Origin of the sequence: Marinobacter halophilus, from assembly GCF_003007685.1 — a bacterium.
Lineage (GTDB): Bacteria > Pseudomonadota > Gammaproteobacteria > Pseudomonadales > Oleiphilaceae > Marinobacter > Marinobacter halophilus.
In genome coordinates this window covers 346,030-458,778 of the sequence record NZ_PXNN01000003.1, presented here as the reverse complement: position 1 = coordinate 458,778, position 112,749 = coordinate 346,030, and the positions used below count along the sequence as shown (strand labels likewise).

Genomic DNA, 112,749 nt, shown 5'->3' with positions numbered 1-112,749 from the left:
GCACCATTGGCTCCGACGATGGCCACCCGCTGGCCGGGCTGTACCGTGAGGCTGACGTTCTCTAGTAACCAGACGCCGCCTCGTTGTAAACTGAGATCGGTTATCGTTAGCATAGATGTACTTTATCCATGGATTTCAGCCAGGGAAGCGCCCCACCATGACCGTTCCGCAGACAGATCCGTTGGCTCTGCCGGCATCAATGGAACCGGACAATCCTCTCTGGCGTTATGCACTGGCCTGCTGGCAAAATCCAGAGCTCGCCGAGACCTGCCTGTGCCTGCAGGCGCAGGGCTGGAGCGTGACCCGAATTTTGTGTGCCGGCTGGCTGGGAGTGAACGGACGCGCGTTCACGGGCGTTGAGGACGCTAAGGTAACAGAGTGGCGAGCCCGTGTAACCGGTAGCATTCGCTCGGCTCGCAAATCGATTCCCCGGCATCATAACGCTTGCCTTGATCTCCGGGAAGCACTAGCCAAAGCCGAATTGCAGGCTGAAAAAACGGAGCTGGCGTTGGCCTGGCAAACACTGACATCCAACAACCCGGAGACTGGCTCAATGCTCGATCGCACCACCGCCACCCTGCAGAACTTACTCGCTGCAGCGCCGCTTCGGGCCCCCGGAACCGAGGCAGCCGAGTCAGCCGAGTCACTGAAGACGCTCGCCATCCTGTTGGCAGATGTCATTGAAAGAGAGCCTACGCCATGATGATGAAGTGGCTTATTCGCCTCTCCTTCCCGGCTCTTGGTTTACTTTTGCTGTTGATATTCTTTGGCCTGGGCGATCCTGTCAAAGTATCTGAACCCGCCGTCGAGAAAGAGGAAACACCCAAAGAGATACCGCCATTTGAAGGCTTACTGCCGGCACCCGTTCCAACGGAGGGACCGGAAATCGTGTTCAAATGGCAAGACACCGAAGGTAACTGGCATTATGCCGACCAGCCTCCGGCCCAGGGCCCCTGGAATGCGCTGGCCATCGAACGCGCGGGCAAAAGCCTCACTAATGAAAGCAGAGCTGACTCAGATAGCGACTGGCAGTCACCCTATCAGGCACCCTTCTCTTTGAGCCCAACACCCGGCGACAACGGCACCTGAGGCCAACGCCGTCACACTCTTACCACAGTTTCAGTGGCATCCTGCTGCTGAACCCGTTACCTTTCCATTTTTGCCAAATCCATAGGGGCCTCAAGGCTCTGTTACACGTGCAAAGGATGAAGACATGAAGAAAACGCTGTTAGCCGTTGCCATGACCAGCCTGATTGCCGGCTGCTCCACCGCTCAGGACTCCGCCAATGATCCAGCACTGGACACCACGTCGGAAAGAGTCAGCTATGGCATGGGCCTGGTACTGGGTGAGCGCATGGGCAACGACCTGCCCGACCTGCAAATGGAACAGTTCCTCCAGGGAATCCAGCATGGCCATGCCGGCGACGAGCAGAGCAAACGCCTGACCCATGAAGAAATTCAGGAAGCGCTGATGGCCTACCAACAAGAACTGCAGCAACAGCAAGAACAGCAGCAAGAAGGCCTGGCCAGTCAGAACCGGGACGCAGGTGAAACCTTTCTGGCGGAAAATGCCGAGCGCGAGGGTGTGGAAACCACAGAATCCGGCCTTCAGTACGAAGTGATCGAAGAAGGCAACGGCACCAACCCGACAGCAGAAGACCGCGTGCAGGTTCACTACACCGGCGAGTTGATTACCGGTGAAGTATTCGACAGTTCCCGTGAGCGCGGCCAGCCGGTAACTTTCGGCCTGAATCAGGTTATTCCGGGCTGGACCGAAGGCCTGCAGTTGATGAGCGAAGGCGCGCGCTACAAGCTCTATATTCCGTCAGATCTGGCCTATGGTCCCGGTGGTAACCAGGCAATTGGCCCCAACGAAACTCTGGTTTTTGACGTGGAATTGCTGGCAATAAATCCGGAAAACCAATAGTCCCGGGGGTAAAGCAAAAAAACCGGCCTGAGTGATCAGGCCGGTTTTTTTATGAGGGGTGATCTAGGTTCGACCGGGTCAGGCCGAAGCCATCTTGCCGGCGTGGGCATTGTGCAGATGCTCGATCAGAAAGTCTTCCATCTCAAAGCGACTTTCCAGAACCTCGCCGAGTTTCGACAGCTCACCAAACAACTCTTTGACCTCATCCTCGGTCAGAATTCGTCCATCAAGGCGGTCGTTAAAATTCAGAGCCACTTCGGTGGTCTCTTCAATCCGCGGATACACTTTAGCGGCCAACTCCAGACCACCATCGTTAAATTCTCGCGCTTCCTGAATCAGCTGTTCATAGACCTCAAAATGCCCGGCCGACACATAATCCACCAACACCTCACACAGTCGAACACACTTTTCTTTCAGGGCTTCGGTCTGGGAGAAATCGTTTTCCCCCGACAACTCACAATAGCGTATCAACAGCTGCTGTCGCTCTTTCAGCCAGCGATCTATCAGCTCGCTGACGCCGCCCCAGCGCTCCCTGGCGTTCCTGCAATTATCCAACATGGCGTTGATCTCCCCTCAGTCAGTGCGCCCAGCCAATGGCCATGCACTTGATTATTAGCATGACCGGATCAAGTTACCCCAAGGCTATAGCAACCCGCAACCGTTTCAGCCCTACAACCAGTTTTTCGGCTTGTAGCGACGAAACATCATGGCCAGGCCGGCAATAATCACCAGTGTAAAAAACACGGCAGTCCAGCCGGGAATGCTCAAGCCAAGAAAACGCCATACCACCTCGGCGCAGTCCCCGGTGCCTTTTAAGGCTGTCTGCAAAACCTCGAACCAGGGCAATACCTCAAGCAGGTAATCCACCGATGGGCCGCAGGCAGGCACCTGATCCTCAGGCAGGTTTTGCAGCCAGAGCTGACGACCGGCAACGCCCAGCCCGGCGCCGGCCGTCACAACCAGAAACAAGCCGTAAATTCGGTTACCAAAACCCCGGGGGCCATGAAGAAACCCAAGCAAACCGACCAGTCCGGCCCCAATGAAGCCAAAACGCTGCAACCAGCACAAGGGGCACGGCTCCAGGCCCATGACATGTTCCATGTAAAACGCCACCGCCAGCAGTGCCGTGCACACGAGAAAAACAAGACCGAACACCCATCTGCTTGTCAAATCAACACCCCGGAATCATCATGTAAACTGTTGTCGCCAATCCTAACCCATGAAGAACATCGCGCCTATGACCTATCAACGAAATACCGTATTAGTGCTGTTATTCGCCATCTGCTCAATGATGGCCGGGCCTGCGCTTGCCGAAGACGAGCCGGAAGCACGCGGAATCACCGATTACATTGCCATGGAGCCAGCCTTTGTCACCCACGTAGGTGAGCCCGGCAGCAAGGTTGTTTATCTGAAAGCGGCGGTGACGCTTCGGGCCGCCCGAGAATCCACCAGACCCGCACTGGAAGCCCATATGCCGAGACTGCGGCACGAGCTGGTCATGTTGTTCGGGGAGCAAACCGATGTGGATCAGCTCACCACCCAGCAGGGTCAGCAAGCGTTGAGAGAAGAAGCTTCGGCGAGAATCAATGCAGCGCTGGAAGAACAACAAACCGACGAGAGTATCGCCGGTGTGTTATTTACCGAGTTTGTGGTGCAGAGGTAAATGCCGATTTCGCTTCAGGCGATCCGGGAAAACAGACCATCGCGCTTCTGCTGCTCACGAACAACCTGCTCGGCATCGTCCCATCCGGCCTCCCAGGCCGCAATGACAACCTCGCTTCGATAGGGACAGCGGGTTTTAGCCATACCCATGGTGGCTGCCATGTGCCCTTGGCGGTAAGCCTTGCTGAGCGCTTCTACATCCCATCCGAGCTTGACATCTCTAGTCATGGCGCTGTCCTTTACCTGTTGTGAACAAACGTAACAGCAGGTAACGGAACCAGCAAACCGTTATCCGGTTTCTGTGCGTCACGTCCCTTTCGGGCTGTGACTCAACAACCGTTCAGGCTCGAAGGTACTCAGCCAGAAACTCAGCGAACGGGCGGGTATCCGCTTCTTCCTGAGACTTTTGTTCAGCCAGGGAATCTTTGGTCATGGCCTGATAATCCGCCAGTACCTGTGGCGCCATAGTCTCATCTCTGAGGGTTTGCTGGTGTTGCCGGGACAGCTCCAACACCCATTCCCGATGGCCGAGACCGGCACCACTCATAGCCTCCAGCACGCGCGCCGACGGTACTGACCAGTCATCACCCTGCAGTTTTTCAAGCTGTGCGGCCAGTGCCGAGCGATAGGTGTCGCCCTGACCCCAACTGTCCAGCAACTCGGCCAGCGGCTGCAGCCGGTCGAGCAATTCCCGCGCGGCCGGGCCGACAGGCACTCGCTGGCCGCCTTTGCAGAGGCTCAGCTCCTGCCAGCGACCAGACGCCACCACGTCTTTGTAATTGTCATCCAGGCGCTGACACTCTTCATCGCCGATGCGAGGTGAGTCCGTCAGCAGACAGTCCAGCAGAAACAGGTCCAGAAAGTCGATCTGCGCCTGATTAACACCCACCGGTGAGAATGGGTCGAGATCCAGACACCGCACTTCAATGTATTCCACACCCCGGGCATCCAGCGCCTGGTTCGGTTTCTCACCCGGTCCGGTGGTGCGCTTGGGCCGCACCGCGCTGTAGTACTCATTTTCGATCTGCAACACATTGGTGTTGATCTGGATGAACTCACCGTCACGGCGGGTGCCTATAGCTTCGTAGGCGGGCCAATTGGTGTGAATGGCTTTATCCAGGGTACGGGTGTAGGTGCCAAGCTCGTTAAAGCAGATATTCAGGGACGCCTGAGCGTTGTTGTGATAGCCCAGATCGCCCATTCTCAGGGAGGTTGCGTGCTGGCCATACCAGGTGCTGTTATCAAAGCGGCCAAGGTCGTGTTTCACATTAGCCACAAAACTGGCATCCAGCGCCGGTGAAGCGCCGAACAGCAACATCAGCAACCAGCTGCGCCGGCGGAAATTACGTATCAGCCAGAAGTACTGGTCCGACTTGAAATCCTGCAGCGCTTCCTGGTTGCCCGTCAGCTTCTGCCATTTGCTCCAGAAGCTGTCCGGCAACGACATATTGTAATGGGCGCCGGCAATGCTCTGCATGATCCGGCCATAACGCACCGCCAGTCCCTGCCGGTAAACGTGTTTGAGCTGACCGGTGTTGGAGCTGCCATAGTTGGCAATCGGGATACTTTGATCACCATCGATTTCACAGGGCATGCTCGCCGCCCAGAACACTTCATCACCCAGATTCTGCTGCACAAACCGGTGGGTGTCCCGCAGCGATGCCAGCATCGCCTCGGTACTGGTGAACACCGGGGTGATCAGCTCCAACAGAGCCTCCGAATAATCGGTGGTGATGCGCGGATGGGTCAGCGCCGAACCCAGTGCGTGAGGATGCGGGGTCTGAGCGACAAAACCGTTGGCATCTGCCCGCAAACCTTCTTTTTCCACGCCTTTGAGAAAACCATCCCAATCGGTGGCAACAAACTGATAAAACAGGGAGTGGCGGGACTCTGCCATGATGAGCTCCTGTTGGAGCGGCCACCCCCTCGTGAGTGGCAGCCGCCGTTGGATCAATGAAGTGGTGTTAACGGCCACCCTTGCGGGCCGAGGACAGCGCTTGGGCCAAAGCTCCGGCCATGGCCCCTTGTTCGGCCTGGCCACCCTGAGGCTTGCGACCAGCCGTCCGTCCGCCGGATTTGTCACCGGATCTATCACCGCCTCTGGCTGGCTTGGCTGAGGTTTCAGCCCCCGGCTGATCATCCATACGCATGGTCAGGGCAATCCGCTTACGGGGAATGTCCACCTCCATCACTTTAACCTTAACAATATCACCGGCCTTGACCACTTCGCGCGGGTCTTTGATAAAAGTATGGGACAGCGCCGAGATGTGCACCAGGCCATCCTGATGCACACCGACATCGACAAACGCGCCGAAATTGGTGACGTTGGTGACCGAGCCTTCCAGCACCATGCCCGGTTTCAGGTCTTTCAGGGTTTCCACCCCTTCCTCAAAGCTGGCAAAGCGGAATTCCGGCCGCGGATCACGACCGGGCTTTTCGAGCTCGGCGAGGATGTCCTTGATGGTGGGTAAACCAAACTGCTCGGTGACGTAATCCTGAGGATTGAGGCCGCGCAAAAACGCCGAGTCCCCCACGATGTTGTCGATCTTCCGGTTGTTACGTTTGGCAATCGCCTCCACCACGCCGTAGGCTTCCGGATGCACCGAGGACCGGTCCAGCGGGTTCTCACCGCCAGCAATCCGCAGGAAACCAGCCGCCTGTTCAAAGGTACGGTCACCGAGACGGGACACTTTCAGCAGCTGTTTGCGGTTCTTGAACACGCCGTTCTGACTGCGGAACTCCACGATGTTCTGGGCGATGCTCTGGTTCAGGCCAGACACCTTGGCCAGCAGTGGCACCGATGCGGTGTTCAGATCCACACCCACGCCGTTTACACAGTCTTCCACCACCGCATCCAGGCTGCGGGACAACTGCACCTGCGACACATCGTGCTGGTACTGGCCGACACCGATGGATTTGGGTTCGATTTTCACCAGTTCCGCCAGTGGATCCTGTAACCGACGGGCAATGGACACCGCACCCCGGATGGTGACGTCCAGGTCTGGCAGTTCCCGGGAGGCAAACTCCGAGGCCGAATAAATAGAGGCGCCCGATTCGCTGACCACAATCCGGGCCAGCTTCAGTTCCGGGTAACGCTTGCTCAGATCGCCCACCAGTTTTTCGGTTTCGCGAGAAGCGGTACCGTTACCGATGGCCACCAGCTCAATCTTGTACTTGCGGCACCAGAGCGCCAGCTGTTCAATGGCACGATCCCACTGATTCAGGGGGGCGTGGGGGAAAATGGCGCCGTGGTCGACGACCTGCCCGGTGCCATCAATAACGGCTACTTTTACGCCGGTACGGAGACCGGGATCCAGGCCAAGCGTCGGCCGAGGACCTGCCGGTGCCAGCAACAGCAAGTCTTTAAGATTGGCTGCAAACACGTTGATGGCTTCCGCTTCTGCGGCTTCACGCACCTGCGCCATCAGGTCGGTTTCAATCTGGGTCGACAGCTTGACCCGCCAGGTCCAGCGCACCACCTCTGACAACCATTTGTCAGCGGCGCGACCGTTGTCACGGATGCCCCAGCGAGCGGCAATCCGCTGTTCAGCAGGGTGCGGCTGGCGGCGGCTGTCTTCTGCGTCACCCACCACCAGGGTGTAAGTCAGAATGCCTTCATTCCGGCCACGCAGAATGGCCAGAGCCCGATGCGAAGGGACTTTCTTGAGCGGTTCGACGTGATCAAAATAGTCCCGGAACTTGGCACCTTCGTTTTCCTTACCGTCCACCACCGAGACCTTCAACTGACCTTCCTGCCAGATGAAACTCCTGAGCGCGCCCAGTAATTCCGCATCTTCAGCAAATCGCTCCATCAGAATGTAGCGGGCACCATCCAGCGCAGCTTTGGTATCCTCGACGCCGGCTTCCGGGTTCAGGTAACCAGCGGCGGTGGCTTCCGGGTCCAGTGTGGGGTCGCCAAACAACATATCCGCCAGCGGCTCCAGGCCGGCTTCCCGGGCAATCTGGGCCTTGGTACGGCGTTTGGGCTTGTAGGGCAGGTACAGATCTTCCAGGCGATTCTTGGTATCCGCCGCCTCAACGGCTGCGCGCAGCTCATCGGTCAGCTTGCCCTGCTCCTCAATGCTATTGAGGATGGTGCTACGGCGGTCTTCCAGCTCGCGCAGATAGCGCAAGCGCTCTTCCAGCGTCCGCAACTGGTTGTCGTCCAGCGACCCGGTCACCTCTTTCCGATAACGGGCAATAAACGGAACGGTGGAGCCTTCATCCAGCAAGGCGACGGTGGCATTAACCTGTTGCTCGCGTACGCCAAGTTCATCGGCAATGCGCCGGGAGATACTGTTCATGCAACCTCTGTGTGTTTTCGCGTTCGGAATTAATGCGCAAAGGTACAGCGGCTTACTGCTGCAGGCAAGCAGACTGGTTTCGGCGGTTCAGGAATTGTACAAGATCGTCCCAGGGCATCGGGCGGGCAAAGTAATAACCCTGGATTTCATCGCAGTGTTGCTGGCGCAGGAATTCGAGCTGGCTTTCCGTTTCCACCCCCTCAGCCACCACACTGATCTGCAGGCTATGAGCCAGACTGATGATGGCGCGGATAATGTGCTCGGCATCCGCTGACTTGCCCAGATCCTGGACGAAGGACTTGTCGATCTTGACCAGCGAGATGGGCAGATTCTGCAAGTTGCTCAGGGAGGAAAAGCCGGTGCCGAAGTCATCCAGCGCAAAGCTGATGCCGAGCTGATTAAGCTCACGCAGGCAGCGCTGCGCGTACTCGGGATCGTGCATCATCGCGCTTTCGGTCAATTCCAGCTCCAGCAAGCTGGTGTCGACATTGGCGTTGAAAATGATCCGGAAAATGGTCTCGGTCATTTTGCGGTCGTGGAACTGGCGGAACGACAGGTTGACTGCAAACACCAGGCCAGCAAAGCCCAGCTCTGAGCTTTCCTGAAGTCGCTTGCAGGCCTGCTCAATCACCCAGTAGCCGATCGGCACAATCAACCCGCTGCGTTCGGCCATCGGGATGAACTCATCCGGCCCCACCAGGCCCCGCTCCGGGTGATGCCAGCGCAGCAAGCACTCAACACCGCGAACTTCCTCGGTCGCCAGGTCGATGCGGGGCTGATAGTACAGCTCGAGTTCCTTGCCACGCAGGGCGTTGCGCAGATCGGCTTCAAGCCGCAGCTGGTAACCGGCGGAGATATGCAGTTGGCGGTCGTAAAAGCGGTAGCTGGTGCCGGGATCGCGCTTGGCCTCGAACATGGCTCGGTTGGCGCGCCGGAGCAATTCCTCGGGACTGTCACCGGCCTCGGGATAGGTGGCTACACCAAGACTGGCGCTGATCACAATGGTCCTGCCGTCCAGGGACAAAGGTTCATCGAGCGCCAGCACCACCTTGCGGATGATCTGGGTAATGTCGAGGGAGTCTTCCACCTTTTCAATAATGATCGCCAGTTCATCGCCACCGATGCGCATCAGCGAATCAACCCGACGCAGCTTCTGGCGCAGACGGTCCGCCAGCCGGAACATCAGCTGATCGCTTTTCTGGTAGCCAAAGGATTCGTTGATGTTGCGGAAGTCGTCCACATTGAGGTGTAGCAACGCCAGCCGGTGCCCGGCCCGCTCTGCCCGCAACAAAGCCTGCTGCAGCCGGTCGAAAAACAGGTCCCGGTTGATAAATCCGGTCGCCACTTCCCGGCCAAGCTGGCCGTGGGCGGATTCAGACAGTTGCTCACGGTACCAGAGGTATTTCACCGCCCGACGGAAACTCCAGCGGTCGAGGGTTTGCCGGCACAGGTAGTCTGAAGCGCCTTCAAGGGTCAGCAAGGCGCCGCGCTCGTTACAGGGCTCGGCACTCAGGGCCAGCACCGGTTTGTCTTCACTGGCCACGGCAAGATATTGCAGAAACGCGGACTCATCACCACCGTGGAAAATGCAATCCCAAACGATCACATCAAAACTGGCATTACGGATAAGATCGTCACAATCCACCAGGTCCGGACACCAGATGGCGTCCGGGCTAATTTCAGAATCGTCTTCCAGCAGAGCGCAAAGCCACAGAAAATCGGCATATTCCGGGGTAAGCACCAGCAGGCGTAAACGATCAGGTCTGGTGTCGGGAGACAGCGTCATTGAGCAAGATCCATGTGTCAGTCAACTGCAAAGTCCGTGCTAGAAAGCATAGCTGATAGATCGCCAAGGTACAGAAAGACCGGCTGGTGTAGAATAGCCAAACGCACAAATCCTCCTCATGGTTCCCTGGTTGGCCTCAATACTGTGAACAAGCTCAATCCCAGACAACGTGAAGCAGTACGCTACGCTGACGGCCCCCTGTTAGTGCTGGCCGGTGCTGGCAGCGGCAAAACCAGCGTCATCACCCGAAAGATCGCCCACTTGATTGAGGAGCTGGGCATTCCGGGCCGGCATATTGCCGCTCTGACTTTCACCAACAAGGCCGCCCGGGAAATGAAAGAGCGGGTGAGCCGGATTGTCGACCGGGGTAAAGCCCGGGGCCTGATTGTATCGACTTTCCACAACCTCGGCCTGAACATTATTCGGGAAGAGCACGTGCACCTGGGTTATCACCCGGGCTTTTCCATTTTCGATGCGGAAGACGCCAAAGCCCTGCTGCAAGACCTGATGATGCGGGAGGCCAGCGCCGATGCCGGCGATGAGCTGAACGATGTCCAGATGACCATTTCATCCTGGAAAAATGCCATGCGTAGCCCGCCCGAGGCTTACAGCAAGGCAGCAGACGAGCGCGAGCAGCGCATTGCCATCGTCTATAAGCACTACAAGGAATACCTGAAAGCCTATAACGCGGTCGACTTTGATGATCTGATCCTGCTGCCGGTGCAGCTGTTCCGAGACAACCCGGACGTGCTGACCAAGTGGCGCAAGAAGATCCGTTACCTGTTGGTGGATGAGTATCAGGACACCAACGTGTGCCAGTACGAACTGGTCAAACAGCTGGTGGCCGAACGTGCCGCGTTTACCGTGGTGGGCGACGATGACCAGTCGATCTACGCCTGGCGCGGGGCACGGCCGGAAAACCTGGCCCAGCTGAAAGAAGATTTCCCGAGCCTGAAAATCGTTAAACTCGAGCAGAACTACCGCTCCACCAGCCGCATTCTGCGCTGCGCCAACACGGTGATCGCCAACAACCCCCACGTGTTCGAGAAAGCCCTGTGGAGTGACCACACCATTGGTGAGGAAATCCGCATCATCCGCTGCCGCAACGAAGACGCCGAGACCGAGCGGGTGGCCACCGAAATTCTGGACCAGAAACTGAAGAACGGGCTGGAGTTCCGGGACTTCGCCGTGCTGTATCGGGGTAACCATCAGGCCCGGCTGCTGGAGATGAAACTGCAGGCGTATCAGATTCCCTATCGAATCTCCGGCGGCCAGTCGTTCTTCTCCAAGAGCGAAATCAAAGACGCCATGTCGTACCTGCGGCTACTGATCAACCCGGATGACAACGCCGCGTTCCTGAGGGTGGTGAACGTCCCTCGGCGCGAAATTGGTCCGCGCACGCTGGAGCAGCTGAGTCATTACAGCCGCTCGCGCAATGTCAGCCTGTTCAAGGCGCTGAGCGATATGGGCGCAGAAACCCACGTCACTGAGAAGGGCCTCGACCGCCTGCGCCGCTTCGCCCACTGGGTGGATAAAACCTGCGAGCGATTGTTCACCGAAGACCCGATTCCCGTCATCAAGCAGCTGTTCACCGACATCGAGTACGACGAGTACCTGCATCAGCACTCCGGCAGCCCGAAGCAGGCGGAACGGCGAATGGAGAACATCTGGTACCTGGTGGAATCGATCCAGCGCATGCTGGACGACGGCAAAGGCACGGCGGACGAGCTGGGCATCGAAGACACCATCGCCAAACTGATCCTGCGGGACATGATGGAGCAGCGCGAAGAAGAGGACGACAGCGACAAGGTGCAACTGCTGACTCTGCATGCCTCCAAGGGCCTGGAATTCCCTCACGTGTTTATTATGGGGCTGGAAGAAGAAATCCTGCCGCACCGGAACAGCATAGAGGAAGGCAATATCGAGGAAGAACGCCGGCTGATGTACGTCGGTATTACCCGGGCACGGGAAACCCTGTCATTGACTTACGCCGCGTCGCGCAAGCAGTACGGCGAAAAGCTGGAAACCATTCCCAGCCGGTTTCTGGACGAATTACCGGAAGACGACGTGAAATGGGAGGGCATGGGCGACCAGGACAAAGAAGCCAATCAGAAGAAGGGCAAGGCCACGCTCAGCGCCCTACTGGGTGATCTGGGGCTTTAAGAACGACAAAGCCCCGACGAATCGGGGCTTTGTCTGACCCAAGCCGTATTACTGGCTTTGATCGATCATGTATTCGATGGAAGCTACGATTTCTTCATCGGAACAGCTGGCACAGCCGCCCTTCGCTGGCATCGCGTTAAAGCCGTTGATGGCATGATCAATCAGGGTGTCCATGCCCTTATCGATCCGAGGCGCCCACTGATCAGTGTCGCCGATCACCGGAGCACCGGCAGCGCCGGTGGTGTGGCAGGCCATGCAGGCAGCATCATAGACATCGCTACCGGAGCGAGGGCCAGAGCTGGCAGCTGCAGGCGCAGCGGCTGCGTCACCGCACTCTTCGCCCTGCAGGCAAACATTGCCCACCGGCTGGATACGACTACGGATCTCATCTTCGACACTTGCCAGTGCGGCACCCGCAGCCAGGCCAAAACCAAGCAATACAACAGCCAGGACTCTCTTCATCTTCACAATGCACCTCGCATTTGAGCGTTATAATCTTTCAGTTGCAGCATTATAGCGATTGAGCCACCGCAAAAAAACCAAACGCCAGAAACAGAATTTGATTTCAACCATTTTAGTGACGGTTTCGTAGGCTATAACCGAACCAATGACATTTGCGGTTACCATACCCGTTAACTGAGCCATTTCCTATTATCAACACCAGATCAGGGAGTCACATGCCCGATAACAGCCCGCACCCTCTCCGCAAGCCACTATTGATCATCGAGTTTTCCAGTCTGGCTATTCTGCTGGCGTCGATGGCCTGGTTTGCCAACCAGTCGACGGCAGAGAGCCCTGTAAACCCAGCCTGGCTGTTGTTGCCGGCAGCGGCCAGCCTGGGCGTTTTTCTCAGTTTTATCGGCCTGATGTATTTACGCTGGGTGGCTTCGGCCAACGGTCAGGGCAGTACCCGGCAAAAACTGGCCTTTTCTCTGCTGGCCATGACCCTGCTTGGCGTTTGGGTTTTCAGCATCGCCAACACCTGGCTCAGCCTGACCGCCGCGCCTTAAGGAGCTTCCATGATAGGACATCTACGTTGTCATTCAGGGCTTGCCCTGACGTTTTCCCTGGGCGCAAGCGCATTGGCCGTTGCCCAGGACACACCAACGACCGAAGCCGAAACATTTGACTGCGCACTGATTCGTGACGGGATCCAACGCCTGGCCTGCTACGACGCCCGACGCGACCCTTTGGCAGCACGGGCAGAGGCGGATGAAGACGCCGTAGCGCGAGCCGAGCGTGACGCCGAAACCCTGGCCGTTGACGATGCCAGCCGGGAAGAGTTGGTCACCAGTGCGCTGGAGGACAACTCAGACACCGGGGTGATGGCAGCACTGGTCGATAACTACCTGACCGCAGAAAAGGCAATTTTCTCATTTTCAGGGAGTTTCCTGACACATAGGCCCAACTACATCCTTCCGATTACCTATGTAGACCACCCCAACTCGACGCCGGTCAGCCCGAGATTGGGCATGGCCAGTTACGACTATAAACTGGAATATGAGGAGGCCAAGTATCAAATCAGCTTCAAGATTCCTCTGCTGACGGGGATTTTTGATGACCGGACCTCACTCTGGTTCGGCTATACACAGCAGTCTTATTGGCAGGTTTTCAACACCAAGGATTCGGCGCCATTCCGAGAAACCAATTATGAGCCGGAGATTTTCGTGCGGCAGCGCCTGAACTGGGACCTGGGACCTGGCACGCTAAGCGCAGTATCACTGGGCTTCAATCATCAGTCTAACGGCCAGTCGGAACCTCGTTCGCGCAGCTGGAACCGGATTATGGGCTCGGCGGTCTACAGCTACAATCGCTGGCTGTTTATGGTCAGCCCCTGGTATCGGCTGCCGGAGAGCGGCGGTGACGACGACAACCCGGATATCAACCGATACCTCGGCCATGCCAGTTACCATGCGGTTTACAAGCTGACGGAGGATCGGACCTTTTCGTTGAAGCTTATGAATAATTTGCGTTCGGACAACAAGACGTCGGTGGAGTTTGGCTACAGCTTTCCGATGGGGGATACGTTGAAGGGCTTTTTCCAGTATTACAACGGGTATGGGGAGAGCCTGATTGACTACAACGAGCGGACTGAGCGGTTTGGTATCGGGATTATGTTGAACAACTGGCTTTGAGAGTTTGAGGGTATGGGGCAAGGCCAGGGTATGGGGTAGACCTTCCAAAACGGAAATCGTGGATTTCCTGATTGTTTTGGAAGGTCTACCCCATACCCTGGCCCCGTTGGTTGAACGGGCCTTCGTGAAAATTACTGGATATTCAGTCTTTCCATTTCAGCTAACAACTCTTTGGTTTTCTCTTCCATCAACGGTATGTCACCCCTCGATTCTACGTTCAGGCGAATCACCGGTTCGGTATTCGACATCCGCAGGTTGAAGCGCCAGTTGTCGAATTCCACGCTCAGGCCATCCACGAAGCTGACGCTTTTGGCGCCGACGGTGTATTTGGCTTCGATGGCGGCGATCACTTTGGGGGGATCGTTGATGGTCCGGTTGATTTCGCCGCTGGCCGGGTAGGCTTCGATTCTGGCGTCGATGAGGGACGACAGGGTCTGGCCGGACTGGCACAGGCGTTCAGCGATCAACAACCAGGGGATCATGCCGCTGTCGCAGTAGGCGAAGTCGCGGAAGTAGTGGTGGGCGCTCATTTCGCCGCCGTAGACCGCGTCTTCGTCGCGCATTCTCTGTTTGATGAAGGCGTGGCCGGTTTTGCTTTCGATGGCTTCGCCGCCGGCGGCTTTGACCAGATCCAGAGTATTCCAGATCAGCCGTGGGTCGTGGATGACTTTGCCACTGCCAGTTTTTCTCAGGAACTGGTCCGCCAGCAGGCCGACGATGTAATAGCCCTCGATAAAGCGGCCGTTTTCGTCGAAGAAGAAGCAGCGGTCATAGTCGCCGTCCCAGGCGATGCCCATGGCAGCGCCGTGTTCGATGACCGCATCTGCAGTAACCTTGCGATTTTCCGGCACGATGGGGTTGGGCACACCGTTGGGAAAGTGGCCATCGGGCTGGTGGTGCAGTTTGACGAATTCGAACGGCAGGTGCTGTTCAATCTCGTCAATCACCAGGCCAGCGCCGCCGTTGCCGGCGTTGCAGACGATGGTCATGGGCTTGAGGCTGGCGCCGTCGACGTAACCCAGCAGATGATCAATGTAGGCGCTCATCACTTCCAGCGTTTCATACCGGCCCTGCTCCGGGGCATCGGCAAACGGCTCCAGCACCCGGTCGCGGATGTCGTTCAGGCCGTTGTCGGAGCTGATTGGCCTGGATTCCGGGCCGACCATCTTCATGCCGTTGTGGTCTTTCGGGTTGTGGCTGGCGGTGACCATGATGCCACCGTCCATGTTGTAATGACTGGTGGCGAAATAGACCTGTTCGGTGCCGCACAGGCCGATGTCGAACACGTCGGCGCCGGCGGCCATCAGGCCAGAGCTCAGGGCTTCGGTAATCTCCGGGCTGGACAGCCGGATGTCGTAGCCAACGATGATTTTTTTGGCGCCGGTGATGGCGACGTAGGCCCGGCCGATTTTCTCGGCCAGGATCGGATTGAGCTGGTCGGGCACGCGCCCCCGAAGGTCGTAGGCTTTAAAGCAGGACAGGTCCATTGTCATGGTTTACTCCGAGGCAGAGGATTGAAGCTGAATATAGTTCTGGATGCCCATCTGGGAAATCATTTCGAGCTGGGTTTCGAGCCAGTCGATGTGCTCTTCTTCGCTGTCAAGAATACTGCGAAACAGTTCGCGGCTGGTGAAGTCCTGCACCTGCTCACAGTAGATAATAGCCTCTTTAAGATCGGTGTGGGCGATGTGTTCCAGTTTAAGATCGCACTCGATCATTTCCTGAACATTTTCGCCGATCATGAGTTTGTTGAGATCCTGTAGATTGGGCAGGCCTTCCAAAAACAGGACGCGCTCGATCAGCTGGTCGGCGTGCTTCATTTCATCAATGGATTCTTCGTATTCCTTGGCCGCCAGTTTTGAGATGCCCCAATCCTTGTACATGCGCGAGTGCAAAAAATACTGATTGATGGCAGTCAGCTCGTTGGCCAGCACTTTGTTCAGGAACTGGATGACTTTCTTATCGCCTTTCATAACCGGAATCCTTGATTTGCTTCAATGTAAGCTATCAGGATAGCCGGTTTGGCAGCGATAAAAAATGTCTGATGCGAGGGAGAAACCGCGAAAACCGAAAGGCAGAGGGCCTTGGCCCTTTGTCGATTATGCGGGCTGGGCGAGCAAGTTGGCGAGCGCCATGTAATCCGGTGAGCGGGACTCTTTGAGAATTTCGCGAGCGGTGCAGGCACAGCGGCCACATTGGCGCCCCACCCCCAGTTCTTTACCAAGCTGGCGCATGGAGCTGATGCCGTTGTCTGCCGCTTTGCGGATTTCTCTGTCTGTTACGCCAAAACACAAGCACACATACATAAGAGCTTCCCACCAACTGTAGAATGTTAGTGGTAATTATTATCATTGCGAACAAGGATTGCAACCACTTGTGCAGAAATTGCGCAACAAATCCTTTAGAACAACAAAAAAGCGAGGGGCAGAAACAATGCTGTAAACACACCGGTCAATCCCATGCCGAGCGAGGCAAAAGCACCCGCCGTGTGGCTGATTTCAAAAGCTCTGGCGGTGCCGATGGCGTGACCGTTAAGCCCGAGAGCAAAGCCGATGATCCTGTCATCGGTGATCTTCAGCCACTTGCTGCACCAGTCGACAAACAGCGATGCCAGTACTCCAGTGATCAGCAGGCCGCCGAGGGTCAGGGAGACGGAGCCACCCAACTCTTCGGTAATCCCCATCGCAATCGGCGCGGTAACGGATTTTGGCGCCAGTGAGGCCAGCACCTCGGGTGTTGCGCCCATCAACCAGGCAATCCCCAGCGCATAAGCCGCCGCCAGTGACGCCGCCACCGGCAGCGTCACCAGGATCGGCAACCAGAGCGCCCGGATGTGATGCACCTGTTGATACAGCGGCACCCCCAGCGCCACGGTGGCCGGGCCCAGCAGAATGGTCAGCCAGCGCGCGCCCTGTTCGTAACGATCGAACCCCAGGCCTGTCAGGGCAATCACCGCTGCCAACATAAGCGCAGCGATCATAACCGGCGGCATCCAGAGCGGCCGTTTAAGACGGGTGAACAACCATTGGGCCGCGATAAACGCCCCCAGGGTCAGGGCGATGGAAAGCATGGGGCCGGCGGTCCATACCGACATCAAGGCAGTGAACATCTCGGGCTGATCAACCACGGCTGTTTCCCTCCTCGCCTGAGCCGGCCACTTTCTTCATCAGCAGCAGGGTGGTGAACACGCTCAGCAAGGTGCCGATCACCAGGGCTACTACCACCGTGGTCCAGTGCCCGGAAAACTGATCGGCGATGAAGAACACACCAACCACACCTGGGGTGATCAGCAGAACCAACACCGAAATCAACCCCTGGCTGGCTGCGGCCAGTTCGTTGCTCACCCGGCCACGCACCATCAGGGTCAGGGTCGCCATGACCATACCCAAGACACCGCCACTGATGGGCAAGCCTGCGAGCACACGAATCGCCTCACCCAGCAGGAAAAACACCACCAAAACCAGAAATCCCCGCAAGATCACCATGCTGCTATGCCCTGTCCCGTCAAAATTGCTCTACACTATTGTCCTGCTAACGACATCACAGGACTCTCAATGGCACTGAAAGCCACCATTTTCAAAGCCACGCTCCATATCGCGGATATGGACCGGCACTATTATAGCGATCATCACCTGACCATCGCCCGCCACCCGTCGGAGAACGACGAGCGTATGATGATCCGGCTGCTGGCCTTTGCCCTGAACGCCAACGACACGCTGGAGTTTTCCAAAGGCCTGAGCACCGATGACGAGCCGGAACTCTGGCAGAAATCCCTGTCCGGCGAAATCGAACTCTGGGTGGACCTCGGCCTGCCCGATGAAGACCGGATACGCAAATCCTGCAACCGGGCGCAAACAGTTATTCTCTATACCTACGGCGGCCGCGCCGTGCCCGTGTGGTGGGACAAACACCATAGCAAGTTGGAACGATTTGGCAACCTGACCATTGTCGACCTGCCCGCTGACAGCACCGCAGCCCTGGCCGGTCTGGTTGAGCGCTCCATGGCGTTCCAGGTGTCGATCCAGGATGGCGAAGTCACCTTCAGCAACGACAAGGATCTGGTCAGCATCACGCCCGAACAGCGCCTGCCAACCATTTGAAGCCCCACTTGTCCGCTGGGGCTGGACAGAAGCCCCCGGCGCACGTAAGATTGCGCACTCGAAATTGACGAGCAATCAAACGTTTCGAATGCGCCCGTAGCTCAGCTGGATAGAGCGCTGCCCTCCGGAGGCAGAGGTCAGAGGTTCGAATCCTCTCGGGCGCGCCATATTCCACAAAAAAGCCCACGTTGATCGTGGGCTTTTTTGTGGAACTCTGGTTTGCCTGAGGGCAGATGCAGAACCTCCGTTCGACCCGAAGCCTGCCATGCAGGCGAAGGGAACGTCAGAACGCAGTGACGACGGCCCCGAAGGGGTGAGGCCGTCCAGGCCGAAATACAAACTGCGCCAGCAGTTTGGGCGCCGCAGCAAAGCGAAGGCGGGGCAAAGCCCCGAAGATCGCCCCCCTTAAGAAACCGGAAATCCCCAGAGCATCCACGTCATGGCCCAAGCTCCCGGCTCTCTCCCCAGCTAACAGTTGCAAACAACGGAAGGGAGCGTAAACTTGCTCGCAATCAAGGCTGAAAGCAGGCGCCGGGCATCGATAACTGCCTCGTTTGCGGACACGTAACTCCTGTCGGCCTTGTCTCCGGAAGCAACGTTAAGGGGTCGGAGACTCGAACCCGCCCGGGCGCGCCATAACGGAAAGGATTTGCGCGAAAGCGCAGAATGAAAAGGACTTGCGTTAAACCGCTGGTCCTTTTTTTTGTTAAATGCGTACACAATGTGGCCCCGGGCCCTTGGGAATCAGAGACAAAGAGCGTTCGATTTCCGACTCACTACTGCAGGACTACAATAATAAATGAACGCGTTGGCTGAAGCCTTTCGACTCATTATCACGCTGGACGCAGATTTATTTGAAATTCTCTGGCTATCCATCCGTGTCAGCCTGATCGCATTGGCTATTTCCGCAGTCATCAGCTTACCGCTAGGCACCTGGCTGGCGATCACCAAGTTTCCAGGCCGGAAATTCTGCATCCTTGTGCTGAATGCCCTGATGGGCATGCCCCCGGTGGTGGTGGGACTGCTGGTGTATTTGCTGCTGTCGCGGTCCGGACCGCTCGGGTGGATGGGTCTGCTGTACACGCCTTCCGCCATGATCATCGCGCAAGCGGTGCTGATCACCCCGATTATTGCGGCTTTGTCGAATCAGGTGATCGAGAATCTTCATCAGGAATACCGCGATACCTTTTACTCGATGGGTGTCACCGGCCGCCGCGCCGTGGTGGCCTATCTGGTGGATGCGCGCTATGCACTGACCACCTGCATTCTGGCGGGCTTCGGCCGGGCCATCGCCGAAGTTGGCGCCGTCATCATCGTCGGCGGCAATATTGATCATCTGACCCGCGTCATGACCACCGCCATTGCGCTGGAAACCTCGAAAGGCAACCTCACCCTGGCCTTGAGCCTGGGCACCGTGTTACTGGTGCTGTCATTGCTGATCAATGCACTGGTGATCGGTGTCCGTGAATACGCGGCGAAGCGCCAATATGCCTAGCCCGCTCTTGCCTATACGTATCAGCGACCTGCGTCTTGTTAAAGGCGATCGAGCCGTGCTGGCAGGCATCAATCTGACAATTGGTGAACCCGGCATCACCGTGATTATGGGCCCGAATGGCGCCGGCAAGACCTTGCTGCTTCGTTGTTTGCACGGTTTGATCAAACCGGATCAGGGGCAGATTACATTGGGTCAGCTGAGCGTGACTGACAGTCGCGACCAGCAGGCCATGGTCTTCCAGCACCCGGTACTACTGCGAAGAACGGCTCTCCAGAACCTGGCTTTTGCCGTACCGGAAATTGCCAGATCCGAGCCCCAGCGATTGCTCAGGGCGTTAGAGTCCGTTCACCTTGCTGATCGAGCCGACCAACCGGCCCGTATGATGTCAGGTGGGGAACAACAACGACTGGCCCTGGCGCGAGCCCTGTTGAGCAAGCCCGCGTTATTGCTATTGGATGAAGCCACGGCTAGCCTGGACCCCGCCTCGGTCCTGTTGATTGAGTCCCTGGTCAAAACCCAGAGCGCCCAGGGAACCAAGGTTATTCTGGTCAGCCACGACCAAGGTCAGGCTCGACGTCTGGCCGATGATGTCGTATTTATATCTGGCGGGCAGGTAGCCGAGCAGAGTCCGGCGAATCAGTTTTTTACCGCGCCCGAAACCCCGGTGGCTAAAGCCTATTTAGCCGGTGAAATTCTGTTGTAACTCACGGCTATATAAAACGACTATGAAACACCTTGTCCTCTTGATTGCGTTAACATTCAGCACCCAAACACTGGCCGACACCATCATCGTTCAGTCCACCACCTCGACCCAAAATAGTGGCCTGTACGACTACCTGTTACCAATACTGAAAAAGGATACCGGTGTTCAGGTGAATATTGTCGCTGTGGGCACGGGCCAGGCCATCAATAATGCCATGCGCTGTGATGGTGATATGCTCCTGGTTCACGCCAGGTCTGTCGAAGAAACATTCGTCGCTGAAGGTTATGGCGAATACCGCCGCAACCTTATGTACAACGACTTTGTCATCATTGGACCCGAAGCCGATCCGGCAAATGTGGCAGGCTCCCGCGACGTCAATGAAGTTCTGCTTCGAATCGTACAAGCCGGTGCTAAATTCGCCTCACGTGGTGATGATTCGGGAACACACAAGAAAGAACGCTCATTATGGCAGGCGGCCGCCATCGATCCTGACACAGGATCGGGTCAATGGTACCTTGAAACCGGGAGCGGCATGGGCGCAACCCTGAATACCGGTGTGAGCCTTGGCGCCTATGTAATGACTGACCGAGCCACCTGGATCGCATTTGCCAACAAACAGGACAGCACCATTTTATTTGAGGGTAAACCCGCCCTGTTCAATCAATACGGTGTTATCCCCGTCAATGCAGACAAGTGTCCCAACGTGAATCGAGAAGCAGCGGAAACCTTTACACAATGGCTATTGTCCGAAACCGGACAAGCTGCCATTGGCTCCTACCAGGTTGAAGGTAAGCAGCTATTTTTCCCGAATGCCAACGATAATCTAAACAGTTCGATCGAGTTGAAATGATGATTACAACCCTTCTACCCAACCCGACTGATCCTCGGCTATCCCGCACTGTTGAGGGCGTTGATGAACACGGTCAGTCCAAATCGATCAGCGTGATCGAAGAGCGCCCTCTGACCATCTATCTGAACAGCCAGGAAATCGTCACCGCCATGACCATCGGCGATCACCCGGAGTATCTGGCACTCGGCTTTCTCCTGAATCAGGGCATGCTGCGTGACACCGACCAGGTGACCGGGATTGATTTCGATGAAGAGCTGGAAGTCGCCGTCGTCCGCACCGCAAATGTGACGAATGTCGAGGATAAACTGGAAAAGAAAACCCGCACTTCGGGTTGCGCTGTGGGGACGGTGTTTGGCGACATGATGGCCGGGCTTGACGGGCTGAAACTGCCGGATACCCCGGTGCACACCAGCACCTTTTACGACCTTTCTTATCAGATTAACCACACGCCCAGCCTGTATATGGAAACCGGGGCCATTCATGGTTCCGCTCTGTGTCAGGGGCTTCAGGTACTGGCCTACATGGAGGATGTCGGGCGCCATAACGCGGTCGACAAGATTGCTGGCTGGATGCATTTAAATGACATCCCGGCGGCCGATAAAGTTCTCTACACCACTGGCCGCCTGACTTCCGAAATGGTGATCAAGACCGCCCTGATGGGCATCCCGACCCTGATCAGTCGGTCGGGTTTTACCGCCTGGGGTGTGGATATTGCCCAGCAGGTCGGGTTAACGCTGATCGGACGGATGCGAGGCAAAAAGTTCACCTGCCTCAGTGGCCAGCATCGCCTGGTATTCGATCAGGACCTGTCGCAGGTTCCGGATGACGACAAAAAAATGCGTCGCAAAGGCGCTCAACATGATTGACGGAGGCACAGCATGACTCAATGCGCTGTCATTCTGGCAGGTGGCCAGGCAAACCGCATGGGCGGCGGAGACAAAGGCAGGCTCATGCTGGGTGACCAGTCACTGATCCAGCGGGTTATCGATCGAATCACGCCGCAGGTCGACGCCGTGGTATTGAATGCCAACGGGGACCTGAGTCGTTTTGATGATTTGGGATTGCCAGTAATGGCCGACTCTATCGGCGATTTTCCAGGCCCACTGGCGGGTGTGCTGGCGGGCATGGATTGGGCTGCCGAACAGGGCCATGAGTGGCTGATCAGTGTCGCCGCGGATACCCCTTCGTTCCCACTGGATCTGGCAGAACGGCTAACCGGCCACGATACCCCCGTGGTGTTGGCGGCGACGCCGGATCCGGAGCGCGGCCGTATTCCACAGCCGACGTTTGGCCGCTGGCCGGTGGCGTTGCGCCATGATCTGAGAGCCGCCCTGAACGACGGTGTGCGCAAGATTCGCCAATGGACTCAGGCCCAGGGCGAGACGCTGGTCATTTTTGGACCGGACGACTTTTTTAATATTAACACGCCGGATGATCTGGCCTGGGCGGAGCAGCATCTCAAGTGAACGTTATCGGCATCGTGGGCTGGAAAAATTCGGGCAAGACCACTCTGGCCAGTGCAGTTATTCGGGAGTTATCCAGCAGAGGTTTAGCCGTCAACGCGATCAAACATGCCCATCACAGGGTGGATGTGGATCAAGCCGGAACCGACAGCTACAAGCACCGGGAGGCCGGCGCCCAAGAGGTCATCCTGGCGGGCGGTCAACGCTTCGCCATCATGCATGAGCTCCGGGGTGCCAACGAGCCGACACTGGATGAGTTACTGGCCCGACTTGGCCCCTGCGACTGGGTGGTGGTAGAGGGCTTCAAGAACCACTCGCACCCCAAAATTGAAGTGCACCGGCGGGACAGCTCGCACGCCCCACTGTATCCGCAGGACACCAGCATTGTTGCGGTCGCAGCAGACTACGCTACGGATTTTTCGGGCCCCGTTTTCGACATAAACGATGTGCCCGGAATCACTGACTTTATTCTGAACCGTAACCGACCATAAACGCTACAACCAGTAACGGGACCACCATGAAACCGCTTCGTAACGACTGTTTTGCTCTGCCCCCCGGGGTGAACTGGACGCCGGTGGACGAGGCCTTGGAAAGGTTACGTTCAAGATTGCACCCGGTGGTGGGTGTGGATCATGACGTTCCGCTGTCGCAGCTGAATGGCCGCATACTGGCTGGCGATGTCTATGCGCCACGAGCCCATCCCCCTAGCAGCAATTCGGCAGTCGATGGTTATGCGTTTGCCGGCCCTCTGACCGACGTCCCCTGCTTACTGCCTCTCGTTGATGGCCGCAGTGCCGCCGGCGAGCCCTACACCGGTCAGGTGCCCGAAGGCCACGCTATCCGCATCCTCACCGGAGCGGTGATACCGGCAGGTACGGACACGGTGGTCCTGGAAGAGGATTGCGAGGTCGTCGATGGCCAGCTCCATCTGAACGGCACGTTAAAGGCAGGCGCCAATCGACGCCTGGCCGGCGAGGACATCCAGGTCAGGGACCAAATTCTCACCGCCGGAACCCGCCTCAGTCCTACCCAGATTTCAGTGCTCGCCAGTGTCGGCGTCGAGTCGGTTGACGTCTATCAGAGTCTGCGTGTTGGCGTGCTGTCCACGGGCGACGAGGTTAAACCCGTCGGCTCCCCCGTTACCAACTGGCAAATTTATGATGCCAACCGCCCGATGCTGAGCGCTTTGGTGACGCAGCTGGGCTATCAGCTGGTGGACCTGGGCCATGTACTGGACCGGGCCGAGGACGTCAAAGTGGCGCTGGCGCGCGGCGCCGAGCAGTGCGACCTGATCCTGACCAGTGGCGGTGTTTCCGCAGGGGACGAGGATCACGTGTCGAAAACACTGAAAGCCCACGGTGAAATCAGCAACTGGCGCATCGCGATCAAGCCGGGCCGCCCCCTGGCGCTGGCCATGTTCCAGGGGACACCCGTGGTGGGTTTGCCGGGAAATCCGGTGGCGGCCTGGGTCTGTGCGCTGCGCTTTGGCGCGCCGGCGATGTCGCTGCTGGCAGGCGGTGAGTGGTTTGAACCCCAGGCTTTCGTGATGCCCGCCAATTTTTCCAAGAACAAGAAGCCCGGGCGCAGCGAGATGTTGCGCGCTCGAGTCCGGGATGGCCAGGTTGAGGTTTTTGGCTCCGAAGGCTCGGGCCGGGTGACAGGTTTAGCCTGGTCCGAAGGCATGGTGGAGCTGGACGAGAGCGCTCAGCAAATAGAGCCGGGAACCTCCGTGCGCTTTATTCCCTACGCCAGTTTTGGCCTGTAATCAGCTCAGAGCATCATCACTCATAACCGCCGTGCACCGCAAAGGCCTCCAGCGAGGCGTCTTGCGGGGCTCGTGAGCGGTAGGTTTCCTCAACGCCTAACTGGGTCAGTGTTCGGCTGACCATCAGCAGGGTATTCTCGTCGAAGTCCTCACACATCCGGCGCATCTGGTCGATTTCTTCGCAAGCCACCGGGTAGGCAGCGTCAATATCTGGTGCGCCGTAAAGCTCGACGAAAGTTTGCGCCAGGGTCTGGCGCAACTGCTCCAGTTCGGCTTCGGTGATGTTGGAAACGCCAACAAAACTGGCGCGGCCGCCCGATTCAACGCTGTACCAGCCGTTAGTAAAGGCCTGTCGGGCCTTACCTTTCAGATCCGCTTCGGTCCAGTTGGAAAATTCAAAGCCGCCTGAAATGGCCCATTCACCACTGGGAGCCGGCTGCTCAAACACATTTTCATCGGATATATCCAGGCGCAGGGTTCGGGCCAGTTTCATGTGTGCTCCGCGAATTCGATCAGACTCACTGTTTCGGTCATGACGCCCTGGCGCACCAGCATCCGGCCTTTTTCATCCAGCCCAACGAAGATGCCGGGTCTGGGCTGGTCAATCTCTTTGCCCAGGTCGTCGCAGCGTGGCCGCCACTCGTTGTGTACACGCTCGAAACCGCTGTCCATGAGATAGGTCAGCCACAGAAGCGTGTGTTTTGACCAGCTTTCCAGTAGCGCCATGGGTTCGATTTCGCCACAGCCTTCTTCAAACAGACAGGTTTGATTCGGGTTCTTCCCTGGCTCATCGCTCACCGGTATAAAGGGTACATCGATACCAATCACCAGCCAGTTTGGTTGCGCCCCGGGATCTGACACGTCCGCCGCATAGCGAACGCCACCGCAAACCGCACCATTCACCTTGATGCGATCCGGCCACTGAAAAAATACCGGCACCTCGGGCGGGGCCAGCGCGCCCAGACTCTCAGCCAAGCCGATCTGGGCCACGTAAACGGCCTGAATAGCCTCTTCCAGAGGCGTCTCCGGCGCCAGCACCAGGGCCGCACGCAAAACGTCGCCCGCCTCAGAGTAAAAAATCGTGCCTGAATCGACCCCGGCAATAGCCTGGCTGACGGCCTTATCGAAAGGATCCGTGTGCCTGGGTACGGCTTCACCCTTTAATAGTGGCGGGAAATGGGGCGACTCGGTCATAGGATGGCTCGGGCGTAGATATCAGAGGCGATTATTTCATCGGCAATGCGCTGGAAAGATTGGGACTGAGGGCTATCAGGCTTTGACACCACAATCGGAACGCCGCCGTCCGAACCAATACGAATATCCAGATCCAGCGGAATTTCACCCAGGAAGGGCGCTCCGAGTTTTTCTGCCTCAGCCCGGGCGCCGCCGGAGCCAAAGGGATGGTGCTCTTTACCGCAACCGTCGCAGACAAACGAAGCCATGTTTTCAATCAGACCAAACAGCGGCACGTCCAGCCGGTTGAACATGTCGATGCCTTTGCGCGCGTCCATCAGGGCAATGTCCTGGGGTGTTGAGACCACAACCGCGCCGGCAACAAAGAACTTCTGGCTCAGGGTCATCTGCACATCACCGGTGCCCGGGGGCAGGTCTACCAACAGCACGTCGAGCCTGCCCCAGTCCACCTGGTTCATCATCTGTTCCAACGCTCCCATCAGCATAGGTCCGCGCCAGATGATAGCTTCGCCATCCGGAGCCATCAGACCCAGCGACATCAACGTCACACCATGATTGCGCAGGGGCAGGATGGTATGGCCGTCGGGGCTGGACGGGCGACCTGAAACCCCCATCATTCGTGGCTGGCTGGGTCCGTAGACATCGGCGTCTAACAACCCCACTTTGAGACCTTTCGACGCCAACGCAACGGCCAGGTTGGACGCCACAGTGGATTTACCTACGCCGCCCTTACCCGAGGCAATAGCAATGATGCGATTAATGCCCTTCGGGTTTTTGTCCTGCGGCCGGGGTGCGTCGGTACCAATCAAGTTGGGTTTGCCAACCTCAGTATATTGAACCATGTTGTGTCCTGTTTAGCGTTCAGCTGTCGAGGTAGTCATCAGTTGTACGAACCCGAGGGCGCTCGCCCTTCGCCATGGGCGCGGCATCCCCGTGAAATTGAGCTTTGACTCGACAGTTATCGCACATCTTGATGAGCTGGACATTATCAGACTTGGTATACATCCAGTGCTGGTTTTCCAGTTTCTCAACGATTCGGTTAATGGTGCTGGCAACGCCAAAGGGCGTGCCGCATTTGATGCATTCGAACGGTTCCTCGCCGTGCAGTGCCCGAGCACTCAGCGCGGCCTTGGATAGATCCAACTGGGGTTTCAGTGTGATGGCGGTCTCGGGACAGGTACTCTCGCAAACGCCGCATTGAACACAGGCGTTTTCCGTGAACTGAACTTCCGGCCGGTCCGGATGGTCGCCCAGCGCTCCGGTAGGACACAGTGATACGCAGGCCAGGCAGAGCGTGCATTTGTCAGAATTGATCTCGATCGCGCCGTAGGGTGCTCCCACTGGCAGCGGTATCGGCGCTTCGATTTTGTCCGCCATCGCGGCGACGGTGACGCGTGTGACATCACGGCGACCGCCGACCAGCAGAACCGGATCACTCACGCGCCCGGCGTTGTCCCCAACCTCGCCAAGTTGCTCGGCGGCGATCACACGGACTCGGCTGGGTGAGTTTTTGGTACCTGCAAGCATGGCCTGAGCCAGCTCGACTTCAGCGGTAACAGCCCGGCGGTCTGTCTCGTTGTCCGCCAGAATCAGCACTTCAGCGTAGCCTGCGCCAAATCCGGCCAGTATCTCGGCGTGGCCGATACGATCGATATGCTCGAGGCCCATCGGGATCAGATCATCCGCCACCCCATCGTAGTATCGTGCCAGGAAGGCCATGGAGTCTGCCCCCACACCCAGGGTGTGGAAAACCAGCCGCGGAGCTTCACCGGTGTGTTCGCGATAGGCCTTGGCCATGACCTCCAGGACTAGGGTAATGGCCTCAAAGGGGGTTTCGTTCATGGTCACGGCTGACGTCGGGCAGACCGCCGCACAAGATCCACAACCTGCACAGATATCGGAATCGATCTGTACGTGCTCTCCAAAGGAAAAAATCGCCTCGGTGGGGCAAACGTCCAGGCAGCGGGTGCAACCGGACTGATTCGCCCGCGAATGCGCACACAGGGAGGTTTCCAGATTGAAATACACGGTTTTCTCGAACTCACCGACCCGGTCCCTGGCGGTCAGCGCGATACGCTCCAGCTCTCCGGTCTTGGCCGGGTCAGCCCAGAAGTAGCCATTGCGCTTCTGATAGCTGGGAAACGCTGGAGCGCCACCACGCAGATCAATAAATACATCACACTCACTTCGGGCGGTGGCTTTCACCTCGCCAAAACTGAGGGAACCGCGACCCGCGGGATTCAAGGCTTGCAGTTGGGCAAACTCCAGCTTGAAATTGCCCAGCGCACCACGGGCCGACGTCAATTGACCTCTGGCGACGTCGTAACCAGCGGAGGGCAACTGTATCGGCCCGGCATCATTCACGATGCAGGTCACGCCCAGCTCGTCCTGCACCAGCTCGGCCATTCGCACGGCTTGCTCGGTGGGCCCAACAATGCAACACACACCGCTGGACTGGATTGTCTTCACGGGCGCTGAAGGGGCCGGTAACTGGGCCGCGGCGATCAAGGCGGCCTGCTTGGCGTGCACGCGCCTGGGATTCGCAGTTGATGAACTCCAACCAGCACGATCCCGAATATCGATGGCTCTCATCGGCGCGGAATGCTGAATCTCAGCCTGTACGTCTTCGCTTAACCGTTCGAACAGGGCGGCCTGCTGGCCACAGGCAATAAGCAGTTCGTTGCTACCGCCCAGGTGCTTGGCCGCAACCTCCATCTCGGTGCCACACAGTTGATCCACCACAACCACCTGCTCAGCCGCTGCGGCCGCTTGCAACGCCTCAGAGTTAAAGGACTGAGTTTTGTCGCAGGTGCATAACAATAGGGTTTTGTGTGCCGTCATCAGATTTTTGCTCTTTACGTTATTTTTGTACGTGTACGTATTGAATGCCGGTTGAGGATGACATACCCATTTATCCTTCGACAATTGGATAATTGGATAATTGCTTGCGCTCTGCTAACTTCTTAAGTCCGAGCGCTGTCATGAGCCGCAGTATAGAGAGCCTTCATGAGCCGTAATACAGAAAGTTGGAAGCGCGAGTTAAAAATCGGTGCCGTCGTTCGTCGGTCGCCGGGCGTCACCCAATGGGCACGGGACACCTGGAAGCCAGTGGCTGTTATCCCGGGCGCACCGGAAGCATTCTGGAAAGAACTGGTACGTGATGGCGAGATGGTCGATTTCCACGCCGGCACTGTCACCATGGAGCTGTTCCGCGCTGATGTCGAGGGGTACCTTGTATCCCTGAACATGGCCACCCCCTCCGTCTGGGTGGTGATGGATAAGGATCAGACCCATCAGTCTCCATCAGGATGGGTCGTCAGCGCCATTACCGCCAGCGCCCATGACGCCCTGGATAGTCTGGACAGTGGCGAAAGCATCGTCGAAGCGGTTCCGATTCCCGAGTCCCTGGCGGCCTGGATCAAAGAATTTATCGACCTGCACTACATCGAAGAGCCTTTCAAGAAACGTCGTCGTGACGAAATAAATGTTGATGCTATCGAAGACGGCAAAGGCGACGCACGCATTCGTCAACAGAGCGATGTTTACCGTGCGCCCTCCAACATGAAAAAACCGAGAGTGCACTGATGGCTGAGTCACGCTTACAGCGTTGGTCGCGCAAAAAAGCCAACGCCAGCAAAGAGCCTGAGCTTGCCCCGCCTCAGACGGTTGAGCCCGAGTTATCGCCTGAAGAGCAGGAACTCATCATCAATGAGACCCTGACTGAGATCGAGGTGCTGGAGAAGTACGACTTGCCCGACCCAAATGCCATCGAGCTCGGCACCGACATCAAAGGGTTCATGCAAAAAGAGATTCCCGAGCTCCTGCGACGCAAGGCCCTGCGCTCACTCTGGAAATCAAATCCCGTGCTGGCGGTACTGGACGGGCTCAATGATTACGATGAAGATTTTACCGACGCCGCCAACACAGGCAAAGCGATACAGACCCTGTACAAGGTAGGCCAGGGGTTTGATAGAACGCCGAAGGTTGAAGAGAAGGCCGGTGCGGAAATCGACGGCCAGATTCAGGCGCTTGACGGGTCCCCGGAGACAAACAGCCCTTCAGAGGTAGCTGAAACCCTGCCAGATGAGAGCTTAACCGAGCGGTCAGAGCCCGAAATCGCTGTGGGCTCCGCCACTACCCGCCAGGTCGAACCTGCGCTTGCTGAGGCTGAACCGAGCTATCGCCCCCGAATGCGTTTCGAATAATGGGTGCCCGGACGCATATTTCCCCCGGGTCAGGTTAATTATACTAAACTTAACCAGATATACGATCATTAAAACTGTGAGCAACCTACAAAAATAGCTCTAAGGACAAAGACTTGGCTAACACCGCTGAAATTCAGTGCCCTCGCTCTATCGCAGATGAAGATCGCGCGCGTGCTCAAATGTATCAGTTACTGGGCACCCTGTTGGGCGGCCCACCTTCGAATGAGCTTCTTCGTGGTCTGACAACCTTGCAAGGTGGTGACACTGCTCTGGGATCCGCATCCAGAACTCTGGCTGCTCTTGCCGAGCGCACTTCGCCGGAAAACGCCAACCGGGAATACAACAATCTGTTCGTAGGCGTCGGCCGTGGTGAACTACTGCCCTTCGCCAGTTATTACCTGACCGGGTTTCTGAATGAAAAGCCCCTTGCGGATTTGCGTGGTGATCTGATGGCCAGGGGGATCAAAACCTCTGACGATGTTAAAGAACCTGAAGATCATATAGGCACGCTGTGTGAAATCATGGCGGGAATCATCACCGGCGAGTTCGAGTGCGACAGTGACCTTGTTTCACAGAAAGCCTTTTTTGATGCGCATCTGGCAAAGTGGGCATTATTGTTTTTTAGCGATTTGGAGAAAGCGCAAACTGCGGTCTTCTATGCGCCGGTGGGCTCGCTGGGGCGGGCTTTCATGGACGTAGAAGCCGATGCGTTTGCACTTCAATAACCGGGATCTACCTGATCCCTTAACCCAGGTGGAGGTGTCCTATGGACAACCAACAGCGTGATAACAGCCGTCGCCGCTTCTTGCGGATGGCAGCAGCTGCAGTTCCAGCTGCCGTTGCCGTGGCAGTAGCACCGAACGCCGCAGCCGAGGTCGTTGTCAAAGACGCTCCTGAAAGCCGCGGTCTACGTGACACTGAACACACGCGCAAATATCTGGAATCGGCTCGCTTTTGAGGAAAGGTAAGTCATTCAAGGTTGCGAAAGGCTCTTGGATGACTGCATTTCCAGGAAAACGAGAATAAAAATAGAGAGGTACGAGACATGTTGAGGAAGAAAACCAACGGGGTAGCGAAAGGCTCCCGTGCGGGATCTTTACTTTCATCCCTCGCTGCAACGACGATGGACCGCCGGGGATTCCTGGCCGCTTCCGGCGTCGCAGTTGGCGGCCTGGCGGCTTTGTCGCTGCCGTCGACGCGCGTCAAGGCGGCAACCCCGTCAACGGCGGGTGCCGAAGTCGTGCGCAAAAAAACCGTGTGTACGCACTGCTCGGTCGGCTGCACGGTCGAGGCTGAGGTTCAGAATGGCGTCTGGACCGGCCAGGAGCCCGGTTGGGACAGCCCGTTCAATCTGGGCTCTCACTGCGCCAAGGGCGCCTCGGTGCGGGAACACGGCCATGGTGAACGCCGCCTGAAATATCCGATGAAAATGGTCAACGGCCAGTGGCAGAAAATTCCGTGGGATCAGGCGATCAACGAGATCGGCGACAAGATGTTGCAAATCCGCGAAGAAAGCGGTCCGGACTCGGTCTACTGGCTGGGAAGCGCGAAGTTCAACAACGAACAGGCCTATCTGTATCGCAAGTTTGCTGCGTACTGGGGTACCAACAACGTCGATCACCAGGCCCGGATCTGTCACTCAACAACGGTAGCCGGCGTAGCCAACACCTGGGGCTACGGTGCGATGACCAACTCGTACAACGACATTCACAATTCCAAAGCGATCTTCATCATCGGCGGCAACCCCGCAGAAGCCCACCCGGTGTCGCTGCTGCATGTCCTGAAAGCCAAAGAAGAAAACAATGCGCCGCTGATTGTCTGTGATCCGCGGTTCACCCGTACTGCGGCTCATGCTGACGAGTACGTGCGTTTCCGCCCCGGCTCAGACGTCGCGCTGATCTGGGGCCTGCTCTGGCACATCTTTGAAAACCGTTGGGAAGACAAAGAGTTTATCCGTACCCGCGTATACGGTATGGACGAAATCCGTGAAGAGGTTAAACGCTGGAATCCTGAAGAAGTAGAGCGCGTTACCGGTGCACCGGGTGCGCAACTTGAGCGTGTAGCGCGCACTCTGGCCAACAACCGTCCCGGCACTGTCATCTGGTGTATGGGCGGCACTCAGCACTCCAACGGTAACAACAACACCCGTGCGTACTGCGTGTTGCAGTTGGCTCTGGGTAACATGGGCGTGGCCGGCGGCGGTACCAACATCTTCCGCGGACACGACAACGTGCAGGGTGCCACCGACCTGGGCGTTCTGGCCGATACCTTGCCGGGCTACTATGGCCTGACCGCTGGCTCCTGGGCCCACTGGGCAAGAGTCTGGGAAGAGGACATGGACTGGCTGAAGGGTCGCTTTGCCGTGATGGACAAGAGCGGCAAGTCCAAAGCCATGATGAACGAGAAGGGCATCACCGTGTCTCGCTGGATCGATGGTGTTCTGGAAGCCAAGGAAAACCTGGACCAGCCCGACAACACCCGGGCGATGGTTCTGTGGGGCCACGCGCCCAACTCGCAGACGCGTATGCTGGAAATGAAGGAGGCCATGGAAAAGCTGGACCTTCTGGTCGTCGTGGATCCTTTCCCCACCGTGTCAGCGGTGCTGCACGATCGCAAGGACGGTGCCTACCTGTTACCGGCAACAACCCAGTTCGAGACCACGGGTTCAGTAACCGCTTCCAACCGATCGCTCCAGTGGCGTGAAAAGGTCATCGAGCCTTTGTTTGACTCGAAGGTCGACCACGAAATCATCAAACTGTTTGCTGACAAGTTCGGCTTTACCGATCGTATGTTCCGCAACATTGCAATTGAAGGCAACGAGCCGGTAATCGAGGACATCACACGCGAATTCAACCGAGGCATGTGGACCATCGGCTATACCGGCCAATCGCCCGAGCGCCTCAAAAAGCACATGGCGAACCAGCATCACTTTGACAGGACTACCCTGCGAGCGGTGGGAGGACCCTGCGACGGTGATACCTACGGTTTGCCGTGGCCATGCTGGGGCACCGCCGAGATGAATCATCCGGGAACGCACAACCTGTACGATATGTCGTTGCCGGTATCCGAAGGCGGCCTCACGTTCCGGGCCCGGTTTGGCGTCGAGCGCGATGGCGAGAGCTTGCTTGCTGACGGCGTTTATTCAAAGAACTCCGAAATCAAGGACGGCTACCCTGAGTTCACCATGCAGATGCTGATGGACCTGGGCTGGGACGGAGACCTCACCGCCGAGGAACGTGCCAGCATTGATGCGGTGTCAGGTGCCGACACCAACTGGAAGACCGATCTGTCAGGCGGCATACAGCGTGTGGCGATCAAGCACGAGTGCGCACCCTTTGGTAACGCCAAAGCCCGCACGATTGTCTGGAACTTCCCGGACCCCATACCGCTTCACCGCGAGCCGCTGTACACCAGCCGTCGTGATCTGGTGGAAGACTACCCGACCTATGCCGACAAGCACTTCTGGCGGGTTCCGACCCTGTACGAGTCCATTCAGAAGAAGGACTTCAGCAAGGACTTCCCCATCATTCTGACTTCAGGCCGACTGGTTGAATATGAGGGTGGTGGTGATGAGACTCGGTCAAACCCCTGGCTGGCGGAACTGCAGCAGGACATGTTCATCGAGGTGAATCCGCGCGATGCGAATAACCTGAACATCCGTGATGGCAACGACGTCTGGGTTTCTGGCCCTGAAGGCGCACGCATCAAGGTAAAGGCGATGATCACCGAGCGCGTCGGCGAAGGCGTAGCCTTCATGCCGTTCCACTTCGGCGGACACCTGGAAGGTAAGGACCTGAGGGATAAGTATCCCAAAGGTGCTGATCCCTATGTGCTGGGTGAGTCCACTAACACGGTTCAGACATACGGGTATGACTCGGTCACGCAGATGCAAGAGACCAAGTGCACCCTGTGTGCGATCTCGCCAGCATAATAAGAGGTGTATAACATGGCACTTGAAGGACAAGCACGCGCAAAGTTTCTTTGCGACGCCGAACGCTGCATCGAATGCAATGCCTGCGTTACGGCCTGTAAGAATGAGCATGAAGTCCCCTGGGGCATTAACCGTCGACGTGTGGTAACCATCGATGATGGTAAACCCGGAGAGCGTTCGATCTCGGTAGCTTGCATGCACTGTTCAGACGCGCCCTGTATGGCCGTCTGCCCGACAGACTGCTTCTACCAGACTGAAGACGGAATCGTGTTGCACTCCAAGGATCTGTGTATTGGTTGTGGGTATTGTTTTTACGCCTGCCCCTTCGGCGCGCCCCAGTTCCCCCAGGCGGGCAACTTTGGCAGCCGAGGCAAGATGGACAAATGTACGTTCTGTGCAGGCGGTCCCGAAGAAGATAATTCCACAGCCGAGTTCAACAAATACGGTCGCAACCGTATTGCGGAAGGCAAGCTGCCGATCTGTGCAGAAATGTGCTCGACCAAAGCGCTGTTGGCCGGTGATGGTAACGACGTGGCAGACATCTATCGCCAGCGTGTGGTGAACCGTGGTTTCGGTTCAGGCGCATGGGGATGGGGCACAGCCTACGAGAAGAAGGGCGCTTAAATCGGCCTGACTGACTGTTCCGGGGCCTCAGGGCCCCGGAATTGATTCAGGCACCGAATTCTTTTTGTTGATTCCGCTGGAGTGCACTCATGAACCTAAAAATATTCAGTGTCGTCGCGCTTTTAATGACGGCACTGATGGTCAACCCGACCCTGGCGGACGAAGCTCCGCCGGTCGATAGAACGGCTACCGGGGGCGCTCAAACCCTGGAAGACATCATGGCTCGTCAACAGCAGTTGAAAGTCGACGAGTCTTTCCGATCAGAAAACCTGGGTGATCCAGCCAATGCGGCGGCGGTCAATGATCAATTGGGGACCCGTGGCGGGCGCTCTGATGCCGACGTCTGGCGCGGCGTTCGCTACAACGAGAATGACGCCCGCACGCAGGTCCGGGGGCCCGCAACCAACGTCATGATCCAGGACGGAGGCATCTCCTGGTACAAGTTACGGGGGGGGCCTGTCATTAACTATGGCGGTGGCGCAATCCTGGGCTTCGTGCTCCTGCTGGTAGTCTTTTACTTTGTACGCGGCAGAATCATGATCGACGGCGGCCCATCAGGCACCCGGATTGAACGATTCAAGGCCATCGAACGCTTTGGCCATTGGCTATTAGCTGGCTCGTTTATCGTGTTGGCCCTGACCGGACTGCTCACACTGATGGGCCGCAGCTTCCTGATCCCGGTGATCGGGAACGACGCCTATTCGACGCTGGCGGTCGGCTCAAAGTGGCTTCACAACAACATTGCCTGGTCCTTCATGTTGGGTCTGGTGATGACATTCTGCATGTGGGTGGCCCATAACATCCCCAACAAGCTGGATTGGCAATGGCTTAAGGCGGGCGGCGGTATTTTCACCAAGTCCCACCCTTCATCCAAGAAGTTCAACGCTGGTCAGAAAATTATTTTCTGGACGGTCATGTTGCTGGGCGCCTCCGTTTCACTGTCGGGCCTATCGCTGTTGTTCCCGTTTGAAATGCCGATGTTTGCAGCGACTTTCGACATCATCAACAGCATTTTGGGAACTGATTTCCCGACCGTTCTGGCACCCCATGAAGAGATGCAATACGCCAACCTCTGGCACTCGATTGTGGCGTTCCTGATGATGCTGGCCATCATTGCACACATTTACATCGGCTCAGTCGGTATGGAAGGTGCTTTCGATGCCATGGGTAACGGTCAGGTTGATTTAGCCTGGGCTCGCCAACACCATGACCTGTGGGTTGAAGAGCGTCTGGGCAAACAGGACAAGGGGGAATCATCGTGAAAGTCATGCTTCTGGGATTTGTGGCAGCCTTGGTGATCGCGGCTCTGGCGCCGATCGTTCTGGATCAGTTCGGTTGGTCTTCAGCCGAGCAATACAGTAGTGAGTCGAGTGTACGACTTGACTGATTACTCAGCCTTGGATCAAGGGGTACTCCAGATCGATGCCATCGGCCTGGTGTGCCCCCTCCCCATTTTGCGTTTTAAAAAACGCACTCAGAATTTACCGAGCGGCACGCAGGTTGAGTTTCTGGCCGATGATCCCAGCGGTCGTCGCGACCTGCAGTTATTGTGTGAACTGACCGGTCACAGGATTGAATGGATCCACGAAGAGGATGCAGAAGTCCTCCGTTATCGCATCTGTCTAGCGTAGTTCAGCTGCGCGAGAATACGTGAATTGACCTGAGTCCGGCCTCCTTTCTCAGCCCAATAATCAACCCTGGTTCCGGCGCCGATACTCATCCGGCGTCACGCCAAACCACCGCTTGAACGCCCGCCGGAAATTGGCACTGTCGTGATAGTTCAACAACTCTGCCATGGCCTCAACAGACATTCTGCTATCACGCAGATACCCAACCGCCTGTTGCGACAGGATCTCATCTCGAAGTTGCCGGAAACTACTGCCTTCATCTTTCAGCCGTCGCGCCAACGTACGCTTGCAGATAAACAGCGCCGCCGCGGCTTCTTCCTCGCTCAGTACTCCGGGTGGGTGCGACAGCATCATTTTCTGGACCTGGTATTTGCAGGTTTTCTCACTGGGGTGCAGTTGCGCCAGCATGGTTTCGCACTGTTGCAGTGCCATCATATAGTTTTCATGATTGGCAGAAGCGTTCGGCACCTTGCATACGTTGAGGGGAATTTTCAGTAACAGGGCGTTGGCCCCGAACTCGATGGGCCCGGGGATATGATCGGCATAACGCTCACTGTAGGCGGGCTCTTTGTGGACAAAGCAGCTGACCACCTCCTCCACCGGGCGGCCGACAATAAACTCAGCGCTGTCAAAAAAGATAACAACCGCAATTTCACTCAATACTCGCAGCAGTTCCTCGTTAACCGGCATATCAAATGAGCAGGTCACCTCGAGCCAGTTGCCATTCGTCACTAACTCAAGCCGGGCAAGGTTCATTCGGATCGGAAGAAAAGCCTGAAACGCCCTGAGTGCAGTGAGTAAGTCCGGGCTGCTGTTCACCAGAAAACCCATCGCGCCATGCGTGGGGGAGGTCAGGCGCTGCCCCAGGCGCAAGCCAAACGCCGGGTCCTTCGCCAGCCGCAAACTGTTCTGCAGAATACGCAGTTGCTGTGGCGGCGTGAGCAAGGTGTCTTCCTGCAAGAACTGATCGACCGACAGTTGCGTCATCGCCAACAAATCGGACACGTCTCGCGCCTGCAAACCCAGCTCCCGGGCGATCAAACGGCTGTAATTGGAGGGAATACACGCCAGGTTCGGGTCGATTACACGCATCATTATTGTTGTATCCGTTAGTGGGCGTTCAATCACTGGATTACGCCAGAAAACGTCGCTCCATCGGAGTGTCTTTAAATGACCCCGTCATGTCAAGTAATGACCTGCCCCCAACCCGGCGCAGCACGTAATCTGGCCTCACTGTACTTATACCCTGAAGCAACACAGGCGAGTTCCCTGAAACAACACAGACGAGGTGTCTATGGGCCGAATTACCTTTATTGAACACAGCGGCACGGAACATGTCGTGGACATCGAAGTGGGCCAATCCCTGATGCAGGCCGCGGTAGAGAACGGCATACCCGGGATCGATGCGGATTGTGGCGGTGCCTGTGCCTGCGGCACCTGCCATGTGATCGTTGATAAAGACTGGGTGCAGGCCACCGGCGGCATCAATGCCGATGAGCAGGGCATGCTGGGACTGACGCCGGAGATCACCGATACCTCGCGCTTGTCCTGCCAGGTAACCCTCTCGGAATCTTTGGACGGACTGATTGTGCGGCTACCGGAATTCCAGATGTGAATGACAACGCCAGGGTTCGACGTCAAATTTTCCGGACCGCCTGATATACAACAATGACCCCAGAGGTGTTGCATGAACCTACTGAAACCCCTGCTTGAACCGGTTATCCAGCCAGCCCTGGACAAAGCCACGTCGGTTATCCCCCTGCACTGGCAGATCAGAGGCGCCCACGCCTTTCAGAGCCTGAAGCAACGCGCCGGAAAGGCCCGGCCGATACCGGTTTTTAGCGAGGTCCCGCTGCCCGATGTGTCGACACTGGCGCTACAAGACATCGATGTCAGTAACCCGTTCCTGTATCGGCAAGGTCTATGGCACTCCTATTTCAAGCGGCTGCGGGATGAATGCCCAGTGCACTTCCAGAAGTCCAGCCCGTTCGGCCCGTTCTGGTCGGTGACACGTTATGAAGACATTATGTTCGTGGACACCCACCATGACCTCTTTTCCGCCGAGCCGATCATCACTATCGGACCGCAGCCCGAAGGGCTGGAGCTAGAAACCTTTATTGCGATGGACCCGCCCAAACATGATGCACAGCGTCAGGCTGTGCAGGGTGTAGTGGCGCCGAAAAATCTGGCGCAAATGGAAAACCTGATTCGTAGCCGCACAGCCGATGTCCTGGACCGCCTGCCCGTCAACGAACCGTTTGATTGGGTACAGAACGTATCCATTGATCTCACCTCACGCATGCTGGCAACGTTGTTTGATTTTCCGTTTGAACAGCGCCACAAGCTGGCCTATTGGTCCGACGTGGCGGCAAGCCCGCCAGAGGCAACGGGCGGCAGTTCCAATACAGCTGAAGCCTTTGACGTCGCCGCCGATATCGCCAGTAATATGTCATCACTGTGGCGCGACAAGGAAGCCCGCATAGCGGCCGGCGAAGAGCCCGGGTTCGACTTGATCAGCTTATTGTTAGCCAATGCCACCACCCGAACCATGATCAACCGGCCCATGGAGTTTATGGGCAACATGGCACTGTTGATCGTCGGCGGCAACGACACCACCCGTAACTCCATGACCGGCGGCCTGTGGGCGCTCAATCAGTTCCCGGATGAATTCGCCAAACTGAAACAGAACCCCGGCCTGATTCCCAACATGGTCTCAGAAATCATTCGATGGCAAACGCCGCTGGCCTATATGCGTCGGGTGGCCAAAGAAGATGTGACGTTGAACGGACAGACCATCAACAAGGGCGACAAAGTCGTGATGTGGTATGCCTCCGGCAATCGCGATGAACGAGCCTTTGAGCAAGACCCGGACCAGTTCATCATTGATCGCAAGAACGTCCGTAAGCATCTGTCGTTCGGGTTTGGGGTGCACCGCTGCATGGGTAATCGCCTGGCGGAAATGCAGTTGCGCATTCTGTGGGAAGAGCTGCTAAAACGTTTTGATGACATCGAGGTGTTGGATGAACCTGAGTATGTGCAATCAAATTTTGTGCGCGGCTACACCCGAATGAGCGTGAAACTCACGGCGATAACCTGAAGGCATGGGCCGAGGGGAGCCTTAGCCTGTGAACCGAGTGTTGAATTGCGATCGTATTGTTGTGCTCAAGTTTTAACTTGTTCAGCCGACACTCACTATCATCGGCCAGCTTTCACGGCAATGCTTTACGCACGCGACAACAAGCTTGGCTCTATTCAACACAGGGTTCACATTTCATGCTTTTTCTATCACGCTTGTTTTCGAAATCTCCGCATACTCTAGCCCTGGAACAGGCGCCTCAAGCGATAGTGACGATCAATGAGGGTGGACTGGTAACCCTTTTCAATGCCGCGGCAGAGGATCTCTGGGGATACACTCGAGCCAGCATCCTCGGCCAACCGTCATCAAAGCTGTTCAAAACCTCCGACCTCAACCTGACCAGTACCAAAGACAAGCTGGTGCGTGAAGTGCAGCTTACTCATTCGGATGGTCGGATTTTCTGGGCGGAACTGGCGGTTTCGCACGTTCAGGGTGGCCGCTCTTTAAAGCACACTATCGTTGCGCGCGATATCACTGACGAGCGTTATGCCCGTGAGATGATGAACCAGACTCTTGAGCAGGCGATGGATGCCGTTGTCTCTATTGATGAGCACAACAACGTCACGTTCTTCAACAAAGCTGCCGAGGCTATGTGGGGCTATAACCGCTCCGAAGTGTTGGGCAAAAATGTGAAGATGTTGGTTCCCGCCAATATACAGTCGCAGCACGACGGCTTTGTTAACCGGAACAGAGATACCGGCGAGAATCGAATTGTCGGCAGTTATCGTGAGATTACCGTTCCGCGCAAAGACGGATCCTGGCTTTGGGGGCAGGCCGCCATCAGCAAAATCAAGTTTGATGGCCGCATTACTTACACAGCGTTTTTTAAAGATGTTACCGAAGAGGTAGAGAAACGGGAAAAAATGGAGATGTTGTCTCTGGTTGCGGACCAGGCCAACAGCGGCATACTGATTACCGATGGCAACGGCAAGATTGAATACATCAACGCCGGTTTCGAAAAGCTTACCGGTTACAGCCTCGAAGAGGCTCGTGGGAAGAAACCCGGCCCGCTGCTTCAAGGCAAGGACACAGATCCAGAGACGGTTAAGGCTATTCGCTACCACCTGGATCGCCAAGAGCCTTTTTACATCGAAATCCTCAACTATCATAAGAACGGCACACCCTACTGGGTGTCGCTTTCCATCGCGCCGGTTTTCGATGACCGGGGCCGGGTTGAACGCTTGATCTCGGTTGAGGCCGACATTACCCGAAGCAAGCAGGAGACTGTCGACTTCACCCGACGCTTGAAGGTCATTGAACAATCCATGATCACTATGGAGTTCAATCCGGATGGTAGCTTTTTATCTGCCAATCGGTTGCTTCAGGATAAATTTGAAGGTAAGGGCCAAGCGGCACAGATCGCAAAGGCGCTGTGGTCAACACTGACCCCTGACAACCTCAACACGCTGCGCAGCCATGATGAGTTCAGCGGCAAAGCTGCCGTCGAACTCGCTGGCATGCCGCCTCTGGCTTTGGACTACCAGGTTGCGGCCTTGAAGCACTTTAATGGCGATGTTCGACGATACGTGCTCTTTGGCATCGACATCACCGACCGGCATATAGCGCTGAGTGAAACCCAGGAAGCGATGCAATCCGTACTCCAGGTCAGCAATCAGATCAGCGGTATACTTTCAACCATCAACACCATAGCGGATCAAACCAATCTTCTGGCGCTGAACGCTGCCATCGAGGCGGCTCGCGCGGGCGAAGCAGGCCGTGGTTTTGCCGTGGTGGCGGATGAAGTACGCACCCTTGCCAGAAAATCCAGTGTTTCGGCAGGCGAGATCGACAAGCTGGTGGCTGAAACCAATCAGCGCGTTGAAACCCTGGCGGCTTCTCTCGCCAAGATCGATGGTTGAGGCGGGGAACAGTCTATGCCGCCTCAAGCGCCCCGGAAGCCCTTGGCCACCAGGTACACTTCCCGGGAGCGCGCCCTTGAGGAGTCCGGCTTGCGCACCACCACCTTGTCAAAGAATTGCCGAACGGCTTTGACATAACTGTCATAGCCTTCGCCGTGGAACACCTTGGCGACAAAACTGCCTTTGGGCTTGAGCACCTGGCAGGCCATGTCCAGTGCCAGCTCCAGCAGATACATGGAGGCCGCTTGATCCGCTGCGTTCACGCCACTGATGTTGGGCGCCATGTCGGAGATGACCACATCTGCCAGGGCGCCATCCAGCGTGGCCATGATCTGGTCAAACACCGCCTGCTCAGTGAAGTCGCCCTGGATAAATTCAACCCCGGCGATGACGTCCATCGGCAGGATATCCGACGCCACCACCCGACCCTTATGGCCCACCAGTTTGGTGGATACCTGCGACCAGCCGCCCGGTGCCGAGCCCAGATCCACCACCAGCGCCGTGGGCTGGATCAAACGATCCTTGTCATTGATCTCCAGCAGTTTGTAACTGGCACGGGAGCGGTAGCCGTCCAGCTGTGCTTGTTTCACAAAGGGATCGTTGACGTGCTCTTCGAGCCAGCGGTTACTGCTTTTGGAACGGGCCATGGGGTGTCTTCTGTTCACTGCGGATGAAGTCGCATTGTACGCCGCTGCCTGCGCTACCGCAAAAGCCGCCCGGTGCCTGACAAGCACCCGGCACGGCAGTACAATGGGCGCACTTTGCCAACCGCAAGCTGCCGGGCGAGTGCTCCGCAGCCAGGACCTATCATGATTCGCGTTACCGAACTGGCCTTACCCCTTGATCACCCGGAGCACGCCCTGCGCGCCGCCATCCTGCAGCGCCTGCAACTGCGTGATGACCAGTTGCGGCACTTTACCGTGTTCAAGCGCAGCTACGATGCCCGCAAAAAAAACAGCGAGATCAAGTTCGTCTACATCGTTGACCTGACCGTACAGGACGAGGCCGCGGTACTGGACCGGTTTGCCGGAGACGCTCACGTTCGCCCGGCACCAGACACCGCCTACTACCCAGTCGCGCAGGCGCCTGCTGGCTTGTCCGAGCGCCCGATTGTGGTCGGGCTCGGCCCTTGCGGCCTGTTTGCCGCGTTGCTACTGGCGCAGATGGGCTTCCGGCCGATCGTACTGGAGCGCGGCAAGGACGTACGCCGGCGCACCAAAGACACCTGGGCGCTGTGGCGTAAAAAACAGCTGTCGCCGGAGTCAAACGTTCAGTTTGGTGAAGGCGGCGCCGGTCTGTTTTCCGACGGCAAGCTGTACAGCCAGATCAAGGACCCGAAGTTTTACGGCCGCAAGGTCATGGCCGAGTTTGTGAAAGCCGGCGCCCCGGAAGAAATCCTGTTCGTCAGCAAGCCGCACATCGGCACCTTCCGGCTAACCGGCGTGGTGTCGCGCATGCGGGATGAGATTATCAGTCTGGGTGGCGAGATCCGCTTTGAACAGAAGGTCACCGACCTGTTGCTGGAAGACGGCCAGGTCCGGGGGGTTGAGCTGGCCAGTGGCGAGCAGCTGATGAGCCGCCATGTGGTGATGGCGCTCGGTCACAGTGCCCGGGACAGCTTCCGCATGCTCCATAAACGGGGCGTGTTTCTGGAAGCCAAGCCCTTTGCCATCGGCTTCCGGATCGAGCACCCGCAAAGCCTGATCGACCACGCCCGCCTCGGCAAATACGCCGGCCATCCGGCCCTGGGTGCTGCCGATTACAAGTTGGTGTACCACGCCAGCAACGGCCGGGCGGTGTACAGCTTCTGCATGTGCCCGGGCGGCACCGTGGTGGCTGCCACCTCCGAGCCGGGGCGGGTAGTCACCAACGGCATGAGCCAGTATTCCCGCAACGAGCGCAACGCTAACTCCGGCATTGTGGTCAATATCAGTCCGGAGCAAGACTTTCCGGGCGACCCGCTCGCCGGCATGGAACTACAGGAGCAACTGGAAGCCCACGCCTACGTTCTCGGTGGCAGCGATTACTGTGCGCCCGCGCAGTTGGTAGGGGACTTTATTGCGGGCAAGCCGTCAGACAAACTGGGTGAGGTGGAGCCGTCCTACCAGCCCGGTATCCTCCTGGGCGATCTTGCCTCCGCCCTGCCCGTTTACGCCATCGACGCCATCCGCGAGGCCCTGCCCGCCTTCGGCCGACAGATCCGGGGCTTTGACCGGCCCGATGCGTTGCTGACCGGTGTTGAAACTCGCACCTCGGCCCCAGTCCGCCTGACCCGCGACCGTGAAAGCCTGCAAAGCCTAAATACCCGAGGCTTGTATCCGGCGGGCGAAGGCGCAGGCTATGCCGGCGGCATCCTGTCGGCCGGCGTGGACGGCATCAAGGTCGCCGAGGCGGTCGCCAACGCCATATTGGCGGACCTCGAGACAGCGCCAGAAACTCAGGAAACCAGGCCGTGAAGCTGGACGACCTTAAGAAGCTGCACCAGAAAAAATACCGCCAGTCGCTCGGACGTTTCCTGGTGGAAGGCGAGCACCTGGTACTGGAGCTGGAAAAGGCCGCAGCCAGCAACCCCCACTGGCAGCAAGCCGAACTCTACGTCACCGAGGCCTATCAGGACTGGCAGTGCCCCTGGCCCCAACACCTGGTCAGCGACCGGCAAATGGCCCAGCTGGCCGACACCAAAACCCCGCAAGGCATACTTGCGGTCGCGCCCCTGCCATCGGGGGCCGTTAACACCCCTACACACGGCGAAAAGGCGGTCTACCTGCATGAGGTTCAGGACCCCGGCAACCTGGGCACCATCTTGCGCACCCTGGCCTGGTTCGGCGGCTTTCGCTGCCTGCTCAGCCCCGGCAGTGTCGACCCCTACAACCCAAAAGTGGTGCGCGCCAGCATGGGCGCCATTTTCCACGTACCGCTGGAAGCCGACGTTCGCCTCGACACCCTCACCAGCCGTTACCCCCGCATCGCCTGCCTGGACATCGGCGGCGACGCCATCACCAGCCCTGCGTTCCAGAACCACGACTGCTATCTGTTCGGTAACGAAGCTCGGGGCCTGCCCATCGAGGCATTAACCGGGCTCAGCGCCCGGCGCTACACCATCCCTGGAGCCGCAGTGGTGGAATCACTGAATCTGGCGTCGGCGGTCAATATGGCGATGTATGAGCTGAATCGGAGTTAACCAATACGTGCCTGTTATCCTAAATCGTGCATTCTTCATGTTGCTTCTCGCCACTCTGATACCCGCGACCACAAAAGCCGACATCCTCAGCATTGCCTGGGACAACGACCTTCTGACCGGCGAGGATCGTGGCTATACCAACGGCGTTCGGATTTCGTATCTGACCGCTGCCGCGGAAGACAGCGGCAAGCCATCGTCGACTCTGGCGCGAACAGGAAAAGAGGCCCTAGCTAGGTTACCCGGCATCGGGCAAGCGGAGAACAAGCACGCCCTTTCCTTCAGCCTTCGACAACTGATGGTCACCCCGGCCGATATCGCCAACCCGGAACTCCAGCCAGATGATATCCCCTATGCCGGCCACCTATCACTGAGCAGCACTCTGTGGAGCTGGAATGCGGACACCATCACGGGATTTGGCGCGCACCTTGGGGTGATCGGCCCGGAAAGCGGAGCGGAAGCGAGCCAAAAGTGGGTGCACAAGCTTACCGGCAGCACAACGCCCAGAGGCTGGGATCATCAATTGGGAACCGATGTGGTCGGTGGCATTCAGGCTGCCCATGGGCGCAGGGTGTTTCATACAGGCAATACGGGGGCTATCCAACAACAGGTTTCCGTGGTTGGCTCTACCTTGATTTCCAGCTTCCGCACCACCGCCAAAACCGGTCTGGTGTGGCGCATTGGCCGCGACCTTCCGATGAATCTGGTGCCGGATTATGCCGGGACCGCCTCTACCATCGCGCTGCCCGGCTCGTTCAGTGGAAGCCCGACCAGCTGGTCGGTTTTTGTAGGCCTTGGGGTGGAATATGTTGCCTATTCATATCTTGAAGACAACTCAGGCCCCTTTCAATTCAAAGAAAGTCCGCTTTTGGGACAGGTGGGCATCGGGGGCTCCTGGCAATGGAACCGGACTCAGGTTTCGCTGACCCTTCGGGCCACGACTGGGGAGGAAGAAAGCAGCAAAGATAATTTCAGTTTTGGGACGCTGTTCGTCAGCTGGGCGCTCTGAGACACTCAGGCCGACCTCGACCGGGCGCTGGCCCATGGCGACGATCAGCGCATGCAGGCGTTGACCAGAGCCGCGCTTGAAGAAGCCAGCATTGACCCCAAGTTTCTTTCTGGACGCCTTCAGCTCGACAGCGAGGAAGCCTGCCTGCGCGCCCAAGGTGGCGACTGGCTGGCGCGACTGGCGCAGATAAGGCGAACCAGGCACTGAGCTGGCGTTTTTCCAAACATAGAGCGATCTTTGACTATTTGACGGTCCGCGAGGTGATCGGAGTGCAGGCTTCCGACCGTAATCTTAGACATACCGATCATTTTTTGGTTAGCCTGAAACACCCACTTGAGAGGAGCGCGCATTGGAACCGGAAAAGAGCCTTATTGATCGGGTCACCGATCAGCTGCGCCAGGAACGGCGTAACTGGCGCGAGCAACAGGGGCGGGAACTGGATCTCGGCAGCCGTGAGCTGCCTTCCCATCAGGCAATCCACGATGTCGTCGATACCCTTTGCGCTGTCTTGTTTCCCATGCGTCTCGGCCCTCCAGATCTTACCAAAGAGCGTGAGAATCATTTCGTCGCTTACCAACTGGGTACCGTTGAGCGTGAGCTGACACACCAGGCCGGCCTTGAACTTGAATACGCAGATCGCAGCCAGCAGGCTGCGAGTACGCTGCAGCGTGAGGCCAGCGGCCTGGTTGCGGAATTGATCGGACAGCTTCCCGCTTTGAGACGGCAGCTGGATGATGATGTCCTCGCCGCCTACCGTGGTGATCCCGCCGCGACCTGCGTGGATGAGGTTTTGATTTCCTACCCCGGCGTGCATGCGCTAATTCACCATCGACTGGCCCATGCCCTGTATCGGGCGGGGTTACCCATTATCGCCCGGATTATTGCCGAAAAAGCCCATTCGGCGACGGGCATCGACATACACCCGGGGGCGACCATCGGTCGTTCTTTTTTCATTGACCATGGCACGGGCGTGGTGATCGGCGAGACCGCGATGATCGGGGATCGGGTGCGTATCTATCAGAATGTGACCCTCGGCGCCGTCAGGTTCACCGAAGATGAAACCGGCTCGTTGACCAAGGGCGAGCCCCGCCACCCCATTGTCGAAGACGACGTGGTGATATACGCCGGCGCCACCCTGTTAGGCCGGATCACCATCGGGCGAGCGTCCGTCATCGGTGGCAACGTGTGGCTCACTCGAAGCGTTCCACCCGAGAGCCAGATTTCCCAGGCGTCTCTTCAGCAACGCTGAATCCGGTTGTCGTTTGCCGGTTGAGAGCCACACCATGCAGATTTTTTGGCTAAAACGTAATTTACGACTTCAGGATTCAGAGCCGTTTTTTCTGAGCCTGAAGTGCTGGCGTGCATTCGGCCGCGTGCTTCCGCTCTATATCCACGAACCCGAATTGATCGCTCAGCCGGACGTTGCGCGTCAGCATCAGGCTTTTACTCAGGAAACCCTTGCCGAACTGGCGACCGAACTGCAGGCCCTCGGAGGTGAGTTGCTGCAAATGGTCGGCGAGAGTGTGGCCGTGCTGGACAGGCTGCATCAATGCCAGCCGATCACCCGTATCTGGAGCCACCAGGAGACGACCCAACACAGCCAGTACCAACGAGATCGGCAAGTTCGCGCCTGGTGTCGAGCGCACGGTGTTGAGTTGATGGAAGTGGCGCAGAACGGCATCGCGCGCGGGGCTCAGCCGTCCATCTCATTTCCTGAGTATTTTTCGAAAAGTGTCAATCTCACGCTCAGAGACCCGACGGGGGCAGAGCTGTCGGCGCGGTTTGCACCCCTGCCTGTTCCAAGCTGCGAGCTTCACGACATCCCCCTGGCGGCCGGTGCGGATAGACCCCTTAGGCAAGCAGGTGGACGAAGTGCCGCGCTGACCGCTCTGGATAATTTTTTCACTATCCGCAACATCAATCGGTACCCGTTTCAGATATCCAGCCCGAACACCGCGTGGGAAGGTTGCTCTCGGATATCGACGTATCTGGCCTACGGCGTGCTCTCGGATCGCGAGGTGTTTTAGGCAGTTGATCGAGTGGTGACCAGCGGTCATCAGACGCTGGATGCGCAGGCATTCCAGCGGCTGCAGGAGCGCGCCCGCTTTTTCCTCGATCGACTGTGCTGGCGCCGGCAGTATATCCAGACTTTTGAAACTCGCCCTGAACTGGAATATGAGTGCCTGCTGCCTCAGTTCAACGGCGTGCGCGAAGCCACCTTCGATGAGCGGCTTTTTGAGGCCTGGCAATCCGGCCGCACCGGCGTTCCTTATATCGATGCGGCCATGCGCTGCCTGCATCAGACCGGATGGATCAACATGAGGCTACGGGCCACCGTGGTGTCGTTCGCCACCATGAACTTCTGGCTGCCGATCACCCGGGTGGCGCAATTTCTGGCCACGGAGTTTCTGGATTATGAGCCGGCAGTACATCATGTTATCCACCAGATTGTTGCCGGCACCACAAACTTTGACGGTTTGATGGTTTATGATCCAATCAAGCAAGGTCGGGATCACGATCCGGATGGGCTGTTCATTCGCCGGTGGGTTCCAGAGCTTTCGGGGCTGCACGGGCCGCAGGTGCATGACCCCTCAACAACCGCCGGACAGCACTCTCAGGCTGCCAAAGGCCTTGGCTTTGCGCCCTACCCTCAGGTCATTGTCGACTGCCGGCTAACGGCCAAAGTTGCCAGGCGCCGGGTTCACGCGATCAAGCATGGTCTTCCCGACCCGGGGTTCGCTGGCGCTGAGGTAACGGAAGTTGAACAACAGTTGCGCCTTATTTGATATCCTGTATCCAAACCACCCTCGCAGCTGAAGGGACGAATGCGCGATTGACAGGCGACGGAGCGAATTGATTCGCGAGTAGTCGGAGAGTTTTACCCATGGCTGAACAAAAAGTTTTCACGCCAACCCACAAGATTCTGTTCGTCATCGCAACGTTACTGGTGCTGGTTGCCAGCGTGTGGTCCACGCAAAGTTCGTCAGCAAAGACCCACTCGCTTTCTGACGAGAGCCTGAGCATATCCTTCGACTCAGCAGAGGCTGCCCAAGCCGAGCACGTACCCGGCCCTCAAAGTGACGCCCTGCCAGACACCGACACCGACACCGACACCAAAACAGTGCGCCATCAGGTGCAGTCCGGAGATACCCTGAGCGGTATATTCGGTGCGCTTGGCGCGCCTATGTCGGACCTGCACAAGATCATGGAAGCCGATGTCGAGTATCTGGCGCTGGCAACTCTGCAGCCCGGGACCGAATTCCAGCTGACGTTCGACACCGAAGGTCAATTCACCGAACTGGCGCTGGAGGTGGATGCCGCCCGCACCGTCTATTTCACCAGAACCGACGATGGCAGCTTTGAATACCGCAAGACTGAAGCGGAGACGCAATGGGTCTCCGAAGTGCTCAGAGGCGATATACACGGCAGTTTCTACGCGTCCGCTGTCCGTGCTGGTCTGAATGCGCACCAGATCGCGGCGGTGAGTCAGCTGCTGGAGCACAAATTGAATTTCCGACGTGACCTGAGGGCCGGTGACCAGTTTGCGGTGATCATTGGCCATGAAATGGCCGACAACCGCAGCACCGGTAAAACCCGGCTCGAAGCAGCGTCGTTAAAACGTGGGTCCAACACTCATACCGCATTCCGGTTTGAAGACGGAAACTACTATGACCAGAATGGTAAAAGTGTGCTGCCGGCGTTTCGGCGCTGGCCTACGGCAACCCGGTTTCGGGTAAGCTCCCACTTCAACCCAAGGCGGAAGCACCCGGTTACCGGCAGAATCGCGCCCCATAACGGCACCGACCTTGCCACGCCCACCGGAACGCCGATCATGAGCACTGGCGACGGCATCGTACACCGGATCGGCAATCACCCATTTGCCGGCAAGTATGTCGAAATTGATCACGGCAACGCCTACAAAACGCGCTACCTGCACCTGCATAGGATTCTGGTAAAGCGAGGGCAAAAGGTTGAGCGCGGCGACCGAATCGCACTCTCCGGCAACACCGGGCGCAGTACCGGCGCCCACCTGCACTTTGAATTGCACATTAATGGCCGACCGGTTAACCCATTAACCGCTGAGATACCCACGGCTGCGGACGTGCCCAAGGCGGTAGCCAGGCAATTTGAGGAAGAAACTTCGTTGAAGCTGGCGGTGATGGGCACAGCGGCCAGCCGGTCAAACCTGATTCTGGCCGGAGCCCGGCCATCGTTTGACTGAAGGGTGATGTCGGGACATTGCTGAACCGTGTTTACTCGGTTATGCCCTTCACGAGCCCCAACGCAATGGCCACCTGCACCAGTTCGGCAAAGGAATCGACCTTCATCTTCGCCGTCATATTGGCCCGATGGCCTTCTACGGTCTTGCGGTTGATGCCCAGTTCGTCTGCTGCTTCCTGATTCGAAAGTCCTTTGACAATCAGCTCCATTACCTGGCGCTCTCTGCGGGTCAGGTTATCGTATCGTTCGCGGATTCTGGACTGAGAGTTGCGCCGGGCGAAGCGTGTCCTGTCTTTCTCCAGGGCATTGTGGACGTGATCAATCAGCACCTGGTCATCAAACGGCTTTTCAATAAATGTCATGGCGCCCTGGGTAAGGGCCGTGACCGCCATATCGACATTACCATGGGCCGAGATCATGATGACCGGCAGTTCGATGTTGTGCTCTGGCAACTTTTTCTGGGCATTGATCCCGCTGAGCCCCGGCATGCGCACATCCATCACGATACAGCCGCTCTTGCCCTTGTCGAAACCATCAAAGAAAGCCAGCGCGTTTTCGTAGGTCTGGACGTTGAGGCCAACGGACTCCAGCAACCACTTCAAAGAGTCTCTTACATCCACATCGTCATCAATTACAAAAACCGTTTGCGCATCGTTGTTGGAGGTCATGAGTGATCAGTCAGCAATATTCAGGGTAAATGAAAAGCATGCTCCTCCCTCAGGGAGGTTCTCTGCCCATAGCTCGCCCCCAAGATTCTCTACCAATGAACGACTGATGGCCAGCCCCATTCCAAGCCCGGTTTGCTTGGTGGAGAAGAAGCGATCAAACAATCGCGACATATCCGCCTCTGAAATGCCCGGCCCCTGATCTTTGACCTGAACACGTAGTTGCCGGTGCTCATGGTGATCAACATTGATTCGTACCGTGGCAACCTTCTCCTCGCTCGGAGAATTGCTTGCTTCGATGGCATTGACGATCAGGTTCAATAGCACCTGTTCCAGCTGGATCCGGTCACCCTGAACCGGCGGCAACTCGAAGCCCGGTTCGAACACCAGTCGCACGTTGTGCCGTTCGGCCATAGATTCACAGAATTCGATCATGTCCCGGATCAGCTCCGGCAGATTGAGGCTGGTAACCACCGGTTCCTGTTTGCGGGTGAAGTCCATCATCCGGTGAATGATCTCGCCGGCTCTCAAGGCGGTTTGAATGCTGCGGGTAATCGGAACTTCCAGATCGCTCCAAGCCAGGCTACTGGCTCCGGCAAAGCGCCGCTCGATGCCCCGGAGGTAATTCACCATCGCCGACAGCGGTTGGTTCAGCTCGTGGGCCAGGCTCGATGCCAGCTCCCCCATGGTCACCAGGCGGCTGGCGTGGTCGATGTCAGCCTGGTACTGCTTCAATTGTTCTTCCGCAGCTTTTTTCTCGGTCAGGTCATGAGCAACCAGTGAAAAATACTCGATATCACCGTGCAGAGAGCGATGGGCAAGCAGCTCCAGCATCACCGGAATACGCGAGGCCTTCAGGCAGCGCATGGCCAGCTCTCCGCGCCAATGCCCGGTTTTCCGGGCGGAGGGAAAGGCTTCATCCAGCAATAAGCGGAGGCCTTTTTCAGTCACAAACCAGGCCAGAGGAAACGCGCTGTAATCGGTTTGTTCCAACTTGAGAGCATTTCGGGCGGCTTCGTTCAGGTGCGAAACCGTAAGGTCCAGATTGACAAAAATCACCAGATCCTGAGTACTTTCCAGCACTCTGGCCAACCGCCGGGTGGCTTTGTCCGCCTTGATGCGATGGGTGGCATCCCGGGAAACCACCAGGATTTCCCGGATCTCATTGGTTGCCGGGTCCCGGATGGTTCGGCTGGTGCTCTCCAGCCAGGTGTAGTGGCCGTCTTTACACCGAAAGCGGTAGGTGTGGGTGTACAGGCCCCGATCGTAATTGACGGTGGGTGCCCGTAACCGGAAGTCTTCCACGTCGTCGGGATGGTAGAGATCGTAAGCCGACATGCCGACGATCTCTTCGACACTGTAGCCCAGCAAATGCGTGACCGCAGGCGACACATAGATAAACCGCCAATCTTCCGGCGTGTGTCGGGAGATCATGTCGGTGGACTGTTCTGCCATTTCAGCCAGCAGACGGTTGCGCTCGGCATCGTCGGTCAGGGCGGTTCGCCCTTCTTCCGGTGTGCGGGTTTTCATTATCAAGAGGTTCTCCGAACCGGGATTGCCTTGTCGGAATACATTCTGACGATCTCCGGGGCCCTTGACCATCGGGTTCTCGGGCCCCGTGTTCCGTTAGCGCAGGAACTCTTTGCTGAAGGCCTTGAATTCAGCGGCATCCGAACGGCGCAGCCATTCGAACCCGACCATTTCCCGGGTCACAATTCTGGCGCCGGCCTGCTCCATTCGGCGCAGTGCCACTTCGGTGTCGAAGGGGTTACGGGCCGAAACCGCATCCGCCACCACATAGACCTCCATCCCTTTCTCCAGCAACCTGAGCGTCGATTGCAGAACACAGGCCTGCGACTCCATACCGCAAAGTACCACCTGCTTGCGACCGTGGGCCTGAAATGCCTGCTCAAAGTCCGGGTCGTCGATGCAGGCAAAAAAGGTTTTGCCGTAGATCCTATCTGGCCCCACCAGCTCACGCAGGCTTTCTTCCGTATGCCCCAGGCCATCCGGGTACTGCTCGGAACCGATCACCGGCACATCCATCAATCCGGCCAGACGAACCAGCCAGCTGCAATTCTTCACCAGTGTCTCGTGCTCGTGCACGCCGGACAGCAACCGGGCCTGCACATCAATCACGGCAACGATAGCCTTGTCTTTATCCAATAGCATAGCGATCTCCTGATTTACACCGGCCGGCGGTCGACCATGTTAGTGGCCACACCTTCAGCAACCACGTTGTCGCCGACCTTGCATACGGTTTCCAGTTTTACCCGGCGACGCTCCTCATTGATCTCAATGATTTTTGCCGAAGCCACTACCGTGTCACCAATGTGGACCGGCGCTTTGAACTTGATCTGTTGATCAATGTAGATTGCGCCCGGGCCAGGCAGACGGGTACCCAGAACCGCCGAAATCAGCGCTGCACTGAACATGCCGTGCACGATCCGCTCTTTAAATGGCGTGGTTTTGGCGTATTCCGCATTGATGTGTACCGGGTTGTCGTCACCACTAATTCCTGCAAACAGAACCACGTCTGCCTCGGTAATCGTCTTGGCGTAAAAAGCTTCCATTCCAACTTCCAGATCTTCCAGGTAGTAACCGTGTAATTCTTGCATTGTGTTTTCCTCATGTTGGCCCATACCCTGACAACATTACTGGTTTATATCCGTCAAACCAAGTATTTTTACTTGGTTTTTTCAAAATGCTCTGATAGCCTTCTTTCAACAACAAAGACACCACCGCTTTGTCCAGAGGAAACACGGTATGCAGAGCCAACCCGTAAGCATTTTCGAAAGAGCCTTCAAGAAACTGGTCCCGGGCGGGCTGGAAGCGGTAGGCCGTCGCGGTTCGGACATCATGAACATTGCCGCCGACCTCCCCGAAGCCGACATCACCGCGGTTAAAGAGTGGATAGACAACTGCCTGGCCCAGAACGGTGGTCAGGTCGAAGCCCGCAACCGCGCCGCCATGCTGGGCCGCGCCTATCTGAAGCTTTCGGTTACTGGCAAAACCCGGTTCCTTGGGCTGCTGGCCGAGCATTACGGTGTCAATGAAAGCAGCGTAGAGAAGGCCATTGATCAATGGCATAACGCAAAATCCAGCCAGAAAACCGAAGCCGCCCAGGCCTTGCGCAGGGCCCTGGAGCCCAGCCGAACCGCCCTGCTGAAGCAATTCAACGGGGTGCCATCCGGGGTTAAATTTCTGGTGGACATGCGTGATGAACTGCTGACGTTTTGCAAGGACTACCCGGCACTGAAATCTCTGGAAACCGACCTGCAGGATCTGCTGGCCACCTGGTTCGACATCGGCCTGCTGCAGCTGGAGGAGATCAACTGGCATTCCAGTGCTGCCATGCTGGAGAAGCTGATCGCCTATGAAGCCGTGCACGCCATCAAGAGCTGGAACGACCTCAAAAACCGACTGGATTCTGACCGGCGCTGCTTCGCCTTCATTCACCCGAATATGCCCGATGAGCCGCTGATTTTTGTTGAGGTTGCTCTGGTGAATGGCCTGGCCGGCAACGTTCAGAAACTGCTGGACGAAGACGCGCCGACCCAGGACATCGACACCGCAGACACCGCCATTTTCTACTCGATTTCCAATGCCCAGCGGGGGCTCGCCGGTATCAGCTTCGGCAATTTCCTGATCAAGCAAGTGGTGAAGAAGCTGCGGGACGAGTTTCCTCAGCTCAAGCAGTTCGCCACGCTGTCACCCATCCCCGGCTTCCGACGTTGGCTGGAGAACACCACCGCTGAGCAGTTGGCACACCTGCCAGGTGGCGAACAATGGCTCAGCTACCCACCACCGCGTGATCCGGTGCTCGCAAACCAGACAGATACCACCGGTGGCCAGCAAGAGGCCATCCTGAAACTGGCGGCGTCTTACCTCTGTTCCACCAAGCCCGACAGTGGCCGTGCGAACGACCCGGTGGCGCACTTTCATCTGAGCAATGGCGCCCAGGTTGCCCGGCTTAACTGGATGGCAGACACCTCGGATAAAGGCCTCAAGCAGTCGGCCGGGCTGATGGTGAACTACCTGTATGAGCTGCCGAAGATTGTTCATCGCAGCCAGCAATACACCTCGATTGGCGCTGTCTCCCAATCCTCAGCCATCAAGAAACTCTTGAAGTAACCAACCCAAAAAGGAAGGAAAACACCATGACTCATCGTATCGCTGTTGTTACCGGTGCCGCCGGCGGACTGGGCACCGCCATGTGCAAAGCTCTGGTCAACCAGGGCCGCAAAGTGGTGGGCACCCATCTGCCCGGGACCGAGTTCACCGCTGAAGCCGAGCAATGGCAAACCGACCTGCGCGAGCAGGGCATCGATGTTGCTATTTACCCGCTGGACGTGACCGATTTTGCCGGTTGCCAGGCCTTTGTTAACACCGTCGAGCAGGACCTGGGCCCGATCGACATTCTGGTCAATAACGCCGGCATCACCAACGACGCCCCGCTGAAGAAGATGCAGCCGGAGCAGTGGAACCAGGTGATCAACGTCAACCTGAACTCCATGTTCAATATGTGTCGTCAAGTGTTCGAAGGCATGTGTGAACGTGGTTTCGGCCGGATTGTGAACGTGTCTTCGCTGAACGGTGAGAAGGGTCAGTTTGGTCAGTCCAACTACGCCGCCACCAAAGCCGGCATTTACGGCTTCACCAAATCCATCGCCCTGGAAGGCGCTCGCAAAGGCGTGACCGCCAACTCGGTGTCCCCTGGCTACATCGATACCCCTATGGTTCGCAAGGTGCCGGAAAAAGTGCTGACCAGCATTGTTGACGGCATTCCGGTTGGTCGCCTTGGCCAGCCCGAGGACATTGCCCGGGCCGTGGCGTATCTGACCGCGGATGACGCGGGCTTTGTGACCGGCACCAACATGTCGGTCAACGGCGGCCAGTACATGAGCTAAGGGAGCACATCATGACAGAGTACAGAGCACCCACCCGCGACATGGCGTTTACCCTGCAACAGGTCGCCGGGTTTTCAGAAATGGCCAAAGCCTGTGGCTATGAAGATGCCACCGACGATGTGGTCGCAGCCATTCTTGAAGAAGCGGCCCGCTTTGCCGGTTCGGTGATTGCCCCGACCAATGCCAGCGGTGATAAAACCGGCGTGCGCCTGGATGCCGACCATAACGTGGTGACGCCAGCAGGCTTCCGTGACGCTTACCAGCAGTATGCGCAGAGTGGCTGGGCAAGCCTGCAGTTTGATCCGGCATTCGGCGGCCAGGGCCTGCCCTTTTCCCTGGCCATTCCGGTTCAGGAAATGTGGCATGCCGCCAACATGGCCTGGGGGCTCTGTCCTCTGCTCTCCCAGGGTGCGGTTGAAGCGCTCTCGGAAAATGCAAGCGACGCGCTGAAACAGCAGCTGTTGCCGAAAATGATTTCCGGACAATGGACCGGCACCATGAACCTGACGGAACCCCAGTCCGGTTCTGATTTGTCTGGCATTCGCACCCAGGCCCGGCCGGACGGCGATGCCTACCGGATCAAAGGCCAGAAAATCTACATCACCTGGGGCGAGCACGACATGGCGGAGAACATCATCCACCTGGTGCTGGCCCGCCTGCCCGATGCCCCTGAGGGAGTTAAAGGCATTTCGCTGTTTGCAGTACCCAAGTATCTGCCGGATCCGGGCGGTGAACCCGGAGAACGCAACGACTGCCACGCTGTCTCACTCGAGCACAAGCTCGGCATCCACGCCAGCCCCACCTGTGTGATGAGCTATGGCGATAACGAAGGCGCAATCGGCTATCTGGTGGGCGAGGAAAACCGCGGTCTGGCCTGCATGTTCACCATGATGAATAATGCTCGGCTGACGGTTGGTCTGCAGGGTGTGTCCATTTCCGAGCGGGCCTACCAGCAGGCGCGGGACTACACTTTCGAGCGAACTCAGGGTACCGCTCCCGGCGAACAGGGCATTTCTCCCATCATCCGGCACCCGGACGTGCGCCGTATGCTGATGACCATGAAATCCCTGACCGAAGCCGCCCGAGGACTTGCCTACACGGGTTGTGTCGCAGTCGATTATGCCAACGGCCGGGATCTGCCAGAGGAGCTTCAGGCCCGCTTCCAACGGCGTGCTGATCTGCTGACGCCGCTGGTCAAAGGCTGGTGCACCGAAATCGCCCAGGAAGTGACCTCCCTGGGGATTCAATGTTACGGCGGCATGGGCTTTATCGAGGAAACCGGCGCGGCGCAGCACTACCGGGACGCCCGGATTCTGCCCATTTACGAGGGCACCAACGGTATTCAGGCGCTGGATCTGATCGGCCGGAAAACCGTTCGGAACCAGGGCAAGGCCATGGCCGAGCTGATCGATGATATGCGCCCCTTCACCGGGCCGGCCCAGAGCGGTTCATTGTTCACCGCCGAGCGACAAGCCCGGTTTGACCAGGCGGTGGCCTTCCTCGAAGATGCCACCCGAACTGTGCTGGAGCGAGGAGATGACGACCGGTTTACCGGCGCCGTTGCCTTTAACTACTTGATGCTGAGCGCCACGGTGACCGCCGGCTGGCTGATGCTGAAAGCCGCCACCACGGCCGCGCAGTCGCAACCAGAGCAGAGCTCGTTTGCATCCAGTAAGCTGGTGACCACTAACTTCTATATTGACCACATTCTGCCGCGCTGTTCAGCCTATCTGACCGCGCTACGATCCGGTGACGACGCTATCATGGCGCTACCGGAAACAGAGTTCTGATATCAGCCAGAAGGTAAAACTTCATGTACATAGACGGAGAATGGATGACCGGGCGCCCCGAGTTCCCGGTCACCAACCCGGCGACGGGTGAAATCATCGGGCAGGTTCCCGATTGCACCGATCAGGATATTGAGGCGGCCATCAGGGCCGCCGATCGTGCCTTTAAAGAGTGGAAAACCACCACCGCCTATCAGCGCTCCCAACTGCTTTACCGGGCCTGGGAATTGATGATGCGCCAGAAACGCGCGCTCGCCGAGTTGATGACCCGCGAGCAAGGCAAACCGCTAAAGGCCTCCCTGAATGAAGTGCAGTACGGTGCTGATTTTCTGTTGTGGTTTGCCGAAGAAGCCAAACGCATGTACGGACAGATCATTCCCTCCGCCCGTGAAAACCAGCGTTTCCTGGTGCAAAAAACCCCGGTCGGCGTGGTCGGTGCCATCACGCCCTGGAACTATCCGATCTCGATGATCACCCGTAAGCTGGCCCCTGCCCTGGCGGCCGGTTGTACGGTGATTCTCAAGCCGGCTGAAAGCACGCCGCTGTGCGCCAAAGCGATGATGGAAATCTTTGCCGAAGCCGGCTTTCCGCCGGGGGTAGTTAACCTGATCACCGTGCAGAACCCGGCCCGGGTGGGCGAGGCCTTCTGCACTGACCCACGCATCCGCAAACTCACCTTTACCGGCTCAACCCCGGTCGGCAAAGAGCTGAACGGTCTGGCCGCGGCCAACATGAAACGGGTCTCCATGGAGCTCGGCGGCCACGCGCCGGCCATTGTGTTCCCGGATGCCGACCCGGTTCATGCCGCCAAAGGCCTGGCTCTGGTCAAGTTTCTCAACACCGGCCAGGCCTGCATCAGCCCCAACCGGATTTTTGTTCACCAAGACCAGGCCGAGCCCTTTATCAGAGAGCTGAGCAGTCGCGCCAGTCGTCTGGTGGCCGGAAACGGCATGCATGACGGCACGGGCATCGGCCCGCTGATCAACGAGCTGGCCATCCAGAAAGTCGATAGCCAGGTCAAAGATGCGGTTGCCCGGGGCGCCAAGGTGGAAACCGGCGGCCACCGGTTGACGGACAACGGCCTGGCAGATGGGCATTTCTACGCACCGACCGTGTTGTCTGGTGTGACGCCGGCCATGAAAATCTATCGGGAAGAAACCTTTGGTCCGGTGGCACCGGTAATCACCTACCGCACTGAAGACGACGTCATTGCCATGGCCAACGACACCGAATACGGATTGGCGGCCTACCTCTACAGCAACAACATGGCTACCGCCATGCGCGCCTTTGAAGCGCTGGATTTTGGCATCATTGGCATCAACGACATTAACCCCACCAGCGCTGCTGCGCCCTTTGGCGGCATGAAGAATAGCGGTCTCGGCCGGGAAGGTGCGCAGGAAGGCATTGAAGAATATCTGGAAACCAAACTGGGCGGCTTCGCCATCTGATTAACCCGTTCCCCGTTCTGCCCGGCTTCACGCCGGGTTTTTTTGTGCCCAAAAAAAAGCCCCCGGCATTTGCCGGGGGAACATAGCTACAACGTTAACACCAACCCACCTCTAAGCTGTCAGCTGACCTCTGAGCACATGCTTCTGCAGTTTGCCGGTGGAGGTCTTGGGCAACTCATCGGCAAAAATGATCTTCTTGGGCACCTTGAAGCCGGCCAGATTGGCTCGGCAATGGGCCACGATGTCATCTGCGGTCAGATCATCGTGACCCGCTTTCAGAGTAATGAAAGCGCAGGGAATTTCACCCCAGTGATCATCGGGCGCCGCCACAACAGCGGCTTCCAGCACGGCGGGGTGATCATAAAGCGCACTTTCCACCTCGAGGGTCGAAATGTTCTCACCACCGGATATGATAATGTCTTTGGACCTGTCCTTGATTTCGACGTAGCCGTCCGGGTGCCAGACACCCAGGTCACCGGTATGGAACCAGCCGCCTTTAAGTGATTTGGCGGTTTCCTCCGGGTTGTTCAGATATCCCTTCATCACGGAGTTCCCGCGCACAAACAGCTCACCAATGGACATCCCATCCTTGGCAACGGGCTGCAAGGTGCCGGGGTCAGCCACCATCATGTCGGTCATCGACAACGACAAAATGCCTTGACGCGCCATTTTCGCCGCTTTGTTCTTACCGTCAAGTGAGTGCCATTCGTCCTGGAATTCACAAATCAGGCTGGGGCCGTAGGTTTCCGTCAAGCCGTACAGATGCACCACCTTGATCCCCATCGACTCCATGGCCTCAATGGTCGCCGCGGGGGGCGCCGCGCCACCGGTGGCCGCGGTAACCTGCTGCGTGAACGCTTGCTTGTGCTCTTCGGGCGCGTTAATCAGCATGTTCAGCACCACCGGCGCAGCGCAGAAGTGCGTGACACCATGGCGGGCCAGTGCATCAAACACCGGCTGGGGTTGGGGCGCACGCAGGCAGACGTGGGTACCCGCCACCGCCGTGACCGCCCAGGGATAGCACCAGCCGTTGCAGTGAAACATCGGCAGTGTCCATAGATAGACTGCGCCTGACGGCAAGCCGAAACCGATGACATTACTCAGCGCATTCAGATGTGCGCCCCGATGGTGATACACCACGCCTTTCGGGTTGCCGGTGGTCCCGGAAGTGTAGTTCAGCGCAATCGCCTGCCACTCATCGTCTGGCATATCCCAGACAAAACCGTCATCACCCGTGGCCAGCAGGCCCTCATAGGTCATCTTGCCAATCCGTTCGCCGCCGTCGAAATTGACGTCATCAACGTCAATAACGATCGGTTTGGCGTCACAGCCCATCAGTGCTTCACGAGAGCGATCGTGGTATTCCGTGTCGGTAAAGAACACCTTGGCACGGCCATGATTGAGCATGAAGGTCATGGTTTTCGAATCGAGCCGGGTGTTTTGAGCATTCAGTACGGCCCCGATCATCGGCACCGCAAAATGCAGCTCCAGCATTTCCGGAATGTTGGGCAACAAGGCGGCTACCGTGTCACCTTTGCGAACCCCGAGCTTGCGCAGCGCCGATGCCATCTTCAGGCATCGCTGGTAGGTTTCCGCCCAGGATCGGCGGATATCACCGTGGATGACGGCCGTGCGCGAAGGATGCGCCAAGGCGGTTCTTTGGATGAAGGTGAGCGGAGTCAGTGGCGTGTAGTTTGCCTCTGCCTTGTCCAGCCCAAGCTCAAACATATTTTCCATTTTTGTTAACCTCTTGTGATTCTGACGGTAGCGTTAGCCCGGCCTCAATTCCAATCTTTCTCGGCTTCATCGGCTGTGGCATCGGCCTTTTTGTGCGTTGCTATATAGACGTCGGCAAACCAGTTCTTTTCCAGGAAAAACCAGAGCACAAGACCGACACCCAGACCCCAGGCAGCGCCCTGGACGGCCAGTACCGAGCCAACAATAACGGCTATGCCACGCTCAAGATTGGTTTGACGATCCAGCATTTCGATAGCCAGGTAACCGCACAGGTAGCCCTGAATCAGCAGCGTCAGTGCCATACCGATATTGAGTCCCGGCTTGAACAGGGTCACTACAGGCACCAGCACAATGGCAATGGTCATGCCCCAGTAAAGACTGGTCGCCCCACCCCAGTAGCTGTCCATCGCCTTGCGGGGATTATTCATATAGCGGTTAATCACCAACGCCTGCCCACCGGTCCAGGCAGGGCCCGACAAGCTAATGAAGGGTGCAAAGATTGCGTGCACCAAGTTGCGAATTCCAACAATGATACTGTTGCGGCGTGGGCTGAATACCAGTTTTTCGTCCTTACGGACCTCGTCGGCATTCTTGAACAGGGAGTCCATCACCAGAATGTCACCGAAGGCAATGATGTAAGCGGCCACGGCCAGCGGTATGGCATCAATGAAGTATTGCAGTGGCGGCATGCCCAGCCCGAACACGCTGTAGTCTCGCAGGATGGTACCTATCGGAATGGTGGAGAAACCCCATTCAATCACTGGCACATCGACCTCACCGATGATGATGCCCAACACATAGGCAATCAGGAACGGGACGGCAATACCGTATTGTGCAACGAAACGGAAGAAACCGTAACGAGCACGCAGGGGAGCTGCGGTTTCTGAAAACAACATGAAGAACCCCAGCACGGCGCCGGTCATGATGGTTATCGGCATGGTCCACACCCGGCCATCGGCTCCGAACTCGCCCATGATGGCGGAAATACCGGCACCAATCAGAATCCCCGACTTCAGTGATGCAGGCATTTTCCGCACCAAGGCATCGGCACCTTTGAACACCCCCAGGCCAAGGAAGATCACCGCGACGGTTATCTGTAGCGCAATTAACGCCAGTATTCTGGCTTCTCCTTCTGGGTAGCCCATCAGGAAAGCGATATACAAAGGAATTCCGGCGGTAATCCAGCCGGCAACGGTGGGGTCGCCAAAGTGCGTGTGCACCAGGTACAGCATGTTGTTGATCAGTACAAAGGCAACGGCAATCTCGAACGGAATGCCCAGCACCGAGGTCATCAGTGCCGTAATACTCAGAGGGACAACACACAGGATTGCACCCTGCAGAATGTCCGGGATCTCTATCTTGTAGTGCACAAAGGGCACGCGCAGCTTCAACGCACCCAACGCCGACGGCTGTTCACCGCCTGTTGGCCTTTTTTTTAACGACATTATTTTTGTTCTCCATCCAACGGAATTTGGGAATGCGACAACAGGGGGACTGCACCCCTGCGGAAATACTAGGCACTAGCACCCGACTAATCAATGGTTTTTACTTGGTTTATCGAGTATTTTTTATCGGCATGCTAGGAAAAATAGATTAGCGGGATCTATTTTGTTTTTTTTCAGAGGGTTAGATATTGAAAGAACAACGATGGAGTTCGAGCAGGCAAGGGAATCGGTGGGAATTAGGGCGCGGGGTTCAGAACACCTCAGGCCCCGGGCGCCCAAACAAATAGCCCTGGAAGTGATCGCAGCCATGGGCAACCAGCCAGTCACGCTGGGCTCCGGTTTCCACGCCCTCGGCGATGACCTCAAGACCCAGGCCCTGAGACAACCCGATGATGGAATCCACAATCGCGGCGCTCGCCGGATTGGTGGTCACGTCGCGGACGAATGACTGGTCAATCTTGATCTGGTCCAGCGACAACCGCTTCAGATAACTCAGTGACGAGTAGCCGGTGCCAAAATCGTCCAGCGAGAACCGAACGCCAAGTCCTCTGATTTCGCTCATTACCTGGGCAACCCGCTCCGGATCCTCCATCAGCAGGCTTTCCGTCACTTCCAGCTTCAACAACCGGGGCGGTGCGCCGGTCTGCCGTATAATGGTGGCCACCTGCTCGGTGAAGCCCACGCCCTGAAACTGCACCACGCTGACGTTCACCGCCAGCTGCCAACTCGCCTTGGCAGGATCGTCCTGCCAACGGGCGAGAGTCTGGCAGGCCTGTTCCAGCACCCAACGACCAATCGGAAGGATGAGTCGGCTCTTTTCCGCCAACGGAATAAACACCGCGGGCGATACCATACCCCGTTCCGGGTGCTGCCAGCGTAACAGCACTTCATATCCCACGCGGGTATCGGGGAATTGCACCTGGGGCTGGAAATACAGCACGAACTGATTTTCTTTCAGCGCGCTGCGCAGCTGGTCTTCCAACAACACGTGTTCAACCACCTTCGCCTGCATTTCCGGGTTAAAAAAGGCAATGCGATTGAGGCCGGCGTGTCTGGTCTGCTCCTTGGCCTGTTGGGTGGCCTGTTCGGCGCGCTGAAGTTGCTGATCATAATGAGCAACAACGTGACCAATGATGCTGATCCCGATGCTGACATCCACCTGTACCAGATGGTCGGCCACCTCAACCGGACTGGCAAAGGCTATCAGGATTTTCTGGGCCACCAATTCGGCCAACTGTGCGGATTCCTCCTCTGAGGCATCCAGTGAGGGCAGCAGTACCCCGAACTCATCGCCGCCGATACGCGCCAGCGTGTCGTTTTCCCGCATGATCATCGACAGTCGGCCCGCCAGCGTCTTGAGTACCAGATCACCCACGTCATAACCCCGGGAATCATTGACCGCCCGGAACTGCTCGATATCCAGATACAGCAAGGCGGCATGGGTACCGTTGCGATTATTGGACCGGCCCACGTCGGCAATGCGTTCTTCCAGCAGCGCCCGGTTGGCAAGCCCGGTCAGCGAATCGTAGAAAGCCAGTCGGTGCACCTGGCGTTCCGCTTCCTTACGGGTGGTGATGTCGTGAAAGGTACCCACGTAATTAAGGATCGCACCAGACTCTCCCGGCACTGCCGTCACCGTCAGCCATTCCGCAAACACCTGGCCATCCTTGCGCCTATTCCAGATTTCGCCTTCCCAGGAACCGGTCTGGTTCACCCGGTTCCAGAGCTGCTGATAAAAGGCTTTATCCTGGATGCCAGACTGCAACATGCGAGGGGTCTGACCCACCACCTCGTGTTCTTCATAGCCCGTAATTCGGGTGAAGGCCCGGTTGGCGCGGAGGATCACACCCTGGTGATCGGTAATGATGATGCCCAGATGGGTTTCAAACGCCGTCGAGGCAATGCGCATCTCAGCTTGTTGCAGCTTGCTGTCGGTAATGTCCTGCACCAGCGCCAGAAACCCGCTGCTCTGTTCCTCACCCTCCGGGATAGACGCCACCCGCGCTTCAAAGTGCCGGGCCTCGCCATCCATAAACAACTGGTAATCAAAATTCCGGGGTTGCCGATGGTTGGCAACATCTTCTTTGATCCGGTCAAACCGGCTGGCCAGTTCCGGTGGAAGCACGTCGTGATAGTTGAGGCCCACCATCTCTTCCGGGGGCCTTAACAGATGGGTTTTATCAACCGCATGCACAAAGTCGAACGTGCCCCGCTGGCCAATCACAAAGACCATGTCCGGTATCGAACCGACCAGCGCGCTGAGCTTGGCGGCGTTGCTCTGGGCATCCTGCTGCAGATTTTTCCGGGTTTCGTTTTCGATCACCAGCGACTGTTCCAGCCGCATTCTTCGATAGAATTGCTGCAACAGGACAAGTCCGATGAGGGCGCTCAGCAGAATGCCGACACCGGCAATCACCATACTCTGGCGCCAGCCTTGCAGAGCAACCGCCGTTTGCTCTCCAACCACCACAATGTAGGGCAAACCCTCAACTCGCCGGAAAGTGTAAAAGCGGTCTTCATAGTCCACCGGTGAGGCAGTAATCACTTGCCCCATGGCTTTTGCACTGTCGATGAAGGCCCGGGTATGGGGTTCCTGAATGCGAGTTCCGGTCAGATCTGGGGCCCCGGTTCGCAGGGAAACCGGAAGTCGGGCCACCAGCATCATGTTCTCGTCAATCAGGGCAAGGCTTTCACCCTCCGACAAGGACAGCCCGTCGACCGACCGGACAAGCAGGTCCGGGGATTGTTTCACTACCAGCAACGTGTTGACCACACCCGAGACCGACCGGAGCTTACGCACTCGCCAGATGGACAGCGTTCCGGTTTCAGGATCGATATGCAGGGGCGTCACCACATCATCGTTATCACTCTTATTCAAAAAGCGTTCGATAAAATCCCAGGCCGGCGCCTGATTCGTGGCTGTCGAAGACAATGAGGAGTAAAGCAGTCTGCCATCGAGACCGGTCACAAAAAATGCCTCTATAAACCCGGCATCGCGGATTTTCTCGTCCAGTAATCTCTCGATACTTTCAAGCCCCGCCTTCGCGCCAAACCCCGGCTCTTCGATTAAAGGTTCGACAAACGCGGCAATGGTGCGCAGGCCGAACTGGCCCGAGAGAAAGCTGTTGGCAACAAACGCAGTGGCCAGGTCAGCCCTGGCCTGAGACCGGTCAAACGCGACCTGGTGCGCCTGCTGATAGGCCTTGCGTTCAATAATGCCAGCGCAAACCAGCAGCACCAGCAAGGCGAGCAGGTACAGCAGTAAAGGCTGTGCTTTTGAGAAAGCGCGTTTTTGGGGTGAAATCTGAGTGTCTGTTTCGGTCATCCGGCTATTCATGGGTCGTTATCAGGTGGCGATACGGCAACCGTTTAGCGGCTCGACTGTGCTTTTAACCGCGGCCCCTTCCTGAACCCGCAGTCTCTCTACTATAGTTGATGACAGCGGTAGCTGTAGGCTTTTATTCCGGCGTTCCGGCACACGCTGCTTTCGCCAAACCAAAGAGACCTCATGGAACTGCCCCGACAGGCAGGCCTTACCCTCCCGACAGTGACTTTGTCACTGACGACATCCGTAACGAGTCCTTATAGTGAGTCCGACAACCTCAATCAAGGAGCTCTACCCATGACTAACATGCTCAAACTATTCACCCTCGCCCTTCTGATCGCTCTTGCCCCAATGCACGCCATGGCAAGCAACCACTCGAACAAAGGCAACAACGTAGACGAAGTGCTGGTGATTCTGTCCAGTGATTCTACCCAAACCCAGGGCATGGCGATGGTACTGTCAAACACAATGGCCGAGCAGGGCGCCAGGGTGAACGTGCTGCTGTGTGATGAAGCCGGCGATCTGGCGCTGAAATCCTACGAGGGCGAAGCCCTGGCACCGCGCAACGTAACCCCCGGTCAAATGCTGCGCGGCCTGCTGAAAGCCGGTGGCACCGCTAAAGTTTGTGCTCTCTACCTGCCCAACAGCGACCATGCCAAAGATGACCTGATCGAGGGTGTTGGCGTTGCCATGCCGCCGGAAATGGCTGGCCAGATGCTGGACCGAAAGATCCGTACCTTCACGTTCTGAGGCTGAACCAACACCAGACAGACGCAAAGCGCCAGCCTCTAAGCTGGCGCTTTGCGTTACAGAGCAATCAGTATTGCTGCACGTTGTTATTGCGGACGATAGATTTTCTCTGAGTTGGCTTTAGTGGACCAGGGCATGCCCGAATTCTGCCAGCCATTCTGCAAGCGCATGCCTTTATGCGGGCCTTCTTTCAGAGAGTCACCCTGGAAACCGTGATCCACATACTTTACGTTGGTAAAGCCACGTTCCAACAGGTAGTCGGCACTGGGCTTGCCCCGGGCCGAGCCCGAACGACACATGGTGATAATCAAGGCGTCACGACCCAAGCCTTTTTCGGCCAGTGCCACATCCACCTGCGCGACAAAGTTCTCGTTGATGTCCATGGCGAACACCGCCTTTTCTTCATTGAACCGGGAACGGTCCACCACCCGGAAAGGGATGTTCAGATCGACCGCATCGGTAAAACCGATGAACATTATTTCCACCGGATCCCGAACATCGATAAACAGCACCTGATCACCCTCTTCCTGAACCAGCTCCAGTGTTTCCTGCGGTGTCACGGCCAGGGCTTCTTCGGCTTGCACGCTCGCAACCAGGCCGAAACCCAGCAGCATTGATAACAATAAAAACCTCATAGCAATCTCCTGTTTTGCGTCCAGACTGAGACCAGGAGCATAACGATATAACCACAAACATAACAGCGAGCGACGAAGATCTCAGGGCGGCCAAATGTCGCACCCGGGTGCCGGGTCATCTCACCATCATTGAAACTTGACGGGCATCAACTTTTATCCCGTGTTTCCCGGTTTCCCGTGCAGATTTCAGCTGATTTGTTAACTTGGTGTAAGGACACCAATATGTCGCATAAAGAGAGAATAGTTATGATTAAACGCACCCTGGTAAAAGCCCTGGCTCTGAGCCTTGGCGTGATGGCCGGCACCGTGGCCGCCGACGATCTGATGGACAGAGCGCAGGGCACGTTCGAGCCCATTCCCAAGTACCCGCCGGTTATTGACGGCAATGAGCTGACCCAGGCCAAGGTCGAGTTGGGCAAGATGCTGTTCTTTGAACCGCGGCTGTCTTCCAGCCACCTGATCAGCTGTAACACCTGCCACAACGTCGGCATGGGCGGTGACGACTACCTGCCCGTGTCTATCGGCCACGGCTGGCAGAAAGGCCCGCGTAACTCCCCGACCGTGTTTAACGCGGTGTTCAACGCGGCCCAGTTCTGGGATGGCCGCGCTGCGGATCTGGCTGAGCAAGCCAAAGGCCCGGTGCAGGCTGGCGTGGAAATGAGCAGCACCCCGGAGCGGGTAGTTGCTACCCTCAAGAGCATGCCTGACTACGTCGAGCGGTTTGAGGATGCCTTCCCGGGACAGGGGGATCCAGTCAGTTTTAACAACATGGCCGTGGCCATCGAAGCGTTCGAGGCGACCCTGATCACACCGGATTCGGATTTCGACAAATACCTGCGCGGTAACGCAGACGCCCTGAACGAGCGGGAAAAAGAAGGTCTTGCCCTGTTCATGGATCGCGGTTGTACCGCCTGCCACAGTGGCGTGAACCTGGGCGGCCAGGAATATTACCCGTTTGGCCTGGTGACTCGCCCGGGTGGCGAGATTCTGCCTGAAGGTGACAAAGGCCGGTTCGCGGTTACCGCCACCGCCTCTGATGAATACGTGTTCCGGGCCTCCCCGCTGCGCAACATCGAGTTGACAGCCCCTTACTTCCATTCCGGCGCGGTCTGGAGCCTGGAAGAAGCGGTTGCGGTTATGGGCACTGCCCAGCTGGGTACCGAGCTGAAGGACAACGAAGTGGACTCCATCGTCGCCTTCCTCAAATCCCTGACCGGTACCGTGCCTGAAATCCGTTACCCGATCCTGCCGCCAAGCACTGGCAGCACCCCACGACCGACCGACATGATTCAGTAATCACTGGATCAACCGTCACCGTTTTACGCGCGCCCTCCGGCGCGCTTTTTTTGTCTGTCACAAACTCGATAAGCACAAGTGCCCACCTTTGTCCGGTTGTGTCCGTCCTGATAAGCAAGCTATCGTCTATTTTTCCCCTACACAGCCGAGGCCCTATGAACCCGACAATCAACCTGCTGAAATCCCATCGCTCGATCCGGAAATTCAAGGATCAGCAGATCCCCCGGCAGCTGCTTGAAGCACTGATTCAAGCCGGCCAGAGCGCAGCCACCTCCAACCATGTACAGGCCTACTCCATTATTCACGTGGTCAACCCGGCCAACCGCCAACGCATTGCCGAGTTGGCCGGCGGTCAGCCCTACGTGGCCAACAGCTCGGACTTCCTGGTGTTCTGTGCCGACATGAAGCGCTCAACCGACGCGGCCGAGCGGGCCGGCGCCGAGGTGGTAAGGGGCATGACCGAACAACTGCTGGTAGCCAGCATCGACGCCGCCCTGATGGCGCAGAACGTGTTGATTGCGGCCGAATCGGCGGGCCTGGGCGGTTGCTACATCGGCGGCATTCGCAATAATCCGCAGGATGTCAGCGACCTGCTGAAACTGCCGGACAACGTGTACCCGGTATTTGGCCTGTGTCTGGGTTACCCGGACCAGAATCCGGAAGTGAAGCCGCGCCTGCCACTGGCGGCGATACTGAAACAAGACTACTACGACGATGCCGAAGACCAGGCGCTGGTGGCCCGCTTTGACGACACCATGGCCCGCTACTACAGCCAGCGCACCGGCAGCAACAAAAGCACCAACTGGTCCGAACAGCTCAAGCCGCTGTTCACCAGCAAACTCCGGCCGCACATGAAAGCCTTCCTGAACAAGCGCGGCTTCGGATTGAAATAGCCGCCAGTCAGCTCAGGCGTCTTCTAGAATCAGCACCACCAGCTCTTTCGGGCCGTGCGCGCCGTAGGCGAGAACCTGCTCGATGTCGGCGGTTTTCGACGGCCCGGAAACGAGCAACAGGTTGGTCGGCAACCCGGCCGACCAGTGCTGTCTCTGCATCATGGCGTAGAGGTTGTCTTCAATCTCACTGGCCTTGAGCAAGGCAATATGCAGCGGCGGCAGCAGGCTCATCAGGCGCGGCTCGTGCCGGTCCGGCCAGAGCACTAATGAGCCGGTGGCGGCAATACCGCCCGCTGAACCAGTGAGACTGGCATCTACCTGCCAGAACAGCTCTTCTTTCCAGTCCTCAATAGGGCGGTCATAGGCCCGCAGATCCTGAGTTGCACCGGCGCTTTGCCAGTGCTGCGCCAGTTGCTGACCATGGTCGGTGCCCGGGGCATAGAGCAGATTGCCGAGATTCCGGCTGTCCAACAGCTGCTGCACCTTGGCAGGCCAGTCTGCGGATGCCAGTTGATGAACCTCGGTGTGCACGGCCTCCATCAGAGTACGTAAACGCAGGATGCGATCTTCCGGCGCGTACAGCCAGGGTTCGGTCACCAGCTTGTCATCGAAGTCATCCGGCCGTGGCGCAGTGCCGGCCAGGCCAGCCCGGAGTTTGTTCAGGATGTTGCTGCGGGCGCTCATCACTGGCCTCCCTTGTTCAAGTGTTGTTTGGCCAGATCGTGCAGGGATCGTCGCGCCGGCACCGGTGCTGTGTGGTTGTCGGTCCAGGGGCCGACGTTCTTCGGCGCCAGCACCCGCAAACGGGTCGCTCCCCACAGGAACAGTTTGTATAAACCGGGCCGGGTGTTCAGCGTCTTCCAGAGCCCCCACAACCGTCGTTCCCCCGGCGAATATTTAGCCCCACCGTCTTTCACTTGCGGCTGCTCCGCCGGGCTTTTCACGTTTTCCTGGCGCAAACGCTGCAGCAATTCCGGAATCGGAATTTTCACCGGGCAGACGTCACCACAAGCGCCACACAAAGACGAGGCACTGGGGTGGTCCGGCACCTGGTGCAGCCCCACCATATGCGGCGTAATGATCTTGCCGATGGGGCCGGGGTAAACCTCACCGTAAGTATGGCCACCCACCCGGGTGTACACTGGGCAATGGTTCATACAGGCACCGCAGCGGATGCAATTCAGGGTCTGGCGTAGCTGGGCATCGGCAAAGGCACCGCTGCGGCCATTGTCCAGCAGCACCAGGTGCACCTCTTCCGGGCCATCCAGTTCGTCTGCTTTACGCGGGCCAGAGATCATGTTCACGTAGGTGGTGATGGGCTGACCCAGCGCCGAGCGGGTCAGCAGGGACAGCAGCGGTACCACATCGCGCAGATTACCCACCACCTTTTCAATTCCGGTAACCGCCACATGCACCGGCGGCGCCGTGGTGCTCATGCGGCCGTTGCCTTCGTTCTCCACCAGCAGCAGAGTACCGGTTTCGGCGATGGCGAAGTTGACGCCCGACACACCCACGTCCGCTTCCAGAAATTTCTTGCGCAGGGTGCGACGGCCAATCTGGATCAGCTCGTTGACATCCTCGGTCTCATCCACGCCCAGTTTGTCGTGGAACAGCTTCGACACCTGCCGGCGGTTCTTGTGGATGGCCGGCATGATGATGTGAGACGGCTTTTCGCCATCAAGCTGGACGATGTACTCGCCCATGTCCGATTCCAGGCACTCGACGCCGCGCTCGGCCAGGTAGTCGTTCATCTCCATTTCTTCACTGACCATGGATTTGCCTTTCACCACCTGCGTGCCCTGCCGGGACTCGATGATGCCATGGACAATGCGGTTGGCCTGCTCCGTGGTCTCCGCCCAGTGAACCTTGATACCGTTTTCTGTGAGTTTGGCCTCCAGCTGCTCCAGCAGATCCGGCAGCTGCGACAGCGCCCGGGCCTTGATGTGGTTGCCCAGTTCCCTCAGGCCTTCACGCTCCTCTTCATCTGGGAAGGCATCGGCCCGCTTCTGCATCAGCGAGTCCATGGCGACCCGAAAGTTGGTACGCAACTGGCCGTCGGCCAGCGCTCCAACGGCACGGTCCCGGAAGCTGTCAGTCAATTCGGTAACCGGAATACGCTGGCTCATGAGCTGACCTCCCCGCTGACCCGTTCCCACAGAAAACTGGCCAGATGCCGGCCGCGAAAAGCCTGTTGCTGCTTGTCCAGAGAACCGTTGATATTGAGCAGGCACCCACCGTCAGCGGTCACCATTTCGGCCGCGCCTGACTCTCTCAACGAACGGGTTTTATCCAGTACCATGGCGCCGGACACTTCCGGCATGCGCACAGAGAAGGTGCCGCCGAAACCGCAGCACTCGCTTTCATGGTCATGATCCAGGCGCTCCACGTTGCTCAGCTTGCCCAGCAGTTCCCGGGCATGCAGATGAGTGTTCATTTCCCTGCGCGCGGAACAGGAGGTATGCAGGGCAATCCGGGTCGGCTGGCCCAGATCGTGCCACTGCACCTTGCACACGTGCAGCAGGAACTCGGTGAGCTCGAAGGTGCGCCCGGCCAGATCAGCCACCCGCTTGAGCGTCGCCGGCTCATCGGCAAAGACTTCCCGGTAATGCTGGCGAAACATGCCGGCGCAAGAGCCGGACGGCACCACCACCGGCAGGCCGTTATCAAGAAGATTCAGTTGAGCCCGCGCCACGTCCCGCGCTTCGTTTACGTAACCGGAGGTCCAGGCTGGCTGGCCACAACAGGACTGTTCCTGAGGAAAGTGCACGCGCAAGCCTTCCCGCTCCAGCAATCGGATGGCGTCCAGCCCCGCTTCCGGAAAAAACAGATCCATCACGCAGGTGCCGAACAAGGTGACTTCCGCCGGCTTTGCCGGATACACCCGGGGTGCTGATCGCTCGGGGGCTACCCGGGTCGCGTTGGGTGCGGCATCGTAGAACAGTTCACTCATCAGTCATTGCCTCCGGACGCTGGGGGCCATACCGCGGCCCTGCCCGTTGTTAGGAATCAGTTCATCAGAGGGTCAGTCAGCCCCAGACCATAAGCCGCCAGCAAGGTCAACAGACCAGTTACTACAAGATAGTACAGGGTCGGCCAGATGGTCTTGCGCAGAGTCTGGCCTTCCCGGCCCAGCAGGCCGACGGTGGCTGACGCCGCCACCACGTTATGAATGGCGATCATGTTGCCGGCCGCGGCGCCCACCGCCTGCACTGCCACCATCAGGGCGGTGGACAGACCAAGGCTTTGCGCCACGCCAAACTGGAACTGGCTGAACATCATGTTGGACACCGTGTTGGAGCCCGCCAGGAACGCACCCAGCGCACCCACCGTCGGTGCCATCAACGGATAGATACCGCCAACAGCATCCGCCATCCAGGCCGCCATGGCCAAAGGCATGCTCGGCAAGTCTGCCAGGTTAACGCCAGAGTTGATCATAATGCGCACCATCGGAATGGTGAACAACAGCACAAAGCCGGCACTCAACAGTACGCCGCCCGACTCCTTCACCGCCTCTGTCATGGCCCGGGCCGTCATCCGGTGGATGAAGAAGGTGGCAATGACCACCATCACCAGAATGCCACCCGGCAGGTACAGCGGCTGCACACCGGCATTGATGCCAGCCTCACCAAGAATATTGGAGAACGACACCCCGATGCTGACGAAGAACTGTTTGACCGGCTCAACCGTGCGGCTGATCACCAGAATGATGCCCATCAGTACATAGGGTAGCCAGGCCCGGAATCCACTCATGGGGTGCGCGGCGATGTCATCCAGCTTCATTTCCAGGGTACCCATCCACTCCGCAGGCCAGTCTTTTTTCTCGGCAAAATTCCAGGTTTTCTGCGGAATCAGAAAGCCTTTTTTGGCTGCCGTGGTCACCACCGCCAGGCCAATCAGGCCGCCCAGCAGAGACGGGAACTCCGGCCCGAGTAAGGCACCGGTGATGGCGTAGGGCACTACAAAGGCGACGCCGGCAAACAGCGCGAAGGGCATTACCTCCAATCCCTCTTTCCAGCTTTTGTTGCGGCCAAAGAAGCGGGTCATCATGGTCACCATCAACAGCGGCATCAGCACACCGACCACCGCGTGGGTCAGCGCCACTTCGGTGGTGATCAGCTGCAGGTAGCTGTCCCAACTGGAACCGGCGTCGGTCAGCTGGCCACTGATGGTGTTCTGATCCAGACCGGTGGTCACCCCCACGATAATCGGCGTACCCACGGCCCCGAACGACACCGGTGTGCTTTGCACCATCATGCCCAGCATCACCGCCGCCATGGCCGGGAAACCCACCGCCACCAGCAATGGCGCGACGATGGCTGCCGGCGTTCCAAAGCCGGAGGCACCCTCGATGAAACTACCAAACAACCAGACAATAATTATGGCCTGAATTCGGCGATCTGGCGTGATGTCGGTAAAACCGGAACGGATAGTGGCAATAGCACCGGAATGTTTGAGGGTGTTCAGCAGCAGAATGGCACCGAAGATGATCCACAATACGCCAACGGTAATCACCAGCCCTTGCAGCGACGAGGCCAGAATGCGGTTCAGGGTCATATCCCAGGCGCTGTAGCCGATCAGGGCAGTAACCAGAAACACCACCGGCATAGCATGGCGGGCGGGCAAGCGAAAACCAATTAACAGAATGCCGGCCAGAAGAATGGGGGCAAAGGCCAGCAGGGCGAGCGATCCGGATGACATGTTTTTCTCCAGAGTTTTATTTTTGGATAATTGGTATTACCAATTGACAAGATATTGTCGGGTACATTATTTGAGCAGCCAGACCCTGTCAAAATCCAAAACTAAGACATTAGTCGAATAACCCTGCCGTTTTGTCATGAAAACAAGTACAAAGACAGGCAACATTTTTTTTGGTAAGACCAATTTTATACCGGGATCACCCACCCTGAAATAAAGAGACAGCGCATGCCGATTAACCACATTGCCCCCAGACGTCTGGCCGACACCATTGTGGAACAACTGGAAACCATGATTCTGGAGGGCACTCTGCAGCCCGGCCAGCGCTTGCCACCCGAGCGGGCACTGGCCGAGCAGTTCGGCGTGTCGCGGCCATCGCTCAGAGAAGCGGTGCAACGGCTGGCCGCCAAGGGTCTGCTGAACAGTCGTCAGGGCGGCGGCAATTTTGTCACCGAAAACCTGGGCGCCAGCTTCAGCGATCCGCTGATCCAACTGCTGGAAAACCGGCCGGAAGCCCACCGTGATCTGCTGGAGTTCCGCCGCACCCTGGAGGCAGACTGCGCCTATTACGCGGCGCTGCGGGCAACTGAAGTTGACAAGGAACACCTGACCAAAGCCTGGCAGCAACTCGATGCCTGCTATCAGGCGTCCACGAAAGAGAATATCGAGCAGGAAGGCGCCGCAGACGCCAGCTTTCACATGGCCATCGCCGAAGCCAGCCACAACGTGATTCTGCTGCACACCATGCGCAATCTGTTCAGCCTGTTAAAAAGCGACATCGTCACCAACATCGGCGGCATGTACTCAAAGGAAGTGAAAACCCGGCAGGGCCTGATCGACCAGCACCAAAATTTGTATTCCGCGATTCTTGAAGGTCGGGCCGATGACGCCAGAGTCATCGCCGCCGAGCACATCGAATTTGTGCAGAAAACCATTTCCGAACACACGGAAAGCGAGCGCCGGCGAGAGCGGGCACTCAGGCGGGAAAATCGCTAAAAATACGCATAAAAAAGCCGGGGAGTCCCCGGCTAAAAGCAATCACACGATGCACCAACACAATGCATTGTCCTGATGAGTGCTCAGAGTAACCTCCGCAGATGACCTTTTCGTGACACTGCCGATTACTGCGGCAACTTCTCCCAAATCGTCAGTTCGGAAAAGCTGTGCTGGAATTTGTTACGGGTCTCCCGTATTACGAACGGCAAGCTCCGCGGCTCACCCAGCATCCGGAAGTGAGGCGACAGCATGTCTTTCAAGCCGTCCAGGGTTGAGTAGGGCTGGCCGTCTTTGATCACACCACCCACCCACTCCGTTTTCGGCGTGTAGTCTTCCAGCCAGGTGTAAGGTGACGCAATCACCAGCAGGCCAAGATCGCTAATGCGCTCGTGAATGGTCTCGAGGAACAGCGACGGTTTGTAGAGGCGGTCAATCAGGTTACCCGCCAGCACCAGATCGTAATCCCGGTAATCCGGCTCCAGATCGCAGGCATCGCCCTGATGAAACGCCACTTTACAGGCGACCTCGGTCAGGCCCAGGGAGGCCAGTGACCGTTCCTGATAGCTGACCAGCTCGCCTTCCTCCGGCCTGGCATATCGCGCCGCACCCTCGCGCACCACGTCCCGGCAGGTGTCGATAAAGGTCTGGGAAAAATCGACGCCATCAACGTGATCAAAATGCCGGGCCAGCTCCAGCGCTGTCCGGCCACAGGCACAGCCTATGTCGATCGCCCGGCAGGTCGCCCGGCCATCCAGCGCAGCAATCGCGGCATCGGCCAGTTCTTTCGGGAAATTGGCCTCGCCGTGCCAGGATTCACCGAAGTTAAACTCCAGATACTGGGCCAGAGTGATGTCGTTTTCATAATACTCACTGGGATTGTTCACGCAGGTTTCCTTGCTCTGGTCAATTTGCTGCCAGCTTTGGGTAGAGAGGCTCCACGATCGGCTTCAGCCCTGTGGCATCATCAATAAACAACTGCAAATGGGGGAACGGAATCTCGATACCGGCGGCGTCCAGCGCCTCTTTCATCTGCTCCAGAATGTCTGCCATGATTCTGGGCTGCACGTCCAGATTATCCGGCGTAATCCATATTTTGATCTCCAGATTGACGGATGAATCGCCCAGACTCTTGAGTACCACCCGCGGCTCCATACCCACTGCCTGCAACACCTCAGGATGCCCATGCAACAGTGGCATCAGCACCTCTCTGGCCGCCTTCGCGGATTCCTTATAGGCAATACCAACCGGAATATTAAGCCGGGTCGCGCCCTCGGCACTGTAATTGACGATATCAGACGACGCCACACTGTCATTAGGAATCATGGTAAAAATGTTGTCGCGGGTGCGCAGCCAGGTCGTGCGCAGGGCAATTTTCACCACTTTGCCGTCCTGACCGTTGATGGTCACCCAGTCACCGATGCGAAACGGGCGCTCAATCAGCAGCGTAATGCCGGCAATGAAATTCGACAGGGTGGATTGGGCAGCAAAGCCAACCGCAATACCAACGATGCCCAAACCGGCAATGATCGAGAGCACATCAAAGCCAAACTGGGCCAAAACCGTTACCACCGCCAGCGTTCCAGCCACTACCGAGAACAGGTTTTCAACCAGCTGGCGGATAGACGGGTCCATTCTGTAACGGGTCATCCCGTCTCTGGTCAGGCGGCTGACAACCAGCCAGGCCACAAAAAATCCGAACGCCATCAACCCCGCCCGGGCCATGGCCTTGAGCAGCTCCGGCGAAGCCCCGAACTGGGCCAGAATCACCAACAATGCACCCAGTCCGGTCAGATAGCGGGCGCCGGTGCGCACCTGTGAAAACAGCGGCTTTTGTGCCCGCTGCTTGCCCAGCACCAGCCGGATCGCGCCCATCACCAGCAGATAGGCCCCGATAAACAGCGTAAGATAGATGACCGAGATCAGCAGTTGACTGAGCCCCTGTGCCACAAACTCGCCCCAGTTCACCTCTTCACCGGCCAGGGCATGCAGAGTGTCGCCCAGGTTTTGCCTGAGTTGCTCGACCAGAGCCTCAGTAAATGTCTCAGCCATAGACTTTGTCCTCGATTCGAGCATCAATTAAATGGTGAATTGGATGAAGATTTAGCAAGCCTGAATACTACTGTAGAGTATGGTGCAAAACGCACCGACGGCTCACGATCTGGTAAACAATTTTATGGCGCTACTCCCCGACTACTCTCTGCTTGAACTCGCATCCGTTCGCGAGGGCGATTCGGTCAGTGCGACTCTCGCCAACAGCGTCGCCTACGCGCAACACGCCGAGCAACTCGGCTTCAAACGGTTCTGGCTGGCCGAGCACCACAACATGGAAGGCATTTCCAGCTCGGCCACGTCGGTGCTGGTTGGTCACATCGCTGGCAAAACCGAGACCATCCGGGTTGGTTCTGGCGGCGTGATGCTGCCCAATCACCCGCCCCTGGTAGTCGCCGAACAGTTCGGTACGCTGGAATGCCTGTATCCGGGCCGGATTGATCTGGGTTTGGGCCGTGCCCCCGGCACTGATCCGGTCACCGCCCGAGCGCTGCGCCGGGAAGGCCTAGGGGCTGACCAGTTTCCGGAGGATGTCGAGAGCCTGCAAACTTTGCTGGGCCCGCTGCGACCGGGGCAAGCGGTAAAAGCCATTCCCGGTGCCGGCACCGAGGTACCGATCTGGTTACTCGGCTCCAGCCTGTACAGTGCCCAGCTGGCCGCCATCCGGGGCCTGCCTTACGCCTTTGCCGGCCATTTTGCGCCGCGGCTGTACCGCGAAGCATTGAAAGTGTATCGGGATCTGTTCCGGCCTTCTGCGCAGCTGAAAAAGCCTTATTCGATGCTGGCCATTCCGGCGATTCCAGCGGAATCCATGGAGCAGGCCCAATTCCTCAGCACCACCAGCTATCAGCGGATTCTATCTTTATTCCGCGGCCAGCCGCTGTGGATGAAGCCACCGATTGAGTCCATGGCTGGTCTGTGGAACGCCGGCGAGAAAGCCAGTGTGCAGGATTTCCTGGGCCTGCAGATAATGGGTGATGCCAATGCCCTTCGAGAGCAATTGGACAACCTGTTGTCCGATATCGTGGTCGACGAGCTGATGTTTACGGTGGATATTTACGATCCCGCCAAACGGCGCCAGGCGCTGGATATTCTGGCGCAAACCCGAGACTATAGCACTGCGTCCAGCGCTTCGATCAACTGAGGATCATCTGGCCGCACCCGGCTGGGGAAGCTCGCTGTCACCTGACCTGTCCGGTTCAGCACGTATTTAGTAAAGTTCCACCGGGGCGGCTGGCTCTGACGGTTCAGTTCCTGAAAGACCGGGTTAGCATCACGCCCGGTCACCGCGCCCGGCGCAATCATGGTAAAGGTGACGCCAAAATTGACGAAGCACACCTCGGCGGCTTCCTCCTCAGTACCTGCCTCTTGGCGAAAATCGTCGCTCGCGAACCCAACCACCACCAGCCCTTGAGACGCATACTCTTTATGTAGGGCTTCCAGGCCCTCAAATTGCCCGGTGTAACCGCAACGGCTGGCAGTGTTGACCACCAACATGGGCTTGCCTGCCGCGAGCTCACACAGGTTCACACTGTCTTTGGAATGCAGCTTGCGCTGATCGTGATCGAGAAAGGCCGGACATTGCTCGGCCCACGCCGGAACAGAAATCACCACCAAAAACAGCAGCATTAAACGCTGCACAGTCAGCCAATGCATTGATAGACTCCCTTTCTAATAATCGCTTTATTGCTTGAGAATACGATGGCAATGCGCAAACCGCTCATCGAGCTCTGCCATCGCTCCAGCAGATCACCTCGCCTCGACCGGAGCTTTGACCATGGCCGATTATGATTTCTTTGTCTTTCTTTCTCATGGTTTGGAAAGTGGACCGGGCAGCACCAAGATTCAGGCGCTGAAATCAGTTGCCGAGGAATTCGCCAACGTGCGCGCGGAAGCTATTGATCACCGGAGCAGCAAAGACCCGACTGAACGGCTCACCCACCTGCGCCAGGCCATGGCGGCGGCACACGCTAACCCTGCCCGGACCATTCTGGCCGGCTCCAGCATGGGGGGCTGGGTGTGCGCCCGAATAAGCGAAGAGGCCCCTGTGCATGGCTGTTTTTTGTTGGCTCCCGCACTGGCGCTGCCCAAGTACCCGGAAAGCCGACCCAACATCCGCGCAACACACATCCAGATCGTTCACGGCTGGCAAGACGACGTCGTGCCACCGATGCCGGTGATCGAACTGGCACAAAGCCAGAACCTGCCAATACTGTTACTGCCTGACAATCACCGACTGGAGCAGAGCGTCGAGCGAATTGCCGGTGAGTTTCGGGCCTTTCTGATGACTGCCGGATTAAATCCTGTCAACAATTAGCCCGAGTCATCCAAATATCGTGCACGGCCGAATGATTTTGATAGGGTAGTAATGCTGCCCTGCTTTTTGCCACATAAGCCGTTCCGGCAGGGCAATACAATCATGATGAGAGAGGAGACACCAATGAGCGATTTCAATAAGAGTCGACGGGTATTCCTGCGTACTGCTGCGTTGGGCGTTGTTGCCGTCCCGCTGGCAAAAGTTGTCACGCATGTTCCAGCAGCTCACGCCGAAAAGCCGAAAGCTGAAGATGGTCACGCTCTGGATTACGTGAACAACGGTGCTGACAGCACTCACGAAAAATATCAGGAAGGAAACAAGTGTTCCAACTGTGCATTCTGGGCAGGCGAGGAGTCTGGCGGTTGGGGTGGTTGTCGTCACCCGCAGTTCAGCAGTGTTCTGGTCAATGCCGAGGGCTGGTGCAACACCTACGTACCCGGCGGCTGAAACCAGGGTCAGTGCCCTCAACAGCACACCGAAGGCGGCCACCAGGCCGCCTTTTTTACCGATTACCCCCTTCCAGAAAAATAACATCGAACCGCGCCCACTACCCCAATCCGTATCCGAATAAACCAAGAATTCATGGACTTGCGATGCAAAAAACGTGACGCCAACATTATCTGATTTTAGTCATTTCCTTGCGAAAACCCCGTTGTTTTGCCAGTCTTTAATAATGTAACAAAGGATTTCAGCAAAAAAACAAACGGAGATAACGCGATGAGCAACACAAATAAGTTCAGGAAACTGATCGGTTTTTCGGCGTTCGCCTTTGCCGCGATGACAGCGGCGAACTCGGTAAACGCAGCCAACTGGCGCTATGCCCATGAAGAGTACGAAGGTGATGTTCAGGATGTTTACGCCTATAAGTTCAAAGAATTTGTAGAAGAGAACTCTGACCATTCCGTTCAGGTATTCCGCTTCGGTGAGCTGGGCGAATCTGACGACATCATGGAGCAGACCCAGGCTGGCATTCTTAACTTTGTTAACCAGTCCCCGGGCTTTACCGGCTCTCTGATCCCGGAAGCACAGATTTTCTTTATTCCTTATCTGATGCCGACCGACATGGAAACCGTGATCAAGTTCTTCCGTGAGTCCAAGGCCATCAACGAAGACTTCCCGGAACTCTACTCCGAGCAGGGTCTGGAACTCCTTAAAATGTACCCGGAAGGTGAAATGGTTGTCACCGTCGACGAGCCGGTCACCTCACCTGAAGGATTCAGCAACAAAAAAATCCGGGTCATGACCAACCCGTTGTTGTCTGAAACCTATTCAGCCTTCGGCGCTACTCCGACCCCGCTCCCTTGGGGTGAAGTGTACGGTGCCCTGCAAACCAACATGATCCAGGGCCAGGAAAACCCGATCTTCTGGATCGAGTCTGGCGGTCTGTACGAAGTGTCTCCGAACCTCGTATTCACCGGTCACGGCTGGTTCACCACGGCCATGATGGCCAACCAGAACTTCTACAATGGTCTGTCTGACGAAGACAAAAAACTGGTTCGCGATGCCGCTGACTTTGCCTTTGAAGAGATCGTTACCCACATCGACGGTCTGGCAGACGAAGCCCTCGGCAAGATCCAGCAAGCCAATGACAATGTGACGGTTACCCGCCTGAACGAAGAGCAAATCCAGGCTTTCCGTGAGCGCGCACCTCAGGTTGAGGAAGCGTTTATCAACATGACTGGCGACCGTGGCGAAGAGCTGCTGAACCAGTTCAAGAAAGACCTCGAGGCCGTTCAGGGAGAATAAAACGGCAGGATTCAAAGGGTGGCCAATGGCCGCCCTTTGACGTCCGGCCCCTGGTTCAACCCCGCCCCGCCGGGGACATTACCGGCCGGGAGCGACATGTTCTGGAGCAGAACCCATGTCCGAACTTCCTCAGGAGGTTGAAGACGATACCGGAAGCTACACCTCCGGCTTGCCTGGCTTTCTGGGCACAATTGATGAGTGGATTGCCAAAACCGAAGCCGTCATCCTGGCCGCCGGCGTCATTCTCATGGCAGTTAACACCTGCGCCAATGTCATCGGGCGCTTTGTTTTCGGGGAAGGACTGTTTTTCTCCGGAGAGATCAACCGCATTCTGATCATTCTGATTACCTTTGCCGGTATCGGCTACGCAGCCCGCCACGGTCGCCACATTCGCATGTCGGCAATCTACGACGCTTTGCCCCCCAAAGGCCGCAAAGTGCTGATGATTTTCATTGCCCTGTTTACCTCGATGGTGATGTTTTTCCTGTGTTACCACTCCTACGGCTATATTGAAACGCTTTACGGTCGCGGTCGGATTTTGCCCGCACTGGGATTGCCGATCTGGTGGATGTATATCTGGGTTCCTATCGGATTTGCCATAACCGGCATCCAGTATCTCCTTACAGCCATCAAAAACCTCACCAGCAAAGACGTCTATCTCTCCACCGGTGTCATCGACGGCTATGCCGACACCGAGTCCGAGGTTTGACGCAGCCGTAACCCGATAAGGAACAGGAAGACTATTTATGGCAACCATTCTGATGTTGATCATGATCGGGCTACTGCTGCTTGGCTTCCCGATGATGATCCCGCTGACCACGGCTGCTGTGGTCGGTTTCTTTATGATGTTTGATGGCTTCGGCCAGATGCAGACCTTCATCCAGCAGATGATGGGGGGCATCCGCCCGGCATCATTGATTGCAGTGCCCATGTTTATTCTGGCCGCCGATATCATGACCCGGGGCCAATCCGCTGACCGGTTGATCAATATGGTCATGTCGTTCATCGGCCATGTAAAAGGCGGACTGGCCATCAGTACCGCCACCTCCTGCACCCTGTTCGGTGCGGTGTCCGGCTCTACCCAGGCCACCGTAGTCGCGGTCGGCTCGCCACTGCGACCAAAAATGCTCAAGGCAGGCTATTCCGACTCTTTCACCCTGGCCCTGATCATCAATGCCAGTGATATTGCTTTCCTGATCCCGCCCAGTATCGGCTTCATTATTTACGGGGTGATCTCCGGCACCTCCATTGCCGAGTTGTTCATTGCCGGCATTGGCCCCGGCCTGATGATTCTGGTCATGTTTTCAATTTATTGCCTGATCTATGCTTACGTGAACAAGGTTCCCACCGAGGCAAAGGCCAGCTGGCGGGAGCGAGGGCTGGCGGTTCGGGACGCTTCCTGGCCAATGATGTTCCCGGTTATCATTGTCGGCGGCATCTACGGCGGCATCTTCAGCCCGACCGAAGCGGCAGCGGTCTGCGTGCTTTACGCCTTCCTGCTAGAGTTCGTGATCTTCCGTTCACTGAAACTCAACGACATCTACCGGATCGCCAAATCCACCGGCCTGATTACTGCGGTGGTATTTATTCTGGTGGCGGTCGGTAACGGCTTTTCCTGGATCATTTCCTTCGCTCAGATCCCCCAGGCCATTCTGGAAACGGTTGGGGTTAATGAGGCAGGCCCGGTTGGCGTGCTGATCGCCATCTGTATCGCGTTCTTTGTCGCCTGCATGTTTGTCGACCCGATCGTGGTGATCCTGGTGCTGACGCCAATTTTTGCACCAGCCATTCAGGCCACCGGCCTGGACCCCGTGTTGGTGGGCGTATTGATCACATTGCAGGTGGCCATAGGCTCGGCCACGCCACCCTTCGGGTGCGACATTTTCACCGCCATTGCGATTTTCAAGCGCCCCTACATGGAGGTCATTCGCGGCACACCTCCGTTCATCTTTATGCTGGTGGCCGCAGCGGGGCTGATCATCGCCTTCCCGGATATCGCACTGTTCCTGAGGGATCTGGCCTACAGGGATTGAGCCGGATTCCCGGTTAAATGACAGGAGACTGCTATGTTCAAACGGATTCTGGTGGCCGTAGATGGCTCCAAGACATCGCTGAAAGCACTGACCAAGGCCATCGACCTTCAGAAACTGATACCCGACGCCGAGATTTTTATTATCTGTGTGTACAAACACCACAGTCTGTTTGAGGCCTCCCTTTCCATCGCGCGGCCAGATAACATGGAGATTCCGGATAAAGTGCTGTCAGACTTCGCCAAGGACGTGGTTAACCACGCCAAGGATCTTGCCAAAGAACAAGGTGCCACCAAAGTCCGGGGCTTTGTGAAATCCGGGCGACCCTCAAAAGTGATTGTCAAGTTCGCTCAGGAAAAGGAAGCCGATCTGATTGTGGTCGGCACCAAAGGCACTAACAGCGACAAAGACGGCATGTTTCTGGGCAGTGTCTCCCACCGGGTGGCATCCCGCGCCAAGTGCCCGGTTCTGGTGGTCTGACGAGACCTCAGACCACCAGAACACCGATCGGACTGCAGAATTTGAAAGCCCGGACAATCACGGATTTCCGCAGTCCGATCATTTTTTCACCGTGCTAGACTCTCTCGCCTTGTATTACGTCCATTTCACAATTCACGAATCACAAGGCGCCTCGCCATGACTGCAATAGTCGATTTTCTAAACTCGATTCTCTGGGGCTATGTCCTGGTTTACGGCTTGCTGGCCGTCGGTGTGTTCTTCACGATCCGTCTGGGTTTTCTGCAGTTCGTCCATTTTGGCGAAATGGTCCGGGCCATCCGCGGTTCCCGGGAAAGCGACGTTCACGGCATATCGCCGTTTCAGGCGCTGTGTACCAGCCTGGCGTCACGGGTCGGTACCGGTAACCTGGCGGGCGTGGCGGTAGCGCTCTACCTGGGCGGTGCCGGCGCTATCTTTTGGATGTGGATGGTGGCTTTGGTTGGTATGGCCACGGGTTACGCCGAAAGCACCCTGGCCCAGCTGTATAAGGTGCGGGATGGCAAGGGTCAATACCGGGGCGGCCCGGCCGTCTATATTGCCAAGGGCCTGAAAGCGCCGTGGGCCGCCGCCATTTTTGCGGTGTGCCTGATCATTTCCTTCGGCCTGGTGTTCAATGCCGTTCAAGCAAACTCCATTGCCGATGCCATGGAAGGTGCCTTCGGCACGCCGAAACTGGGTGTTGGTGTGGTCATCGCGGTGCTTGCCGGCGTGGTGATTTTTGGCGGGCTGCGTAAGATCGTGCGCTTTGCCGAGTTTGTGGTTCCTTTTATGGCGGGCGCCTACGTGCTGCTGGCACTGGTCGTAATGGCCATGAACATTACCGAAGTACCCGGCGTTCTGGCGCTGATCGTAAAAAGCGCTTTTGGTCTGGAAGAGGCCGCCGGTGGCGCGGCCGGCTCGGTAACTGCCGCCATGCTCAATGGCATCAAGCGCGGTTTGTTCTCCAACGAAGCCGGTATGGGTTCCGCACCCAATATTGCGGCGACCTCCACCCCCGCACCGCACCACCCGTCCTCACAAGGGCTGGTTCAGGCCTTCGGTGTATTTATCGACACCATCATCATCTGTACCGCGACAGCGGTGATGATCCTGCTGGCCGGCGTTCTGGAGCCGGGTTCTGGCATCACTGGTACCCAGTTGACCCAGCAAGCCATGGAAGTACACCTGGGTGACTTCGGCGGCTACTTCATCGCTATTGCTATCCTGTTCTTCGCCTTCACCTCCATTGTCGCCAACTACACTTACGCCGAGAACGCACTGGTGTACCTGAAAGGCGGCAACACTCTAGGCCTGACCATTCTGCGTCTGGCAGCACTGGGGATGGTGGTCTGGGGCGGCTATGAGGCAGTGATCACGGTGTTCAACGCAGCCGATGCGTCTATGGGCCTGATGGCCGCCATCAACCTGATTGCCATCGTTCTGCTGTCAGGCACCGTGGCGAAGCTCACCAAGGATTACCTGGCCCAGCGCAAAGAAGGCCTGGTACCGCAATTCAAGTCAAAGGATTACCCGGAGCTGCACGAAAAGATCGACAGCAACATCTGGCACTAACCCCTGAGCTCACACGCTGGTCGCGACCACACGGTTGCGGCCAGCGTTCTTGGCCCGGTACAGCGCTTGGTCGGCTGCGCGAAACAACTCATCGAAATCCGCCGAACTCTCCGGCCAACAGGCGACGCCGGCAGAAATGGTCAAAGCGCTCAGGGCTTTACCCTGATAGATCATGGGGGTGTTCGCCACCGCCGTGCATAACGCCTCTGCCCTAAGACGTGCCTCATCCAGGGGTGCACCCGGCATCAGCACAGCAAATTCCTCTCCGCCATACCGGCACACGGTGTCACTGCCCCGAAAATACTGTCCGAGCATGTCTCCGACCATCTTCAACGCTTCATCACCGGCCTCATGGCCATGGTCATCGTTAAACACCTTGAAATGGTCAATATCGAGCATCAACAAGCTCAGCGGCGACCCCGTGCGCAGGGACACCTCACGTTCGTGGCGGAAAAACTCATCAAAATGACGGCGATTCTTCAGGCCTGTCAGACCGTCTTCATAGGAAAAACGCTGCAACTGCTCCCGCAGCACCAATCCAGACAGGGTGATTCCCATTTTTTCAACCGACTGATGCACCCAGGCCACTATTCGCGCGGTGCCATACTCTGCCAGCCCTTCTGCGAGCTCTGGCCGGGATAGCAGCAACACCCCCGCCGGTCGGTCCCCATTGTTATCAGGTTCGACTCTCAGGTAAAAACAGAGTTGCTCGGGCACGGACTGATGTCTGACCGGTACCGTTGTCGGTTCCAAGAGCGAAACATGCCCATCCATAACCAGAGGGAAGGCCTGCTCCGTCACCCGGCCCCAGCTCAATACCCGTTCGTATTGACCTGCTTTGGTGAGCCGGTAGAAACAGCCGTCCGTCGGCAAGTACAGCACCGGGAGTGCACTCAAGAGCAGGTCGAATGCCTGGTCCAGAGTAAAACAATCCTGAAGCCCGGCGATCACGCCCGCCAGCTTCTGACCCTTGCTGCTCTCGAGCGCCAACAGGCGGGACCGGGCCACCTCCCGTTGCACCATGGTTTCGGCCCGCTCTGTGCGTTCAGCGACCTTCTGCTCGAGGTCAACCGTGAGCTCCTGAAGCGCTTTTTGAGTTCTGCCATAGTGCCAAACCGAGATGCTGACCACCGCTAATGAGAATGCCAGCGCTCCCCAACTCACCGGCACCGGCGCCCAGGGTATAAAGCCGTGGGCCACCGCCATATCGGCCACCAGAAATCCTGCGAGTAACGCACAGGACAGCAACAGCGCCTGCTGCTCCAGATATAACCGCTTGAAACGAACCCCGGCACTGCCAGCCATTAGCAACAGTGACACCAGCAATAAGCCGTCAAACACCGGGAACGTAGATGACAGATCAACCGCGCCCACCAGCGCCAACCCCAGAGCGGCTACCGCAAACATCAGATGGAATTTCCAGAGCCAGCCCATCAGCAACGGACGATGCTCTGACAGCCATTGGTGCAATAACAGCGCCAGTGCAACCGGTATCAAATAGTAGGAGCCTGCAGCCAGGTAGTCCCAGGTCAGCGGCGCGTAGGCAATCAGCAGACTGGCCTGACTCTCGGCAACCAGCATGACTGCGGTCGCCAAGGAGAACAGGGCGAGACTGAAGAAGCTGCGCTGGCCACGTTGGATGAAGCCGAAGATCAGCGCCAGCAGAGCGATTAGTGCCGAAATGGCGGCAATGACCAGGCTTTTGGTGGACCGGCCGACGATGTGCAGCACCAGATCCGGGTAATCCAGAATGGCAACCTCGCCCCATAGCCCGATATCGGTGTAATTCGAGAACACTCGGAAATAAATCGTTTCGCCTTCGTAGTCGCCCGGCAGCGGGATCTGATGCCAGGGCCAGCCCTCAAAGCGGCCCCGGCCCTGATCATCAAAGGTGCCGTATTGGTAGAGCAACTCCCCCTGAAACCAGGCCTGAACAATGATGTCCACACTGTAGATGTACAAAACCGGTGCAAACCATTCGCCTTCCGGCAGAGTTACCCGAAACCAGGCATGTTCACGGCCCTGCCGGTCAGGCGGGTTGGAAGGAAACGCAATCGCTTGCCAGTGCTCGGACTCATTTTCCTGGATCCACTGCGGTGTGCCGTCGGCTCGCAGGGGGGAGTCGCCCCAGCGATATTGCCAACCCTCGTCAACAGGTTGTATGGCTGTGTGTCCGGCGAGCGGAACCCACGACAGCAGCACAATGACGGCCAACGCAATGGCATGACGGCAACGGAGGGGGCGCAAAGGTTGACCTGCTTGTTGAATACCTGCTGGCAGTATAGACCGTAAGTTCAGGTGACAGAATAATCCTATTCCGAGCGTTTTTGTCGCAGGGTGAACAGGGCGAGCAACGCAGAAACCACCATCAGGAATAGCGCAACCGCATTGAGTACCGGAGTGGAACCTTCCCGCAAACGGTTGAACAGCGCTACCGTCAGTGGGGTGTCGCTGCCGGTAAGCATCACCGTGGTATTGAAGTTCTCAAAGGACATCAAGAATGCCATAGCCGCCGCCCCGACAATAGAGGGCATCAGCCAGGGCAGGGTTACGGTAAACCACGCCACCAAAGGTGTTGCGCCCAGGTTAAGCGCGGCCTCCTCGAGCTGTGGATCAAACTTACGCAACCGGGCTGCAATCACCAACGTTGCCAACGTGGTGATAAAAGTTACCTGGCCCATCACCACCAGGGTCATACCCGGCCGAAACATATCCAGCTCAATGCCCCATAGCCGGGACACTTCGTTTGCCGTGCCGCTGTAAAACACCAGAATGGATACCCCCAGAATCACGCCGGGGATGACCAGGGGCAGCAGCATCAGCAGGTACAAAAACTCCTTGCCCCGAAACTGCAGTCGCTCAAACAAGACCGCATTCACACACCCCAGCGCCACACTGACCAGGGTTACCCAGACCGCAATTTTGGCACTGACCCACAACGCGCTGAGCAGACCACTGTCATGAAATAACCCGGTGCGGCCCTCAGAACCATCCGCCAGGTACCAATCCAGGGTGAATCCTTGCCAAGGCAACGACGGGAATGGCGAGTCGTTGAAGGCAAACACTGCGGTCACCAGCAGGGGCATCGCCAGATACACAAAAAACACCACCAGATAGGCCAGGTAAACGCCATCAAACAACCGGGACCGGGGCACAGAACGAATCATCGCTTCACCCCATCACTTTGCGCAGAGACTGCCCGGACAACGTCAAGCCAAGCCAGACCATCACCGATGACAGCACCAGCAACAGCACCCCGAGCGCGGCACCCTGCTCCCAGTTAAAGCGGGTAATGAACTGGGTGAAAATCTGCTCGGTAAACCAGGCGCTGTCCTTGCCGCCCATCAACACCGGCGTCAGGTAACTGCCCAGTGTGAGCATGAACACCACAATACAGCCGGAGACGATGCCGGGCATGGCCCAGGGCACGACAATTTCCCGCAGCACCGTGGCATGGCCACCACCCAGATCGTAGCCGGCCTCCACCAGATTCTCGTCCATACCATCGAGAGTGGTCACCAGCGGTACCACCATGAACAACAGGCCGTTGTAGACCAGCCCGATAATCACCGCCACATCGTTATAGAGCATCTCCACCGGGCCATCCACCCAGCCCAGCGCCTGCAACCAGGAACTGAACAGGCCACTCTCGCGCAACAGAATCATCCAGCCGTAAGTACGCACTAACTCACTGGCCCAGAAAGGAATCAGACAGGCCATAAACAGAATGCCCTTGGACCGGCCCCGGGCCATCTTGGCGATGTACCAAGCAATGGGAAAGGCAATCAGCAGGGTCAGGAAGGTGGTGAACAGGGACATCACCCCGGTTCGGACAAACGTTCGCCAATAATAGGATTCGATGAAAAAATTCTGATACTGCTGCACACCCCAGGCGATTGTGTCCCAGCTTTCCCTCACCTGAAACGACACCCTCAGCATCTGCAGGTGTGGCACCAACACCAGCAGCACAATCCACAGCACAAACGGTGTCAGCAATAACCAGAGTGACAGGCGCCCGGCAGAGGATTTCACGGCTTATCTGCCCCGAACACCCGGGCCAGCATCGGATCCCAGGCCAGCCGGACAGCACTGTTTGCCATCAGTTTTGGTGCCGAGCCATCCTGGGGTAAGCGGGCGTACACCGGCTGGCCACTTTTGTCTGCCTCGACCCGACTGTTGGCACCATCAAACAGCGTTGTCCGCACCTTTGCCTGCATCGAGGAAAAGCCCCGGTTGAGGCCTTCGTCGGTGAACACCAGTGACTCCGGCCGGATATACAGCTCGGCACGGGCGCCACGCTGCAGCCCCGCAGAAACCACTCGGCCACGAACCAACTCGCCGTCATCCAGCCGGATTTCCGCCAGGTTATCCATCACCGACACCACCTCTCCCGCCAATCGATTGTTATCACCCACAAACCCCGCCACAAACGGAGTGGCAGGCTCCCGGTAAAGCTCCTCCGGCGGTGCCACCTGGTCAAATCGACCGTCTTTCATCACCGCCACCTGGTCTGACATCACCATGGCTTCAGACTGATCGTGGGTGATGTATACGAAGGTGGTGCCGAACTGCTTCTGCAGGTGCTTGAGCTCGATTTTCATCTGCTCCCGCAGCTTGAGATCCAGTGCGCCGAGAGGTTCATCCAGAAGCAACAGTGTCGGTTCCAGCACCAGACAGCGGGCCAGTGCCACCCGCTGGCGCTGACCCCCGGACAATTCCTGGGGATTGCGATGTTCCAGTCCCGGCAATCCGACCTGTTCCAGCACGCCAGCGATGCGTTTGCGACGCTCAACGATTGCCACCTTCCGACGTTTCAGGCCGTAACCGATGTTGTCACCGACCGACATGGTCGGGAACAGGGCCAGGTGCTGAAACACCATGTTCACTGGTCGGCGATTGGGCGGCACATCGTTCATGCGCTGGCCCCGGATATGGATATCGCCTTCATCGGGCTTATCGAAGCCCGCCAGCAGGCGTAACAGCGTGGTTTTACCGCAACCTGAGGGCCCGAGAATGGAAAAGAACGTGCCCGCAGGCACGTCCAGCGAGATATGGTCTACCGCCGCATTATTACCAAAGCGGCGGATCAGACCGGTACAGGAAAGGTCAGATTCTGTCGCCATGCAAATCAGTTCGCGGCCTGAACACGATCCAGTACCTGTCCTTCCATGGTTTCCAGCCCCGGCGGCACCGGCGGGTACCACTTGATGTTGTTAATGGCCTGTTCATCAAAGCTGGCGCGATAGGCATCGCGTAAATCCGCCGTCACGAATTCGTCCGCGGCTCTGGAAGCGGTGAAGTTGCCAGAGGCATTGGTGATTCTCGCGGCGATTTCCGGCTGCATCACGAAGTTGATCCATTGGTAGGCGGCGTCTTCGTTTTCACTGCGGCGTGGGATGGCAAAGGTATCAATCCAGCCCAAAGCACCGGATGCCGGCGCGACAAACCCGATCTCGGGATTTTCGGCGCTGAGCTTCCAGCCGCCGGCATCCCAGGCCATGGCGGCGGTCACTTCGCCGGTGCGCAGCAGCGACAACAACTGATCGCCGCCGGTCCAGTAGGTTTTTACGTTGTCTTTGCAGTCGATCAGTTTGTCTTCGACTTTGGCCATGATCGACTGGTATTCCTCCCGGTTGTTGTAAGCGGCAAACGGGTCCATGCCCATGGCAAAGGCAAAGCCCATCAGAGTGGGCCGCTTCAGGCGGTAACTAACCTTGCCCGCCACGGCAGGATGGCACAGGTCGGTGTAGTCCTTGACGGTGTCGGCCACTGAACGGTGCACGATCAGGCCGCTGGTACCCCACACGGAAGGCACACCGAAATACTGGCCGTCCAGTTCGGTGGCCTCCTGGGTCGCTTTAACCATGGAAGGCTGGAGCTGATCGGTATGGATGCGGCTGTAATCGATCGGCTGGTAGATGTTGAACTGGCGCTGAATACCGATAATACGGTCCTGGCTGGGCTGGGCCAGGTCAAAACCGGCACCACCGGTGGCCCGGAGTTTGGAGATCATGTCTTCGTTGTTAGAAAGGGTGATCTGTACGTCAATACCGGTTTCTTTCTCGAACTGGGCAACCACATCATCCGGGGCGTAACCACCCCAAGTGATCAGCCGAAGTTCGTCAGCACTCACCACGCCTGACATGCCCAGCGCGGCGACCAAGGCGCTGGCTGCCAACCGCTTCGTTCCCTGTTTACCCTTCATATCAAACTCCGTTCAGACCGAATGGTGTAAATCTGGCGTAACTTAATCCTGTTTCGGAAGTTATAGACTACAAATGACATTTTTGTGAAACCTCACGCATTGTCAGCGTTGTCATAAAAACATCATCTGAGCGCCGTAGGGTCTGGCTAAAGGAATCCCAAAATCGACCTGAGAGTAAAAATCATGAAAAAATTTCTGACGCTGACCTGCGCCGCCTTGCTGACTCCAATGCTGGCTCACGGCGCCTTCACACTGGACAGCCGCTATCAGGACAACGACGGCGATCTGGTTGCCGACATCCCTTCCGATGCATCTCTCCTGAAAGACCCGTCAACACTGGTATTCGCCTACACCCCGGTTGAAGATCCGGCAGTTTACAAAGAAGTCTGGTCCGAATTTTTGGATCACCTGTCCAACAAAACCGGCAAAAAAGTTCAGTTCTTCCCGGTTCAGTCCAACGCTGCCCAGATTGAAGCCATGCGCGCCGGTCGTTTGCACATTGCGGGTTTCAATACCGGCTCAAACCCGCTGGCGGTTGCCTGTGCAGGCTTACGTCCGTTTGCCATGATGGCCGGTGCTGACGGCTCGTTCGGCTATGAGATGGAAATCATCACGTATCCGGATTCTGGCATTGCCAAGGTAGAAGATATCCGTGGTGGTGAAATGGCGTTCACCTCACAAACCTCCAATTCCGGCTTCAAAGCGCCATCCGCTATCCTGAAAGCCGACTACAACATGGTCGCCGGTGAGGATTTCGAGCCAGTGTTTTCCGGCAAACACGATAATTCTATCCTGGGTGTGGCCAACAAGGATTACAAAGCGGCCGCCGTGGCCAACTCGGTACTGCATCGCATGCTCAGCCGCGACGTCGTCACTGAAGACCAGCTTGTCAGCCTTTATAAATCCCAAACCTTTCCGACTACCGGTTACGGCCTGGCTCACAACCTGAAACCGGAACTGCAGGAAAAAATCCAGGAGGCATTCTTCACCTTCGACTGGACAGGTACCGCTCTGGAAGAAGAGTTCTCAAAGTCCGGTGAGGCCCAGTTCGTTCCGATTACCTTCAAGAATCACTGGGAAGTCATCCGCAAGATCGATGCAGCCAACGGTGTTGCTTACAACTGTCAATAATCAGCCTGGCGGTACCCCGTGTTAAAACTGGACAACGTCTCAAAAACCTACAAAACCGGTGACAAAGCCCTTCACAATGTCTGCCTCGAAGTGTCGGCAGGTCAGGTGGTAGGGTTGATCGGCCCCTCCGGTGCCGGCAAATCCACGCTGATCCGCTGTATCAACCGGCTGGTGGAGCCTACCCAGGGCTCCATCACGCTGGGCAGCACCGATCTGACGAAACTGAACCGGCGGGATCTGCGGCAGGCCCGGCGCAGGATCGGCATGATTTTTCAGGAATATGCACTGGTTGAACGGCTCACCGTCATGGAAAACGTGCTGTCCGGCCGTCTGGGTTACGTGCCGACCTGGCGTTCCTGGTTCCGTAAATTCAGCCCGGAAGACATCGCGCTGGCGCATTCCCTGCTGGATAATGTCGGCCTTGCCGACCACTACAACAAGCGGGCCGATGCGTTATCGGGTGGGCAAAGGCAACGGGTGGGTATTGCCCGGGCGCTGGAGCAGAATCCGGAGCTGTTGCTGGTAGACGAGCCCACCGCATCGCTTGACCCGAAGACCTCCCGACAAATCATGAGATTGATCCGGGCCGCCTGTCAGGAGCGCAACCTCCCGGCGATCATCAACATTCACGACGTCATGCTGGCGCAGCAGTTTTCTGACCGGATCATTGGTTTGCGGGCTGGCAAGGTGGTGTTTGATGGCTCCCCGGAAGCGCTGAGCGATGAGGTTCTGACCACCATTTACGGCGACGAGGACTGGACTCAGCTAAGGGCTGATGCCACCCCGACCCAGAACGAGGCCACTGCCGTTCTGGACCTGGCGGAGGGCGTGTAAGTGCCGGAACAGTCCCTGACGCAAACCTACCCGACCCGCTGGAAGCGCCCCCCGGTACTGCTGACCAACCCGCTCTGGCGCCGCGTAATTGCGGTCGGCGCCCTGGTGTATCTGGTACTGGCCATTCAGACCGTCGAGGTCGACTGGCAGCGAGTGTACCTGGGATTAGAGCGCGGCTGGCGCTTTGTTCAGGGTTTCCTGGTTCCCGATTTCACCACTCGATGGAACGATATCTACTATGGCCTGATTGAAAGCCTGACCATGACCCTGACCTCAACGGTCGCCGGCGTGCTCATCTCCATACCCATTGGCATCGGAGCGGCACGCAATCTGGCACCAGCGCCGGTCTATCTGGCATGTCGGAGCATCATTACGCTGTCCCGATCGTTCCAGGAAATCATCATCGCCATCCTGTTGGTGGCCATGTTCGGCTTCGGGCCTTTTGCCGGGTTTCTGACTCTGACCTTTGCCAGCATCGGCTTTCTCTCCAAACTGTTGGCGGAGGAAATCGAGGATTGCGACCACAGCCAGATTGAGGCCATCCGGGCTACCGGAGCCAGCTGGTGGCAGGTTGTAAACTACGCGGTACAGCCACAGGTTATGCCCCGCCTGGTCGGACTGTCTCTGTATCGGATGGACATCAACTTCCGGGAATCTGCAGTCATCGGCATTGTTGGCGCAGGCGGTATTGGCGCGACGCTCAACACCGCCATTGATCGTTATGAATACGACTCCGCCGGCGCCATTCTGATTATTATCATCGCCATTGTTCTGGTGGTGGAATACTCATCGTCTTACATTCGCAGGTGGTTTCAGTGATACACGCGTCATCAAACGAACAACCCCTGTGGCAACATCACAGCGCCAAACAAACCCTGCTGAGATGGCTGGGCTGGTTCTGGCTGGTCGCCATCACCGTCGTCAGCTGGCAGGTAATGAATGAGAATACCATCTGGGCCTTTGTCAGCGATGCGCCAGAGCAGGCCGTTGATATTGGCAGCCGAATGTTTCCGCCAGCCTGGGGCTACATCAGCAACCTTTGGGAACCGCTCTGGGATACCATCAATATCGCCACCCTGGGCACCCTGCTCGGCATTATCTTCGCCATACCGGTGGCGTTTCTAGCTGCTACCAACACCACGCCGAGCACCCGCTTTGTCAGGCCGGTGGCTTTGCTGGTCATCGTGGCATCGCGTTCCATCAATTCACTGATCTGGGCGTTGTTGCTGGTGGCCATCATTGGCCCCGGCTTACTCGCGGGCATTGTTGCGATTGGCCTTCGCTCCATTGGCTTCATTGCCAAACTGCTTTATGAGGCCATAGAGGAAATTGACGAATCCCAGGTTGAGGCCGTCCGGGCTACCGGAGCTTCCGGCGTCCAGGTGATCGATTACGCCATTGTGCCGCAAATACTGCCCGCCTTCTGGGGCATCAGTGTATTCCGCTGGGACATCAATATCCGGGAATCCACCATTCTCGGCCTGGTGGGTGCCGGGGGGCTGGGCATTCAGCTCAATGCCTCTCTGAGTACCCTGGCCTGGAACCAGGTTGCCATGATCTTTGTGGTAATTCTTGGCACCGTGGTGATTTCTGAATGGGTTTCCGCCAGGGTTCGTGAAGCGGTACTCTGAAGCCATGACAGACAGCCACCCAACCTGCTTCGCCGGGATCACGCCTGACCCGGTCTGGGCCTTTGCCCAGTACCAGAGCATCCGTTCGACTCTACCCAAAGGCTTACCGGCCAGCCAGCAACCAGACTCCGAGGCTCTGGATTCACTCGCAGCGCTGACCGATCATTTCGATGCGTTTGTGTTTGATGCCTTTGGCGTGCTCAATGCCGGCCCGCGGGCTTTTCCCTCTGCCATCCGGAGAATTCGGGAACTGCAGAATCTTGGCAAAACAGTGATGATCCTGTCGAATGCAGCCACCGCCAGCCATAGCGCTCTGGTGGCCAAATACCAGAACATGGGATTCGCCATCACTCCGGAACAGTTGATATCCAGCCGCTGGGTACTGGAACAATCGCTTCACCGGCAACCCCGGCCAGGTCGATACGGCGTGCTTGCCCCTGTCAGTTCGGCGCCGGAATCGTTGCCACTGGACTGGGTGCCCGTCCGCTCTGGCATCCACGCATCTCAACTGGACCAACTGGACGGTTTTGTCTTTCTCAGCAGCGAGGGCTGGAATGAAGAACTTCACGAAGCCCTGGCCCGCAGCCTGGAGCGTCATCCACGCCCGATCTCGGTTGCCAATCCGGACCTGGTTGCCCCCAGAGGGGACTGCCTGACCCTGGAGCCCGGTTATTTCGCCCACTTGTTGATGGCGCGCTGCACACTACAGCCAGAGTTTTTTGGCAAACCCTACCAGCCCGCATTCGCGGAAGTTCTGGCAGCCCTTGGCGGCATCGATCCAGCCGAGGTTCTGATGGTGGGGGATACGTTGCACACAGACATTCTGGGCGGGCAGCAGGCAGGAATGAAAACCATGCTGATCACGGCGGAAGGGGCACTACAGGGAATGAACATTCCGGACTGCATTGCGCAGTCCGGAATCTCACCGGATTATACCGCTCCGGAGATCTGACCCAACCTCAACGGCCGGATTTCAGCATTTCCCAATATCTGGCATACACCTGCATGGCTTCATCGCCGATATCTTCCTGAAACTCGGCGTTGATCATGTCGGTCGCATTCGGATAGCTGGCGCGGTCGTTCGCCACCGACTCACTCAGCAAGTCGCGAGCCGCCAGGTTCGGCGTGGCGTAGCCGATGTCCTCGCTGATCAGAGCAGCAATCTCAGGTTGCAGCACAAAACTGATGAACTGATGGGCCGCTTCCGGGTTTTTGGCGCTCTTCGGAATCACGAAGCTGTCCAGCCACGCGATGATGCCTTCGGCCGGATAGACGTATTCCAGTGTCGGCAAACCTTCGCGGCCCATAACCGCTTCACCGTTCCAGATCATGCCGACATCGGTTTCACCTTCCAGATACGGCATGCGCGGGGCATCCGAGTTGAAAGTACGCACTGACGGCATCAGCTCGGTCAGCTTTTCGTAGGCTTGCTCGATCTCGTCCGGATCGGTGGTGTTGCCGGAATAGCCCAGAACTCGCAAGGCGACGTGGAACACTTCGCGCATGTCGTTGGTCAGCATCACGCGACCTTCGAAACGCTCGTCCCACAGATCAGCCCAGGCAGTCACTTCACCGTCGACGTCGGCCGTGTCTACCGCCAAACCGGTGGTGCCCCAGAGGTATGGCACGCTGTACTGGTTGTCCGGGTCGATATCCAGGTTCACCAGTTCCGGGTCCAGATTATCAAAACCTTCAATTTTGCTACGGTCGATCGGCATCAGCAAATCTTCCTGGCGCATCTTGCTGACGTAGTAAGTAGAAGGAACGGCCAGATCATAGGCGGCGCTGTCATCCAGCAGCTTCAGTCGGGCATACATGGCCTCGTTGCTGTCGTAGGTGGTGTACACCACCTGGATACCGGTTTCCTCGGTAAAGCGGTCCAGGACCTCCTGAGGCATGTATTCAGACCAGTTGTACAGGTTCAGTACCTGTGGGTCGTCAGAGCTGCAGCCCGTCAGGCCAACAGCCAGTATGCCGGCCAGTGCCAGTTTCTTCATCGTTTGCTCCTTAGCAGAATCCATTGAGACAACATCAGCATAACCAGTGAGAACACCAGCAATAAGGTACCCAGGGCATTCACCTCGGGTTTCAGACCCACCCGCACCATGGAATAGATGCGCAGCGGGAGAATTTCATAACTGGGACCACCTACAAAGGTACTCACCACCACATCGTCCAGTGACAGTGTAAACCCCAGCAGCCAGCCCGCCAGTAAGGCCGGCATAATCACCGGGATCAGTACCGTGCGGGTCATGGTGAAATCACTCGCGCCCAGATCGCGTGCGGCTTCGGGCAGGCGCTCATCAAAGCCGCTCAGCCGCGCCATCACGGTAATCACCACAAAAGGCAGGCAAAAGGTTACGTGGGCGAGCAGCAGCGACACATAACCCAGCTGCAGCCCCACCAGTAAAAACAGCCCAAGCAATGAAATGGCCAGAACAATCTCAGGCGACATCATCACCACAAACAGCATGCCATTAAGCACCTGTTTACCGCGGAACCGGTAACGGTGCAGCGCGAGCGCGGTAAGCGCACCTATGACGGTAGAAACCGTGGCGGCAGACAGCGCCAGCCAGAGCGAATTCCACATCGCCTGCACCATAGCCCGGTTGTTAAACAGGGCCTCATACCAGCGCAGGCTCAGTCCGCCCCAGGCATAGCCGGAGCGCGAATCGTTGAATGAAAACACCACCAGCACTAAAATCGGCACGTACAACAGTAGATATACCAGAGTCAGGTAGGTACGCGGCAACCAGCGGCTCATACGCCCTCCTCCCCGATCCGCCGCTTACTGAGCCGGTGGGCAAACATCAGGAACGCCATGGCAAGCGTCAGCATAATGCTGGCGGCGGCACCGAAAGGCCAGTTACGGGCATCCAGAAACTGATTCTTGATAACGTTACCCACCAGCAGGTTGCGTGAACCACCGAGAATATCCGGCACAAAGAACAAGCCCATGGCCGGCAGCAGCACCAACATGACGCCAGCCAGCACACCCGGTAAGGTCATCGGCACAATAATGTGAACAAAGGTAGCCAGCCGGCCGGCACCCAGATCGTGGGAGGCCCGCAGCAGATCTTCCCGAAGATCATCGAAAACGGCATAGAGCGGTAAAATCATGAACGGCAGCAACAGATACACCAGGCCGATGATCACCGCCCCTTCGGTATACAGCATCTGCATGGGCTGATCGATCAGCCCGACCGACATCAGGGCATTGTTAAGCAGGCCATTGGTGGCCAGGATCAGCTTGAGTGCGTAGGTGCGCACCAGGGAATTGGTCCAGAATGGCACAATCAACAAAAAGATCAGCAACATCTGCCGCTGCCTGGGCACTTTGGACAAGGCCCAGGCAAAGGGATAGCCAATCAGCAGGCAAATCAGTGTGGTCATTGCCGCCATGTACAGGGAGTGCAGGAACACATCGAGGTACAGCGGATTGAACAGCTGCCGGTAGGCATCCAGATTCAGTGGCAGGGAGATAAACGTGCCCGGATCACGGGTCATCACGCTGGCGCCAATCACCAGCAGGTTGGGCGTCAACACCAGGAACAGCAGCCAGCCCCACACCAGTACCAGAACGGCCGTCCGGAACGGCTGCTGCATCACGCTACGCATCGACCGCGCCTTCCAGTTCGGTTTCCGTGTTTTCTTCTGGTAGCAACCACTCCCAGCCATCCACCCAGCTGACCTTGACCCGCTCGCCCAGGCTGTAATCGAAGGTGGGGTCGTCTTCATCGAAAAATTCCGAGGCCAGCACTTCGGTGCCGTCGTCCAGATGAATTACGGAATCCAGGGTGCTGCCCTTGTAGTTTCGCTCAACCACTTTGCCGGCAACGCCGTCATCGTCATTCGGTGCCAACACCCGGATGTCTTCTGGCCGCAGCAACACGTGCAGTAACTGGCCTGCAGCGACCTGGAAATCGGGTTTGGGGAAGGTACGTTTCAGACCGAACACGTCTACCGTGATGGTGTCGTCACCATTGGCGACATCTACCCGGCCGGCGAAGAAGTTGGTGTCGCCGACAAACCGCGCCGTAAACAGGTTGGCCGGGCGCTCGTACACCTCTCTGGGCGTACCCAACTGCTGAACCTGGCCGTCTTTGAGCACCACCACCCGGTCAGACATAGACAGCGCTTCTTCCTGATCGTGGGTCACAAAGACAAAGGTAATGCCCAGCTCACGCTGCAAACGCTTCAGCTCCACCTGCATAGTGCGGCGCAGTTTGAAGTCCAGCGCCGACAGGGGCTCATCCAGCAACAGCATTTTCGGCCGTTTGATCACAGCCCGGGCAATGGCCACGCGCTGCTGCTGGCCACCGGATAACTGGTGCGGCTTACGCCTGGCAAACTCGCCCAGCTGCACCATGGCCAGGGCGTCGTCCACCCGCTGGCGGATTTCCTCTTTCGGCCGCTTTTCCATTTTTAGTCCGTAGGCGACATTGTCGAACACCGACATATGAGGAAACAGCGCGTAGTTCTGGAATACCGTATTGAGCGGGCGCTTCTCCGGCGGCGTGTGGGTCAGATCCTCGCCACCCAAGGTGATGGTGCCGGTATCAGGATGCTCAAAGCCAGCCATCAAACGCAGCAGAGTGGTTTTGCCACAACCGGACGGACCCAACAAGGTAATAAATTCGCCATCAAGGATCTCAAGATCCAGCGAATCCAGTACCGTTTTGCCGTCAAATTGCTTGGAGAGATTACTGAGGGATAGCAGTGTCTGTTTCATCGGCCCTGCCCAAAGAATGAGCGGCCTATTTTTCCAGAAACAGGGACAAACAAAAAGGGGCGTCGGGATATTAGATCATCCCGACCCCCCTTGAGGTCAGCGTCGGGCTACTTTGCCCAGGGCCTTCGCTTACTGATCAGCGACGCTGTCCAGATAGGCCTTGTCGGAAATGTTGGTCCAGGACCTTACCTGCTTCAGATAATCACGCTGAGAAGCGATGATCTCCCGCGCCAGCTCGTCGTTCTCGGCAAACTCGTCAAGCAGACGGTTGGTGGTGTCCCGTAGCGCGTTGATCACCTCTGGCGGGAACACCTTGTGCGTCACCTCCGGATAATCCTCGGTCATCCGACTCCAGGCCACACCACTTTCATGCGTGCTCTGGGTGTACATATCGTAGGCTGCGGTGCGCATGGCGACCCGCAGAATTTCCTGAAGATCGGCGGGCAGCGAATCCCAGGTTTTCTGATTGATCAGGAACTGCACCTCGGCACCCGGTTCCTGCCAGCCCGAATAGTAATACTTGGCGATCTGATGGAAGCCCATCTGCAGATCCAGCGCCGGGCCAACCCATTCAACGGCGTCGATGGTGCCGCGCTCAAGCGCGGTGTAAAGCTCACCGGGTGGCAGGTTGGTCACTGCTACCCCCAGCTCGGACATGACCTCACCGGCGAATCCGGGGGTGCGCATTTTCAGGCCTTGCAGATCGTCCAGTGAGTTGATCTCTTTGCGGAACCAGCCACCCATCTGATTACCGGTATTGCCACCGGGGAAAGACAGCAAACCGTAGGGCTCATATACTTTCTGCATCAGCGCCATACCGTCATCATGATAGAACCAGGCGTACATCTCCGGGGTGATCATGCCGAACGGGATGGTGGTGAAGTACATGGCATTGGGAATGGCACCCTTGTAGTAATACGAAGCGGTATGCCCCATGTCATACTGGCCATTGCGCACCAGATCGAAGATGCCAAAAGGCGCCTTGTGCTTGTTGGAGGAATCAATCCGGAACTTCAGTCGGCCGGCAGACATCCGCTCGGCCATCGCGGCCATATTGCGGGGTGTCTCACCCAGAATTTTCGAGTTCGGGCCCCAGGTTTCGGCAAGACGGATGGTGTAGGTTTTGTCAGCCGCCGCAAATGGGCTGGCCAGAACGGCAACCAGTGCCAGGGTTGCCAGGCAGATTGTGCGCATAGACATGGTGTTGGCTTCCATTGTTATCGCTATTGGGTAAAACAAACAAGTCACGGTAAGTCATGATAACTGCCGACGCCGGCCGCGCCAATTCGGCGGGCCGGCTCCGCCCGATCAGACCTTGAACTGACTGACCAGCTCGCGCAGACTCTCGCCCAGCCTGGCCAATTCGTGGCTGGCTTCGTTGGTCTGGGTCACCCCGGTATCGCTGCGCTGAGCTGCATCGACAATGCGCACTACATTCTGGTTGATCTCTTCAGCCACCTGGCTTTGCTGCTCTGCGGCAGTGGCAATCTGGGTTACCTGATCGTGAATCTGGGTAATAGATGTCACGATGGTATTCAGGGCACCGGTGGCGTGATTGATGCGCTCCACGGTGGCCTCCGAGCTGCTGCGCGAGTGGTTCATTCGCTCAACCGATGCTTTCGATTCGGTGACAAAGCCATCAATCATCACCCGAATCTGATCCGCAGACTCGGCCGAGCGTTTGGCCAGCTGGCGAACCTCATCGGCCACCACCGAGAAACCGCGGCCATGCTCGCCCGCCCTTGCCGCTTCAATTGCGGCGTTCAAGGCCAGCAGGTTGGTTTGCTCCGTCACTGCATGGATCACGTCCAGCACCTGCTGAATGTCGTCGGATTTTTCGGCCAGGGCATTGATGCTGATCGCCGCTTCTTCCATTTCCCGGGACAGTTGATTGACCGAGCCCTGGGCACTGGTGATGGTGTCACCACCCTCACGAGCCATGCGGTCGGCATCCGACGCGGCACCTTCCACCTCGTTGGCGTTGCCGGAAATCTGCTGAATGGTCGCGGCCATTTCATTGATGGCAGAGGCAATCTGATCGGTTTCAGAACCCTGCTCCTGCACCGACTGCCGGGTTTCGTTGGCCACCCGGCTCAACTCTTCAGCGGCCGAGGCCACCTGGTCTGTGGTCGCGCCAACTTCGCGCATGGTGTCCTGAATCTTGATCACAAAGTGATTGAACCGACGGCCCAGTTCCGCCAGCTCATCCTTGCCATCCTCCGGCAACCGCTGGCGCAGGTCGCCATCGCCATCGGCAATTTCCTGCATCATGTCACTGACTTTTTTCAGCGGAACCGTCACCGTGCGACCAATAATCAAGCCAATCACCAGCGCAATCACCACCACAATGATGGTCAACAACAGGATAAAGCCCAGGGCGGCCGCCATGGCATCGTCAATTTCCTGCCGGGCCTCGGCCAGCACTTTTTCGATATCGGTGACGTAGACACCGGCACCGACCATCCAATCCCACCCGGGAATGATGGTTGAGTAAGATACTTTGGGCTCCACTTCGCCGGAGCCCGGGTTTTTCCAGTCATAGCCATAAAAACCGTCCGTACCTGCCGCATCGAACAGGTTACGCACCAGTTTCTGCGTGTTTGGATTCGTAGTTGGCCCCTCAAGGGACGGATCCGGAGCGTAGGCCAGGTTGTCCAGATTTCGGGTATAGGCGAATACGTAATTGTTCTGCCCGAAACTGATGGAACGCAGGCGCTGGCGGGCCTCTTCCTGGGCCTCACGGCCAACCAGGTCCGAGTTATCCTTGGCCTCCATCACTACGGAGCGGGCGGTATCAACCAGATCTCTCAAACCCTGTTTGCGGGCATTCAAAAGCTCCACCTGCAACCGCTCAAGTTCAGCTTCGCCGTTGGCCTGGATCTGACTGACGGTGATCCAGGCGATAGTGGCGGCGGTGATCAGCACCGGCACCAGCACACCAATCAACAGCCTGGTTCGAATGGTAAGATTACTCATGAACGACATGATTCCAACTCCGGAGCGGTTTGTTCGTCAGGGGGATTATCCACATTGTGTGGGCACGGGCTGTTCCAGTTTGTAAAAACCTGTACGCCAGCATGACTGACCATTCACGCACGAAAGCCGATCAAGCCCCTGTTATCGTGTGTTTCACGTACATCAAGTAACGGCCGTCATGTAACCGACTTGAGCTTGTGTCAGACTAAAGTTTCATGCCGGTACTGATCTGGGAAAGCGACATGAAAGATCTGTTTCTTATCCGCCACGCCAAATCCAGCTGGGACGACGACAGCCTCAGTGATCACGCGCGCCCACTGAACCCCAGGGGGGAGGAACAGTTGCCGCCTCTCGCCAGGGCTCTGCAGCGATATGACGCCTTAGCGGGAGAGGTCTATGCCAGCCACGCCGTGCGCGCTCAACAAACATTGCAGGGCATCGTTCCGGAAGCGCTTATGCGCGAACGAATTCACACCGATGCTGAGCTTTACACTTTTGATTACCAACGGCTATTACGATGGCTGCAAAATCAGGACGATCAAGTACAAACACTGGCGATCGTAGGCCACAATCCGGCTTTGCTTGAACTCGCCGCCCATCTGGTCAAACAGGCCCCATTCGAGTTGCCCACCGCTGGCTTCATTCACGTTCGGCTGCCGATTCGTCACTGGCGCAAACTTGCCAAACAGGAAGGCCGGCTGGAAGTTTTTCTGACCCCCAGAGATTTCAGTTTTGAAGCCTTCGAGCGCAAGATTGGCAAGCGGGTAGCAATATCTGGCAAACAACCGGCGAAGGATATTCCAGCAAGATTGATGCGCCTCACCGAGCGCCTGGCGCAACTTGAACGAGGCGTTATGCTGGGCCTGGACGACGAGTTCCTGCACCAGTATCGCATCGCCTTGCGGCGCAGCCGAGCCATCGCGGATTCGGTCGCGGAAGTCACCAAGAGCAAGTCACTCAAAAACCATTTATCCCAGCTGAAACGCCACGCCCAAGCCACCAGCAGCTTGCGGGATTTACATGTGTTCCTGCAGGATTTACCGGCCCTGTGTCGTGACGATGCCGCGTTCCGGGCTGAACTGGAAGGCTGGACCAAAGTGCGGGCTGCGAAGGAACAAACGCGGCTGGCCAAACGGCTTGGCAGCAAACGCTACCGGAACAGCCTGCACAGCTGGGAAAATGAACTCCAGTCCCGACACTTCGGAAAACTGATTGACAAGCTGAGCAACAAAGACATCCGCAACTGCGTTGACCGCCAACTGAGAGGCTTCAATCGAAAAGCCGAAGCACTGCAATCCGATGCCCCGGACGAAGACCTCCACCAGCTGCGCAAGCACCTTAAGCGCCTCCGATACCTGATGGAACTGGATGCCGAAAACTGGAAATCAGCCCTCAAGGTGCTTCGGCAACGACAGGATCTGTACGGCCGCTTTCAGGATCTGCACGTCCAGATTGGGCTGGTGAAAGACTTTGCGGCTAAAGCTCCGGAGGGCGTACCCTCCGGAGCTGACTCGTTGCTGGATCGGCTAGAGCGGGAAAAACTGGATGCCCGGCAACTCATACTGTTGGCGGATGGACTGAAAGCCCGGTGAGAACACCACCGTCAGTAGTGTATTAAATTCTGACCAGCCTGGCCTCCAGCAAAAGGTTAGGCCCCAACTTGGCCACCTTCACGCGATCCGGATTGAAGCCGTGGTCTTCCAGTGTTTCCTGGATTTCGGTCATGGCGTGGTCACTGGGCGCCGCCAGCAACAGCTCTTTGACCGAATCCGTCACCATCCGCACCGGCACGGTCATGAAATACACCGAAATCACCATCATCATTACCGGGTCGGCATAGACCGCCAGCTCAGACCACTGGCTGCGCTCCAGCATCCAGGCGCCGGCGAAACCGATCATTACGGCGGCACTCAGCGCACTGTCCATCAGCCACTGGCGTTGCTCTGCCCGCACCAGACCGGAGCTGCTCTGGGTGCTGGTCCAGCGCAAGTAGCCCCACACCAGCAAGCAACCGACCACGTTCACCGCGCCGAACATCATGGCCATGTCTGCCGCCACCGGGCGGCCGCTCTGCAGCAGAGATACCACCGCCGAGGCCAGGGACAGCACACACACCAAGCCAATCACCAAGCCCTTGACGGCAATAACCAGTGGCTCAACCGCGCCCATGCCAAACGGATAATCTTCATTAGCCGGTCGGCGAACCAGGCGGGCGGCATAGAGCGACAGCACCGACAGCGCCAGGCTGACCAGCGAATAGGCGCCATCAAACAGAATGACCAGCGAATCGACCCAGAGGCCCCAGCCGATGCCGGCAACCGCAAACAAACCGGCGCCGATTGCAGATAATGTCAGCGCCATATTTTCCCGCGCCAGAGAAGTAAACATTTTGACCTCCTGATAATTGGCGCCCATATTATCGAGGCATTATCCTAAGTGTGAGTCACTGAGCGACGTAAAATCCGTCGCAACGAGGAAGACGTGAAAACAGCCCAGATCAAGATATTTCTGGCCGTGGTTCGAAATGGCAGCATCGCCGCTGCGGCCCGGGAGCAGAACCGCAGCCGGACCACCATCAGTACGGTGCTGGCCTCGCTGGAAGACGAACTCGGCGTGCAACTGTTCGAGCGGAGCGGCAACCAGCTGCACCTGACGTCTATCGGCCAGTCGATCCTCACCGACTGCCGGCGCTTCGACCAGGTCGCCGTCCAGATCCAGGCCCGCTGCCAACATCACCTGAGCGGTGCGGAATCGGTATTGCGAATTGCCCGGGACGACGCCATTCCCGAGGATATCTGGCGCAACATCCTGCGTCGCCTGAAACAACGCTTTCCACAAACCAGTTTGTCGATCTATCTGGCGCCACCCAGAGAGTTGCCACCGCTGGTTCGCAACCAATCCGTCGATGTCGCCTACGGCTTGATGCCAGAACTCCTGACCCAAGGCTATCAATGGTTCCGTGAACTGGCAGACGTGCGCATGCTGACGGTGGCCGCGCCGGATCATCCGCTGAGCCAGCTCAAACGCGTGACCCAGGACGACCTGATCAGCCACACTGAAATCACCCTTGCCTACCTGCAGGACTCGGTGCTGGTGGCAGAATCTCCGGAAACCGCGAACTACCTGGCGTTTACCCAATACGAACTGATCCGGGATGCGGTCATCGATGGCGCCGGCTGGGCCGATCTGCCGTTACCGTTGATCGCCGAAGCCTTGCGCAAGGAGCAACTGAAAACCATCCACCACCGCAGCGCGCGCTGGTGGAAAGTGTTCAGTGCACTGGAATCAGAACAGGCCCAGGGCGGCGCCGTGGTAGGCTGGCTGGCCGACGAACTGGAAGCCTACCTGGAAACCATGGTCTGAGGCCGGCCATCTTCCGAAGCACCCTCATCGCACTTCTTGCACGCCAGCTCAAATCCCAGCATCGATGCCCGACCGTCGGGCGAGATCACCCACGGCCGGTTCACCCAGGGCGGGTCGTGACGCACATGCTGATTATGACCACAGGCCAGCTGCGCGACCCAGTGGTTTTCGTCGTCTTTGTGGTAGCCGGTGATGGGTTGTTTCACATTCTCGCCCTCCCCGTCCAGGCCGACCAGGAATAAATCGCCAGCGCTATCCAGATCATCACAAAGCTCACCAGCTTCTCGGTGCTGAGTGGCTCATGAAACACGTAAAGCGCGATCAAGAACTGGATGGTGGGGTTGATGTACATGAGAAAGCCCACGGTCGACAGCGTCAGCCGGCGGGCGGCGCCGGCAAAGGCCAACAGGGGAACGGCGGTGACTATGCCACTGGAAAGCAACAGCAGCGTGCTGTAGCTACTGTCGGTAAAATGGGAGAGACCCTGGGCCGACAGCCAGGCCAGCGTGAGCAAGCCCAGTGGCAACAGCAACAGGGTTTCGACAAACAGGCCAGACAGCCCATCCAGTTCCACTTTCTTGCGCATCAGGCCGTAGGTGCCAAAACTGAACGCCAGCACCAAGGTAATCCAGGGCAACTCCCCGAGCAGGAAAAACTGATACAGGATCGCCACCACTGCCAGAACCACTGCCACGATCTGCAGGCGCGAAATCCGCTCCCCCAGAATCAACAGCCCCAGGGCCACATTCACCAAGGGGGTCAGGAAATACCCCAAACTGGCCTGCAGCACATGACGGGTCTCTACCGCGTAAATATAAACCCCCCAGTTCAGGGCGATGAAGAACGCACAGCCAAGCACGAAGCCCAGTTTTTTTGGTTGTTTCAACGCAGCTGTCACTGGCGACCAGCGTCTGAGCAGCGAAATCACGACGCCCAGGAACAGGCAGGACCAAATCACCCGATGGATCAGCACCTCCCAGGCCGGAACCCCCTCGAACAAGGCAAAGTACAGGGGGAAGCTGCCCCATAGGGTGTAGGCCGCGAGGCCATAGATGACGCCTTTACTGGTCTCTGGGACGACGGCTTTCATAGGTTCCTCATTATCTGGCCCTCCAATTTATCACAGCCCGGGTGACGGATGCGCCTGAAATGCCTTAACCTGATAGCAACGATGGATCACGCGAGGAGACACCATGAAAACTGCCCACGATCTGGTTGCCGCAGCCAGGAAAGAGATTCAGGAAGTCCCGCTCACCGAGACGGATGCGGCGATCAAGAACGCCGACCTGCTACTGGACGTGCGCGACGCCGACGAATACCGCAACAGCCACATCCCCGGCGCGGTGAACGTGTCGCGCGGTTTGCTGGAGTTCAAGTTCACCAACGATCCGGCGTTTGAAAATCGCCAGATGAACATTGTGCTCTACTGCAAGAATTCCGGACGCTCGGCACTCAGCGCCAAGGCCCTGAAAGAAATGGGTTATCTGCATGTACAGTCGATCGAAGGCGGCTTTGATGCCTGGGTTGAGGCGGGCAAGGATATTGCCAGGCCTGACCTGCCAACCTTCGACTAACCAGCGCCCCGGCCGTCACCCAAAGGCACTTTACAGGCAGCAGGCCTTGAACTTGCGCCCGCTGCCACAGGGGCACCGCTCATTCCGGCCAGGCTTGAGTTGCCCCTCGGTGGTGTCTCCGCTCAGATAGAGCCACCGTTCGTTCTCCCTGACGAAGGCAGACATTTCTTCCAGGTAACCCCAACCGCCGCCGGACCGATACACCGCCCGGAAATGAACCCTGCCGGTATCGCCCGCCGCATCACTATCAATGATCTGCAGTGACGCCCACTGAGGCGAGTCTTCCAGCGACAGATCCGCAGGTCGGGTATCGGGGTGCCAGGTCTTGAGCACGTAGTCCCGGTTTTTCATCACGAAGGCGGCATAGCGTGAGCGCATCAGTGCCTCCGGGCTCGGGGCCGCTGCGCCGAGATGCCAAGGTTGGCAGCACTGCGCATAAGTCCTGGCACTGCCACAGGGGCAATCGTTTGGTTGGTCCTGCGTGATCATGACAGTTATGGACTCCCTGGATATCAAATCCCGCCATCATAACAACAGACGCTAACGGCTGCCTCACACCCAGACTAGCCCGCCCACAACCGTGCACGAAAACCGCTACGGCGCCACAGCAATGCCAACCAAAGCGCATGCAGGTTGATCAGCAGTGCCAACACCCATTCAAAGGCGTCGTCTTTCTGACTGTAATACTCCGGAACGACCGCCGTCAGAATCACCGAGAGTATGCCGATGGCAAGGGTCAGTTGGCACAGGCGTAGCAGCCGCCGGCCGGCAAGCCGCCAGTGCGGGTGCGACGCCAGGCAGGCACTGACCAGCAACTGACAGAGGTAGGTCAGTGCAAAATAGAGCACGACGCCAATGCGGCGAATCAGATTAAAGCCGTCACCGGCATGGCCTAGGGCCAGGGTATACAGCGCCAACGCAACACAGGCAATCAACCCGAGCCAGGGAACCCAGGCCACGCCTCGGCTGTTCACGCCAAGCTGGCGAAGCCAGAGACCGTTCAACCACCAGAACAGGATGCCCAGCACCGCCGCCGGCAACATCGCACCTTTGAAAATAAAGTAGGCAACACCATGGCGACCGGTTCGGCTGATGCTGGTGCAACTGTCCCAGTAAGGCATACACAGAGACACATGCCCCTCGGCCACCGACACCGCAAAGGTCAGGTGAATGGTGACCAGCGGCACCAGTGCCGCTGCCAGAGCCAGCCACCAAAGTGATAATGGACGGTGCTCCATATAGCCCGCCTCCCGAAATCGAACCCCTTATACTGATCACCCTAAGAACTGCGTTGGCAACCCCATAAACGGGCCACTAACAACGTCAGTTCAGAGAGACAAAGCGACCGGAAAAACGTCATAATGATGTAATTATCGACCGAAACAGACCAACCAAAAGATTTCCATGAAACAAGCTATCCACTTCATCAACCTGCCGGCTCAACCAGACCCGGCGGCGGCACCCACACCAACTACGGCGGCTGGGCTTCAAGCCGTGCTCGATAATCTGGACGCTCTGGTATACGTGTCCGATTTCAAAACACATGAACTGCTGTACATGAACGCCTATGGCCGACGAGTCTGGGGCCAGCCGGATGGTCGGAAATGCTGGCAAATACTTCAAGACAGTGAGGGTCCTTGCAGTTTTTGCACCAATCATTTGCTCGCCGATGAAAACGACAAGCCGAACCCGCCGCATGTTTGGGAATTCCAGAACCAGCTTGATCAACGATGGTATCAATGCCGGGATCAAGCCATTCGCTGGACGGATGGTCGCCTGGTAAGGCTCGAGATTGCGACCGACATTACCGATCGAAAGCAGATGGAACTGGAGCTGCACGCAGCGCATGAAGAAGCTCGCACGGCTGCGCTTTCTGACGAGTTGACCAGACTGCACAATCGCCGGGCTTTCTTTGAATTTGGCAACCCATTATTGAGCCAGGCGCGCCGGCATAACCATCCTTTGGCGCTGATCATGATGGACCTGGATCTCTTCAAAAAGATTAACGATACCTTTGGTCACGACGCCGGTGACGAAGTCCTTCGCCAGGTATCGGCACTGATTCGGGACCGGATTCGTAAATCCGATATCGTCGCCAGAATGGGCGGAGAAGAATTTGCCCTGCTGCTGCCGGAGACCGACGCAGACCAAGCTCTCGAAACGACTGAACGGTTTTTGAAGTTGCTCAAGGCCTTGACCGTTCACCATCAGGGCCACGCTATCCGCCCCAGCGCCAGTTTTGGTATCACCCTTCGGGCAGCCGATGATCAGCGCCTGGAAGACCTGTTAAAGCGGGCTGACCGGGCGTTATACCGAGCCAAGGATCTGGGCCGGGGCCAGGCGAACCTGGAAGTAAAAAACGTTGACTGACAGAAGCTTACCGGACGACATCGGTATAATAGCTGGTGTACTCTTCGATCAACTCCTGCAGTCGCCCCTGATCATCAAGTGCCGATAACTGCTTCATAAACGCTTCTCTGAATGCCATAGAATTACACACCGACCGCTTCGAAAAAGCAAAAAACAAACCCTCTCTACTGACCGGAGGCGCCAGCGCCACGAACTCGTCGGCAATGCCCAGGCGCTCAAGCTTTACCTGCCCCTGCAACTGCTCATAAAGCACATAGTCCACCCGGTCGGCCTGAGCCATCAGAAATGACTGCTCGATGGTCCGGACACCTTCGATGGCGAGATTGTCTTTCGCGTACTGGTCAAAACGTTGGCCGAAACTGTTATTAATCAGAGTGCTACCCTGCCGACCCTTCAGGTCCGGCCAGTGGCGATACTCGAAAGGCCGCGCCTTTGGCACCCAGACGTTGGTTGGTAGGTGCGTCATTGGTGGCAATACATAATCCATATAGCCGATGCGCTCAGAAGTGATAAATGCTCCGGCCACCAGATCGATCTCGCCCAGCTGCGCCAACCGCTGAACCCGGGCCCAGGAGCCCTTATTCTGCACCTGCACCGTAACCCCCAACGGTCCAACAATTTCACGAAGAAAGGCTTCAACCGCTCCTGTCAACAGCTTGGGTGTCCGATCCGAGACCCAGAGTAAGGGTGGATATTCCGGATTACCACTGACCACCAACGTATCGCAGGCAAAACCGCTTCGGGTATCGGCCAGCACCGGGAGACTGGCGAACAGGGTTATGGCCACGACCTGCGTACACCGCATGACAACCACAGGCCACCACAGGCTCACAGACAAAGAGACTCCGAATATTCGCAATTGTTTAGGCTCAACTAAATGAGAAAATCAACTAACAGGAAAAGTATAGCACTTGACCCGATAACGCTGTGCTCTGTTTTTTGACGTATCTCAAGCATTCATCACCTGGTGGCAATAAGCAGAAAATCGGCGCGATTAAATCGGCTTTGCCAGTCAGAACCCTTCACAAATTGAATGTTATAACATAACATCTTGCCCAAACTGTTACTTCTGCCTTTACGCCAGGTTTTTCTAATGACACAGCTAAATGACCATCCACTCAGCTCCGTCACGCCCCTTGGCAATCACGCCGAGTGCCTGACCGAAATACTTCGCAACGACGTCAACCTGGCCGTCTGGCAACGCAACTTAAGCTCTTGCTGGCAGTCTTTTATCAACGAGTTCTGCGTAAAAGCCGGGAACCTTGAACGTTTCACCAGACTGGAAATCGGCCAAAGCGCTGCGCTTGCCTTACCCTCCTGGGTCCTCGCCATCGAAGGCGCTAATCACTGGATTGACGATGTCGACCAGCTGGTTGACATGTACCAATGCCTTTTTGAACCTGAAGCCGTTGGCCTGCGAATTCACGTTCTGCAACAGACAATGTGCCCCCGTTTCCACGTTGACCGGGTGCCGGTGCGCCTGCTCTGCACCTATCGGGGACCAGGAACCGAGTGGCTGCCTGAGTCCCTGGTGACTCGCCCGACCGATGGCGGGCCGCTTCCCAAACAATCGGCTCAACCGGCGCAAGTACGGCAAATCCCCACAAATGCCGTTGCTCTGCTCAAAGGGGAAGCCTGGGAGGGTAACGAAGGCAAAGGCCTGGTGCATCGATCGCCGTCGCCAAATGGCTCCCCCAGGCTGATCATCGGCCTCGATTGGCTTTCATCTTAAGCAATTTACGTAACGTTATAACATTAATCATAAGAGGATATTCTATGCGCTTTACCCGCCTTCACGCCGGCGTACTCTCAACCTTGCTGGTACCGTTTGCATCGGCACAAGCCAACGAAATGAACCCCGACATCAGCGTGGTGCTGGATGGCTATTACAAACAAAACGCCACCGCTCTGTCGCACCGGGACGAAGGCTTTGGCCTGGGCCACACCGAACTGACGTTGTCGGCACCCATCGACGATCTGTTTGCTGGCCGCCTGACGGCGGTGCTCGAGGAGGAACACGGCGAAACCGAGTTGGTGCTGGAAGACGCCTACCTGCAGACCACCGGCATGCCCTGGAACCTCAGTATTCGTGGCGGCCGATTCCTGTCACAGGTGGGCTACCTGAACAGCCGTCATATGCATGAAGACGACTTTGTTGAACGCCCCGCAGCCTACCGGGCACTCCTGGGCAGCCACTATTTCGACGATGGCCTGCGGGTCAATCTGCTGATGCCAACACCGTTTTACTGGCAAGTCGGCGTCGAGGCCTTCAATGGCAATCAACTGACCGAAGGTGATGAAGACATCGGCGTATACACCATCAACACCCGTTTCGGGGGTGACATCAGCGCCGCCCAAAGCTGGCAGGCAGGGCTGTCGTATTTGCGCAACCGCCAGCTCCACGGCGAGCACGAAGACGATCATGATCATGGCCACGACGACGATCACGGCCATGGCCATGCAGCTGCCTACACAGGAGAAAACCTGTACATCGCAGATCTGGTCTGGAAATGGTCACCGAATGGCAACATACGTCAGCAGCAACTGACCCTGAGCGGTGAATACCTCTATGCCGACGAGCTGAATGAGCATGCCCACTCCTCGGATTACCATCAGGGCTGGTATGCCTCCGCGGTATACCGCTTTACCCCGCAGTGGTCCGTCGGCGCCCGTTATGGCCGGGTCGACCTGAAAGAAGCCCATGGCGATCACTTCCACGATCAGCAGTTAAAAGAAACCGATGTGATGCTGGCCTGGTCCCGTTCCCACTTTTCCACACTGCGTCTGCAATACACGCACCAGAGCGCACACGATTTTGATGACGCCGATAACACTGTCACCCTGCAATACGTGATGACCTTCGGAGCTCACGGTACCCATGACTTCTAAGCCTCGCGCCCTTGCCCTGGCGTTCGGCTGGCTACTGGCAATCGCCAGTACGCAGGTCAGCGCCAGCCTTAACGTGTTTGCCTGCGAACCGGAATGGGCCAGCCTGGTGGCGGTGCTGTTGCCTGATGCCAAGATCACCACCGCGACCACCGCCTGGCAGGACCCTCACTACATTGAGGCCCGCCCCAGCCTGATATCAGCCATGCGCAACGCTGACCTCGCCGTTTGCACCGGGGCCTCACTGGAGGCCGGCTGGCTGCCGTCGCTGATCTCACGGGCCGCTAACCGCCACATCAAACCGGGCAGTGACGGCTTGTTCTTCGCCGCTGATCATACCCCTCTGCATCAGAGCCATGAGCATGTTGATCGCAGCATGGGGGATGTCCACCCAGAGGGGGACCCACACCTGCAACTATCTCCCGATGCGGTGCCCAGGATTACCCAGGCACTGGCGACTCGTTTGAGCGCACTGGCACCGGACCAGAGCGGCATTATCCAGCAACGCTATCTGCGCTGGCGCGGTGAGTGGAATCTGCAACGACAAACCTGGCGGGCAGCGGCCGAGCAGCTCGAAGGCATGATCGTGGTCACGCAACACTCCACCTTCGATTACTTGTTACGGTGGCTGAACGTGGCTGTGGTCGCCGATCTGGAACCCAAACCCGGCCTGCCACCCAGCAGCCGACATCTGCGCGACGTACTGGCGACGCCTCTGCTGTCTGACGCTGCCTTGATCCTGGTGGCATCCTATCAAGATGATCGGCCGGCGACCTGGCTTGCCAACCAGTCCGGCGTTCCCAAGGTTGTCATGCCCGCTACGGTCACTGGCAAACCCGGCCAGCAAAGCCTGCAGAACATTATCGGATTGCTGGTCGACGCCCTGCTGACTCATCAGGCACCGCGCAATGTGGACTGACTGGGGCTGGCTGTGGC

At 57.3% G+C, this 112,749-nt stretch carries 115 protein-coding genes and 1 tRNA gene (2 of these 116 cut by a window edge); 65 read left to right on the top strand and 51 right to left on the bottom strand.

Annotation, left to right across the window (positions count from 1 at the left end; translation table 11 throughout):
• Positions 1-113 carry the beginning of an ATP-binding cassette domain-containing protein gene (locus C7H08_RS02115; protein ID WP_106670099.1) on the bottom strand. It extends 1,834 nt beyond the left edge of the window, so the window shows 113 of its 1,947 coding nt (coding positions 1-113); it begins with the start codon at positions 111-113; its stop codon lies beyond the left edge, outside the window.
• 44 nt (positions 114-157) lie between these two features.
• Here C7H08_RS02115 and C7H08_RS02110 point away from each other — a divergent pair, with 44 nt between their 5' ends.
• From C7H08_RS02110 to bamJ, 3 genes are all read left to right on the top strand, one after another.
• Positions 158-703 carry a DUF2390 domain-containing protein gene (locus tag C7H08_RS02110; RefSeq protein WP_106670098.1) on the top strand — a complete coding sequence of 182 codons (546 nt, stop codon included), beginning with the start codon at positions 158-160 and terminating at the stop codon, positions 701-703.
• A complete protein-coding gene (locus C7H08_RS02105; RefSeq protein WP_106670097.1) occupies positions 700-1,089 on the top strand; it encodes a hypothetical protein in 390 nt (129 codons plus the stop codon). The genes C7H08_RS02110 and C7H08_RS02105 overlap by 4 nt, the downstream gene beginning before the upstream one ends.
• A gap of 124 nt (positions 1,090-1,213) precedes the next feature.
• Entirely contained in the window at positions 1,214-1,927 is a 714-nt protein-coding gene (gene bamJ, locus C7H08_RS02100) for a BamJ family beta-barrel-assembly machinery protein (protein ID WP_106670096.1), read from the top strand.
• A 78-nt stretch (positions 1,928-2,005) separates the two neighbouring features.
• On the opposite strand, the gene rsd is transcribed toward bamJ, so the two are convergent.
• Positions 2,006-2,485, bottom strand: a complete 480-nt coding sequence (gene rsd, locus C7H08_RS02095; RefSeq protein ID WP_106670095.1) for a sigma D regulator — start codon at positions 2,483-2,485, stop codon at positions 2,006-2,008.
• Positions 2,486-2,596: 111 nt separating this feature from the next.
• Positions 2,597-3,097, bottom strand: a complete 501-nt coding sequence (locus tag C7H08_RS02090; protein WP_106670094.1) for a disulfide bond formation protein B — start codon at positions 3,095-3,097, stop codon at positions 2,597-2,599.
• 67 nt (positions 3,098-3,164) lie between these two features.
• Here C7H08_RS02090 and C7H08_RS02085 point away from each other — a divergent pair, with 67 nt between their 5' ends.
• Positions 3,165-3,590 carry a flagellar basal body-associated FliL family protein gene (locus C7H08_RS02085; RefSeq protein WP_106670247.1) on the top strand — a complete coding sequence of 142 codons (426 nt, stop codon included), beginning with the start codon at positions 3,165-3,167 and terminating at the stop codon, positions 3,588-3,590.
• A gap of 14 nt (positions 3,591-3,604) precedes the next feature.
• On the opposite strand, the gene rmf is transcribed toward C7H08_RS02085, so the two are convergent.
• From rmf to C7H08_RS02065, 4 genes are all read right to left on the bottom strand, one after another.
• The gene (rmf, locus tag C7H08_RS02080; RefSeq protein ID WP_106670093.1) at positions 3,605-3,817 is read right to left on the bottom strand and encodes a ribosome modulation factor; all 213 of its coding nucleotides are present in this window, start codon (positions 3,815-3,817) and stop codon (positions 3,605-3,607) included.
• Between the two features lie 112 nt (positions 3,818-3,929).
• The gene (gene gshA, locus C7H08_RS02075; RefSeq protein WP_106670092.1) at positions 3,930-5,486 is read right to left on the bottom strand and encodes a glutamate--cysteine ligase; all 1,557 of its coding nucleotides are present in this window, start codon (positions 5,484-5,486) and stop codon (positions 3,930-3,932) included.
• A gap of 67 nt (positions 5,487-5,553) precedes the next feature.
• Complete coding sequence (locus C7H08_RS02070; protein ID WP_106670091.1) at positions 5,554-7,893, bottom strand: Tex family protein; 2,340 nt, start codon at positions 7,891-7,893, stop codon at positions 5,554-5,556.
• A gap of 52 nt (positions 7,894-7,945) precedes the next feature.
• Positions 7,946-9,679 carry a putative bifunctional diguanylate cyclase/phosphodiesterase gene (locus C7H08_RS02065; RefSeq protein WP_106670090.1) on the bottom strand — a complete coding sequence of 578 codons (1,734 nt, stop codon included), beginning with the start codon at positions 9,677-9,679 and terminating at the stop codon, positions 7,946-7,948.
• A gap of 144 nt (positions 9,680-9,823) precedes the next feature.
• Here C7H08_RS02065 and rep point away from each other — a divergent pair, with 144 nt between their 5' ends.
• A complete protein-coding gene (rep, locus tag C7H08_RS02060; protein ID WP_106670089.1) occupies positions 9,824-11,842 on the top strand; it encodes a DNA helicase Rep in 2,019 nt (672 codons plus the stop codon).
• A 48-nt stretch (positions 11,843-11,890) separates the two neighbouring features.
• On the opposite strand, the gene C7H08_RS02055 is transcribed toward rep, so the two are convergent.
• Positions 11,891-12,304 carry a c-type cytochrome gene (locus C7H08_RS02055; protein WP_106670088.1) on the bottom strand — a complete coding sequence of 138 codons (414 nt, stop codon included), beginning with the start codon at positions 12,302-12,304 and terminating at the stop codon, positions 11,891-11,893.
• Positions 12,305-12,519: 215 nt separating this feature from the next.
• Here C7H08_RS02055 and C7H08_RS02050 point away from each other — a divergent pair, with 215 nt between their 5' ends.
• Together C7H08_RS02050 and C7H08_RS02045 are read left to right on the top strand one after the other, a co-directional pair.
• The gene (locus tag C7H08_RS02050) at positions 12,520-12,852 is read left to right on the top strand and encodes a hypothetical protein (RefSeq protein ID WP_106670087.1); all 333 of its coding nucleotides are present in this window, start codon (positions 12,520-12,522) and stop codon (positions 12,850-12,852) included.
• A gap of 9 nt (positions 12,853-12,861) precedes the next feature.
• Positions 12,862-13,977, top strand: a complete 1,116-nt coding sequence (locus C7H08_RS02045) for a phospholipase A (RefSeq protein WP_106670086.1) — start codon at positions 12,862-12,864, stop codon at positions 13,975-13,977.
• 131 nt (positions 13,978-14,108) lie between these two features.
• Here C7H08_RS02045 and C7H08_RS02040 read toward each other — a convergent pair whose 3' ends face one another.
• From C7H08_RS02040 to C7H08_RS02020, 5 genes are all read right to left on the bottom strand, one after another.
• Complete coding sequence (locus C7H08_RS02040; RefSeq protein WP_106670246.1) at positions 14,109-15,464, bottom strand: phosphohexomutase domain-containing protein; 1,356 nt, start codon at positions 15,462-15,464, stop codon at positions 14,109-14,111.
• Between the two features lie 9 nt (positions 15,465-15,473).
• Complete coding sequence (gene bfr, locus C7H08_RS02035) at positions 15,474-15,950, bottom strand: bacterioferritin (RefSeq protein ID WP_106670085.1); 477 nt, start codon at positions 15,948-15,950, stop codon at positions 15,474-15,476.
• Positions 15,951-16,076: 126 nt separating this feature from the next.
• Positions 16,077-16,283, bottom strand: coding sequence for a bacterioferritin-associated ferredoxin (locus tag C7H08_RS02030; RefSeq protein WP_106670084.1), 207 nt, complete (start codon positions 16,281-16,283; stop codon positions 16,077-16,079).
• A gap of 95 nt (positions 16,284-16,378) precedes the next feature.
• Complete coding sequence (locus tag C7H08_RS02025) at positions 16,379-17,086, bottom strand: LrgB family protein (protein ID WP_106670245.1); 708 nt, start codon at positions 17,084-17,086, stop codon at positions 16,379-16,381.
• 10 nt (positions 17,087-17,096) lie between these two features.
• The gene (locus C7H08_RS02020) at positions 17,097-17,462 is read right to left on the bottom strand and encodes a CidA/LrgA family protein (RefSeq protein ID WP_106670083.1); all 366 of its coding nucleotides are present in this window, start codon (positions 17,460-17,462) and stop codon (positions 17,097-17,099) included.
• A 69-nt stretch (positions 17,463-17,531) separates the two neighbouring features.
• Here C7H08_RS02020 and C7H08_RS02015 point away from each other — a divergent pair, with 69 nt between their 5' ends.
• The 9 genes from C7H08_RS02015 (at position 17,532) to C7H08_RS01975 (ending at position 24,353) form a co-directional block, all read left to right on the top strand.
• Positions 17,532-18,077: a YaeQ family protein gene (locus tag C7H08_RS02015; RefSeq protein ID WP_106670082.1), complete on the top strand. Its 546-nt coding sequence runs from the start codon at positions 17,532-17,534 to the stop codon at positions 18,075-18,077.
• Positions 18,078-18,167: 90 nt separating this feature from the next.
• Positions 18,168-18,244 (top strand) — tRNA-Arg (locus C7H08_RS02010).
• Between the two features lie 632 nt (positions 18,245-18,876).
• On the top strand, positions 18,877-19,572 hold the full coding sequence (locus C7H08_RS02005) for an ABC transporter permease (protein WP_106670081.1): 696 nt from the start codon (positions 18,877-18,879) through the stop codon (positions 19,570-19,572).
• Positions 19,565-20,275, top strand: coding sequence for an ATP-binding cassette domain-containing protein (locus C7H08_RS02000; RefSeq protein ID WP_106670080.1), 711 nt, complete (start codon positions 19,565-19,567; stop codon positions 20,273-20,275). Before C7H08_RS02005 ends, C7H08_RS02000 begins: the two co-directional genes overlap by 8 nt.
• 22 nt (positions 20,276-20,297) lie before the next feature.
• Positions 20,298-21,125, top strand: coding sequence for an ABC transporter substrate-binding protein (locus C7H08_RS01995; RefSeq protein WP_106670079.1), 828 nt, complete (start codon positions 20,298-20,300; stop codon positions 21,123-21,125).
• Positions 21,122-21,991, top strand: a complete 870-nt coding sequence (locus C7H08_RS01990; RefSeq protein WP_106670078.1) for a formate dehydrogenase accessory sulfurtransferase FdhD — start codon at positions 21,122-21,124, stop codon at positions 21,989-21,991. The genes C7H08_RS01995 and C7H08_RS01990 overlap by 4 nt, the downstream gene beginning before the upstream one ends.
• A 12-nt stretch (positions 21,992-22,003) precedes the next feature.
• Entirely contained in the window at positions 22,004-22,591 is a 588-nt protein-coding gene (gene mobA, locus C7H08_RS01985) for a molybdenum cofactor guanylyltransferase MobA (RefSeq protein WP_106670077.1), read from the top strand.
• On the top strand, positions 22,588-23,079 hold the full coding sequence (gene mobB, locus C7H08_RS01980) for a molybdopterin-guanine dinucleotide biosynthesis protein B (protein ID WP_106670076.1): 492 nt from the start codon (positions 22,588-22,590) through the stop codon (positions 23,077-23,079). Before mobA ends, mobB begins: the two co-directional genes overlap by 4 nt.
• A gap of 26 nt (positions 23,080-23,105) precedes the next feature.
• Positions 23,106-24,353: a molybdopterin-binding protein gene (locus C7H08_RS01975; protein ID WP_106670075.1), complete on the top strand. Its 1,248-nt coding sequence runs from the start codon at positions 23,106-23,108 to the stop codon at positions 24,351-24,353.
• 16 nt (positions 24,354-24,369) lie between these two features.
• Here the strand turns inward: C7H08_RS01975 and C7H08_RS01970 are convergent, their stop codons facing one another.
• From C7H08_RS01970 to C7H08_RS01955, 4 genes are read right to left on the bottom strand one after another with little or no spacing between them, the layout of a single operon-like run.
• The gene (locus tag C7H08_RS01970) at positions 24,370-24,846 is read right to left on the bottom strand and encodes a DUF6505 family protein (protein ID WP_106670074.1); all 477 of its coding nucleotides are present in this window, start codon (positions 24,844-24,846) and stop codon (positions 24,370-24,372) included.
• Positions 24,843-25,547 carry a biotin/lipoate--protein ligase family protein gene (locus tag C7H08_RS01965; RefSeq protein WP_106670073.1) on the bottom strand — a complete coding sequence of 235 codons (705 nt, stop codon included), beginning with the start codon at positions 25,545-25,547 and terminating at the stop codon, positions 24,843-24,845. The genes C7H08_RS01970 and C7H08_RS01965 overlap by 4 nt, the downstream gene beginning before the upstream one ends.
• Entirely contained in the window at positions 25,544-26,389 is an 846-nt protein-coding gene (locus tag C7H08_RS01960; RefSeq protein ID WP_106670072.1) for an Mrp/NBP35 family ATP-binding protein, read from the bottom strand. Before C7H08_RS01960 ends, C7H08_RS01965 begins: the two co-directional genes overlap by 4 nt.
• Before the next feature lie 19 nt (positions 26,390-26,408).
• Positions 26,409-28,388, bottom strand: a complete 1,980-nt coding sequence (locus C7H08_RS01955) for a 4Fe-4S binding protein (protein WP_106670071.1) — start codon at positions 28,386-28,388, stop codon at positions 26,409-26,411.
• 165 nt (positions 28,389-28,553) lie between these two features.
• Here C7H08_RS01955 and C7H08_RS01950 point away from each other — a divergent pair, with 165 nt between their 5' ends.
• The 9 genes from C7H08_RS01950 (at position 28,554) to C7H08_RS01915 (ending at position 35,938) form a co-directional block, all read left to right on the top strand.
• Positions 28,554-29,132, top strand: a complete 579-nt coding sequence (locus C7H08_RS01950; RefSeq protein ID WP_106670070.1) for a DUF3305 domain-containing protein — start codon at positions 28,554-28,556, stop codon at positions 29,130-29,132.
• Positions 29,132-29,752: a DUF3306 domain-containing protein gene (locus C7H08_RS01945; protein WP_106670069.1), complete on the top strand. Its 621-nt coding sequence runs from the start codon at positions 29,132-29,134 to the stop codon at positions 29,750-29,752. Before C7H08_RS01950 ends, C7H08_RS01945 begins: the two co-directional genes overlap by 1 nt.
• Before the next feature lie 113 nt (positions 29,753-29,865).
• Complete coding sequence (locus C7H08_RS01940; RefSeq protein WP_106670068.1) at positions 29,866-30,477, top strand: TorD/DmsD family molecular chaperone; 612 nt, start codon at positions 29,866-29,868, stop codon at positions 30,475-30,477.
• A gap of 41 nt (positions 30,478-30,518) precedes the next feature.
• On the top strand, positions 30,519-30,710 hold the full coding sequence (locus C7H08_RS01935) for a twin-arginine translocation signal domain-containing protein (RefSeq protein WP_106670067.1): 192 nt from the start codon (positions 30,519-30,521) through the stop codon (positions 30,708-30,710).
• A gap of 87 nt (positions 30,711-30,797) precedes the next feature.
• The gene (locus tag C7H08_RS01930; protein WP_106670066.1) at positions 30,798-33,683 is read left to right on the top strand and encodes a formate dehydrogenase subunit alpha; all 2,886 of its coding nucleotides are present in this window, start codon (positions 30,798-30,800) and stop codon (positions 33,681-33,683) included.
• A 15-nt stretch (positions 33,684-33,698) separates the two neighbouring features.
• Positions 33,699-34,307 (top strand): formate dehydrogenase FDH3 subunit beta, encoded by a 609-nt coding sequence (gene fdh3B, locus C7H08_RS01925; RefSeq protein WP_106670065.1) that lies wholly within the window; start codon positions 33,699-33,701, stop codon positions 34,305-34,307.
• An 89-nt stretch (positions 34,308-34,396) separates the two neighbouring features.
• Complete coding sequence (locus C7H08_RS01920) at positions 34,397-35,569, top strand: formate dehydrogenase subunit gamma (RefSeq protein WP_106670064.1); 1,173 nt, start codon at positions 34,397-34,399, stop codon at positions 35,567-35,569.
• Positions 35,566-35,694 (top strand): hypothetical protein, encoded by a 129-nt coding sequence (locus tag C7H08_RS18470; protein WP_265013611.1) that lies wholly within the window; start codon positions 35,566-35,568, stop codon positions 35,692-35,694. The genes C7H08_RS01920 and C7H08_RS18470 overlap by 4 nt, the downstream gene beginning before the upstream one ends.
• A complete protein-coding gene (locus C7H08_RS01915; protein WP_106670063.1) occupies positions 35,687-35,938 on the top strand; it encodes a sulfurtransferase TusA family protein in 252 nt (83 codons plus the stop codon). The genes C7H08_RS18470 and C7H08_RS01915 overlap by 8 nt, the downstream gene beginning before the upstream one ends.
• 60 nt (positions 35,939-35,998) lie before the next feature.
• Here C7H08_RS01915 and cypR read toward each other — a convergent pair whose 3' ends face one another.
• A complete protein-coding gene (cypR, locus tag C7H08_RS01910) occupies positions 35,999-37,030 on the bottom strand; it encodes a transcriptional regulator CypR (RefSeq protein ID WP_227663219.1) in 1,032 nt (343 codons plus the stop codon).
• 199 nt (positions 37,031-37,229) lie between these two features.
• On the opposite strand from cypR, the gene C7H08_RS01905 reads away from it, so the two are divergent.
• The 3 genes from C7H08_RS01905 (at position 37,230) to C7H08_RS18465 (ending at position 40,930) form a co-directional block, all read left to right on the top strand.
• The gene (locus tag C7H08_RS01905) at positions 37,230-37,550 is read left to right on the top strand and encodes a 2Fe-2S iron-sulfur cluster-binding protein (RefSeq protein WP_106670062.1); all 321 of its coding nucleotides are present in this window, start codon (positions 37,230-37,232) and stop codon (positions 37,548-37,550) included.
• 72 nt (positions 37,551-37,622) lie between these two features.
• A complete protein-coding gene (locus C7H08_RS01900; RefSeq protein WP_106670061.1) occupies positions 37,623-39,032 on the top strand; it encodes a cytochrome P450 in 1,410 nt (469 codons plus the stop codon).
• Positions 39,033-39,208: 176 nt separating this feature from the next.
• Positions 39,209-40,930: a PAS domain S-box protein gene (locus C7H08_RS18465; protein WP_106670060.1), complete on the top strand. Its 1,722-nt coding sequence runs from the start codon at positions 39,209-39,211 to the stop codon at positions 40,928-40,930.
• Positions 40,931-40,953: 23 nt separating this feature from the next.
• Here C7H08_RS18465 and rlmE read toward each other — a convergent pair whose 3' ends face one another.
• A complete protein-coding gene (gene rlmE / locus C7H08_RS01890; RefSeq protein WP_106670059.1) occupies positions 40,954-41,577 on the bottom strand; it encodes a 23S rRNA (uridine(2552)-2'-O)-methyltransferase RlmE in 624 nt (207 codons plus the stop codon).
• A 162-nt stretch (positions 41,578-41,739) separates the two neighbouring features.
• On the opposite strand from rlmE, the gene C7H08_RS01885 reads away from it, so the two are divergent.
• The 8 genes from C7H08_RS01885 to mepM all read left to right on the top strand — a co-directional run bounded on the left by C7H08_RS01885 (position 41,740) and on the right by mepM (position 49,339).
• Positions 41,740-43,386: an NAD(P)/FAD-dependent oxidoreductase gene (locus C7H08_RS01885; RefSeq protein WP_106670058.1), complete on the top strand. Its 1,647-nt coding sequence runs from the start codon at positions 41,740-41,742 to the stop codon at positions 43,384-43,386.
• Complete coding sequence (locus tag C7H08_RS01880) at positions 43,383-44,111, top strand: TrmH family RNA methyltransferase (protein ID WP_106670057.1); 729 nt, start codon at positions 43,383-43,385, stop codon at positions 44,109-44,111. Before C7H08_RS01885 ends, C7H08_RS01880 begins: the two co-directional genes overlap by 4 nt.
• A gap of 7 nt (positions 44,112-44,118) precedes the next feature.
• A complete protein-coding gene (locus C7H08_RS01875; RefSeq protein WP_106670056.1) occupies positions 44,119-45,117 on the top strand; it encodes a lipid A deacylase LpxR family protein in 999 nt (332 codons plus the stop codon).
• 51 nt (positions 45,118-45,168) lie between these two features.
• Positions 45,169-45,324: a hypothetical protein gene (locus C7H08_RS18125; RefSeq protein ID WP_165793916.1), complete on the top strand. Its 156-nt coding sequence runs from the start codon at positions 45,169-45,171 to the stop codon at positions 45,322-45,324.
• Positions 45,325-45,466: 142 nt separating this feature from the next.
• On the top strand, positions 45,467-46,366 hold the full coding sequence (gene epsC / locus C7H08_RS01870) for a serine O-acetyltransferase EpsC (RefSeq protein WP_106670055.1): 900 nt from the start codon (positions 45,467-45,469) through the stop codon (positions 46,364-46,366).
• A 34-nt stretch (positions 46,367-46,400) separates the two neighbouring features.
• A complete protein-coding gene (locus C7H08_RS18305) occupies positions 46,401-47,144 on the top strand; it encodes a deoxyribodipyrimidine photo-lyase (RefSeq protein ID WP_227663218.1) in 744 nt (247 codons plus the stop codon).
• Between the two features lie 12 nt (positions 47,145-47,156).
• Entirely contained in the window at positions 47,157-47,903 is a 747-nt protein-coding gene (locus C7H08_RS18300; protein ID WP_227663217.1) for an FAD-binding domain-containing protein, read from the top strand.
• A gap of 98 nt (positions 47,904-48,001) precedes the next feature.
• A complete protein-coding gene (gene mepM / locus C7H08_RS01860) occupies positions 48,002-49,339 on the top strand; it encodes a murein DD-endopeptidase MepM (protein WP_106670054.1) in 1,338 nt (445 codons plus the stop codon).
• A 31-nt stretch (positions 49,340-49,370) separates the two neighbouring features.
• Here the strand turns inward: mepM and C7H08_RS01855 are convergent, their stop codons facing one another.
• The 4 genes from C7H08_RS01855 to C7H08_RS01840 form a co-directional block, all read right to left on the bottom strand.
• Positions 49,371-50,006: a response regulator transcription factor gene (locus tag C7H08_RS01855; protein ID WP_106670053.1), complete on the bottom strand. Its 636-nt coding sequence runs from the start codon at positions 50,004-50,006 to the stop codon at positions 49,371-49,373.
• 6 nt (positions 50,007-50,012) lie between these two features.
• On the bottom strand, positions 50,013-51,533 hold the full coding sequence (locus tag C7H08_RS01850; RefSeq protein WP_106670243.1) for a PAS domain-containing sensor histidine kinase: 1,521 nt from the start codon (positions 51,531-51,533) through the stop codon (positions 50,013-50,015).
• A gap of 96 nt (positions 51,534-51,629) precedes the next feature.
• A complete protein-coding gene (locus tag C7H08_RS01845) occupies positions 51,630-52,175 on the bottom strand; it encodes a hydrolase (protein WP_106670052.1) in 546 nt (181 codons plus the stop codon).
• Between the two features lie 14 nt (positions 52,176-52,189).
• The gene (locus C7H08_RS01840; protein WP_106670051.1) at positions 52,190-52,621 is read right to left on the bottom strand and encodes a MaoC family dehydratase; all 432 of its coding nucleotides are present in this window, start codon (positions 52,619-52,621) and stop codon (positions 52,190-52,192) included.
• A gap of 148 nt (positions 52,622-52,769) precedes the next feature.
• Here C7H08_RS01840 and C7H08_RS01835 point away from each other — a divergent pair, with 148 nt between their 5' ends.
• Genes C7H08_RS01835 through C7H08_RS01820 form a run of 4 tightly spaced genes read left to right on the top strand, consistent with a single transcriptional unit; the run spans position 52,770 to position 58,148 of the window.
• The gene (locus C7H08_RS01835; protein ID WP_106670050.1) at positions 52,770-54,137 is read left to right on the top strand and encodes a malonyl-CoA decarboxylase; all 1,368 of its coding nucleotides are present in this window, start codon (positions 52,770-52,772) and stop codon (positions 54,135-54,137) included.
• A gap of 26 nt (positions 54,138-54,163) precedes the next feature.
• A complete protein-coding gene (gene phbB, locus C7H08_RS01830) occupies positions 54,164-54,913 on the top strand; it encodes an acetoacetyl-CoA reductase (protein ID WP_106670049.1) in 750 nt (249 codons plus the stop codon).
• A gap of 11 nt (positions 54,914-54,924) precedes the next feature.
• Positions 54,925-56,703 (top strand): acyl-CoA dehydrogenase, encoded by a 1,779-nt coding sequence (locus C7H08_RS01825; RefSeq protein WP_106670048.1) that lies wholly within the window; start codon positions 54,925-54,927, stop codon positions 56,701-56,703.
• 44 nt (positions 56,704-56,747) lie between these two features.
• Positions 56,748-58,148 carry an NAD-dependent succinate-semialdehyde dehydrogenase gene (locus C7H08_RS01820; RefSeq protein WP_227663216.1) on the top strand — a complete coding sequence of 467 codons (1,401 nt, stop codon included), beginning with the start codon at positions 56,748-56,750 and terminating at the stop codon, positions 58,146-58,148.
• Positions 58,149-58,259: 111 nt separating this feature from the next.
• Here C7H08_RS01820 and C7H08_RS01815 read toward each other — a convergent pair whose 3' ends face one another.
• The 3 genes from C7H08_RS01815 to C7H08_RS01805 all read right to left on the bottom strand — a co-directional run bounded on the left by C7H08_RS01815 (position 58,260) and on the right by C7H08_RS01805 (position 64,655).
• Positions 58,260-59,885 carry an AMP-binding protein gene (locus C7H08_RS01815; RefSeq protein ID WP_106670046.1) on the bottom strand — a complete coding sequence of 542 codons (1,626 nt, stop codon included), beginning with the start codon at positions 59,883-59,885 and terminating at the stop codon, positions 58,260-58,262.
• A 44-nt stretch (positions 59,886-59,929) separates the two neighbouring features.
• On the bottom strand, positions 59,930-61,330 hold the full coding sequence (locus C7H08_RS01810; protein ID WP_207768273.1) for a hypothetical protein: 1,401 nt from the start codon (positions 61,328-61,330) through the stop codon (positions 59,930-59,932).
• 250 nt (positions 61,331-61,580) lie between these two features.
• The gene (locus C7H08_RS01805; protein WP_106670045.1) at positions 61,581-64,655 is read right to left on the bottom strand and encodes an EAL domain-containing protein; all 3,075 of its coding nucleotides are present in this window, start codon (positions 64,653-64,655) and stop codon (positions 61,581-61,583) included.
• A gap of 297 nt (positions 64,656-64,952) precedes the next feature.
• On the opposite strand from C7H08_RS01805, the gene C7H08_RS01800 reads away from it, so the two are divergent.
• The gene (locus tag C7H08_RS01800) at positions 64,953-65,405 is read left to right on the top strand and encodes a DsrE family protein (RefSeq protein WP_106670044.1); all 453 of its coding nucleotides are present in this window, start codon (positions 64,953-64,955) and stop codon (positions 65,403-65,405) included.
• An 86-nt stretch (positions 65,406-65,491) separates the two neighbouring features.
• On the opposite strand, the gene C7H08_RS01795 is transcribed toward C7H08_RS01800, so the two are convergent.
• Entirely contained in the window at positions 65,492-66,040 is a 549-nt protein-coding gene (locus C7H08_RS01795) for a rhodanese-like domain-containing protein (RefSeq protein WP_106670043.1), read from the bottom strand.
• A 246-nt stretch (positions 66,041-66,286) separates the two neighbouring features.
• Here C7H08_RS01795 and C7H08_RS01790 point away from each other — a divergent pair, with 246 nt between their 5' ends.
• Both C7H08_RS01790 and nfsA read left to right on the top strand, forming a co-directional pair.
• Positions 66,287-67,336: a cytochrome-c peroxidase gene (locus tag C7H08_RS01790; RefSeq protein ID WP_106670042.1), complete on the top strand. Its 1,050-nt coding sequence runs from the start codon at positions 66,287-66,289 to the stop codon at positions 67,334-67,336.
• A 155-nt stretch (positions 67,337-67,491) separates the two neighbouring features.
• Positions 67,492-68,229 carry an oxygen-insensitive NADPH nitroreductase gene (nfsA, locus tag C7H08_RS01785; RefSeq protein WP_106670041.1) on the top strand — a complete coding sequence of 246 codons (738 nt, stop codon included), beginning with the start codon at positions 67,492-67,494 and terminating at the stop codon, positions 68,227-68,229.
• Between the two features lie 12 nt (positions 68,230-68,241).
• On the opposite strand, the gene C7H08_RS01780 is transcribed toward nfsA, so the two are convergent.
• The 4 genes from C7H08_RS01780 to C7H08_RS01765 are packed head-to-tail and all read right to left on the bottom strand — an operon-like array spanning position 68,242 to position 72,927.
• On the bottom strand, positions 68,242-68,913 hold the full coding sequence (locus C7H08_RS01780; protein WP_106670040.1) for a LutC/YkgG family protein: 672 nt from the start codon (positions 68,911-68,913) through the stop codon (positions 68,242-68,244).
• A complete protein-coding gene (locus C7H08_RS01775; RefSeq protein WP_106670039.1) occupies positions 68,913-70,355 on the bottom strand; it encodes a LutB/LldF family L-lactate oxidation iron-sulfur protein in 1,443 nt (480 codons plus the stop codon). The genes C7H08_RS01780 and C7H08_RS01775 overlap by 1 nt, the downstream gene beginning before the upstream one ends.
• A complete protein-coding gene (locus C7H08_RS01770; protein ID WP_106670038.1) occupies positions 70,352-71,179 on the bottom strand; it encodes a (Fe-S)-binding protein in 828 nt (275 codons plus the stop codon). Before C7H08_RS01770 ends, C7H08_RS01775 begins: the two co-directional genes overlap by 4 nt.
• Positions 71,180-71,235: 56 nt before the next feature.
• Positions 71,236-72,927: an L-lactate permease gene (locus C7H08_RS01765; protein ID WP_106670037.1), complete on the bottom strand. Its 1,692-nt coding sequence runs from the start codon at positions 72,925-72,927 to the stop codon at positions 71,236-71,238.
• Positions 72,928-73,152: 225 nt separating this feature from the next.
• On the opposite strand from C7H08_RS01765, the gene C7H08_RS01760 reads away from it, so the two are divergent.
• Entirely contained in the window at positions 73,153-73,920 is a 768-nt protein-coding gene (locus tag C7H08_RS01760) for a GntR family transcriptional regulator (protein WP_106670036.1), read from the top strand.
• Positions 73,921-74,045: 125 nt separating this feature from the next.
• Here the strand turns inward: C7H08_RS01760 and C7H08_RS01755 are convergent, their stop codons facing one another.
• On the bottom strand, positions 74,046-74,804 hold the full coding sequence (locus C7H08_RS01755) for a putative 4-mercaptohistidine N1-methyltransferase (protein ID WP_106670035.1): 759 nt from the start codon (positions 74,802-74,804) through the stop codon (positions 74,046-74,048).
• Between the two features lie 19 nt (positions 74,805-74,823).
• Positions 74,824-75,969 carry a mechanosensitive ion channel family protein gene (locus tag C7H08_RS01750; protein WP_106670034.1) on the bottom strand — a complete coding sequence of 382 codons (1,146 nt, stop codon included), beginning with the start codon at positions 75,967-75,969 and terminating at the stop codon, positions 74,824-74,826.
• Between the two features lie 124 nt (positions 75,970-76,093).
• Here C7H08_RS01750 and C7H08_RS01745 point away from each other — a divergent pair, with 124 nt between their 5' ends.
• Positions 76,094-77,113 (top strand): LLM class flavin-dependent oxidoreductase, encoded by a 1,020-nt coding sequence (locus C7H08_RS01745; RefSeq protein ID WP_106670242.1) that lies wholly within the window; start codon positions 76,094-76,096, stop codon positions 77,111-77,113.
• On the opposite strand, the gene C7H08_RS01740 is transcribed toward C7H08_RS01745, so the two are convergent.
• Entirely contained in the window at positions 77,080-77,625 is a 546-nt protein-coding gene (locus tag C7H08_RS01740; protein ID WP_106670033.1) for a glutathione peroxidase, read from the bottom strand. The genes C7H08_RS01745 and C7H08_RS01740 overlap by 34 nt on opposite strands.
• Positions 77,626-77,746: 121 nt before the next feature.
• Between C7H08_RS01740 and C7H08_RS01735 the strand changes: the two genes are divergently transcribed.
• From C7H08_RS01735 to C7H08_RS01705, 7 genes are all read left to right on the top strand, one after another.
• Positions 77,747-78,286 carry a YqiA/YcfP family alpha/beta fold hydrolase gene (locus C7H08_RS01735; RefSeq protein ID WP_106670032.1) on the top strand — a complete coding sequence of 180 codons (540 nt, stop codon included), beginning with the start codon at positions 77,747-77,749 and terminating at the stop codon, positions 78,284-78,286.
• A gap of 123 nt (positions 78,287-78,409) precedes the next feature.
• The gene (locus tag C7H08_RS01730; RefSeq protein WP_106670031.1) at positions 78,410-78,733 is read left to right on the top strand and encodes a high-potential iron-sulfur protein; all 324 of its coding nucleotides are present in this window, start codon (positions 78,410-78,412) and stop codon (positions 78,731-78,733) included.
• A 270-nt stretch (positions 78,734-79,003) separates the two neighbouring features.
• A complete protein-coding gene (locus tag C7H08_RS01725; RefSeq protein WP_106670030.1) occupies positions 79,004-80,032 on the top strand; it encodes a TRAP transporter substrate-binding protein in 1,029 nt (342 codons plus the stop codon).
• Positions 80,033-80,147: 115 nt separating this feature from the next.
• Positions 80,148-80,741: a TRAP transporter small permease gene (locus C7H08_RS01720; protein WP_106670029.1), complete on the top strand. Its 594-nt coding sequence runs from the start codon at positions 80,148-80,150 to the stop codon at positions 80,739-80,741.
• A 37-nt stretch (positions 80,742-80,778) separates the two neighbouring features.
• Positions 80,779-82,065, top strand: coding sequence for a TRAP transporter large permease (locus C7H08_RS01715; RefSeq protein ID WP_106670028.1), 1,287 nt, complete (start codon positions 80,779-80,781; stop codon positions 82,063-82,065).
• Between the two features lie 33 nt (positions 82,066-82,098).
• A complete protein-coding gene (locus tag C7H08_RS01710; RefSeq protein ID WP_106670027.1) occupies positions 82,099-82,542 on the top strand; it encodes a universal stress protein in 444 nt (147 codons plus the stop codon).
• Positions 82,543-82,698: 156 nt separating this feature from the next.
• A complete protein-coding gene (locus C7H08_RS01705; protein WP_106670026.1) occupies positions 82,699-84,111 on the top strand; it encodes an alanine/glycine:cation symporter family protein in 1,413 nt (470 codons plus the stop codon).
• Positions 84,112-84,120: 9 nt separating this feature from the next.
• On the opposite strand, the gene C7H08_RS01700 is transcribed toward C7H08_RS01705, so the two are convergent.
• From C7H08_RS01700 to C7H08_RS01680, 5 genes are all read right to left on the bottom strand, one after another.
• Positions 84,121-86,358: a diguanylate cyclase gene (locus C7H08_RS01700; protein WP_227663215.1), complete on the bottom strand. Its 2,238-nt coding sequence runs from the start codon at positions 86,356-86,358 to the stop codon at positions 84,121-84,123.
• Between the two features lie 65 nt (positions 86,359-86,423).
• Positions 86,424-87,278 carry an ABC transporter permease gene (locus tag C7H08_RS01695; RefSeq protein ID WP_106670025.1) on the bottom strand — a complete coding sequence of 285 codons (855 nt, stop codon included), beginning with the start codon at positions 87,276-87,278 and terminating at the stop codon, positions 86,424-86,426.
• A gap of 4 nt (positions 87,279-87,282) precedes the next feature.
• Entirely contained in the window at positions 87,283-88,143 is an 861-nt protein-coding gene (locus C7H08_RS01690; protein WP_106670024.1) for an ABC transporter permease, read from the bottom strand.
• On the bottom strand, positions 88,140-89,234 hold the full coding sequence (locus tag C7H08_RS01685) for an ABC transporter ATP-binding protein (protein ID WP_106670023.1): 1,095 nt from the start codon (positions 89,232-89,234) through the stop codon (positions 88,140-88,142). The genes C7H08_RS01690 and C7H08_RS01685 overlap by 4 nt, the downstream gene beginning before the upstream one ends.
• 5 nt (positions 89,235-89,239) lie before the next feature.
• Entirely contained in the window at positions 89,240-90,256 is a 1,017-nt protein-coding gene (locus tag C7H08_RS01680) for an extracellular solute-binding protein (RefSeq protein ID WP_207768276.1), read from the bottom strand.
• 243 nt (positions 90,257-90,499) lie between these two features.
• Here C7H08_RS01680 and phnD point away from each other — a divergent pair, with 243 nt between their 5' ends.
• From phnD to C7H08_RS01655, 5 genes are read left to right on the top strand one after another with little or no spacing between them, the layout of a single operon-like run.
• The gene (gene phnD, locus C7H08_RS01675; RefSeq protein ID WP_106670021.1) at positions 90,500-91,447 is read left to right on the top strand and encodes a phosphate/phosphite/phosphonate ABC transporter substrate-binding protein; all 948 of its coding nucleotides are present in this window, start codon (positions 90,500-90,502) and stop codon (positions 91,445-91,447) included.
• Between the two features lie 18 nt (positions 91,448-91,465).
• A complete protein-coding gene (gene phnC, locus C7H08_RS01670) occupies positions 91,466-92,281 on the top strand; it encodes a phosphonate ABC transporter ATP-binding protein (RefSeq protein ID WP_106670020.1) in 816 nt (271 codons plus the stop codon).
• On the top strand, positions 92,282-93,100 hold the full coding sequence (gene phnE, locus C7H08_RS01665; RefSeq protein WP_106670019.1) for a phosphonate ABC transporter, permease protein PhnE: 819 nt from the start codon (positions 92,282-92,284) through the stop codon (positions 93,098-93,100).
• Complete coding sequence (phnE, locus tag C7H08_RS01660) at positions 93,097-93,912, top strand: phosphonate ABC transporter, permease protein PhnE (protein WP_227663214.1); 816 nt, start codon at positions 93,097-93,099, stop codon at positions 93,910-93,912. Before phnE (C7H08_RS01665) ends, phnE (C7H08_RS01660) begins: the two co-directional genes overlap by 4 nt.
• 4 nt (positions 93,913-93,916) lie before the next feature.
• On the top strand, positions 93,917-94,864 hold the full coding sequence (locus tag C7H08_RS01655; RefSeq protein ID WP_106670018.1) for an HAD-IIA family hydrolase: 948 nt from the start codon (positions 93,917-93,919) through the stop codon (positions 94,862-94,864).
• A 7-nt stretch (positions 94,865-94,871) separates the two neighbouring features.
• Here the strand turns inward: C7H08_RS01655 and C7H08_RS01650 are convergent, their stop codons facing one another.
• The 6 genes from C7H08_RS01650 to C7H08_RS01625 form a co-directional block, all read right to left on the bottom strand.
• A complete protein-coding gene (locus tag C7H08_RS01650) occupies positions 94,872-95,909 on the bottom strand; it encodes an extracellular solute-binding protein (protein WP_106670017.1) in 1,038 nt (345 codons plus the stop codon).
• Positions 95,906-96,676 (bottom strand): spermidine/putrescine ABC transporter permease PotC, encoded by a 771-nt coding sequence (gene potC, locus C7H08_RS01645; protein ID WP_106670016.1) that lies wholly within the window; start codon positions 96,674-96,676, stop codon positions 95,906-95,908. The genes C7H08_RS01650 and potC overlap by 4 nt, the downstream gene beginning before the upstream one ends.
• Positions 96,673-97,530, bottom strand: coding sequence for a spermidine/putrescine ABC transporter permease PotB (gene potB, locus C7H08_RS01640; protein ID WP_106670015.1), 858 nt, complete (start codon positions 97,528-97,530; stop codon positions 96,673-96,675). Before potB ends, potC begins: the two co-directional genes overlap by 4 nt.
• The gene (potA, locus tag C7H08_RS01635; RefSeq protein WP_106670014.1) at positions 97,523-98,644 is read right to left on the bottom strand and encodes a spermidine/putrescine ABC transporter ATP-binding protein PotA; all 1,122 of its coding nucleotides are present in this window, start codon (positions 98,642-98,644) and stop codon (positions 97,523-97,525) included. Before potA ends, potB begins: the two co-directional genes overlap by 8 nt.
• A 129-nt stretch (positions 98,645-98,773) precedes the next feature.
• The gene (locus tag C7H08_RS01630; protein ID WP_207768272.1) at positions 98,774-99,844 is read right to left on the bottom strand and encodes a TRAP transporter substrate-binding protein; all 1,071 of its coding nucleotides are present in this window, start codon (positions 99,842-99,844) and stop codon (positions 98,774-98,776) included.
• Between the two features lie 108 nt (positions 99,845-99,952).
• A complete protein-coding gene (locus C7H08_RS01625; RefSeq protein WP_106670013.1) occupies positions 99,953-101,629 on the bottom strand; it encodes a methyl-accepting chemotaxis protein in 1,677 nt (558 codons plus the stop codon).
• A 233-nt stretch (positions 101,630-101,862) separates the two neighbouring features.
• Between C7H08_RS01625 and C7H08_RS01620 the strand changes: the two genes are divergently transcribed.
• Positions 101,863-103,212: a CHAD domain-containing protein gene (locus tag C7H08_RS01620; protein ID WP_106670238.1), complete on the top strand. Its 1,350-nt coding sequence runs from the start codon at positions 101,863-101,865 to the stop codon at positions 103,210-103,212.
• A 22-nt stretch (positions 103,213-103,234) separates the two neighbouring features.
• Here C7H08_RS01620 and C7H08_RS01615 read toward each other — a convergent pair whose 3' ends face one another.
• Positions 103,235-104,008 carry a cation diffusion facilitator family transporter gene (locus C7H08_RS01615; RefSeq protein WP_106670237.1) on the bottom strand — a complete coding sequence of 258 codons (774 nt, stop codon included), beginning with the start codon at positions 104,006-104,008 and terminating at the stop codon, positions 103,235-103,237.
• A 93-nt stretch (positions 104,009-104,101) separates the two neighbouring features.
• Here C7H08_RS01615 and C7H08_RS01610 point away from each other — a divergent pair, with 93 nt between their 5' ends.
• Positions 104,102-104,983: a LysR family transcriptional regulator gene (locus C7H08_RS01610; protein WP_106670012.1), complete on the top strand. Its 882-nt coding sequence runs from the start codon at positions 104,102-104,104 to the stop codon at positions 104,981-104,983.
• Here C7H08_RS01610 and C7H08_RS01605 read toward each other — a convergent pair.
• Complete coding sequence (locus C7H08_RS01605; RefSeq protein ID WP_106670011.1) at positions 104,962-105,189, bottom strand: DUF3565 domain-containing protein; 228 nt, start codon at positions 105,187-105,189, stop codon at positions 104,962-104,964. The genes C7H08_RS01610 and C7H08_RS01605 overlap by 22 nt on opposite strands.
• The gene (gene rarD, locus C7H08_RS01600; RefSeq protein ID WP_106670010.1) at positions 105,186-106,073 is read right to left on the bottom strand and encodes an EamA family transporter RarD; all 888 of its coding nucleotides are present in this window, start codon (positions 106,071-106,073) and stop codon (positions 105,186-105,188) included. The genes C7H08_RS01605 and rarD overlap by 4 nt, the downstream gene beginning before the upstream one ends.
• Positions 106,074-106,176: 103 nt before the next feature.
• On the opposite strand from rarD, the gene C7H08_RS01595 reads away from it, so the two are divergent.
• Positions 106,177-106,557, top strand: a complete 381-nt coding sequence (locus C7H08_RS01595) for a rhodanese-like domain-containing protein (RefSeq protein WP_106670009.1) — start codon at positions 106,177-106,179, stop codon at positions 106,555-106,557.
• A 30-nt stretch (positions 106,558-106,587) separates the two neighbouring features.
• Here the strand turns inward: C7H08_RS01595 and C7H08_RS01590 are convergent, their stop codons facing one another.
• Both C7H08_RS01590 and C7H08_RS01585 read right to left on the bottom strand, forming a co-directional pair.
• Positions 106,588-107,046, bottom strand: coding sequence for a YchJ family protein (locus C7H08_RS01590; RefSeq protein ID WP_106670008.1), 459 nt, complete (start codon positions 107,044-107,046; stop codon positions 106,588-106,590).
• 74 nt (positions 107,047-107,120) lie between these two features.
• Entirely contained in the window at positions 107,121-107,795 is a 675-nt protein-coding gene (locus C7H08_RS01585) for a hypothetical protein (protein WP_106670007.1), read from the bottom strand.
• A 166-nt stretch (positions 107,796-107,961) separates the two neighbouring features.
• Between C7H08_RS01585 and C7H08_RS01580 the strand changes: the two genes are divergently transcribed.
• Positions 107,962-108,927 carry a sensor domain-containing diguanylate cyclase gene (locus C7H08_RS01580; RefSeq protein ID WP_106670006.1) on the top strand — a complete coding sequence of 322 codons (966 nt, stop codon included), beginning with the start codon at positions 107,962-107,964 and terminating at the stop codon, positions 108,925-108,927.
• 7 nt (positions 108,928-108,934) lie between these two features.
• Here C7H08_RS01580 and C7H08_RS01575 read toward each other — a convergent pair whose 3' ends face one another.
• Complete coding sequence (locus C7H08_RS01575; RefSeq protein WP_227663212.1) at positions 108,935-109,714, bottom strand: substrate-binding periplasmic protein; 780 nt, start codon at positions 109,712-109,714, stop codon at positions 108,935-108,937.
• A gap of 306 nt (positions 109,715-110,020) precedes the next feature.
• Here C7H08_RS01575 and C7H08_RS01570 point away from each other — a divergent pair, with 306 nt between their 5' ends.
• The 4 genes in view from C7H08_RS01570 to C7H08_RS01555 are tightly spaced (at most 44 nt apart) and all read left to right on the top strand, a layout consistent with a single transcriptional unit that may run on beyond the window.
• Positions 110,021-110,659 (top strand): DUF1826 domain-containing protein, encoded by a 639-nt coding sequence (locus C7H08_RS01570; RefSeq protein ID WP_106670004.1) that lies wholly within the window; start codon positions 110,021-110,023, stop codon positions 110,657-110,659.
• 44 nt (positions 110,660-110,703) lie between these two features.
• On the top strand, positions 110,704-111,816 hold the full coding sequence (locus C7H08_RS01565) for a porin (protein WP_227663211.1): 1,113 nt from the start codon (positions 110,704-110,706) through the stop codon (positions 111,814-111,816).
• Positions 111,806-112,732, top strand: a complete 927-nt coding sequence (locus C7H08_RS01560; RefSeq protein ID WP_106670003.1) for a metal ABC transporter solute-binding protein, Zn/Mn family — start codon at positions 111,806-111,808, stop codon at positions 112,730-112,732. Before C7H08_RS01565 ends, C7H08_RS01560 begins: the two co-directional genes overlap by 11 nt.
• Positions 112,722-112,749: the 5' portion of a metal ABC transporter permease gene (locus C7H08_RS01555; RefSeq protein ID WP_106670002.1), read on the top strand. It continues 743 nt past the right edge of the window; only the first 28 of its 771 coding nucleotides appear in the window; its start codon is at positions 112,722-112,724; the stop codon falls past the right edge of the window. The genes C7H08_RS01560 and C7H08_RS01555 overlap by 11 nt, the downstream gene beginning before the upstream one ends.

What these genes read in the sequence shown, in the direction of transcription:
- C7H08_RS02110 (WP_106670098.1), top strand. Translation starts at nt 158, where the DNA reads ATGACCGTTCCGCAGACAGATCCGTTGGCTCTGCCGGCATCAATGGAA.
- C7H08_RS02105 (WP_106670097.1), top strand. Translation starts at nt 700, where the DNA reads ATGATGATGAAGTGGCTTATTCGCCTCTCCTTCCCGGCTCTTGGTTTA.
- bamJ (WP_106670096.1), top strand. Translation starts at nt 1,214, where the DNA reads ATGAAGAAAACGCTGTTAGCCGTTGCCATGACCAGCCTGATTGCCGGC.
- rsd (WP_106670095.1), bottom strand. Translation starts at nt 2,485, where the DNA reads ATGTTGGATAATTGCAGGAACGCCAGGGAGCGCTGGGGCGGCGTCAGC.
- C7H08_RS02085 (WP_106670247.1), top strand. Translation starts at nt 3,165, where the DNA reads ATGACCTATCAACGAAATACCGTATTAGTGCTGTTATTCGCCATCTGC.
- rmf (WP_106670093.1), bottom strand. Translation starts at nt 3,817, where the DNA reads ATGACTAGAGATGTCAAGCTCGGATGGGATGTAGAAGCGCTCAGCAAG.
- gshA (WP_106670092.1), bottom strand. Translation starts at nt 5,486, where the DNA reads ATGGCAGAGTCCCGCCACTCCCTGTTTTATCAGTTTGTTGCCACCGAT.
- C7H08_RS02070 (WP_106670091.1), bottom strand. Translation starts at nt 7,893, where the DNA reads ATGAACAGTATCTCCCGGCGCATTGCCGATGAACTTGGCGTACGCGAG.
- C7H08_RS02065 (WP_106670090.1), bottom strand. Translation starts at nt 9,679, where the DNA reads ATGACGCTGTCTCCCGACACCAGACCTGATCGTTTACGCCTGCTGGTG.
- C7H08_RS02055 (WP_106670088.1), bottom strand. Translation starts at nt 12,304, where the DNA reads ATGAAGAGAGTCCTGGCTGTTGTATTGCTTGGTTTTGGCCTGGCTGCG.
- C7H08_RS02050 (WP_106670087.1), top strand. Translation starts at nt 12,520, where the DNA reads ATGCCCGATAACAGCCCGCACCCTCTCCGCAAGCCACTATTGATCATC.
- C7H08_RS02045 (WP_106670086.1), top strand. Translation starts at nt 12,862, where the DNA reads ATGATAGGACATCTACGTTGTCATTCAGGGCTTGCCCTGACGTTTTCC.
- C7H08_RS02040 (WP_106670246.1), bottom strand. Translation starts at nt 15,464, where the DNA reads ATGGACCTGTCCTGCTTTAAAGCCTACGACCTTCGGGGGCGCGTGCCC.
- bfr (WP_106670085.1), bottom strand. Translation starts at nt 15,950, where the DNA reads ATGAAAGGCGATAAGAAAGTCATCCAGTTCCTGAACAAAGTGCTGGCC.
- C7H08_RS02030 (WP_106670084.1), bottom strand. Translation starts at nt 16,283, where the DNA reads ATGTATGTGTGCTTGTGTTTTGGCGTAACAGACAGAGAAATCCGCAAA.
- C7H08_RS02025 (WP_106670245.1), bottom strand. Translation starts at nt 17,086, where the DNA reads ATGTTCACTGCCTTGATGTCGGTATGGACCGCCGGCCCCATGCTTTCC.
- C7H08_RS02020 (WP_106670083.1), bottom strand. Translation starts at nt 17,462, where the DNA reads ATGGTGATCTTGCGGGGATTTCTGGTTTTGGTGGTGTTTTTCCTGCTG.
- C7H08_RS02015 (WP_106670082.1), top strand. Translation starts at nt 17,532, where the DNA reads ATGGCACTGAAAGCCACCATTTTCAAAGCCACGCTCCATATCGCGGAT.
- C7H08_RS02005 (WP_106670081.1), top strand. Translation starts at nt 18,877, where the DNA reads ATGAACGCGTTGGCTGAAGCCTTTCGACTCATTATCACGCTGGACGCA.
- C7H08_RS02000 (WP_106670080.1), top strand. Translation starts at nt 19,565, where the DNA reads ATGCCTAGCCCGCTCTTGCCTATACGTATCAGCGACCTGCGTCTTGTT.
- C7H08_RS01995 (WP_106670079.1), top strand. Translation starts at nt 20,298, where the DNA reads ATGAAACACCTTGTCCTCTTGATTGCGTTAACATTCAGCACCCAAACA.
- C7H08_RS01990 (WP_106670078.1), top strand. Translation starts at nt 21,122, where the DNA reads ATGATGATTACAACCCTTCTACCCAACCCGACTGATCCTCGGCTATCC.
- mobA (WP_106670077.1), top strand. Translation starts at nt 22,004, where the DNA reads ATGACTCAATGCGCTGTCATTCTGGCAGGTGGCCAGGCAAACCGCATG.
- C7H08_RS01975 (WP_106670075.1), top strand. Translation starts at nt 23,106, where the DNA reads ATGAAACCGCTTCGTAACGACTGTTTTGCTCTGCCCCCCGGGGTGAAC.
- C7H08_RS01970 (WP_106670074.1), bottom strand. Translation starts at nt 24,846, where the DNA reads ATGAAACTGGCCCGAACCCTGCGCCTGGATATATCCGATGAAAATGTG.
- C7H08_RS01965 (WP_106670073.1), bottom strand. Translation starts at nt 25,547, where the DNA reads ATGACCGAGTCGCCCCATTTCCCGCCACTATTAAAGGGTGAAGCCGTA.
- C7H08_RS01960 (WP_106670072.1), bottom strand. Translation starts at nt 26,389, where the DNA reads ATGGTTCAATATACTGAGGTTGGCAAACCCAACTTGATTGGTACCGAC.
- C7H08_RS01955 (WP_106670071.1), bottom strand. Translation starts at nt 28,388, where the DNA reads ATGACGGCACACAAAACCCTATTGTTATGCACCTGCGACAAAACTCAG.
- C7H08_RS01950 (WP_106670070.1), top strand. Translation starts at nt 28,554, where the DNA reads ATGAGCCGTAATACAGAAAGTTGGAAGCGCGAGTTAAAAATCGGTGCC.
- C7H08_RS01945 (WP_106670069.1), top strand. Translation starts at nt 29,132, where the DNA reads ATGGCTGAGTCACGCTTACAGCGTTGGTCGCGCAAAAAAGCCAACGCC.
- C7H08_RS01935 (WP_106670067.1), top strand. Translation starts at nt 30,519, where the DNA reads ATGGACAACCAACAGCGTGATAACAGCCGTCGCCGCTTCTTGCGGATG.
- C7H08_RS01930 (WP_106670066.1), top strand. Translation starts at nt 30,798, where the DNA reads ATGTTGAGGAAGAAAACCAACGGGGTAGCGAAAGGCTCCCGTGCGGGA.
- fdh3B (WP_106670065.1), top strand. Translation starts at nt 33,699, where the DNA reads ATGGCACTTGAAGGACAAGCACGCGCAAAGTTTCTTTGCGACGCCGAA.
- C7H08_RS01920 (WP_106670064.1), top strand. Translation starts at nt 34,397, where the DNA reads ATGAACCTAAAAATATTCAGTGTCGTCGCGCTTTTAATGACGGCACTG.
- cypR (WP_227663219.1), bottom strand. Translation starts at nt 37,030, where the DNA reads ATGATGCGTGTAATCGACCCGAACCTGGCGTGTATTCCCTCCAATTAC.
- C7H08_RS01905 (WP_106670062.1), top strand. Translation starts at nt 37,230, where the DNA reads ATGGGCCGAATTACCTTTATTGAACACAGCGGCACGGAACATGTCGTG.
- C7H08_RS01900 (WP_106670061.1), top strand. Translation starts at nt 37,623, where the DNA reads ATGAACCTACTGAAACCCCTGCTTGAACCGGTTATCCAGCCAGCCCTG.
- C7H08_RS18465 (WP_106670060.1), top strand. Translation starts at nt 39,209, where the DNA reads ATGCTTTTTCTATCACGCTTGTTTTCGAAATCTCCGCATACTCTAGCC.
- rlmE (WP_106670059.1), bottom strand. Translation starts at nt 41,577, where the DNA reads ATGGCCCGTTCCAAAAGCAGTAACCGCTGGCTCGAAGAGCACGTCAAC.
- C7H08_RS01885 (WP_106670058.1), top strand. Translation starts at nt 41,740, where the DNA reads ATGATTCGCGTTACCGAACTGGCCTTACCCCTTGATCACCCGGAGCAC.
- C7H08_RS18125 (WP_165793916.1), top strand. Translation starts at nt 45,169, where the DNA reads ATGCAGGCGTTGACCAGAGCCGCGCTTGAAGAAGCCAGCATTGACCCC.
- C7H08_RS18305 (WP_227663218.1), top strand. Translation starts at nt 46,401, where the DNA reads ATGCAGATTTTTTGGCTAAAACGTAATTTACGACTTCAGGATTCAGAG.
- mepM (WP_106670054.1), top strand. Translation starts at nt 48,002, where the DNA reads ATGGCTGAACAAAAAGTTTTCACGCCAACCCACAAGATTCTGTTCGTC.
- C7H08_RS01855 (WP_106670053.1), bottom strand. Translation starts at nt 50,006, where the DNA reads ATGACCTCCAACAACGATGCGCAAACGGTTTTTGTAATTGATGACGAT.
- C7H08_RS01850 (WP_106670243.1), bottom strand. Translation starts at nt 51,533, where the DNA reads ATGAAAACCCGCACACCGGAAGAAGGGCGAACCGCCCTGACCGACGAT.
- C7H08_RS01845 (WP_106670052.1), bottom strand. Translation starts at nt 52,175, where the DNA reads ATGCTATTGGATAAAGACAAGGCTATCGTTGCCGTGATTGATGTGCAG.
- C7H08_RS01840 (WP_106670051.1), bottom strand. Translation starts at nt 52,621, where the DNA reads ATGCAAGAATTACACGGTTACTACCTGGAAGATCTGGAAGTTGGAATG.
- C7H08_RS01835 (WP_106670050.1), top strand. Translation starts at nt 52,770, where the DNA reads ATGCAGAGCCAACCCGTAAGCATTTTCGAAAGAGCCTTCAAGAAACTG.
- phbB (WP_106670049.1), top strand. Translation starts at nt 54,164, where the DNA reads ATGACTCATCGTATCGCTGTTGTTACCGGTGCCGCCGGCGGACTGGGC.
- C7H08_RS01825 (WP_106670048.1), top strand. Translation starts at nt 54,925, where the DNA reads ATGACAGAGTACAGAGCACCCACCCGCGACATGGCGTTTACCCTGCAA.
- C7H08_RS01820 (WP_227663216.1), top strand. Translation starts at nt 56,748, where the DNA reads ATGACCGGGCGCCCCGAGTTCCCGGTCACCAACCCGGCGACGGGTGAA.
- C7H08_RS01815 (WP_106670046.1), bottom strand. Translation starts at nt 59,885, where the DNA reads ATGGAAAATATGTTTGAGCTTGGGCTGGACAAGGCAGAGGCAAACTAC.
- C7H08_RS01810 (WP_207768273.1), bottom strand. Translation starts at nt 61,330, where the DNA reads ATGTCGTTAAAAAAAAGGCCAACAGGCGGTGAACAGCCGTCGGCGTTG.
- C7H08_RS01805 (WP_106670045.1), bottom strand. Translation starts at nt 64,655, where the DNA reads ATGACCGAAACAGACACTCAGATTTCACCCCAAAAACGCGCTTTCTCA.
- C7H08_RS01800 (WP_106670044.1), top strand. Translation starts at nt 64,953, where the DNA reads ATGACTAACATGCTCAAACTATTCACCCTCGCCCTTCTGATCGCTCTT.
- C7H08_RS01795 (WP_106670043.1), bottom strand. Translation starts at nt 66,040, where the DNA reads ATGAGGTTTTTATTGTTATCAATGCTGCTGGGTTTCGGCCTGGTTGCG.
- C7H08_RS01790 (WP_106670042.1), top strand. Translation starts at nt 66,287, where the DNA reads ATGATTAAACGCACCCTGGTAAAAGCCCTGGCTCTGAGCCTTGGCGTG.
- nfsA (WP_106670041.1), top strand. Translation starts at nt 67,492, where the DNA reads ATGAACCCGACAATCAACCTGCTGAAATCCCATCGCTCGATCCGGAAA.
- C7H08_RS01780 (WP_106670040.1), bottom strand. Translation starts at nt 68,913, where the DNA reads ATGAGCGCCCGCAGCAACATCCTGAACAAACTCCGGGCTGGCCTGGCC.
- C7H08_RS01775 (WP_106670039.1), bottom strand. Translation starts at nt 70,355, where the DNA reads ATGAGCCAGCGTATTCCGGTTACCGAATTGACTGACAGCTTCCGGGAC.
- C7H08_RS01770 (WP_106670038.1), bottom strand. Translation starts at nt 71,179, where the DNA reads ATGAGTGAACTGTTCTACGATGCCGCACCCAACGCGACCCGGGTAGCC.
- C7H08_RS01765 (WP_106670037.1), bottom strand. Translation starts at nt 72,927, where the DNA reads ATGTCATCCGGATCGCTCGCCCTGCTGGCCTTTGCCCCCATTCTTCTG.
- C7H08_RS01760 (WP_106670036.1), top strand. Translation starts at nt 73,153, where the DNA reads ATGCCGATTAACCACATTGCCCCCAGACGTCTGGCCGACACCATTGTG.
- C7H08_RS01750 (WP_106670034.1), bottom strand. Translation starts at nt 75,969, where the DNA reads ATGGCTGAGACATTTACTGAGGCTCTGGTCGAGCAACTCAGGCAAAAC.
- C7H08_RS01745 (WP_106670242.1), top strand. Translation starts at nt 76,094, where the DNA reads ATGGCGCTACTCCCCGACTACTCTCTGCTTGAACTCGCATCCGTTCGC.
- C7H08_RS01740 (WP_106670033.1), bottom strand. Translation starts at nt 77,625, where the DNA reads ATGCATTGGCTGACTGTGCAGCGTTTAATGCTGCTGTTTTTGGTGGTG.
- C7H08_RS01735 (WP_106670032.1), top strand. Translation starts at nt 77,747, where the DNA reads ATGGCCGATTATGATTTCTTTGTCTTTCTTTCTCATGGTTTGGAAAGT.
- C7H08_RS01730 (WP_106670031.1), top strand. Translation starts at nt 78,410, where the DNA reads ATGAGCGATTTCAATAAGAGTCGACGGGTATTCCTGCGTACTGCTGCG.
- C7H08_RS01725 (WP_106670030.1), top strand. Translation starts at nt 79,004, where the DNA reads ATGAGCAACACAAATAAGTTCAGGAAACTGATCGGTTTTTCGGCGTTC.
- C7H08_RS01720 (WP_106670029.1), top strand. Translation starts at nt 80,148, where the DNA reads ATGTCCGAACTTCCTCAGGAGGTTGAAGACGATACCGGAAGCTACACC.
- C7H08_RS01715 (WP_106670028.1), top strand. Translation starts at nt 80,779, where the DNA reads ATGGCAACCATTCTGATGTTGATCATGATCGGGCTACTGCTGCTTGGC.
- C7H08_RS01710 (WP_106670027.1), top strand. Translation starts at nt 82,099, where the DNA reads ATGTTCAAACGGATTCTGGTGGCCGTAGATGGCTCCAAGACATCGCTG.
- C7H08_RS01705 (WP_106670026.1), top strand. Translation starts at nt 82,699, where the DNA reads ATGACTGCAATAGTCGATTTTCTAAACTCGATTCTCTGGGGCTATGTC.
- C7H08_RS01695 (WP_106670025.1), bottom strand. Translation starts at nt 87,278, where the DNA reads ATGATTCGTTCTGTGCCCCGGTCCCGGTTGTTTGATGGCGTTTACCTG.
- C7H08_RS01685 (WP_106670023.1), bottom strand. Translation starts at nt 89,234, where the DNA reads ATGGCGACAGAATCTGACCTTTCCTGTACCGGTCTGATCCGCCGCTTT.
- C7H08_RS01680 (WP_207768276.1), bottom strand. Translation starts at nt 90,256, where the DNA reads ATGTCAGGCGTGGTGAGTGCTGACGAACTTCGGCTGATCACTTGGGGT.
- phnD (WP_106670021.1), top strand. Translation starts at nt 90,500, where the DNA reads ATGAAAAAATTTCTGACGCTGACCTGCGCCGCCTTGCTGACTCCAATG.
- C7H08_RS01655 (WP_106670018.1), top strand. Translation starts at nt 93,917, where the DNA reads ATGACAGACAGCCACCCAACCTGCTTCGCCGGGATCACGCCTGACCCG.
- C7H08_RS01650 (WP_106670017.1), bottom strand. Translation starts at nt 95,909, where the DNA reads ATGAAGAAACTGGCACTGGCCGGCATACTGGCTGTTGGCCTGACGGGC.
- potC (WP_106670016.1), bottom strand. Translation starts at nt 96,676, where the DNA reads ATGAGCCGCTGGTTGCCGCGTACCTACCTGACTCTGGTATATCTACTG.
- potB (WP_106670015.1), bottom strand. Translation starts at nt 97,530, where the DNA reads ATGCGTAGCGTGATGCAGCAGCCGTTCCGGACGGCCGTTCTGGTACTG.
- potA (WP_106670014.1), bottom strand. Translation starts at nt 98,644, where the DNA reads ATGAAACAGACACTGCTATCCCTCAGTAATCTCTCCAAGCAATTTGAC.
- C7H08_RS01630 (WP_207768272.1), bottom strand. Translation starts at nt 99,844, where the DNA reads ATGTCTATGCGCACAATCTGCCTGGCAACCCTGGCACTGGTTGCCGTT.
- C7H08_RS01625 (WP_106670013.1), bottom strand. Translation starts at nt 101,629, where the DNA reads ATGTCGTTCATGAGTAATCTTACCATTCGAACCAGGCTGTTGATTGGT.
- C7H08_RS01620 (WP_106670238.1), top strand. Translation starts at nt 101,863, where the DNA reads ATGAAAGATCTGTTTCTTATCCGCCACGCCAAATCCAGCTGGGACGAC.
- C7H08_RS01615 (WP_106670237.1), bottom strand. Translation starts at nt 104,008, where the DNA reads ATGTTTACTTCTCTGGCGCGGGAAAATATGGCGCTGACATTATCTGCA.
- rarD (WP_106670010.1), bottom strand. Translation starts at nt 106,073, where the DNA reads ATGAAAGCCGTCGTCCCAGAGACCAGTAAAGGCGTCATCTATGGCCTC.
- C7H08_RS01595 (WP_106670009.1), top strand. Translation starts at nt 106,177, where the DNA reads ATGAAAACTGCCCACGATCTGGTTGCCGCAGCCAGGAAAGAGATTCAG.
- C7H08_RS01590 (WP_106670008.1), bottom strand. Translation starts at nt 107,046, where the DNA reads ATGATCACGCAGGACCAACCAAACGATTGCCCCTGTGGCAGTGCCAGG.
- C7H08_RS01585 (WP_106670007.1), bottom strand. Translation starts at nt 107,795, where the DNA reads ATGGAGCACCGTCCATTATCACTTTGGTGGCTGGCTCTGGCAGCGGCA.
- C7H08_RS01580 (WP_106670006.1), top strand. Translation starts at nt 107,962, where the DNA reads ATGAAACAAGCTATCCACTTCATCAACCTGCCGGCTCAACCAGACCCG.
- C7H08_RS01570 (WP_106670004.1), top strand. Translation starts at nt 110,021, where the DNA reads ATGACACAGCTAAATGACCATCCACTCAGCTCCGTCACGCCCCTTGGC.
- C7H08_RS01565 (WP_227663211.1), top strand. Translation starts at nt 110,704, where the DNA reads ATGCGCTTTACCCGCCTTCACGCCGGCGTACTCTCAACCTTGCTGGTA.
- C7H08_RS01560 (WP_106670003.1), top strand. Translation starts at nt 111,806, where the DNA reads ATGACTTCTAAGCCTCGCGCCCTTGCCCTGGCGTTCGGCTGGCTACTG.